We start from the raw sequence: 115,343 nt of genomic DNA on the forward strand, positions 1-115,343 counted from the left end.
GAGCTTCGCTTCGAAGCGGTCGAGCAGCGAAAATGCGTCGGCCGTGCCGCCTGCGAAGCCAACCAGCACCTTGCCGTTATAAATGCGCCGGACCTTCTTCGCGCCGCCCTTCATGACGATGTTGCCGAGCGTCACCTGGCCGTCGCCGCCGAGCGCGACCTTGTCGCCGCGGCGCACGGAGACGATCGTCGTGCCGTGAAATTGCTCCATATGCGTTCCTCTTTGCAAAGCGGGTAGGACGCGGCGGCGCGATGCGCCACCGCATGAATCCTGGAAGCGGACGGCGCGCGAGGCCTGAAGTCCAGGCGGTCGGCGCGCTCGTACAGCGCATGTCCGGTTTATTTTAGGGCTTGCGCTGTCATATCAAGAGCCGGCAAACGGCATAAGACAAAAAACGTGACTTCGCAGGATGACATTCCCGCGTTATGCCCCAGAACCGCGCGCAAAAGTAAAAAGGCGCACGGATCACCGTGCGCCTCTCGACGAAGCAGCGTTTGTTGGCGCGGCGCCGAAGCCGCGCCGCCGGAGTTCAGTCGCCGAACAGCTTCTGGCGCAGTTCGCGGCGCTCCTGCGCCTCGAGCGACAGCGTAGCCGTGGGCCGCGCGAGCAGACGCGGAATGCCGATCGGCTCACCGGTTTCTTCGCACCAGCCGTAGTCGCCAGAGTCGATGCGCGCGATCGACTGCTGCACCTTCTTCAGCAGCTTGCGCTCGCGGTCGCGCGTGCGCAGTTCGAGAGCGTGCTCTTCCTCGATCGTTGCGCGGTCGGCCGGGTCCGGCACGATCACCGTCTCGCGCAAGTTCTCGGTCGTCTGGCCGGCATTGCGGAGAATGTCCGCCTGCAGCTGTTCGAGCTTGTTCTTGAAGAAAGCGAGCTGATCCTCATTCATGTAATCCTTGTCGCTCATCTTCAGGATTTCGGCTTCGGTCAAGAGTCGTTTCGTCGTCATCTGGCTTACTTCTTCAATGTGAGGCAAAACTCTGCATAGTGCCCGCACTTTCGTATTGCCCGCAAGGCGCCTGGGACGCTGAGCGCAGGGCGGACACGGACGATGGGCTGTCGTGACGCCGAAGCGTCTCTCGCCCACCTGGGGCGTCGCAACGCCAATGCGGGGCCGAACTCCTCTGGAAACCGATTCTCAAATGCTCCTGAGGTATTGCTCCCGGGCAGCAGCCTTGTCAGGCTGCGGCGGCGGGCACTGTCGGCGTGTTCCCCGGATTAGGTTTTCCGGCGCCGCTTCAGGCCCGGCGCGCAATACTCACTGACCGCGCACTGACCGGGCAAATCGTTCTCATTCTCCAGTGGGCACGTATTGTAACTGAATCACAATCCGGCACCGCAACTGGTGGAAATCCCTCTGCGGCGCACCGGTATCCCGAAAATATAACGCGCGAACGGTCAAAAAGCGATGGTCGTGCACGCATTAATACAGCAGGGTTTTCACGCGTTTTTCACACGTGTGCGCCAGCGCACATTTCACGACGCCGATTGCGCCGCCGCGCCGTGTTTTTTTCAGCTGACTATTGCTTGGAAGACGCGAACGGCGTTCAGACGAGACAGGCGTCCAGGCCGTCTGTAATCAGGTCCTGCGGCAATTCGATACCGATAAACACCATCTTGTTGGTCTTCTTCTCGACTGGCTGCCATTTCGCCGCGAGATCGCTGCCCATCATCTGATGCACGCCCTGGAAGACGACTTTACGGTCTACGCCCTTCATGTACAGCACGCCCTTATAGCGCAGCAGCCGTTCGCCGTAAATCTGCAGAATGCCGCCGAGAAAATCTTCCAGCTTGTTCGGATCGAACGGACGGTCGTTGCGGTACACGAACGACTTGATTTTGTCGTCGTGATGCGCGTGATGGTGGTGCGCGTGATCATGGCCTTCGTGATCGCAATGGCCATGGTCGTGATCGCAGTTTGCGTGATCGTCATCATGACCGTGCGTGTGGCCGTGCTCGTCGTGCGCATGCGCATGGCTATGCGCGTGTTCGTCTTCAACGAGGAAGTCCGGATCGATCTCGAGCTTCGAATTCAGGTTGAAGCCACGCAGGTCGAAGATTTCCTTGATGTCCGCCTCGCCGAAGTTGACGACTCTGATCGCCGCCCTCGGATTCATATGCAGCAGACGGTGGCGCAGATCGGCCATGTGCTGTTCGTCGACGAGATCGGCCTTCGTGATGAACAGGCGGTCGGCGAAACCGACCTGGCGTTGCACGACTTCATGCTCGTCCAGTTGATGGTTCGCGTGCTTGGCGTCGACCAGCGTGATGATCGCGTCGAGCAGGAATTCGCTGGCGATCTGATCGTCCATGAAGAAGGTCTGCGCGACGGGACCCGGATTCGCGAGCCCTGTCGTTTCGATAACCACACGGTCGAAATCGAGCTGGCCCGACTGCTTCTGCGCGGCCAGGTCGCTGAGCACGCGCGACAGGTCGCCGCGGATCGTGCAGCAGATGCAGCCGTTGCTCATCTGGATGATCTGCTCGCTCGTGTCCTGCACGAGAATTTCGTTGTCGATGTTTTCTTCGCCGAACTCGTTCTCGATCACGGCGATCTTCATGCCGTGCTTTTCATTCAGGATGCGCTTGAGCAGGGTGGTTTTGCCGCTGCCGAGAAAGCCGGTCAGGATAGTGACTGGGATCATGTTGTTCGCCTATATGTCGTGAAACGATTCGTAATCGAATGGCTGATCGCATGCATGAGCGTATGCATAAGCGGGCGCGGCAGCCTTACGGCGCGCGGCCCGTCTAGCCGGTTATTGAAACATATCTGTCAAGCCGGCGCTGGCAGGCGGTATTCGGAAGCCGTCGCCGTATATGCCTCAGCGCGAAATAACCTTGAATCTATAGGCGATCAGGCGATTTGCAACAGCAGGCCTTTCAGGTATTCACCTTCCGGGAATGCTGTGAGCAACGGATGATCCACCCCGGCGCCCAGGCGCTTGAGGATGCGCGCGTCGACGCGTGCATCGGCGGCGGCGCTCGCCACGATTTTCTGGAACAACTCGGAATCGATCGCGCCGGAGCATGAATAGGTGAACAGCAGGCCGCCCGGGCGCAGCAGTTTGAGGCCGGTCAGGTTGATGTCCTTGTATGCGCGCGATGCGCGGTCCACATGTTCACGCGAAGGCGCAAATTTCGGCGGATCGAGCACGATCAGGTCGAAGCGCTCGCCTTCGTCGTAGAGGCGGCGCAGCGTTTTGAACGCGTCGGCGTCGAGCCAGGTCGCGCGCTCGGCGTCGAAGCCGTTCGCCGCCACGTTCTGCTGCGCGAGCGCCAACGCTTCGCCGGACGAATCGATCGAAACCACGCGCTTCGCGCCGCCTTTTAGCGCCGCCAGCGAAAAACCGCCGGTGTAGCAGAAGCAGTTCAACACGTCCCGATCCTGCGCGAGCTGCTGCACGAGCAGGCGATTGTCGCGCTGATCGACGTAAAAACCGGTTTTGTGGCCGTTGCGCACATCGACGTGATAACGCACGCCGTTCTCGCTCGCAATCAGCGCCTCCGAAGGCGGCTCGCCCGCCAGCACGCCGGTGGTCTGTTCGAGCCCTTCCTTCTGACGAATCGACACGTCCGAACGCTCGTAGACATTCGGGCAGCCGGTCGCATCGGCCAGCGCCGCAACGATCGCTTCCTTCCATGCCTCCACGCCGGCCGCCATGAACTGGCACACGAGCTGGCTGCGCTGGCCTTCGTCTTCGGCGACGTAGTGATCGACGATCAGCCCGGGCAGGCCGTCCGCTTCGCCGAAAATGAGCCGCACTGCGCCGGTGTCGTGAACCATGGTTCGACGATGCGCGAGCGCGCGCTGCACGCGGCGCTTGAAGAATGCATGATCGATCGGCTCGGTTTCGTCGAAGCTCCACACGCGGGCTCGGATCTGCGAATGCGGGCTGTACGCGGCGCGCGCGAGGAACCGGCCGTCGTGCGTGCGCACCAGCACGGTCGCGCCGGGCGCGGGATTGCCGTCGATCCGGTCGATCGCGTTCGCATAGACCCACGGATGGCGACGCAGCAGCGATTTCTCTTTGGACGGTTTGAGCGTAACGGTATTCATCAGGATGTCAGCGAGAGCAAAGGGCCGCGCGGCTTGCTGCGCACGCGCGGCGTATGAAGCGAAGGCGGAGACCGAAAAGCCGCAAAAGCGGCGTCAGTCGCGTTTTTTGGCGCGCGGATGCGCCTGATCGTAGACGTGCGCGAGATGCTGGAAATCGAGCCCGGTGTAGACCTGGGTCGCGGTGATGCTCGCGTGTCCGAGCAATTCCTGCACGGCGCGCAAGTCGCCGCTCGACTGCAGCACGTGCGTGGCAAACGAATGCCGCAGCACGTGCGGATGCACATTGGCGGGAATGCCGGCCACGAGCGCCGCGCGCTTCACGCGCTCGCGCACCACATTCGGCGACAGCCGGTTGCCGCGCGCCGACAGAAAAAGCGGATGCGGGTCGTGTTTCACCATCTGGTCGCGCACTGGCAGCCACGCGTTCAATGCGTCGAGCGCCTTGCTGCCGACCGGCACGATGCGGCGCCGGTTGCCCTTGCCGAGCACTTCGACTTCGGCGGAATCCAGCTTGAGCCAGCCTGCCGAGCGATAACCGCCGGCGTCGGCGAAACGGGCGTCCAGACCGACGAGTTCTGCGAGACGCAGCCCCGACGAGTAGAACAGCTCGAGCATGGCATGATCGCGCAAACCTTCTGCCGATGCGGCGGGCGGGCTTTCCATCAGGCGATTGGCGTCGTCGACGGACAGCGCCTTGGGCAGCGTCTTGGCCTGCTTCGGCGCGCGCACGGTGGCGACCGGATTGGCAGGCAGATCGACGCGGCCGGCGAGCCAGCGGTAAAACGCGCGCCATGCCGACAGGCGGTGACTGATCGAGCGCGCCGTCAGTCCACCCCCATGCGCGCGCGAAACGGCGCCGCGAATGTCGACGGCGGTAAGGCTTTCGAGCGGCCGGCCCTTGGCCAGCAGACGGAGTTCTTCGAGTTCGTGCGTGTAACCGCGCAAGGTATGCGCCGACAGCCGCCGCTCATGTTCGAGATTCGACAGATAGGCGGCGATGGGATCGGCTTCGGTCACGGTTGGCTTTTTAACCGGCGGTTGACGCGTGGCGCTCGCTGAATCAGCGCGGCAGCAGACGGCTGAGCGCCGCGCTCGCGAGCCCGCCGATCTGCGTGAGGAAGTCGGTCGCCATGCCTTCGTGGAAGCGCCGCGCATCCGCCGAGCCCATCACCAGCAGGCCGAAAGCCGACGCTTCTTCCTTGCCCTCCGGATCGCGCAGCGCGAGCAGCGCGATGGACTCGGTCGCATGCGCCGACTCGGGCGCGGCGCCCCCCGACGTGTTTTCGTCGGTTGTGCCGGTTGCAGGCACCAGCCATTGCGCTGCCTCGAAACCCGTGTTCGCGCCGCAGTAGGGCGCGGTCAGGCTGTTCGCAAAAATGCGTACTTCCTCGCCGACGTGGCGCGCGAAGTCCGCTTGAGCGTACGGCTCGGCGACGTCCCAAACGCGCAGCGCGGCCTGAGGCACGTCGAAAATGTCGCGCAAGCCATTGGCGATCGTGCGCGGCAGTGCGTACGAATCGCGCTCGGACATTACGCGGATCGTCCAGCGGTTGAAGCGGGAGGCGATGCTGTCATTTTCATGGCCGTAGCGCAGCAGTTCGGCAAGCCGGCGCTCGAGATGCTTGTTCTTGTCGCGCAGCATTTCCATCTGCCGCTCCTGCAGCGACACCGCGGCTTTGCCGTGCGGATTCGCGAGGCGGATGGTCGCGAGGATTTCCGCGTGTTCGGCGAAGAATTCGGGGTTGGCGAGCAGGTATTCGGCGACTTCGCGATCGTTCATGGTTTCGGCTGTAGGACTACGGGACGACGCCTTCGTGCGACGCGTCGGTCAATGAGTTAGTGGATCAGTCATGCGCGATTGAACCGGACGCGTTCAGTCGGCCAGTTCGATCTCGCCCTGAAAAACGGTTGTCGCGGGGCCTGCCATCAGCAGAGGCTCGTTTGGATGCTTGCTGTCCCATGTGATGGTGAGCTTGCCGCCATGCGTATGGACGAGCACCGGCGCGTCGAGCAGTCCGCGGCGAATGCCCGCTGCGACCGCCGCGCACGCGCCCGTGCCGCATGCCAGCGTTTCACCGGCACCGCGCTCATACACGCGCAGTTTGATTTCGCTGCGACCGACGATCTGCATGAAGCCCGCGTTCACTCGCTGCGGGAAACGTGCGTGCCGCTCGATCACCGGACCTTCGACGAGCACGGGAAACTCCTCCACGTCGTCGACGACTTGCACTGCGTGCGGATTGCCCATCGACACGACCGAAATCCAGCGCGTGGTGCCGTTGACGTCGAGCGGCCACAGCGTGTCCGCGCCTTCGCGGCGCCCTTCGAGACCTTTGGTAGCGAAAGGTACGCGTTCCGCGTCGAACACCGGCGCGCCCATATCGACCAGCACTTCGCCGTTTTCCTGCATGGTCAGCGTGATCGTGCCGTTCTGGACCTGCACGCGCACGCTGCGCTGATCGGTGAGGCCGCTGTCGCGGACGAACTTCACGAAGCAGCGTGCGCCGTTGCCGCAATGTTCGACTTCGCCGCCGTCGCAATTGAAGATGCGATATCTGAAATCGACGCCTTCTACCGTCGGCTTCTCGACCAGCAGAAGCTGGTCGGCGCCCACGCCAAAATGCCGGTCCGCGAGCGCGCGCACCTGCGCCGGCGTCAGGTTGACCGGTTGGGTGTGGCCGTCGAGCACGACGAAGTCGTTGCCCGCGCCGTGCATTTTGGTGAATTTCAGTTTCATCACGCTATTGTAAGTGACGCGCCCAGAAGTGGAGCCAAGTCGGTGAGCCGAACGGCGCGTTAATTCCGCGCTCGCCCGGTAGGCCCATGGTAGGCGGCCGGACGGGCGCCAGTCGGCCAGCCGGCGTCAATACACGCTCGGCACGCCGGGCGGCCGCGTCTTGAAACGCTTGTGGACCCAGTAGTACTGCTCGGGCATCAACGGAATCTGTTCTTCGAGGAAAGCGTTCATGCGTCGCGCATCCGCGTAGTCGTCGCCGGTCGGATAGTTCTCCCACGGCTTGAACACCTTCAGGCGATAACCCTTGTAGTTAGGCAGCACTTCGCCGATGAACGGCACTACCTGCGCATGACCGACTTTCGAAAGACGCCCGACGGCGGTGAGCGTGCAGGTCTGCACACCAAAAAACGGCACGAAGGTTGAATTGCGCGCGCCGTAGTCCATGTCGGCGCCGAGCATGACCGGCTTGCGTTCGCGTAACCAGCGCAGCACGATGCGTGCGCTGTCGGCGCGGCTTGCCATGTCCGCGCCGAAACGCGCGCGCGCCGCCTTGGCGACTTCTTCCAGCTCCGGGTTCGACATCGGCTGATAAAGCGAGCCGCAACGGCGCTTGAGCGAGTAATTGAGAAAGATCGAGCCCGCCTCGATGCCGACGAAGTGAAAGCCCAGAAAAAGCGTAGGCGGCAGATCCGGGTCGGTCAGGTCGATCGCGCTGTCGAGCTGGATCAGCTTTTCGAGTTTCTTTGCGGAGCCGAACCACTGCACGCTGCGTTCGAGGTAGCTACGGATCGCGTGGCGGAAATGCTTCTGTGCGACGTCTTCACGCCGCTCGTCGCTCCATTGGGGGAAGCACAGCTTCAGGTTGATATGGACGATGCGCTTGCGCCGGCTGGGAATCTGATACAGCAGCCAGCCGAGTCCGTCGCCGAGACGGGCGATGAAACCATACGGCAGCAGCGCGAAAAGTTTGAGAAGGCCGATCGCGAGCCGGGCGCCATAGCGGCTCAGCATGTAGCCTCCGCGGAGGCGCTTTGCGGGACGGGGTTCAGGAAAGCGGAGAGGTGGACGTAATACCGCACTCGTGGGCACTCTGTGACAATCAATGGAAGTCGCTATAATAAGGGCTTCGCCGAGTTAATAGACAACTTGCGGGGCGAAGCCGGGCGGTGCGATCCACGTGATATGCGCCTGCCGGTAAGGTAATCCGCTAAAGCGTCGCCGCTTCAGACTCCCGAAGCTGGCTACGTGAAACTCAACCGTAACCACAAAACAGGAGTCTGCAACGTGGCAAACGACTATTTCTTCACCTCCGAATCCGTTTCCGAAGGCCATCCCGACAAAGTCGCGGATCAGATTTCCGACGCGATTCTCGACGCCATCCTGACGCAGGACAAATACTCGCGCGTTGCCGCGGAAACGCTGTGCAACACGGGTCTCGTGGTGCTCGCGGGCGAAATCACCACCACCGCCAACGTCGACTACATCCAGATCGCGCGCAACACGATCAAGCGCATCGGCTACGACAACACCGACTACGGTATCGACTACCGCGGTTGCGCGGTGCTCGTCGCATATGACAAGCAGTCGCCGGACATCGCTCAGGGCGTGGACCGTGCGCACGACAACAACCTCGATCAGGGCGCGGGCGACCAGGGCCTGATGTTCGGTTACGCGTGCGAAGAAACGCCTGAATTGATGCCATTGCCGATCCACCTGTCGCATCGTCTGGTCGAGCGTCAGGCCAATCTGCGCCGTGACGGCCGTTTGCCCTGGCTGCGTCCGGACGCGAAGTCGCAAGTCACGGTCCGCTATGTCGACGGCAAGCCGCACTCCATCGACACCGTGGTGCTGTCCACGCAGCATTCGCCGGACATCGATCTGGGCACGCTGCGCGAAGCCGTGATCGAAGAAGTCATCAAGCCGACGCTGCCGGCTGAGCTCATCAAGGGCGACATCAAATTCCTCGTGAACCCGACCGGCCGCTTCGTCATTGGCGGTCCGCAGGGCGACTGCGGTTTGACGGGGCGCAAGATCATCGTCGACACGTACGGCGGCGCGGCGCCCCACGGCGGCGGCGCGTTCTCGGGCAAGGATCCGTCGAAGGTCGACCGTTCGGCTGCTTATGCGGGCCGTTATGTCGCGAAGAACATCGTAGCCGCCGGCCTTGCATCGCGCTGCCTGATTCAGGTGTCGTACGCAATTGGCGTCGCGCAGCCGACTTCGGTCATGGTCAACACGTTCGGCACCGGCCGCGTTTCTGATGCAACGATCACGCGCCTCGTGCACGAGCATTTCGATCTGCGTCCGAAGGGCATCATTCAGATGCTCGACCTGCTGCGCCCGGTCTACGAGAAGAGCGCGGCTTACGGTCACTTTGGCCGCGAAGAGCCGGAATTCACGTGGGAAGCCACCGACAAGGCTCTGGCGCTCGCGGAAGCTGCTGGTACAGAACCGGTCGCTGCGCTGGCGGACTAACGCTAGCCGTACGCATCTTCAGCTTCAGTGTGAAAAAACCCCGCCGGCTTGCGCCGCGCGGGGTTTTTTATCGGCCGTCGATTGTTCGGCGCGGACATCGAGCGATGCGTCGGCGTCGCGCGTGGCTTGAGCGCTCGCGCTTAGATCGTCCGAAGCCGCCGGATCATTGCGATTAGCGACGCTTGCTGTTTAGCGGCTCGCGAACGCGAACGCAAACCAGCCCGTGCTGCCGTTCGTCGACATTCGGCGGGGACGGCGGCTCGCGCTTTGGGCCGGCACGGCGACCGGCGCCCGCTGAATAGCGCTCAGACGCAGCGGTGTCGGTTTGCGCAGGAGAGTGCGTAGTGAGAAGCGGCGCGAACCGCCGCGTGTGCGCAGCGCCGAGAAGAAAGTATTGAACCAGGTGCGAATGCCGTCGACCGCTTTGGCGTCGCGCCATTGTTCGCCTAAAGCGCGCGTGCGCGTGGCGTGGTGACGCAGAGCGCGCACCACGTGGCGGCGCGCGGGACGGGCGGCTTTGAGTGCGGCTCGGGTGAAACGGGTGCTCAGAAGAGTATGCATGGCTTCACAGGTAGGCAGCGTGTCGCGCGGTCAAATGTGCGCCAATAGCAGCACCAAGCATGCCAATGGCGGCATCGCGATCGACTGCGCGGGAGCCCGGGATTCGATGGAAAACTGCGCGGCGGACAGCCGGGCGGGCCTTGATGGCCGGTGCAGCGCGCAAACAGGCGGGAATAACGATCAACATGCGTGCAGGCTACACGTGATTCGTGACGTCTGAAAGTCGGTTTTTACCCTGCGGGTACGGGTTTTCACGAGGTGCGCGAAGACGTTGAACCGTACAGCGCTCGCTCCCTTTGCGTACGATTCGTGTGCGCGGTTGCCCGAAAAACGTGCGGCGCCGTCGCGAGCCGCATGCAAACAGTGCGCAACTGCAGACTTGCATCAAGTTCATCGCAACGCGCGAACGTCAAACAGCAGGCGGTATGATCGCGCCCGTTTTACAATCGAACATCGGTTTGTCGACGGTCACGGAACACCATGTCATTTCATTCGAAGAAAGAGCAGATTCAGACATTGCGGGAGCAGGGCTTCGTCGTCGTGCCTGGCCTTGTGCCGGCCGAGCGTTGCGAGGAAATGAAACAGGTCGCGCAACGTCAGTTGCAGGAAGCCGCGGCGCCCATCGAGTTCGAAGCGGATCTGCAATACCCAGGAGCGCCGTCTTCCAGGCATGCGCCTGGCGGCCAGACCGTGCGCCGATTGCTCGATGCGTATGCCCGCGACCGCAGTTTCTCCCAATGGGCGACTGCCCCGGAAATTCGCGGCTGGATGGAACTGTATTTCGGTGAGGAGCCACGCCTGTCGCGCGCCCATCACAATTGCATGATGACGAAGCATCCGGCGTACGGCAGCCTGACCGGCTGGCATCGCGATGTGCGCTACTGGTCGTTCGAGCGCGACGACCTGGTTTCGGTATGGCTCGCGCTAGGCAGCGAAACCGTCGACAACGGCGCGCTATGGTTCGTGCCTGGATCGCACACCGCTGTATTCACGGGTGAACGCTTCGACGACGCGAAGTTCTTCCGCTCAGATCTCGAGGAAAACCAGGCGTGGATCCGCGCCGCCGTATCGCCCGAACTGAAAGCCGGGGACGTGGTGTTCTTTCATTGCAATACGCTGCATTCGGCGGGCAAGAACATCAGCGATCAGGTGAAGTTCTCGCTCGTGTACACGTATCACGGCGCGAGCAATGTGCCGTTGCCGGGCACCCGCTCAGCGGCGAAGCCTGAAATCGCCTTCTGATTTTTCGGCGCTTTCTGCCGCCGTCGAGGCCTGCGCCGCTTCGCGCCTAGCGCTTGCGGCCAGACAGGGCGATGCCCGTTATTCCCGCGAGCGTCGCCACCACGCCGCCTACGATCAGCATGATTGCCTTGTTCGACGGCGAACCTGTGAAGACGCGGGACACGTCGCTGCTGACCGAATTGAACGCCTGCCCGCCGAAATACAGCAACACGATGCCACCCACAATCAGCGCGATTGAAATCGCCTTCGTCATTTAACGCTCCATAAGCTTGATCGGCGAAAGTGTAGGGGACCTGCAAGCAGTCGTCCATCCTGCATAGAGGCGTCTGCACGCATCCCGTCGATTGGCTACCATAGCGGTCTGGCCGCACATAAAATAAACCCACAGCAGCACGCCTCCCGCAGCATGCGATTGCCCATGCCCGTAAATTCCCGGGCGACATCACCATCAAGGACACCAGCAATGGCTTACGAAGCAGCTTCAGAACGCTATTCGGACATGCAATACCGCGTGTGCGGCAAGTCAGGTCTCAAACTTCCCGCACTGTCGCTCGGCTTGTGGCACAACTTCGGCGATACGACGCCGCTCTCCACTCAACGCGAAATTCTGCGTGCCGCGTTCGACCTCGGCATCACGCACTTCGATCTCGCGAACAACTACGGGCCGCCGTATGGCAGCGCCGAAACGAACTTCGGTCGCCACTTCAAGGACGACTTCAAACCGTATCGCGACGAGCTGCTGATTTCGTCGAAGGCCGGCTGGGACATGTGGCCCGGTCCGTATGGACAAGGCGGCGGTTCGCGCAAATATGTGCTCGCGAGTCTCGATCAAAGTCTGAAGCGTATGGGCCTCGACTACGTCGACATTTTCTATTCACATCGCTTCGACGCGAACACGCCGCTTGAGGAAACCGCCGGGGCACTGGCGAGCGCTGTGCAGCAGGGCAAGGCGCTTTACATCGGCATTTCGTCATACTCGGCGAGCAAGACGCTCGAAATGGCGAAGCTGCTCGCCGGATACAAGGTGCCGTTGCTGATTCATCAGCCCGCGTACAACATGCTCAATCGCTGGATCGAACACGATCTGCTCGACACGCTCGAACAGGTCGGCGCGGGCGCGATTGCCTTCACGCCGCTCGCGCAGGGCCTGCTCACCGGCAAGTATCTGAATGGCGTGCCGCAAGACGCGCGCGTCAACAAGCCGGGCGGCGGTTCGCTGAAGGAGGAGCATTTGAGCGCGCAGAACATCGAGCATGTACGCAAGCTGAACGATATCGCTCAGCGTCGCGGACAAAGCCTTGCGCAAATGGCGCTTGCTTGGGCGTTGCGCGATCCGCGCGTGACATCGGTGCTGATCGGCGCGAGCCGCGCGGACCAGGTGCGTGAGAATGTCGGCGCGCTGAAGAATCTCGCGTTCTCGAAAGAGGAACTCGCGGAGATCGACCGCTACGCGACCGAGGGCGGCGTCAACTTGTGGGAAAAGCCGTCGACGGATCAGGCGATCTGATTCCGGCGGCCCTGCCGCCACGCAAATGAAAAACGAAAGCCGCCGGTGAGGCGGCTTTTTTCGCTATACGAGTGCGGGCAAGCCTTCGACCAGCACGACTGCGAACATTACGCCGAGCAGCGCGCCCAGCACGCGCAGCGCGTTGTGCCGCAATTCCGTCTTGCAAGGAAGCGCGCCTACGAACAATGCCCCGGCGAGCGCCATCGGAATGACCAGAATGAAATCGCCGATCGTGAAATAGGTCGTCATACCCGTCTCCTTTTGTATTCGCGGCGCAATGAGCGGCTCTCATTCAGAGTCGCGCGCTGCAACGCTCGATTTGAGTATAGGTGACGGCTGAGCCGGCGGAGGCGCGTCCGTTAGATCTGAGACGTTTATTCGCAATCCGTAGAAGCCAACTGCCGCAAACCTTCGCGCGGTTGCCGCGACGCAGCAAACGCAGCCAAAAGTGTGAAGCGTTTGCTTACGCGCCCCTTACTTTTTGGCATCTTTCGATGCAGCGTGAATCACCGGCAAACTGTGCGATGGAGACAGCCGCGGATTGGCCGGCGGCGTTCAAGCCTGATCGAGCCGGCGCAACCTGAGCGTCGCCAGCACGCCGATCGCGAGCAGTGCGCAGACCAATCCCGCAACGCCGTTCCAACCGTAACCGGCCCACATGTGGCCGCCGTACGAGCCGACCAGGCTCGAGCCAATGTAGTACGCAAGCAGATATAGCGCGGCCGCCTGGCCTTTGGCCTCTTTGGCGAGACGCCCGACCCAGCCGCTTGCGACGGCGTGCCCCGCGAAGAAGCCGAACGTCACGCATGCGATGCCGCCGACAATCGCCGAAATTGGACTCAACATGGTGAGCGCGAGGCCCAAGGCCATCAACAGCAAGCTCGCCGTCAGCACCCGAGCGCGGCCGAATGTGTCGGCCATGCGCCCCGACCACGGCGACGCGATGACACCTGTCAGATAGACCACGAAGATCGCGCCGATCTCCGTTTGACTCAACCGGTACGGCGGCGCGAGCAGCCGGTAGCCGATGTAGTTGTACAGCGTGACGAAGCTGCCCATCAGCACGAAGCCGAGCAGAAACAGCAGGGGCAGGCCCGGCCGCCTGAATTGCCTGACGAGCGCGCTGCGATGATGCGTGAAGCCGAGCCCGCGCCGCGGCACGAAATGACGCGACGGCGGTAGCAGCGCGCGAAACGCGAGCATCGACAGAATGCCGAGCACGCCGATCGTGCCGATTGCGACGCGCCACGAAAACAGATCGGCGACGATGCCCGTAATCACGCGCCCCGCCATCCCGCCGATTGCCGTGCCGCCGACATAGAGGCCCATTGCGAGCCCCAGGCCGTCGGGATGCACTTCTTCCGCGAGATAAGCCATTGCGACGGCCGGCACACCGCCGAGCGCGAGACCTTCGAGCGCGCGCAGCACGAGCAACTGGTGCCATTGCGGCGCAATCGATACGCCGATGGTGAGGAGCGCGGAGACGGTGAGCGACATCGTCATCAGCTTGTGACGGCTCCAGCCTTCGGAGACGAAGCCGGCCATAAAGATGGCGACTGCCAGCGCGGCCGTAGTCAACGAGACAGTGAGACTGCTTTGCGCAGGCGTCACGTTGAATGCCGACGAAAACGACGGCAGCAGCGGCTGTACGCAATACAGCAGCGAAAACGTGGCGTAGCCCGCGAACAGCAATGCGATGCTGGCGCGCCAATAAGCACGGGTGCCGCGTTCGAGATAGGGCGTGTCGGAGGTGTTGGGCACGGCAGAGAGCAAAAGAGCAGGAGGCGAAACGAAGCAGATGGTGAACCGGCAGCGATGTATCCGGCGCGGCGCGATGGTGGTCGACACGCGCGCGACGACGCTCGTGCAAAGCAGTTAAGGATACGCTGAAAATGGCGCCTGCGTGCGCCGCAAACGCGCGAGTCGCGCCGACGCCGCACGTTTTTGATATCTCTGCCCACGAGGGTTTATGATGGTCTCGTCGCGATGCCGCGCGTCTCGACGAATAAAGCGAAACGGCGGGTGAAGCGCCCTCAGTTCCCGCTTTCCAAGGCCCCGCAAAACGGGAACAATGACTCGAAGCTCTCACGTGTATTCACGCGCAGCTGTTTGGGTGCGTACGCAACGTTACCGGCGAAGCGGCGCTTTTATCATCACCTTGACCGGCACGAACTTATAAAGCCGGCTATGGGAGAACGGGGAAACATCATGCAAATCGGTTCCATTGTCCGATCAGTGCATATCGCCGTGCCGCAAGGCGCGCGCGGAATCGTCATGCGCATTCTCGGCGACATGGCCATGGTGGCGTGGTATGCCGGCGAGCCCGGCGCTTCGCCGCAGCTGAACACTGAACCCTTTTTCCTCGAAGACCTTATCGACACCGGCGAACTCGTGCGTCTGTCAAGCGCGCAGATGCATTAAAGCGTTTATGTTTCGGCGCGTCTGTCGCCTGGCGGCAGACGCGAGCCGCAGGTTGACCCGCACTCGTCTTTGATGGCGGCGCGGCGCACAATGCGGGCATGAACGACATTCTCGATCCACAGGACGGCGCAGACCGCGCCGTGCCTTTCGCCCGGCTCCAGCCGGAAATCGTGCTCGACGCTCTCGACAGCGTGCTCGCCACAGTCGGCGTGCGCACCGACGGGCGTATGTTGCCGCTCAACAGCTACGAGAACCGCGTGTACCAGGTGGGCGTCGAAGACGGCCCGCCCGTCGTCGCGAAGTTCTATCGCCCTGAGCGCTGGAGCGACGCCGCCATTCTCGAAGAACACGCGTTCGTTGCCGAACTGGCCGCGCGGGAGATTCCCGCTGTGCCGGCGCGTGCCTACGAAGGCCGCACGCTGCATACCTTCGACGGTTTCCGTTTCTCGATCTTCGAGCGTCGCGGCGGACGTGCGCCCGATCTCGACCGGCGCGATACGCTCGAATGGCTCGGGCGTTTCATCGGCCGCATTCACGCGGTTGGGCAGACGCAGGACTACACGGAGCGTCCCACGCTCGACATTCAAACGTTCGGCTTTGAACCGCGCGACTTTCTGCTCGCCCACCGCTTCATACCCGACGACGTGCGCGCCGCTTGGGAAACAGTCGTCAATCTGGCGCTGGAAGGCGTGGAACGCGCGTTCGAGCGGGCCGGCGAGATCCGCAATCTCCGCATGCACGGCGACTGTCATCCGAGCAACGTGTTGTGGACCGACGCGGGCCCGCATTTCGTCGACTTCGACGATAGCCGCATGGGTCCGGCCGTGCAGGATTTGTGGCTGCTGCTGCCGGGCGAGCGCGCTGAGGCATCGCGCGCGCTGGCGGATCTGCTCGCCGGTTACGAAGACTTCTGCGACTTCGAGCCGCGTGAACTGCATCTGGTCGAAGCGTTGCGCACGCTGCGGCTGATTCATTACCAGGCGTGGCTCGCGCGCCGCTGGGACGATCCGGCGTTTCCGGCCGCGTTTCCGTGGTTCAACACGCAACGTTATTGGGAAGACCGCATCCTCGAAATGCGCGAGCAACTCGGTGCGATGCAGGAAGGGCCGTTGTGGCCGGTGTGAGCGTTTGCCGCGATTGAGCAAATGCGCCAATTGTGTAATGATAGCCATTCTCAATTGAAGGGCATCGCCAGCTTCCTGTCACATTTCTTCTCCTCTGTGACTGCCAGCCAGCCTCTGAACAGGACGGCTCTGGACCGCAAGCCGGAGTTGTCCGCTCTCTCCTTCAGAATTCCGTCGTCGCCCGTCCCTGAGCGCGCTCCCTAACTGCGCGCGGGCGGCGGCTTAACCTGCTGTGCCTGGAGCATGATGTGAACGCGCCTGATTCGATCGATATGAAACCTGCTGCCAATGGCGCCTCGCGATATGTCGCCCACGAAAAGCCGCCCGGCCATCATCTGATGGACGGCGCCGAGCAGGCAGCGCGGCGTCAGCGTTCGCGGCCCGCGAACTTCATCAAGTGGCTGCGGAAAGTGCATGGCTGGGTTGGCTTGTGGGGCGCGGTGCTCGGACTCATGTTCGGCGCAACCGGCTTCCTGCTGAACCATCGCGCGGGGCCGATGAAGGTGTCGACCGGACAACCGCAGGTCGAGGAGTTGCAAATGGCCGTGCCGGAAAAGCCGTTTCATTCGCCGATGGACATGGCGAAGTGGCTCAAGGGCGAACTGAAAATCGACGGCAAACCCGGCAGGATGAAGCGCGAGCCGGCGCATCCGGTGGCTTGGGGTGATCGCAGCACGATTCAGCCCGAGTTCTGGCAGATTGCATTCGCCGCGCCCACGCAGAACGTGCAAGCCGAGTACTGGGTGGGCAACGGCTTCGTCGCGGTCAAACGCACGCAAAATTCCTTCCTCGCGACGATGACCAATCTGCACAAGGGCGTAGGCCTGAGCATCGGATGGATGCTGCTGGTCGATACGATCGCCGGCTCGCTCATCCTGCTTTCGCTGACTGGCGTTCTGTTGTGGACCGAACTGAACAAACGCCGCGTGGTAGGCGTCGTGCTGATCGGCGGATCGGTGATCGCAGCCGTGGTTTGCGGGCTGATGTAAGCCGCCGGGCGTCAAGCCAGCCAAGTGTCTGAACGCCCGCGCGTCGAGACGACTACGCGCTACAGGCTTCCCCGCCGGAAGCCGCAATTTCCCGCGCTGCCTTCGCGCCTTCGACCTTAAGCAGCGTCGGCAACGAAACGCCGTTTTTCGCCGCCGTCACTTCAGCGAGAATCGACACGGCGATTTCAGGCGGCGTGCGGCTGCCGATATAAATGCCGACCGGCCCATGCAAACGGGCCAGTTCCGTATCGCTCAGGTCGAACTCTTTGAGCCGCTCGCGACGCGCCTGATTATTACGTCTCGAACCCAGTGCGCCGACGTAGAACGCCGGCGTCTTGAGCGCTTCCATCAGTGCGAGATCGTCGAGTTTCGGGTCGTGTGTGAGCGCAATGACCGCGCAGCGCTCGTCGAGCTTCATGTCGAGCACGGTGTCGTCGGGCATGGTCCGCACGATCTTCGTGCCGGGGATGTTCCACTCCTCTGTGTACTCCTCGCGCGGGTCGCAGACCGTCACCTGATAGTCGAGACCCACGGCGATATTGCACAGATAGCGCGACAACTGTCCCGCGCCGATCACGAGCATGCGGTAACGCGGACCGTGAATCGTCAATAGACGCTCGCCGTCGAAATGCACGCCGTCTGTTGCGAGCGCTTTGCCGAGCCGCGCTTCACCCGAGTTCATGTTCAGTTCGCGCGCCACCAGCCGGCCTTCTTCCACGGCATTGCAGAGTTCGGCGATACCGCTTCGCGGCGTCAACGGTTCCAGCACCAGTTGGATCGTGCCGCCACAAGGCAGTCCGAAGCGATGCGCCTCTTCTGCCGAGATGCCGTATTTCACGGCCTCGGGATGCGCCTGCTCGATGCCGCGTTGCCGCACGCGATCAATCAGGTCGTCTTCGATGCAGCCGCCCGACACCGAGCCGACTACAAGTCCGTCGTCGCGTACCGCGAGCATGGCGCCCTCGGGGCGCGGCGACGAGCCCCACGTTTTCACCACCGTCACCAGTAGCGCGCGATGTCCCTCTTCCAGCCAACGTGCGCTGGTCTTCAGGACTTCGAGATCCACGCTGTCCATGATGTCTTCCTCTTCGTTGCATCGCCGCCGGACTCGCCGTCCGCGGCCTCGGTCGATGCCGTATTGTGCCCCGCCGCGTCGGTGGCTGCAGCGCCACCGTCATCTTCAGTGTTTTCATCGTCGACGGCACCGGCGCCTTCGCCCTCGAATCGTGCCCCGAAGCGCTTGAAAAACTCGCCGGCGATCTTGCGCGCCGCGCCGTCGACGAGCCGCGAGCCGATCTGCACGAGCTTCCCACCGACCTGCGCGTTCGCGGTGTAGCTGAGCTTTGTTGCAGCTTCGCCGTCGGCTTCGAGCGTGACTCGCGCGTTGCCCTTTGCAAAGCCAGCCGCGCCGCCTTGGCCTTCGAACACGATGCTGTACGCGTTGGGCGCGTCGATATCGGTCAGTTGCATACGTCCTTTGAAGCGCGCCTTGACCGGGCCGACCGCGGCGTTCAACGCCACCAGGTACGCATTCTCGCCGTCCGGATCGATGCTTTCGCAGCCTGGAATGCAGGCGCGCAAAACCTCGGTGTCGTTCAGCGCATCCCACGTACGCTGTTGCGAAACCGGCAGCGTATGAGTTTCGGTCAGTTCCATGGACTTGCTCCCGCGGTTGACATGGCAACCACGTCCCGACGCGGCGCGCGCGTAAGCTGCGCGAGGTCGCGGCCGAACGCGGCCAGGCTGTCTAGATTATGAACCGGACGATGCGCGTCGACGTAGGGCAGGATTGCCTGCACGCCGCGCGCCTTCGGAGAAAAGCCGCTGAAACGCAGCAGCGGATTAAGCCATACGATACGGTGCGCGAAGCGGCGCAGGCGGGCCATTTCTACCTCGAGGACGTCGATCGCTTCGTGATCGAGGCCGTCGGTCACGAGCAGCACCGTTGCGCGACCGGTCAGCACGCGCCGCGCCCAGCGCCGGTTGAATTCGGCGAGCGCCGCGCCGATTCTCGTACCGCCTGACCAGTCGACAACCTGTTCGGTGAGCGCAGCAATCGCCACATCCGGATCTCGCTCACGCAATGCGCGGGTCGCGTTGGTGAGGCGCGTGCCGAACAGGAAAACCTGCAAGCGTTCGCGCGACTGCACGAGCGCGTGGCAAAAATATAGCACTGCGCGCGAATAACTGCTCATCGAGCCGGAGATATCGAGCATCAGGACGAGCGGCGGCTTGCGCTCGACCACCGCGCGATATTTCCACACGGTCCAGTCGCCGCCCGCGCGCACCGCTTGCCGCGCACTCGCGCGCAGGTCCGCGTGCGTGCCATGCGACGCGGCCTTCAGGCGCCGCGTCGGCTCCTTCGCAAGCGGCAGACGCTGAGCGCGAATCAGATGACGCAGCGTGCGCCATTCATCGGCGGAAAGGGTGTCGAAATCACGATGACGCAGCCGCTCTTCCGCGCTAAAGGTGACGTGCGCGCGCAATTCCTGCTGCTCGGTTTCCTGCGGGCCGGGCGTATGCGGCGAGGGCGGCGCGCGGACTGCGAGCGCGTCGGCGAGACGGTTGTTGCGTCTGGGCGGCGGAAGGCCGTCGCGGACCTTCGGCAGAAGCAGCGCACGCAGCTTGCCTTCCCAATCCGGATCGCGCCAGAAAAGCTCGAACGCGGCGTTGAAAAGCTCGCGCTCGTCAGGCGCGGAGACGAGCGATGCGGCTAGCGCTGCACGCACGTCGTCGCGGCGGCGCAAGTCGATCCAGTGCAGGGCGGCGAGCGCATCGACGGCGTGTGCGGGCGACATCGGCAGGCCCGCGCCGCGCAGCACGCGCACGAAATGCACGACGTTGCGGGCGAGCGTTGGCGTGTCGGCAGGAAGTGGCGCGGCGGGATCGACAGCGGCGGCTGTCACGCGCTGAGCGCGCGGCGCGTCGTCGGCGCCTCTGCCTGTGCCTGTGCCTGTGTCGTCCACGGAGGGTGGCGTCGTCATGCTCGCTATCCCGGCGCGGCGAGACACTGGGCGATCTGATCCGCGTCGACACGCGCCAGATCGTCCTGATACTTGAGCAGGACCCCTAGCGTGTTCTGCACCGATTGCGGGTCGAGTTCCGTGACCGAAAGTGCTTCGAGCGCGCGGCACCAGTCGATCGTTTCGGCGATGCCAGGCGCCTTGAACAGATCCATGCCGCGCAGCCGGTGCACGAAGTCGACCGCGCGCCGCTGCAACTCCGCCGATGTTTGCGGCGCACGCGCCGCGACGATCTCAAGCTCGCGATCGCGCTCCGGATAGCCGATCCACTGATAGAGACAACGGCGCTTCAACGCGTCGTGCACTTCGCGCGTGCGGTTCGACGTCATTACGACGAGCGGCGGCTGCGCCGCGCGCACGGTGCCGTACTCCGGAATCGACACCTGGAAGTCGGAGAGCAGTTCAAGCAGGAACGCTTCGAACGGCTCGTCTGCGCGGTCGATTTCGTCGATCAGCAGCACGCGCCGCGCGCCCGGATGATTTTCGTCGGGCATCAGCGCTTGCAACAACGGACGCTTGAGCAAGAATTCACCGCGATACAGCGTGTCGTTATCGGGCCGTTCGCCGGCGGCTTCGGCAAGACGCAACGCCATGATCTGCCGCGGATAGTCCCATTCGTACAGCGCGCTCGCCGTGTCGAGCCCTTCATAGCATTGCAGCCGCAGCATCGAGGTATCGAGCATGCCGGCTGCGGCCTTGGCAAGTTCCGTCTTGCCGACGCCCGGCTCGCCTTCGACGAACAACGGCCGGTCCATGCGCAGCGCGAGATACAGCGCCGTCGCAAGCTCGCGGCTCGCGAAATACCGTTGAGCGGCGAGTTGCGCGAGGGTGTCGTCGATTGAAACAGGGTGCATGGCGTTCCTGAATCTGCGCGCTGCTGTCTGCTCGTGAAGTGCGGCGTGAATGAAACGTGAAGCGCGTTCGTTGCGCGATACAGCATGCCTTGGCGAATGCGAGCGACTGACGTGCGCGAGCTAAAGGCTCGACACGTCAGCAGCCAATAGCAAGCAAGACTAACCGTTCGCCTTCGCCACCGCTCGCGCCGCCAGAACGGGGATCAGATGCGCGCGATATTCGGCGCTCGCGTGCATGTCGTCGTTCAGATTCGCCGACGGCACGCTGACCGCTCGCGCCGACTCCGGCGTGAAGTTCGCCGACAACGCGCTTTCCAGCTCGGGCACACGAAAGACAGACGCCGCCGCGCCCGTCACCGCAACGCGCACACCGCTTGCGAACTTCGCGACGAACACGCCGACGAGCGCGAAATGCGACGCGGGATTGCGGAATTTCTCGTAGGCCGCGCGCTCTGGCACCGGAAACTCGACGGAGACGATCAACTCGTCCGGTTCCAGCGCCGTCTCGTACATGCCGACAAAGAAATCGCTCGATGCAATGCGCCGGCGCTGCGTGACGATGGTTGCGTCCAATCCCATCGCGGCAGCCGGATAGCAGGCGGCGGGATCGTTGTTGGCAAGCGAGCCGCCCAGCGTGCCGAGCGCGCGCACCTGGCGGTCGCCGATATGCGCGGCGAGATCGGCGAGCGCGGGCGACACGCGCCGCAACTCGGCGTGATCGGCGACGTCCGCATGACAGACGGCCGCGCCGATCGTGACTATATTTGCGTCGACGGCGATGGACTTCAGCGCGGGAATGCGCGTCACGTCGATCAGTTGCGATGGCTGCGCGAGACGCAGCCGCATGGTGGGCAACAGGCTTTGACCGCCGGCGAGAAACTTGGCATCGCTGTCTGCAGCAATGGCTGCGGCGGCCGCTTGCGGATCTGTCGCGCGTTGATACTCGAATGAATACATGTCGAATGCTCCGCTCAGGGTCTCAATGGGCTGTCTGCTTGGCGGCGTGAATCGCCGACCATACGCGATGCGGCGTTGCCGGCATTTGCAGATCGGTCACGCCCAAGGGCGCGAGCGCGTCGATGATCGCGTTGATCACCGCCGGCGGCGAACCGATCGCGCCTGCTTCGCCACAGCCTTTGACGCCGAGCGGGTTGTGTGTGCACGGCGTGCCCTTCGCGGTTTCCACGGTGAAGTCCGGCAGGTCCGACGCATGCGGCATCGCGTAGTCCATATACGAGCCCGACAGCAGTTGGCCGCTTTCGTTGTCGTAGACGCAGCGTTCGAGCATGGCTTGCCCGATGCCTTGCCCGAGTCCCCCATGAACCTGGCCTTCGACGATCATCGGATTGATCACGTTGCCGAAGTCGTCCACAGCGGTGAACTGCTGGATCTGGCACACGCCGGTGTCCGGATCGACTTCGACTTCGCAGATGTACGCGCCCGATGGATACGTGAAATTGCTCGGATCGTAGAACGCGCTTTCTTCGAGCCCGGGTTCAAGCACGTCGAGCGGATAGTTGTGCGGCACGTAAGCCGCGAGCGAAATCTCGGCGAACGCCTTGGTGCGATCCGTGCCCGCGACACGGAACACGCCGTCTTTGAACTCGATGTCTTCCGCCGCGGCTTCGAGCAGATGCGCGGCGATTTTCTTCGCCTTGGTTTCGATCTTGTCGAGCGCCTTCATGATCGCCGAGCCGCCCACCGCAATCGAGCGTGAGCCATACGTGCCCATGCCGAACGGAATGCGGCCGGTGTCGCCGTGCACGATCTCCACGCTTTCGAGCGGAAGGCCGAGCCGGTCCGCGACCACTTGCGCGAAGGTCGTTTCGTGACCCTGGCCGTGACTATGCGAGCCGGTAAACACGGTGACCGAACCGGTCGGGTGCACGCGAATCTGCCCGACTTCGAAGAGACCCGCGCGAGCGCCCAACGCGCCGGCAATATTCGACGGCGCGAGTCCGCACGCTTCGATGTAGCACGAGTAACCGAGGCCGCGCCGCTTGCCGTTCCTTTCGGATTCCTGCCTGCGCGCTTCGAAGCCCTTGACATCGGCGAGTTCGAGCGAGCGCGCGAGGATCGTCTCGTAGTCGCCGGTGTCGTAAGTGAGGCCGACCGGCGTCGCATAAGGAAATTCGCGGATGAAATTGCGGCGGCGAATCTCCGCTGGATCGAGCTTCATCTCGCGCGCGGCCGTCTCAACGAGACGCTCTACCACGTAGGTCGCTTCGGGGCGTCCCGCGCCGCGATACGCATCGACGGGAACGGTGTTGGTGAAAACGGCTTTCACTTCCGCGTAGATCGCGGGCGTGGCGTACTGGCCTGCGAGCAGCGTCGCGTACAGGATAGTCGGCACGCTGGAGGCGAACGTGGACAGATAGGCGCCCATGTTCGCAATGGTGTGAATGCGCATGGCGAGGAACTTGCCGTCGGCATCCATTGCCAACTCGGCTTTCGTCACGTGGTCGCGACCATGCGCGTCCGACAGGAAAGCTTCGGAGCGCTCGGCGGTCCATTTCACGGGGCGGCGAATTTTCTTCGACGCCCACGTCAGCGCGACGTCTTCCGCATAGAGGAAAATTTTCGAACCGAAGCCGCCGCCGACGTCCGGTGCAATCACGCGCAATTTCGACTCAGGCAATGACAACACGAAAGCGGCCATTAGCAGACGCTCGACGTGCGGATTCTGATTTGCGACATAGAGCGCGTAGCTGTCGTCCTGCGACGAATAGCTCGCATTGACGGCGCGCGGCTCGATCGCGTTCGGCACGAGCCGGTTGTTGACGATGTCGAGCGTCGTGACGTGCGCGGCTTTGGCGAAGGCGGCGTCGGTAGCGGCTTTGTCGCCGTGGCCCCAGTTGTAGCAGACGTTGTCCGGCACTTCATCGTGAACGGCCGGTTGGCCTGCGTCGGCTGCATGCGCGGTATCGACCACAGCGGGCAGCACGTCGTAGTCGACTTCGATCAGTTCGGCGGCATCTTTCGCGGCCTTGATCGAATCGGCGATCACGAGTGCGACCTGATCGCCGACGTGGCGCACTTTGGTATGCGCGATGATCGGATGCGGCGGCTCGTTCATCGGCTTGCCGTCGGTGCTGTGAATCAGCCAGCCACACGGCAGGCCGCCGACGTTTTCCGCGGCCATGTCCGCGCCGGTGAAGATCGCGACCACACCGGGCGACTGTTTCGCCGCGGTCGTGTCGATGCTGTTGATCTTCGCGTGCGCGTGCGGCGAGCGCAGAAACACCGCGTAGGTTTGCTGCGGTAGCAGGATGTCGTCGGTGTACTGACCATTGCCGGTCAGGAATCGGTAGTCTTCCTTACGTTCGACGGAAGCGCCGATCAGGCTGTGAGTTTCAGGTGCGTTCATCGTCGGCTCCTCAGGCGGTGGCCGCTGCGTTGGCGTTTGCCGATGCATTCGCATCGGCATCTGCGGTGGCGTTGGCTGTGCCAGAGGACTTCATGCCTTCGGCGCCTTCGAGCACTGCCTTGACGATGTTGTGGTAGCCAGTGCAGCGGCAGAGGTTGCCGTCGAGTTGCGCGCGGACGTCCTCGCCGGTGAGATCTGGCTGACGCTGCACGAGCGAGATCGCGCTCATCACCATGCCGGGTGTACAGAAGCCGCACTGCAGGCCGTGACAGTGTTTGAAAGCGGCTTGCATTGGATGCAGCGCGCCGTCTTTGGCGAGGCCTTCAATGGTGGTGATCTGCGCGCCGTCCGCTTGCGCCGCGAGGATGTTGCATGATTTGATTGCGCGGCCGTCGAGGTGGACGGTGCATGCGCCGCATTGGGCCGTATCGCAGCCGACGTGAGTGCCGGTGAGCCGGAGTTGATCGCGAAGGAACTGGACAAGCAGGGTGCCGGGCTCGACTGAAGCGCTGATGGGCGCGCCGTTCACCGTCAGACTGATGCTGATCGCCATGAAGTTCGTCTCCTTATGGGGTGAAACCGGACCGTTTTGTTTTTGCCTTCAGCCTGCCTTCGTGGGCCCGATTAGGGTGCTGCGGTTTTTATGAGTCTGCCGAAAAGTAAAGCACAAATCGGGCGGGCGCGCTATGAGGGGTTTTTTGCCCGCCCTCGGTAACGAACCGCTACCTGGCCAAATGCGACCGCCGACGCGAGTACCCGAAATAAATCACCATCCCAATCAGAAGCCACACTACAAAAGCCACCCACGTCACCGCTTGCAGATTCGCCATCAAAAACACACACGACGCGACTGCGAGTACCGGCACCACCGGCACACCCGGGCACCGGAACGCCCGCGGCAATTCAGGATGCGTCTTGCGCAAGACGAGAACCGCAATCGACACCATCGAGAACGCTGCCAGCGTGCCGATGTTGATCAGTTCAGCCAGCACGTTCAGCGGCACCAACGCCCCAATCAGCCCGAAGAAGATGCCGACGAGCCATGTGGTGAAGAACGGCGTCGCAAAGCGCGGATGCACGCGCGAAAGCCGCGCCGGCAGCAAGCCGTCGCGTGACATCGCGAAGATCACCCGGGTCTCACCGTAAGCCATCACGAGAATCACGGTGAGCATGCCCAGCACCGCGCCAAGGTCGATGAAGCCCGCCACCCACTTCTGACCCGCCACCTGCAACGCGTACGACACCGGATGTGAAATGTTCGCGAACTGCGCCGACGGCACGATACCGGTCACGACCGCCGCGACCGCCACGTACAACACCGCGCACACGCCGAGCGACGCAATGATGCCGATGGGCAGGTCGCGCTTCGGGTTTTTCACCTCTTCGGCGGCGGACGACACCGAGTCGAAGCCGATGAACGCAAAGAACATCACCGCGGCCGCGCCGAACACGCCGTTCCAGCCGTTCGGCATGAACGGATGCCAGTTGGCCGGCGTCACGTGAAACACGCCCACGGCGATCACCAGCAGCACCACGACCACCTTGATCGCGACCATGATGTTGTTGATCCGCGCGGATTCGCGCACGCCCACCGACAACAGCGCGGTGATCGCCATCATCACGAGGAACGCGGGCAGATTGAAGAGGGTTTCGTGGCCAGGCAGCGCGCCCGGCGCCGCCGTGAGCGCGACCGGCAGCGAAACGCCAAAGCCGGATAGCAGCGATTGCAGATACCCCGACCAGCCGACGGACACGGCTGAGGTCGCGAGCCCATATTCGAGCATCAAGTCCCAGCCGATGATCCACGCGGCCAGTTCGCCGAGCGTCGCGTACGAATAGGTGTAGATGGAGCCCGCGACCGGAATCGTCGACGCGAACTCGGCATAGGCCAGCGCGGCAAAGCCGCAGGCGACTGCGGCGATCAGAAACGAGACCATCAGCGCAGGGCCGGCCTGCACCGCGCCCGTGCCCGTGAGCACAAAAATGCCGGTGCCGATGATGGCGCCGACGCCGAGAAACGTCAGGTCGAGCGCGCCGAGCGCTTTTTTCAGGCCGGCATTCTGAGCGCTCGTCGCGATCATGTGCTCGACGCTCTTTTTGCGAAAGAGGGACATTGGCGGGGGTCTCCAGTAGTGCACGCGTGTCGCGCGCCGAATGTCGGGGAAACCCGCAATTTTAGCGGATGCGCGCCGCATGCACCTTTTTGGGACGCGCTGTTGAACTGGCCTTGCCGGTGTTCAATTGCTTAACGTCGCGCGGTGGCGACGAAGCGATAACGAAGCGGAAAAAGCGATGACAGGCCGGAGTTCAGCCCGCCATCGCCGGATTCAGATCGATGAGGCGGTTGCTCATCACGTAGAAAGTGAGTTCCGCGTTGTTGCGCAGCTTCATTTTCTCGAGCAGACGGGTGCGGTACACGCTCACCGTTTTCACCGACAGCGACAGTGCTTCGGCGATGTCGGTCAGCCGTTTGCCCGAAGCGAGCATGCACAGCGTCTGGTATTCACGGTCGGAGAGCTTTTCGTGCGGCAGCTGTTCGCCGTCGAAAGAGACGTAATCGGCTAGCGCCTCCGCCATCGCCGGGCTCACGTACTTGCGGCCCGCGGCGACCTGCTGGATCGCGCCGATCATCTGCGCGGCGTCGACGGTCTTCGACAGATAGCCCGCCGCGCCGGCCTTCAGCGCCCGCACCGCGTACTGGTCCTCGCGGTACATCGAGAACATCAGCACCGCCACGCGCGGCGCCTTGCGCTTCAGGCGCTTGAGTACTTCCACGCCGTTCATGTCCGGCAGCGAAATGTCGAGCAACACGACGTCGTAGCTCTGGCTGGCGACGGCGTCGAGCGCTTCCGCGCCGGTTTGCGCCTCGGTGACCTCGCGCGCCACGCCGCGGTCGAGCAGCAATTGACGCACGCCCTGGCGAACCACGGCGTGATCGTCGGCGAGCAGGATTCGCAGGCTCATGACGGCTCGCTCACGATTGCACCGCGCGCAGTCCGGCGTGCGCATCGGCGAGCATCGCGTCCCACGCGAAGCGGGCACGCACGCGCGAGCCGCGCGAGCCTTCGCCGCTGTCACCGCGCGGGCTGTCGTTCTGGCCGCGCCGTGCAGTCACGCGCAGCGTGCCGTCGAAGGCGGCGCAGCGCGCCTTCATTCCGCTCAATCCGAAATGGCCATTGCTCCGCTGGGCGTTGCGCGAAACGCCGATACCGTCGTCGCAGACGATCAGAGTGAGATGGCGGCGGCTTGTCTCGATGCGTACGTCGGCGGATTGCGCGCGTGCATGTTTGGCGATGTTGTTTAGCGCCTCCTGCGCGACGCGGAACACGGCCAGCGCCGCGTCGGCGGGTAGCCGCGTGAGGCGTACGTCGGCCGCGCAGACGAAACTCGTGCGCAACTGCGTGCGGGCGGCGAAGTCGCCGGTCCATTGCGCGAGCGCGCCGACGATGCCCGCTTCGAGCGCCGGCGCGTGCAGCTCCGCCACGGCTTGACGCGTCGCGGTGCAGACGGCGTCGAGCGAGCGGTTCGCGACGGCGAGCGCGGCCGAGCATTGTGCGGGAGCGTCGGCGGGTAACCACGTTTCAACGCCGACGAGTGCAAAGCGCGTTGCGGTCAACTCGGCGCCCACGCCGTCGTGCAGCTCGCGAGCAACGTGGCGGCAAGCCGCTTCCTGGGCCCTGAGGAGTTCGGCGGAAAGTTCGCGCACTCGCGCGCGCAACCGCGCCAGTTCGCGCTCAGCCGACGCAGCGGTCAGACCGCTCGCGCCGAAACCGTCGCGCAGCGACGGGGTTGACGAATGGGCGGTTAATCGGACGACAGTCGGCGTATCCATGACTTTCTCTCAGGAAGCGGCGCGGACAACGAAAGAGTGGCGCATCGACGCCGCAAAAACGAAAGAACGCATAAGGTCTCAGGCCATCGCTGACGGGCCATATCAGAGAAGCCGGACAGGCAAATTCACTACCGGAAACGTAACGAAATTTACATTCAGTAACAAGTAGGACGTACCATGAGCCACAACAAAATCAACCGACAGTGCGCCGCGATCATATCTCAAAAATAGGAAAAATACAGGCCCACCAAGGGTTGGCGCGAATATCAGCGCAGTGGTCGACGTCTTTCATGCGCGTTTTTGTAGGAAGAAATCCGACACATAACGTCAAATCTGTGACGCCGAATTGTAACGGCGAAAAAAAAAGGAGCCAGAAGGCTCCTTTCCTTGATTTGCGGCATGGGCCGCGAAAAATCCGCTTAACCGACGAACGCTTTTTCGACCACGTAATGGCCCGGCGCATTGTTGCTGCCTTCCTGGAAGCCCAGGTCGTCGAGCAGTTTGCGCGTGTCGCGCAGCATGTGCGGGCTGCCGCAGAGCATCACACGGTCGTCTTCGAGCGAGAAGCCCGGCACGCCGAGGTCGGCGAACAGCTTTTCGGTTTCGATCAGTTCGGTGATGCGGCCGCGGTTCTGGAACGGCTCACGCGTGACGGTGGGGTAATACAGCAGCTTTTCCTGCACCAGTTCGCCGAGGTGCTCGTGCGCCGGCAGGTGGTCGGTGATGTATTCCTTGTACGCCAGTTCGTCGACGAAACGGCACGTGTGCGTGAGGACCACGCGCTCGTAACGGTCGTAAATGTCCGGATCTTTGATGATCGACATGAACGGCGCGAGGCCCGTGCCCGTGGACAACAGCCACAGCGTCTTGCCCGGCAGCAGGTTGTCGGCCATCAGCGTGCCGACCGGCTTCTTGCCGATCAGCACCTGGTCGCCCACCTTCAGGTGCTGCAAACGCGACGTGAGCGGGCCGTCCTGCACCTTGATGCTCAGGAATTCGAGATGTTCTTCGTAGTTCGCACTTGCGAGGCTGTAAGCGCGGATCAGCGGCTTGCCGTCGACTTCGAGGCCCACCATCGTGAACTGGCCGTTTTCGAAACGGAACGACGGATCGCGCGTGCAGGTGAAGCTGAAAAGCGTATCGGTCCAGTGATGGACGCTCAGGACGGTTTGTGAATTGAGGTTGCTCATGGCTTCTTGGATAGTGCGAAAACAAAGGCGGCCAGTCGTTCAAGCCGGCCGGCACGGCAAGGGCGATGCTGCGCTCACCCGCGAACGGGAAGTGCGCGCAATCCATTATTTTACCGCGCCCGCAGCCGGTGGGCCGTGGCGCGGCGATCGGGCGCGACAAATACGGGGACAAGCGCCGCCAGAAGCCCGGCCAAAACCATTGCGGCGAGCGCCGATACAGCGGTGCGAGCGACGGTTATCAGCCCACGGTCGTCAAGCGGATTACTGGTTTAGAAGCGCCCGCGCCGGGTCTGAATGCGATCGGCGGCGGGAAAAACCTGGCGTGATTGCAGCCGCGCTTCACCACGGGTACGGCGATGGGCGAAAGCCGCGCAGGGCGGTCGCCATTGGCTGTCGGCTTGCGCCGGGTAGGTGCGCCGCGCGGCCAACATTTTCGGGATGATACCGAAACCTGCCGTGCGGCGCAGCATAGACCCTGCCGATAAAGCAGGCAAACGCGCCAGAAAAAAGCCGCGCAAAGCAGCCTGGCGACGCACGATGACGGCGGCTCGCCAGCTCGCCGGCTCGTCGGCCCAGACCACCGCCGCTCCCTATCCAGTCGCCGCCGCCTAACTCTGCACCTGCGCCACCATCCGCTTGTTACCCCTTTGCTTCAGCACTCTGGCTTGCAAAACGATCACGAGCAGCAGAAACACGCCCCGAATCACCGATTGCCAGTACGCCGACAGGCTGATGAACCCGAGGCCGTTCTCGAAGTTCAGCAGGTTGAACACGAGGCCGAGCAGCAACACGCCGGCAATCGTCATCGCAATCGAGCCTTCGCCGCCCGTGAGCAGTGTGCCGCCGAGCACCACTGCGGAGATCGCGAACAACTCCCAGCCGACACCTTCGTTCGGCTGCCCCGCGCCGAACTGCGCGGCCAGGATCACGCCCGCCATGCCGGCGAGCAGGCCGCTGACCGCATAGGCCATCACGAGTGTGCGGTCCACGTTCAGACCCATTAGGCGCGCCGCTTCCTCGCTTCCGCCGATGGCGAGCGAATGCCGCCCAAAGCGCGTGCTGCGCAGCGCAAGCCAGCCGGCCACGGCGACCAACACGGCGACCATCCCAGGAATCGGCAAGCCGAACAGATCGCCTTGGCCGAAGTTGGCGAAATTCGAATCCGAGGCGATCGACACTGCATCGTTCTTGCCGAGCAGCAACGCGACGCCGTGCGCGCCGAGGCTCGTCGCGAGCGTCACGATGAAGGGCAGAATTTTCAGCCGCGTGATGATGACTCCATTCAGCACGCCGGCGGCGAGCCCGGCCGCGCAACCCGCGGCCACGGCGACCCAGCCGCCGTGCGCGCTCGCCATTGCCGCCACGACGCTCGACATGGCCGCGACCGTGCCCACCGACAGGTCGATGCCGCCCGTGATGATCACGAACGCCATGCCGACCGAGATCAGCGCGAACATCGAGTTGTAGCGCCAGAAGGAAGTGATGTTGTACGCCGACGCGAAATGCTCGTAGCGCACGAGGCCGAGCACGACGAGCGCAACCAGCGCGAGCAGGATAGGCAGATTCTTTTTCATCGCGATAAAGTCCCTGGCGTTAGCGCGAGCGCCGCTGCACGTACACGGCGGCGACGATAATGCCGGCCTTCACCACCAGCGCGGCCGCATCGGGAATGCCGTGCGCGAGCAACGTGTAGCGCAGCAACTGGATGATCAGCGCGCCGATCAGCGTGCCGCCGATAAACGCCTTGCCGCCCGTCAGCGCCGTGCCGCCCACCGCGACCGCTGCGATTGCATCGAGCTCGATGCCGAGCCCGACCACGTTCGCATCCGAAGAAGAATTGACGGAGATCGAAATCAGCCCGGCCAGTCCCGCCAGCGCCGCACACAACGTGTAGGCGATCAGCTTGACGCTCGCCGTCGGCACGCCCGACAGATAAGCCGCCTTCTCGTTGCCGCCGGTGATCAGCAAATACTGGCCGAACAGTGTCTTACGCACGACCCACGCGAATGCAACCACCAGCGCGAGCATGAGGAGCACCTGGAACGGCACTCCCGCAACCTTGCCGAGCGCGATCCACTGGAAGGCCGGCGTATTGAAAGCCTGCAGGCTGCCGTCGGTGACGACTTGCGCAATGCCGCGTCCGGCAATGAAAAGCACGAGCGTCGCAACAATTGGTTGAACGGCGAGCCTCGTTACCAGCAGTCCGTTGAAGACACCGCACAACGCCGCGGCCAGCACCGGCAGTACAAACGCCAGCGCGATGCCGCCAGGTCCAGGTATGTTGAGGAACAGCATCGGCGCGAGCGCGCCCGAGATGGCCATCGACGCGCCGACCGACAGATCGATGCCGCCTGTCGCGACCACGAGCGTCATGCCGATGCCGACGATCACGATCGTCACCACCTGCGTGAGATTCACGTTGAACGTTTGCAGCGACCAGAAATGCGGCGTGAAGATCAGGTTGAACAGCACCATCGCCACCAGCACGATCACTTCTCGTTGCATCGCGAGGCGCCGCCAGTTGCGCACGGTGGTGGCATGGGAAGCGCGCGGCGCATCTGCCGGCGAGCTTGCCTGCTGAGGCGCGGCTTCGCTGCCGGGTTGCGGCCCGGCTTGCTGGCCCGCCTGCGGCTCGCTTTGCAAAGACTCCGGGTCCAGCTTAAACACCATGACGGTCGCCCTCCAGCGCGTCTTCGATATGTGCGGCATTCGCTGTCTGTGCCGCTTCGGCCAGCTGCGAACTGCTGTCGCCGCCGTAGGCGATCGCGTCCATGATCGCGCTCTCGCTCATCTCGGCGCCGTTCAGTTCCGCGACGGTCCGGCCGTCGCGGATCACGACCGCACGGTCGGCCACCGCCGTCAGCTCTTCCAGCTCCGAAGCGGACATGAGCACGGCGAGTCCCGCGTCGCGCAATTCGCGCACGATCTTCGCGACGTCCGCCTTCGCACCCACGTCGATGCCGCGCGTCGGTTCGTCGAGCAGCAGGAGCGACGGCTCGGCGGCGAGCCAACGCGCAAGCAGCACCTTCTGTTGATTGCCGCCCGAGAGTTCGCGGATCGGTTGATCGGCGGAGCGCAGCTTGATGCCGAGCGACGCAATGAAGCGGTCGACAATCGCCTGCTGCTTCTTCACATCGACGATGCCGTTTCTCGTCAGCGTGCGCAGACAGACGAGCGTGAGGTTGTCGCGCACCGATAGTTCCGAAACGATGCCTTCGGCCTTGCGGTCTTCGGTTAGATAAGCGAGACCGCGCGCGATCGCGTCTTGCGGCGATTTCAGCGTCACCGTTGCACCGTCGATCGAGACCGACCCGCGTTCCAGCGGATCCGCGCCGAACATCAGTCGCATGGTTTCGGTACGCCCTGAACCGAGCAGGCCCGCCAGACCCACGGCTTCGCCCGCATGGACTTCGAGCGAGACGTCGCTCACTTTCGGACGCGCGCCCAGATCGCGCGCGGCGATGGCCTGCTTGCCGCGTCGCGCGAGATTCGCTTCGCGTGCCGCGGGATCGTCGTGGACGACGGCAGCGAGCGTACGGCCGAGCATCGTTGTCACGAGTTGCAGCTTGTCCATCTCAGCCATCGTGCTTTGCGCGACCGTCTGGCCGTCGCGCATCACAGTGACGCGGTCGCATAGCGCATACAGTTCGTCCAGCCGATGCGACACGAAGATCACCGCACGCCCGTCGTCGCGCAGCTTGCGCACCACGGTGAACAGCAACTCCACTTCGCGTTCGTCGAGCGACGAAGTGGATTCGTCCATGATGACCATCTTCGCGTCGGAGGAAACGGCGCGCGCGAGCGCCACCATCTGCTGGATCGCGGTCGAATAGCGGCCCACCGGTTTCTTCACATCGATATGCAAGCCAAACGAGTCGAGCAGTGCGGCGGCGCGATGCTGCACCGTGCGCCAATCGATCAGACCGAAGCGGCGGGGCTCGCGGCCAAGAAAAATGTTCTCGGCCACCGAGCGGAACGGTACCAGGTTGATCTCCTGATAGATCGTGCTGATGCCGGCTTCGCGCGCCTGCTTCGGTGTGCGGAAATCGACTTCGCGACCCTCGAAGCGCACGCTGCCCGAGCCGCGCCGATAGGCGCCGGTCAGGATCTTGATCATGGTTGATTTGCCTGCGCCGTTCTGGCCGATCAGCGCATGCACTTCGCCCGCCGCGACGCTGAGATTCGCGCCGCGCAACGCGGGCACGCCACCGAAGCTGATGCCGATGTCCCGCATCTCGAGTAATAGCGGACGCGTAGCTGGAGATTGCGAAGGCTGCGGGGAGTGTGGCGTGTGCGTGCCGGATTGCGTCACAGGTGTCCTCCTGATGCGCGTACAGCGGTCGACGCTTTGCGCCTGCCCATCTTACGCTGCATAAAAGCGAAGCGACGGTCCGTGGTTCACGGGCGCGTCGCTTCGAACCCTTCCGTCATCCGCTTGCAGAGGAGACTGTTTCAAGGCGGAGACTTCTTGCTGCCTGGTTGGCGAGCTTCGCCAGCAATACCGTCAATAACCGTATTGCATGCTCTGCTGCACGTTGCTCTTGTCGTAGAAACGGTCCGACACCTTGACCCAGGTCGGGATCTTTTCACCCTTCGCGTAACGCTGCGCGACGTCGCAGGCGAGCGGCCCGAAGAACGGGCTCGACTGGACGCTCGCGCCCAGTTCGCCGGCGGCAATTGCATCGAGTCCACCCTTGGTGCCGTCGATGGTGACGATCTGGATGTCTTTGCCTGGCTGCTTGCCCGCCGCCTTGATTGCGGCGATCGCGCCGAGCGCCATTTCGTCGTTATGCGCGTAGACGGCGGTGACGTCCGGATGGGCCTGTAGCAACGTTTCCATTACTTGACGGCCCTTGTCGCGCGCGAAGTCGCCGCTTTGCGACGCGATGATCGTCATGCCCGGATTCTTCGCGATGATTTCGTCGAAGCCCTTCTTGCGATCGTTCGCTGCGGACGCGCCGGTAGTGCCTTCGAGCTCGATGATCTTCGCCTTGCCGCCCGTTGCCTTGATGAGCCAGTCTGCGGCGCGATGACCCTGATCGATGAAATCGGAGCCGATAAACGTGATGTAGTCGCGGCCTGCAACCGCCACCGACTGATCGACGTTACGGTCGACCAGAATCACCGGAATGCCGGCCTTCTTCGCCTGCAGCACGACGGGTGCAAGCGGCTTTTCTTCACGCGGCGGGAACACCAGCAGATCGACGTGCTGCGCGATCATGCTCTGGATGTCGGACACCTGCTTGGAGTTGGAGCCGTTCGCGTCGGTCATCACGAGCTGCCAGCCGCATTTCGCGGCCACTTCCTTGAAGCTGCGTGTTTCCGCGAGGCGCCACGGGTTATTGCTTTCGGTCTGCGCGAAGCCGACCTTGAGTGGAGTCTTGCCGGGCAGTTTCGGCAGCGCGTCGTCCGCGTGCGCCGCGATCGCACCAAGACCCGCGGCGAGACCGACTGCCAGAGCCAGCAGCGAACCCGCCAGCGGACGAATCTTCTGCGTGCGCGCATTCCTGCGCGCCTCTTTGTTTAGCAACGCCATGTCTTCCTCCAGTACCTGGTGAGGTGTGTTTTGCTTTTTGATTTTCCTGCCGCCCGACAGCTTCGCCACGACCGGACGCGTCGATTATTTCACCGTGAATTATTATCGGTCAATCACTAATAATATTAGTCATGGGCTTTTTCGCCTCGGTAATTACCCGCACTGACGCACGTTCGACCAACGGTCCGTCGAGCTTTACCACACGATGCCGCACCGGCGCGCCGGCCGCCCGGTTGTGTTCTTCCTGAAGCAGGGTTTCGACAGCCCAACGTCCGAGTTCGTAGTTCGGCAGCACCACCGTGGACAGCGGCGGATGCGTGTGGCGCGCGATCTCCTGGTCGTCGTAACCGAGCACTGAGACGTCTTCTGGAACGCGTAGGCCGAGCTGCTTCAGCGCTTCGATTGCGCCGATCGCGGTCAGGTCGTTCGCGCAGAAAATCGCTGATGGCGGATTAGGCTCGCGCATCAGCGAAAGCGTCAGTTCGAAGCCGAGTCCGGAGCTCCAGTCTCCGTCGCGCACGAGTTCGGGCGCATACGGCAGATCGGCCGTTGCCAGCGCGGTGCGATAACCCTTGAGCCGGTCTTTCGACGCATCCTGCCACGGCTCGCCGTTGATATAGCCGATCCGCCGATGTCCGGCTTGCAGCAGGTACTCGGTGGCGAGATGACCGCCCGCGACTTCGGCCGGCACCACCGACGAAAAGCCGCTGTCGCCCGTGTAGCAGTTGAGCAGCACGGTCGGCACGCGGGAGAGCGCGGCTGGCGGCGTCACCTTGCGCGTATAGACGGTCGCGTAAATCACGCCGAGCACATGCGGGTTCGACAACGTCGTGTCGAGTACCTGCTTTTCGATGTCGGCGTTGCCGTGCGTCGAATAGACCGCCAGCATCTTGCCGCTCGCGTAGGCCGCGTCGCGGGCGCCGTCTACATTGACGACCGGATGGGGGCTCGTCGAGATTTCGTCGGCGAGATAGACGATCAGATTGCGTTCGTCGCTCGATGCCGCGACCGGCGCGCGCGGCGAAAGTCGGTAGCCGAGGTCGTGCGCGGCCTTGAGAATCTTCTTGCGGGTGTTCTCGGAAAACTTCGCGCCGGTCGCGTTGTTGAGCACCAGGGAGACAGTCGATTGCGACACGCCGGTGAATTTGGCGATGTCGGTCATGGTGGGACGGCGTTGAGTCGATTTTTTCATTGTGCGGGCCGCGCTGCAGCGGCGCTAAAGCGAAGACATGCTGAACATTCTGTGCTGACGGTACCACTAATAATATGCACGCGGCAACGCGCGCTAACCCGTCACATGAGGCGCAGGCGGCAGGACGTTGTGCAGCCACGGAGGCCTGGATTATTACTAATAATATTGACCGGGGCGTCGTGGCGTGCGATTCTGCGACGCGCGGACCCTACGATCCGCACGGACCGCGCAGAGTGCGGTACATCGACGCCAACAGCGTCCGCGTTGTCGCCGTCTTCGCGCGATGCCATGTTTTCGCTCTCACCATGCCCGACGTTTCCACCAATCCCAAGCAGCCCGCTGCAACCGATCTTGCCTGGCTCGACGAGCCTTCCATCGCGCCGCAGCTTGTCACGCTGACGGCCGGCACGCTACGGCTCGTAATCGCGCCTGCCATTGGCGGCGCGCTGGCTGCTTTCTACGAGAGCACGCCGAACGGTCCTATGCACTGGCTGCGGCCCGCTTCGCATGCCGCATTCACTGAGCACGACCCGTTGCGCATGGCGAGCTTTCCGCTCTTTCCATATTGCAACCGGATTCGCGATGCGCGCTTCGGATTCGATGGCGCTACAGTCGATCTCAGCGGTAACGACCCGCGCTTTGCGCACGCGCTGCATGGCAATGCATGGCGACGTCCGTGGCAAGTAGCCGCGCTGACGCAAAACTCGGTGGACCTGCATTTCGAGCACGAACCCGGCTCGCGCATTGCCGGCGATTGGCCGTTCCGCTATCGCGCGCGGCAGCGTATCGAACTCACCAATCAGGCGTTGCGCATCACGCTGTCCGCGCAAAACCTGGCCGGGCGGGCGATGCCATTCGGCATGGGACATCATCCGTACTATCCGCGCACGCGGCAAACGCGGATCTACGCCGATGTACAGGCGATGTGGCACGCCGACGCTCACGTGCTGCCGACGCATCTCGGCGCGCATCCGGCTGTCGATGCGTTGCGCGGCGACGGTCTCTCTCCGGATGCTTTCGATCTGGACAACAACTTCGCAAACTGGGCGCGCGAAGCGACGATTGCATGGCCCGACGAACGCCGTCAATTGACGATGACCGCCGAGGCGCCGTTCGACCATATGGTGATTTTCGCGCCCGCCAACGACCCGCAGCTATGCGTGGAGCCGGTGACGAACACGACGGATTGCTTCAACGCGTCGGGCCCGCGTGAGCATGTGGGCGGCTGCGTGCTGCAACCGGGCGAAGAGCTCGCGGCCACGGTGACGTGGACGCCCAAGCGAATCTAGCCGCTTGGGCGTGGAGTCTGCCGGAGCGTTTTACGCGCTACCGCGCTATAAAAAGGAGCGGCCGCACCGCCCCCGCAACGTCGATACACACGCCGTCATTCGACGCGCAACCGCGCCATGTAGGGCAGATGATCCGAGAGCCACGCGGTCTCCTGCGTCGGCTGGATCCACTCGATCGGCTTCATGCCGCGGATAAACATCTTGTCCAGCGCGAGGGCCGGCGAGAAGGCCGGGAAGGTGCGGCCGGATTCGCCAAGCAGCGTGGCGACTTCGTGCAGGCCGTGTTCGCCGAAAAGCGGCACCGAGTCGTTGCGCCAGTCATTGAAGTCGCCGGCCAACACGAGCGGGCCGTCCGGCGCTTCCTTCGCGATCCAGTGAGCGATCCAGTTCATCTGACGCAAGCGCGCCGAGCGCGTGAGGGCAAGGTGCGCGCACAACAACGTGACAGAATGTCCGCCGAACGTTGCGCGCGCGACAAGCAAGCCGCGCTTTTCGAAGCGATGCGCGGAGATGTCCCAGCGTCCGCCGAGATCGAGCGGATGCGGCGACAGGATCGCATTGCCGTGCCGCCAGGACGGCTTGAACACGTTGGGTCCGAGCGCGATTTCCAACTGGAGCGCCCGCGCGATTTCGGTCGCCTGGCAATGCCACACATCGCTTAGCGGATCGGCAACCGGTGCGCCGAAACTGCTCCCCAGCACCGGCGACGGCATGCGCCGCGCCATTGCTTCCTGGAGGAAATAGGCGTCGGCCTGGGTCGACTGAACCCAGCGCTGCATGGCCTGCCAGGCTTGAAAGCCGAGCGGTGTTCGCCCTTTGTGAAGGTTCCAGCTCACCGCCACAAAATCTTTGGGTGCTGTGCTTTCGCGGATCAATTCTTCGGGGTTTCGCATGCCGCGTTATCCACGTGTTCTGTTTTCGGGGCTTTGATTATTCGTGCGTTGTTCGCGCTACGGTCAGGTTGGCTCTTCAGCGTCGCTTTTCAACCCTTCGCTTTTCAACGCTTCACTTGGCGCTCAGTTCGTGGCGTTCGCGCCACTTGCGGCACTCGTGCCTCCCGCTCCAGTCGCCCCGTTAGTCAGGCTCGCGCGGACGCGATAGACCAGCGTCGGATCTTTGGCGACGATCGTCCAGCTTGCCGATTGACCCGCTGCCACTTTCAGACCCGGGTGGCTCGCGTTCACCTGGCGCGGCTGCGGCGGCAGTTTGCAGCCGGTGTCGGTTTGCCGCGCGGCGGGGTCCTCGAAAGTTTCCTGCGCCTCGATGGACAGCGTGACCTCGTTACTGTCCGCCTGCAGCGGCGACACCGTTAGCGTCCGCGCGAGGTCGATGCTGCCGGCCGGCTGGTCCTTGCAGCCGACGTTATGCTGAACCACCTTGTGATGCGTATCCGTGCGCGCCTGGCCGACCGTGGTGGTGCCCTCGAACGCGTCGATCTGCTGACCGTCGCGTAGTACTTGCAGCTCCCACTGCACGACCGGCTGCGGCGGCCGTTGTTGCGCCTGTGCGAGCAACGAAGTGCCAAGCAGCACGGCCACGATACTGGTTTTCCACATAAAGCAAATCTCCGGTGACTGCGTCCGGCAGCGTAGTCAGATGGCCATCTTACGCCTGATGAGCGGAACGCTTTTCTGACAGGTTAAACGGGGCCGGGTTCGGCAACAATGCATTTCCTGTTGCGCCGATAATCCCGACGGCGCTTCCCGCGCGCGTCTCAAACAACCGGCCGTTAGCAGCAGAGCCGCACGACTGCTGGCTTGCGTGCCGATCTGTCCTCGTTAAACTGAACCTGAAACGGCGCCCGCCTTGGGTGCCGCCGAGCAGGGCCAGCCAGAACGGGGTGAGCAATGACAACAGCAATGGTCAAACAGGAAATCGCCGTGGCATCGTTCAGTCAGGTGTACGACCTCGATCGGGTCGAGACCGCGCTGAACGATCTCGGCGAAGGTGCCAACGAAGCGCTGCGCACAACCTACGAAAAGATGCTGAAAACCGGCAATTTGCGCTTCTGCGTCAAGCCGAACCGCATGCCGTCGATCGACGATCTGATCGACGCACTGCCGAACTTCGCCGACCCGCTCGACGACATTCGCAAGCAGGTCGCCCTCTGTCTCGAGACGGAAGACCGGCTCGAACTGATGCCGATTCTGCTGCTCGGCGACCCCGGCATCGGCAAGACGCATTTCGCGAAGCAGTTAGCGCGCCTGCTCGGCACGGCTTACCATTACGTCGCCATGAGTTCGTTGACGGCTGGGTGGATTCTTTCCGGTGCGTCGTCGCAATGGAAAAATGCGAAACCGGGCAAGGTGTTCGACGCGCTCGTGAACGGCAGCTATGCAAACCCTGTCATCACGGTCGACGAAATCGACAAGGCCACCGGCGACTCGCAATACGATCCGCTCGGCGCGCTGTACGCGTTGCTGGAGCATGACACGGCGCAGACTTTCATCGATGAATTCGCCGAAATTCCCATCAACGCCGGCCATGTGATCTGGATCGCCACAGCCAACGACGAGCGCTCGATTCCAGAGCCGATCATGAACCGGATGAACGTGTATGAGATTCCGCCGCCGGACCGCGACGGCGCGCGCCGCATCGCGCAATCCATTTACGCGGAAATTCGCGGCGCACACAACTGGGGTCTGCGTTTTCCGGAACAACTCGGAGATGGCGCCTTGGAGGCGCTGAAGAATGCGTCGCCTCGCGAAATGCGTCGCGCGATTCTGAACGGCTTCGGCGCCGCGCGGATCGACGGGCGCGACGAGATCGGCGGCGGCGACATCCGGCTCGACTACGGCAACCGTCGCAGACCCATCGGTTTCTGAGGGCTCATGTTCGCTCCTTGCGCGCAAGTCAGAGCGCCGATGCCCGCGATCCCGCCGCCCGGAAACGGCGGAGGGCATCGAGCTCTGTGCGGCGTCGTACAATTCCACGCAGCAGGTTGCGAAACGGCAGTGCGTTCGCCAGCGAGCGGTGTAAGACGTTCGATGGCTGCATGCTGGCGTCATCTATATTGGTGAATGAGGCGGCGCGCGGCGAAGTCGGCTGCGTCGAGGGACATGGACCAAATCGAATGTGTCGTGATCGGCGCGGGCGTGGTCGGGCTCGCGGTGGCGCGCGCCCTGGCGGCGCGCGGGCGAGAAGTGATCGTGCTGGAAGCGGCCGAGGCCATCGGCGTAGGTACGAGTTCGCGCAACAGCGAAGTGATTCACGCGGGCATCTACTATCCGCGCGGCTCGCTCAAGGCAACGCTGTGCGTGCGGGGGCGCGAGATGCTCTACGACTACTGTGTCGAGCATAACGTGCCGCATTCGCGCTGCGGCAAGCTACTTGTAGCGACGTCGCATAATCAGATCCCGCAACTGGAAAGCATCATGAACAAGGGCCGGGAGAACGGCGTGCTCGACCTGATGCGTATTACCGGCGACCAGGCACAGGCGCTAGAACCTGCGCTCGAATGTGTCGCGGCGGTGTTCTCGCCGCAGACGGGCATTGTCGACAGTCATCAGCTGATGCTCGCGTTGCAAGGCGACGCTGAACGCGATGGCGCGGTGTTCGCGTTTCACTCGCCTGTGGAGGCGATCGAAGCGAGTAATGGCCGCTTCATCATCAAAGTGGGCGGCGACGCGCCCACCACCATCAGTTCGGCTTGCGTGATCAACAGCGCCGGCCTGCACGCGAACGCGCTGGCCCGCAAGATCCGCGGACTCGACGCGCGCCACGTGCCGCCGCTTTATCTCGCGCGCGGCAACTATTTCGGTATCTCGGGGCGCGCGCCGTTCAGCCGGCTGATTTATCCGATGCCCAACGAAGCGGGACTCGGCGTGCATCTGACGATCGACCTGGGCGGCCAGGCGCGTTTTGGTCCCGACGTCGAATGGGTCGATGCAATCAACTACGACGTCGATCCGCGACGCGCCGAATCTTTCTACGCGGCGATCCGCGCCTACTGGCCCGCGCTTCCCGACAATGCGTTGCAGCCCGCCTATGCAGGCATCCGTCCAAAGCTGTCGGGTCCGGGCGAACCTGCTGCCGACTTCGTGATTCAGGGGCCTGCCGCGCATGGCGTGCGCGGACTCGTCAATCTGTTCGGCATCGAATCGCCGGGACTGACTGCTTCGCTCGCGATCGCGCAACGGGTCTGCGAGTTGAGCGGGCGCGCGTGAGCAGGGCCGCTACGTCTTCACGCCACGCTGCGCCAATTCGTACCGATTCGCTTATCTCTATCATTTGAGCCGTCACGCACGGCGGCTTCATTGCTATGCTTGGGGACCGCTGTCGATAGAACGGCGATCAGTTCAATATAAACGGAGTGAGTCCCCATGAAAGCTTCCCGTCGTACGTTTTTGATCACCAGTATCGGTGTTGCCTCGTCGCTCGCGCTGTCCCGCCAGGCGTTCGCCGACGCGCCGAAGGTCGCCGAAAGCGATCCGACCGCGCAAGCGCTCGGCTACAAGGAAGACGCCAGCAAGGTCGACAAGGCGAAGTTCGCCAAATACGCGCCGGGCCAGGACTGCGGCAATTGCAGCTTCTATCAGGGCAAGGCGACAGACCCATATGCGCCGTGCCCGATGTTCGCCGGCAAGCAGGTCGCATCCAAGGGTTGGTGCAGTGCATATAACAAGAAGGCGTGAACGCGCAGCCGACACGCCGCGCTCACTTGTAGCGTGAAAAGCGCTGCAACATTGCGGCGCGCATGCAATGAGCCATCACCCGGGCGTCTGCCGCCAAGCGCGGCAGACGCCCTTTTTGTGGCTTGATACGGCGGACGTGCCCTTTACACTCCAATGCGATTTGCCGCGACTCGGGCGCGATTCATCGCGCGAATGCCCATTGACGCTGACACAGAACATCACGGGACGCTTTTCGGAGGCTCGAGATTCGCATGGCACCAGCGTCGAGAAGCCTGAATACCCGCGCGGTCGCGGCGAAACGCGTCGCCTAGCTGCGCGCTTTGATAAGCGGCGGCCGTTTGTCAAACCAGGGGCGCGCCGCTTCCAGTTGGGCGGCGAGGCGCAACAGCGTCGCTTCTCCACCGTCGCGCGCGGCGAACTGCACACCGACCGGAAGTCCGCGTGCATTCCAGTAAAGCGGTATCGACATGGCCGGCTGGCCGCTCAAATTGAACAACTCCGTGCAGCCTGCCCACGCAAACGCTTTATTCGACGCTTCGGCGAGTAGTTTCTTTAGCAGCGGTTCGAGAGGCATCGCGCTGACCGCGCGCATTTGCATGCGTTCCGCCGAAGTAGGCTGCATCTCGCCGATCTTGATTGGCGCGCTCGCAAGCGTCGCACACAAGATCACGTCGTAACGCTGCAGCAGACCCGTCAAACGTTCGGTGATGCGGCGCTGTTCTTCGAGCGCAGCGGGCAGGCCGCGTTCACCGAGCTTGCGGCCCACGTGCGCCATCGCCCACGTCGAGATTTCGAACTCTTCGCGCAGCGGTTTGCGCCCGGTGATGCGTTCGGCGTTCAACACGAGGTCTTCCGCGGTGACCGACCAGAGCGTGAGAAATGCGTGTCTGACGGCCGCGAAATCGATGCCGAGCGAAATCGGCTCGATGTTATGGCCAAGCGAACTCGCGAGTTGCGCGGCGTCCTCCAGTGCGGCGCGCGCATCGGCGGAGAGGGACGGCGCGAGCATCGGCTCGGTTACGTAAGCGATGTTCAGCCGTTTGCACGGCTCGCGGCTCGCGCCGAGAAACGTACCGGGCGCGGCGAGCGGACGGTCGGCATTGCCAGCAAGAAGGTCGAGCAGCAACGCGCTGTCGCGCACGCTGCGCGATACGCCGTGATCGATGCCGAGTTCGCCCGCCGTGACCGCGGCGGGCATGCGCGGCACGCGTCCGCGCGACGGCTTCAGTCCGAAGAGGCCGCAGCACGATGCAGGAATGCGAATCGAGCCGCCGCCGTCCGACGCATGCGCAAGCGGCACGATGCCGGCCGCAACTGCCGCCGCCGCGCCGCCGCTGGAGCCGCCCGGCGTATGGTCGAGGTTCCACGGATTGCGGCATGCGCCAAACAGTTCGGGCTCCGTATAAGGCATCTGGCCAAGCTCAGAAGTGCTGGTCTTGCCGAAGATGTTCAACCCTGCCGCCTTGGCAAGCGCGACCACTGGCGCGTCGTCGCCGGGAATGAAGTGACGGTAGTGGCGGCTGCCCATTGTCATGCGCAATCCTGCAACCGGAGCGCCGAGATCCTTGATCAGATACGGCACGCCGGCGAGCGCGGTCTGCGCGGTCGGCGTCGTTCCTGGGTTGCCGGCGTCTGCGGGATTCGCTCCGTTCGTCATGCTTGCGTCGTAACGCGACGCGCGTTCGCGGGCCGCGTCATAGTCCTTCAGCACGATCGCGTTGATCGCGGGATTGACCGCATCGGTGCGCGAGATCGCTGTGTCCACCAACTCGCGCGCGCTCGCTTCTCGAGTGCGCACGAGTTCGGCCAGGCCGATGGCGTCATGGGCAAGATAGTCTGATAGCACGACGGGGAGTCCTCGCTGCCGAATGTTGAATGGCGGATGTTCATGCGCGCCAGCGGCTGGGGCAAACAGGACGCCGCGATCTTCCAGCCGCTCATGGGCGCGCATAAAAGAAGACGGCGCGCCGAGGACGCGCCGTTTCTGACAGGGTAACCGACTTACGCGCAGGCGTGAGGCGCCGCGCGCATCGTGCCGACTATCGGCTCGACTTAAGCACGCTCGCCGAGGAACGTCAGCGTGCGACCATGCGCGAGCGCCGAAGCGCGCTGGTTATACGACGCACGGTCCCAGCAGTTGAAGCCGTGATCGGCATTCGGATAAATGTGGAACTCGGTATCCGTGCGGCCCGCAAAGCGCTCCTGAATCTGACCGACGGCCGACAGCGGAATGTGCTCGTCGAGTTCGCCGTAGTGAAACTGCATCGGCACCTTGACCTTCGCGGCTTCGTCGAGCTGGTTCTGGATGCCGCCGCCGTAATAGGCGACTGCGGCGTCGACGCTGCCTCGTGCGGCCGCCATATATGCAAGGCGTCCGCCGAAGCAAAAGCCGATGGCGGCGATCTTGCCTGTGACTTCGGGCATTGCGCGCAGTGCCGCCGCAGCGGCGCCGATGTCGTCGGCGGCCTCGTTCGCGTCGAGCTTCTGCATTAGTTCGATGCCCTTTGCGCGGTCGGCGCCTTCATACGTCAACTCGACGCGCGGCTGCACCCGCCAGAACACGTCCGGGGCGAGCGCGATATATCCGTCTTGCGCGTATTGATCCGCGACCGAGCGGATATGGCTGTTCACGCCGAAAATTTCCTGAATGATGATGACGGCCGGCCCCTTGCCGCTTTTGGGCAACGCCAGATAGCCGCCGAACGTGTCGTTGCCGGCAGGGATGTCGATCCATCGGGAAGTCGTGCTCATGATGTTCTCCGTAGTCGCGCGTTGCTGCGCGAGTTCAGTCTGCGAATTGAGTTCAGGTCAACGCAAGAGGCTGAATGCCTGAAGCGGGCGGTCAGTTTGCCACCAAAAGAAAGCGGCTGCAGGCAGGGTCCTCGAAGCCTTGCGCGCAGGCTTAGGAAGCCCGCATGACGGGCCTTTTGGAGGCAATCTCGTAAGGCGATTGAAACGTTCTCTATAATTCATTTTTCCGTTGCGCGCGGTGCCGGTAGAGTCCACGGTAGTGGTCCGCCGCTACGAGGAGCGGGTCGCGCGAAGGAGAATCGATCATGAGTGAAGTCAATTTTGTGACGCCGTTTGCCGAGCATTTTGCCTTGCGAGTGCCGGTCGTCCAGGCGCCGATGGCGGGCGCTACCACGCCGGAGTTGGTCGCCGCAGTGTCGAATAGCGGCGGCTTGGGTACGCTGGCGGGCGCGGCGCTGTCGCCGGAGAAGATTGCAACCGATGTCGCGGCGATTCGCGCGCTCACGGATCGTCCGTTCGGCATCAATCTGTTTGTACTGGAGCCGGCCTCGCCGGACGACTCCACAGTGCGCCGCGCGCTCGAAGCAATCGACCCGGTGCGCGCGGACCTCGGCTTGCCACCGGGCCGGCCGCTCGAACGCTATGCACCCGATTTTCGCGCGCAACTCGAGGCGCTCATCGAGTCGCGCGTGCCGGTGGTGAGCTTCACATTTGGGGTGCTGTCGAGCGAAGATGTCGCGCGACTTCATGCCAACGGTCAATATGTAATCGGCACCGCGACGCATGTCGCCGAAGGTGTCGCATGGCGCGATGCCGGCGCCGATGCAATTGCCGCGCAAGGAGCGGAGGCGGGCGCGCATCGCGGCACGTTCATCGGCTCATTTGAAGAGGCGCTGGTCGGCACAATGGCGCTCGTTCCGCAACTCGTCGATGCAACCGGGCTGCCGGTGCTGGCCGCGGGCGGCATCATGGACGGACGCGGGATCGTCGCCGCGCTTGCGCTCGGCGCACAAGCCGCGGTGATGGGCACCGCGTTTCTGACGAGCCGCGAGAGCGCGATACCGCAGGCATGGAAAGAGCGGCTGCGTTCGATCACGGACACATCGACTTCGGTGACGCGCGCCATCACAGGCCGTCATGCCCGCGGCATACGCAATCCGCTCATGCAGCGTTTGAGCGACGTGCCGCAGAACATCGCGCCGTATCCCGTGCAGAACGCATTGACACAAGAGTTGCGTCAAACAGCGGCCCGCGCGCAGAACGGCGACTATCTCTCGCTGTGGGCGGGGCAGGGCGCACCGTTGGGCCGTGCGCGACGCGAAGACTTCGGCGCCGCCGAGTTGATGGAGCAACTCGAGCAGGAATGGCATGCGGCAAGCGCACGTATTGCGGCATTCAGGCGCTGATCGGCATGAGTCAGGCGCGCATCGCCCCCGCTTGCTGTGCGCGTCGTTTTCACAATCAAAAGCCGCTCGAAGCTTATTCGAACCATTAACGGTTTAACCCGCTAAAAGCCTGAGGCCTGGTTCCCGAGTGAACGCTTTACATAGCGGAAACCCGCATGGGCTGGTGTTCTCCGGGGCGTCATGCAGGCCGGAAACGGTCGCTTGTGGATAAACGCTATTAGTGTTCATCCCACTTCCTCAAAAAAGTCCCACAAATTAATTTGATAGCCTACACTTGCGCGCAAGTACGGGTCGCCGCCTGCCACAAACAGTCCGGCGGACGTACTGGCCAAGTGCATGAACGATGCAACCGGCGTGGTCGTCCACGGGACTGAGCGACACGTGTAGGGGAAGCGGGGGCACAGGGCGATTACGTTGTTTTTGGGACCGAAACTGGAGACTTACATGAACATCAAGATTCAAAAGCTGTTGCCGATCAGCGCTGCGGCGATGCTGTTCGCGACGTTGGCAACATCGGCTGCGGCTGACACGGTCGTCAAGATCGGTCACGTTGCACCGTTGACTGGCGGTATCGCTCACCTGGGGAAAGACAACGAAAACGGCGCTCGCCTCGCGGTTGAAGAAATCAACGCGAAGGGCCTGACAATTGGCGGCCAGAAAGTCACGCTGCAACTCGACGCGCAAGACGACGCAGCCGACCCGCGTACCGCTACGCAGGTCGCGCAGAAGCTGGTCGACGATAAAGTCGTCGCAGTGGTCGGCCACCTGAACTCGGGCACGTCGATTCCGGCTTCGAAGATCTATAGCGATGCAGGCATCGTGCAGATCTCGCCGTCGGCAACGAACCCGGCCTACACGCAACAAGGTTTCAAGACGACGTACCGCGTCGTCGCGACCGATGCGCAACAAGGTCCGGCACTGGCGAACTACGCAGCGAAGGGTCTGAAAGTGAAGAGCGTCGCGATCGTCGACGACTCGACCGCTTATGGCCAGGGTCTCGCGAACGAATTCGAAAAGACGGCAAAGTCGCTGGGCCTGAACGTAATGTCGCATGACGCGACGAACGACAAGGCTGTCGACTTCCGCGCGATTCTGACGAAGATCAAGGGTGAAAATCCGGACGCCATCATGTACGGCGGCATGGACGCAACCGGCGGCCCGTTCGCAAAGCAAGCCAAGCAGCTCGGCCTGCGTGCGAAGGTGCTGGCAGGCGACGGCGTGTGTACCGACAAGCTGTCCGATCTGGCCGGCGACGCAACCGACAACATCGTCTGCTCGGAAGCCGGTATGGCGCTCGAGAAGATGGAAGGCGGCCCGGCGTTCCAGGCAAAGTATCAGAAGCGTTTCGGCCAGCCGATCCAGATTTACGCTCCGTTCACGTATGACGCGGTGTACATCATCGTCGACGCAATGAAGCGCGCTGGCTCGACCGATCCGTCGAAGATCCTGGCTGCAATGCCGAACACCGACTACAAGGGTGTGATCGGCCAGACGACCTTCGATTCGAAGGGCGATCTGAAGCACGGCGTGATCTCGCTGTACAACTACAAGTCGGGCAAGAAGACACTGCTCGACGTCGTGAAGATGTAAGAGCGCATGTGCGCGGGCAGCTTGCGCTGTCCGTGAACACATGATTAAAAAAGGCACGCGTACCGTCAGGTCGCGTGCCTTTTCTTTTGGGTGCTGCGCGTTGTTGCTACGTTGTTGCTAGATTTTCAGGCGTCGCAGTACTTTCGGGCCCGCGAACGCAATCAACGCACAACACACGGCGACCACGGAAAGCCCAATCGACAGATTGGTCACTTGCGCGACTGCACCGATCACCACTGGCCCGAACAGCAGCCCGAAATACGCGAGTCCCGCGACGTGCGCGAGGCCTTCGGCCGCGTGAATGCCCTTCACGCTCGCCGCAGCCGCGAACAGCACCGGCATCATGTTGGCCAGGCCGAGGCCCATCAAAGTGAAACCGACTAACGCGGCGACCGGAGTCGGCAGCAAGAGCGCGCCGATCATTCCTGCGAGCGCAAGCGTTGCGCTGCCCATCACGAGTTGCGGAGCGCCGAAGCGGGCGCGCACGGCGTCGCCGGCAAAACGGGCCGCTGCCATGCCGCCGGAAAACGCCGCGTAGGCGGCGCTAGCAAGAGCCGGCGTGGCGAGGACGACGTCGCGCATATACACAGTTGCCCAGTCGTACATCGCGCCTTCCGCGATCAGCGCGACGAGCGCCATGATGCCGAGCGCCCACAACGCCGGCGAGCGCCAGCGATTGGCGCGCGGCGTCGCGGAATCCGGATGTTCGTCGTGCGGTACGTGCGGCAACACTGCCGGACACGCGGCGATCAGCACCAGCGCGCTGACGGTGGCCGCCAATGCCAGATGCACGGCCGGCGCCATGCCATGCGCGAGCAGCGCGCCGCCCGCCGCCGCGCCGAACATCCCGCCGACGCTGAACATGCCGTGCAACGACGACATGATCGGCTTGCCCAGCGCCTTTTCGACAGCGCTGGCTTCTGCGTTCATCGCGACGTCGAGCGTGGCCATGCCCGCGCCGAACGTTGCCAGCACGATCAGCAAAAGCCAGTAAAACGGCACCACCAGGATCAATGCGGCGCAGACCGCCATCACGAGGCCGCCGGTCAGGCACGCGCGGCGTGTGCCGACGCGCGCGATCCACGAAGCATTGGCTGCCATCGCGCCGATCGAGCCGCCAGCGACGGCGAGAAGCGCCAGCGACAGCAATGCTGGACTAAGCTGGAAACGATCGCGCACGGTTGGCACGTGCACGCCCCACGACCCGTACACCATCCCGGCGATGAAAAACACTGCCATGGTTGCAATGCGGGCTCGCTGACGAACTGTATAGGACAGGTCGCGGTGAGCGGCGGGGATGGCGGCGAAGTCGGGAGATCGATCGGACACGGAAGTCTCGTGAAGAAAGGTGCGGGAGAAGCGCACTGAAAGCGAATTTCCGATTCTAACCAGGCGCGCTGTCTTATGCTTGAAGCGCTTGAAGCCATGAAAGTGCGCGTCGGAGGCGATTCGCGCCGACTGCAAGCGCTAGCGCGGGACGCGGTCGCCAGCTCACGCGTCCCCTCATGTAACTGGCATTTGCGGTCTCCGGCGAGCAGAGCTCATTCATCAAGGAAGGCAATTGAACATTCCCGCACAAGCTCCATTGCACCTGCTGCATACCTCCGCCGTCGGCACGCTTGCGACGCACGCTCGCCAGCCAGAAGGTTTCCCTTATCCGTCCGTGCTGCCATTCGCGCCGGACGGGCGCCACCGGCCTACGATTCTGGTGAGCCGGCTCGCCGAGCATACGCACAATCTGCACGCAGATCCGCGAGCCGGCTTTCTCGTCGTCGACGCGCCCGACGGCGACGTACTCAATGGTCAGCGCGTCACGTTGCTGGGCACGTTTGAACCGGTCGATCCGGCGCCGGAACTCGTCGCGCGTTATCTGCGCTATCACCCTGACGCGGAGCGCTATCTCGTTCTCGGCGACTTTACGTTCTGGACCATGACGCTCGACCGCCTGCGCTATATCGGCGGGTTCGGCGCAATGGGGTGGCTTGGCGGCGACGAACTGGACCCGCTGCCTGCGCTGGAAGCCGATCAGGAAGAAGCGCTCATAGGAGAATTCGCCGATGCGTTTTCAAACCGATCTGGTTATCAGCTTATTGGCGTGGACCGGTATGGCGCCGATTTAAGACGAGATGGGCTGCGCAAACGTTTCGCCTTCGACAGCGGTAAGCCGGATCGGGAAACCTTGCACGCGGCGCTAGAAGATTGCATGCGGCGGCAAACCAATTAGGCATTTATTGCCGATTCGGGAAAACCTTATCGCAGAAAAACGGCGGGAAAGCGCCGTTGCAATATTTACGTCGTCTCATATCGAAGCTTTCATGAAATGAGATGTTTGCGCGGTGAAACGTATCTTAATTTTCATCTGCTGACAATTAATTACCGACGCAAGAGAGTCTTGCGTTGCAATATGCGGACGTGGCGAAATTGAAAGGGAACGCGCGCACAAGGGGCTGCAACGAAAGTTTTTGAAACGAAGAAGTATTAGTTTTACGCCGATGCATTTGTAGTCTTTCTATTTTGTGTTAATCTCGCGTGCAAATTCCGAGGCATGAACACCTGCAAAGGGCAAGCTGGCTTAAGACTGGCAGTTGTTAATTCAAACCATAAGGGAACCCTATGTCTTCCTACAAGGAACTACTCGCGCAGCGAGAGAAGCTTGAAAAGCAGATCGAAGAGGCTAAGTCGCGCGAATACGCGGAAGTGCTCAACGAAATCAAACAGAAAATGGCCGACTACGGCATCTCCCTTAGCGAGCTGGGCGGCGGCCGCGCACCTAAAGGCGCCAAAGCTGCTCGTCCGCGCGCCGGCGTCGCACCAAAATACCGTGACCCGGAAAGCGGCAGCACGTGGTCCGGGCGCGGCAAACCGCCGCGGTGGATTGCCGGTTTGGATCGCGAGAAGTTTTTGATTCAAAAGTAATCCCTTAGGGAATTACTCAGCTGTAAATGGCTGCCCCGTTAAATGTAATACGAATACGAGTCGGTTGCGCGAGCGCTTCAGCCTCGCCAAGAAAGGTCGCGTGCTGTTCTGAACGCGGCCTTTTTATTGTCGTGCCGAACGCGCCGCAAGTTGCCGTGCGCCGCAACTTCGCGTAACTGGAATGCGAATGCTTTTCGTTTTCATAAGCGGCTGATTTTTATAGATGTTTTTGCAGTCAGCGCGGTTTATGAAGGCCCGGCGGGTAGAATGTAGGCATTGAACTCCTGCTTCCTTCAAGATGCCTTCCGCCGCCGTTGAGTCCGCCGAGAAACACCGCGTCGCGCGCAAAAGTACGTTTGTGAGTATTGCGCTGAATGCGGTATTGATGGCGCTGCAAATCGCCATCGGCGTGTTCGCGCACTCGCAGGCACTCGTGGCCGACGGCATCCATTCTCTTGCTGATCTGATTTCGGATTTTGTCGTGCTGTTCGCCAATCGGCACAGCGGCGCAAAGCCGGACGCGGATCACAATTACGGGCATAGCCGTTACGAAACGGTCGCTTCGTTATTTCTCGGCGCGCTGCTGATCGCTGTCGGCGTCGGCATGTTGTGGCGTGCCGGCACTCGCCTCGCCGATCTGGACAGCATTCCGGCCGTTCATCTGAGCGCTCTGTTCGTGGCAGTGCTGGTGCTCTTCTCCAAAGAAGGGCTGTTCCGCTACATGCTGCGGGAAGCGCAGCGCGTGCGCTCAGCCATGCTCATTGCGAACGCGTGGCACGCGCGCTCGGACGCGGCATCGTCGCTGGTGGTCGCGCTGGGTATTCTCGGCAGTCTCGCCGGCGTGCGGCTGCTCGATCCGATCGCCGCCGCGATCGTCGGTTTCATGGTGGCGCGCATGGGCTGGATGTTCGGGTGGGACGCGCTGCAGGATCTGTCCGACCGCGCGCTAGACGAAGCCGCCACTGCCGACATGCGCGCGCTGCTACTGTCGACGCCCGGCGTTCGCGATGTCCACGAATTGCGCACGCGAAAAATGGGCGATTTCGCGCTAGTCGACGCACATATCCTGGTTGATCCGCTGATCTCGGTTTCCGAGGGGCATTACATCGCTGAGAGCGCACGCCTGCGTGTGTTGACCGACAACCGTGTGCTCGACGCGCTGATCCATGTCGATCCCGAGAACGATGCCGTCGCGCATCCGCCGGTGGGTTTGCCGTCACGCGAGCGGATCGTTGCCGATGTCAACGTCGCATTGGCGGCGGGCGGCCTCAAGGCCGCGGCGGTGAACATTCATTATCTGAGCACCGGGCTCGACGTCGAAGTCGTGCTGCCCGTGCAGCCATTGCACGACAACGACATCGACAGCGAGAGCGCGGGAGCGCTGGAGCGTGTCGACCTCGCCGCGCTAAAGCGCCGCCTCGGCGCGCGCAAGCTCGATGTATTGCGCGAACTCAACACCCCGTCGACGCAAAGCGGTTCGCCGACGCAACTCGGCGCGGGCGCGCATCGTCACAAGAGGACGGCCCCGCATGGCACCAGCTAAGCCGTGCAAGAACGCAAGCCGACACAAGGCGGTCGTGCCGCGCGCAACTGCGAGCCGCGCTCAATGAGTCGCCGCGCGCAGCTGCACCGGCCCGAGCTTAATCTGCACGGCCGACGGCTATATCTAGCAGCGCGGATCACAGCGGCAATTGCGTATCGAATTTGATTTCGCGCAGCACGACGCTCGTGCGTACCTGAGCAACCGCGGGAATCTTGAAGATGCGTTCGTGCAGAAACGTGTCGTACGCCTTGATGTCCGGCGCGACGATCTTGAGGATGTAATCGGACTCGCCGGTCGTGCTGTAGCACTCGGTCACTTCCGGGCAAGTGGCGATTTCCCGCTCGAACTGTTCGACGCCGCCCTCGGTATGACGCGTGAGGTGAATGTGCGCGAGCGCGCACACGTGCAGCCCCAGTTTTTCGCGATCCAGCAGCGCCGTGTAGCGCTGGATCACGCCCGATTGCTCCATGTCCTTGATGCGCCGCCAGCAAGGCGTGCTCGACAGACCGACCTGGTCGGATATTTCTTGCACCGAGCGGCGTGCATCTAGCTGCAAAAGGCGCAGGATTTTCTGAGAGAACGTATCGAGTGTCAACTGCGCCTCCGTTGGCGTCGCCGTATCACCGCATGGTAGAGGGCGCGAAAACGAAACGCAATGCAAAACGGCCTGAGCGAGGGAGATTACCTAATTTGCCGGTTCCTCAGCGGGATTTTGTCCTGAGGCGTCCCCTTCTACACTGGCAGCTAGGCCCGCGGCCTGCATTGCGCGCAGATCCTTCAGCATGTTGCAGAAAAGCGCGCCCTGCTCGATCGCGTCGTCGAGCGCCACATGCGTATGCGGATGCTCGTCGAACCAGTGTTTGGGAAAGCGCGGTTTGATGTTTTTGCGATACGGCAAACCGGTCATTGCGAAGGCGAGCGTCTTGATGTCGAGCGCCGACCACGAGAACGGGCAACGGCCGACAAAGCGCATCATGTACCAGAACATGTACGTGAAGTCGAAGCCGGCCGGCATGGCGACGAACACGGGCTTGCCGGGCAGCGCCTCGACCCAGTCGACATACGCCGCGAGCGCCGCCTCCGGACGCTGCAAGTCCGTGCGGCAGGCCGCCCAGGCTTCCGGCTGTGTCTTCCACCACGCTTCTTGCACGGGATGCGGCGCGGCGCCCTCGAGCAATTCCAGATTCGCGGAGAAAGTGGCGATGAGTTGCTTGTCTTCCGTATAGGCGGCCGATGCGAAGCTCAGCATCGAATGCGGACCGGGGATGGGGCCGTCCGCTTCGACGTCGGTACTGACATAAATTTCGCTGCTCATGCGACAACTCCGTCGGCAACATAGGGATTGCTACGCCGCTCCGCGCCGAATGTCGACGTAGGACCGTGGCCAGGGACAAAGGTGACGTCGTCGCCGAGCGGCCAGAGCTTTTCGCGAATCGAGCGCACCAGATCCGTGTGATTGCCGCGTGGGAAATCCGTGCGGCCGATCGAGCCTGCGAACAGCACGTCGCCGACTAGCGCTAGCCGGTGCGCGCGGCTAAAGAACACTACGTGGCCGGGCGTATGCCCCGGACAGTGATAGACCTCGAGCGTCTCGTCGCCGAACTGCACCGTGTCGCCGTTGTCGAGCCACTGGTCAGGCTCGAACGCTTCGGCTGCGGGAAAGCCGAACCGGGTGCTTTGATCGGGCAGTTTGTCGAGCCAGAAGCGTTCGTCGGGATGCGGGCCTTCGATCGGCACTCCGTAATGCGTGGCGAGCGTCTTTGCACCGGCGCAGTGGTCGATATGACCGTGCGTCAGGAAGACTTTCTCGACGCTCACGTTCTGGCGCGCGATCTCAGCCTGAATGACGTCGAGGTCGCCGCCCGGATCGACGACAGCCGCGCGCCCAGTCGCCTCACAAACGAGCAACGAGCTGTTTTGCTGGAACGGCGTAACGGGGATCAAGGTGACTTTCATGAATGACGGCGCCGCGGGAAAAACGTTGATTGTACCGGCGTCTCAACGCGCTGCGCCGACGTTGGCGGGCGCCCGCGAGTGCTTGCACCGAAGTGTTTTGTCTGCTGATTTTTGCAGCAATGGTGAAGATTCATCAAGGTTTTCAGTCGCTTAGCAACACAGCATTCTGTTTTGGGTATAATGGACCCATGCACGAGGAATCGTGCTGCCACAAGGCGATGCGTCCCCATCAAAAATGGGAGCGCGGATCGCCACTCAAGTATGGGCTGTCGCGGTTATGGACGGCCATCAGGTATCGAGCTTTCGATGCACACGTCTTGCCCAGCCAGGCGCCACGCGCCTGCTACGACTCTTACGGTCGTGACGCTGGGTGGGGCCTACGCCGCCGTTCCTGCGCGCTGAGTCTCGCGCGCAAGAACGTGTTTGCCACGTTCGATGGCGGCATGTGGGGTCTGGTCAGGCTGCCGGGGACAGGTTGCGCCAGACGTGAAAATTAACCGTGCGGTAGCGGCTGAATGAGCCGCATCCGGGCTTTGACGTTCTGCGCTCGTCTGCGCGGCGCGTTATCGTCCTTTGCCGCCGGAGTCGCAGGCAACACGCTCAACTACGCGTGATGCGGCTCGACAATTTGATTGCACGTCTTATGAAAACTCGGTTATCCCGTAGTCTGGGGACTCTTTTTGCCTTTTTTGTGCTGGCCGGTTGCGCCACGCCGCCGGGCGCCGACAACAGCGTCGCAAGCGCTGTGCCGCTGCGCACGAAGAACACGCAAGCAGCGTCTTTCGGACCGCAAGCCTACGGCAGCGCGCCGGCCTCCGCCGATGCTGCCGCGCAAGGGCCGTCGCTGGCCGATGCGAAGCCGCTTTCGGATGACAGTACCGGTGTCTCGGACTTTCATCAGACCGGCCGCGCCTCGTGGTACGGCCGCGGCTTCCATGGCCGCCGCACCGCCAATGGCGAGCGTTACGACATGCACGCGCTGACTGCAGCGCATCGCACGTTGCCGCTCGGTTCGTATGTGCGAGTGACGAATCCCGCCACTTCGCGCTCCGTCGTCGTGCGAATCAACGACCGCGGCCCGTACGCGCGCGGCCGTGTGATCGACCTGTCGATGGCGGCAGCGAATGTGCTCGATATGCGCCATGCGGGCACCGCGCGCGTGAACATCGAACGTTTGACGCAGGACGAAGCGCGCCAGGCGCGTGACGAAACGCTGGCCTCCGACTCGGGCTCCATCGCGCAGAAGTAATACGCGCACGGCGCTATTTGCGTCGGTTGGCATGGCAAACGACGCCTGCCTGTAGAAAAAAGAAGGGCCGCTCATGCGCATGGGCGGCCCTTTTTTCGATTCTTGCAGCTGCGCGTAAGGCGTTGCCGCTTCCCTCAATCGTCCTCTTTCTTCAGCGCCAGTGCGCGCGTGTACAGCGCGTTGCGCGACGCGCCGGTGACCGACGCCGCGATCCTGGCCGCGCTGCTCACCGTCAACTCTTCCAGCAACATCTCCAGCAACGCATCGTGATCATGTTCGCCGGCCATTGCCTGCTGCGCGCCTTCGACCACCAGTACGAACTCACCGCGTTGGCGGTTTGGATCGGCGGCGAGCCACGTTGGCGCTTCGGCCAGGGTGCCGCAATGCAAGGCTTCGTGTAACTTCGTCAGTTCTCGCGCGATGAGGAGCTTGCGCTCGCCGCCCCACGCGTCGGCTAACGCCTGCACTGTTTCGACAATGCGGTGCGGCGCTTCGTAAAAAACCATCGCGTGGGGATGCTGAGCGAGCGTTTGCAGCGCGGCGGCGCGGGCTTTAGGTTTCGGCGGAAGGAAGCCGAGGAACGAGAACGTCGCGACCCAATCCCCCGCCGCGCTCAGCGCGGTGACAAGTGCGCTGGCGCCGGGCAGCGGAATCACTGCAAAGCCCGCTTCGCGCGCTGCATCGACGAGTTTTGCGCCCGGATCGGAAATGCCGGGTGTGCCCGCGTCGGACACATAGGCCACGCGCTCGCCCGCTTGCAAATGCTCGACGATGCGTTGCGCGGCGGCTCGCTCGTTGTGCTGATGAACCGCGATGAGCGGCTTCGAGATGCCATAGCGCGCGAGCAACTGACCCGTGTTGCGAGTGTCTTCCGCGGCGATGCGATCCACGAGTCCGAGCACATGCAGCGCGCGCAGCGTGATGTCGGCGACGTTGCCGATCGGCGTGGCCACCACATACAGCGCGGCGGCAGGGTACTGCTGTCCTTGCGCGAGTTCGGAGAGAGGAGTCATGAGGCAGAAAACGCAAACGGACGGAATGAGGCCGTCATTGTGCCACGCAGCGCCGCGCGTTCCGGCTGGCGCGCGGAATGTCGACGCGGCGCGAAAGAAGCCGAGCGCGAGCGCCGCCATATCGAACAACTTTTCCGGGCAGGCAGGGTCCAAACTCGTCGGCGCGGCGTTCGAGGCGCGTGCGCAGGAGTTTTTGCAGCGTCAGCGTTTGCGGTTCGTGGCGCGCAATGTGTCGTGCCGCGGCGGGGAAATAGATCTCGTGATGCGTGAGCGCGACGGCGCGCTGGTATTCGTCGAAGTTCGTGCGCGCGCGCAACGCAACTATGGCGGCGCGGCTGCAAGCATTGGTTGGCAGAAGCGGCAACGGATCGTACGCGCCGCGCATCACTATCTTGCGAGCCAGCGTTCGCATTCGCGCGAACAGCCCGCTTGCCGCTTCGACGTGATTGCGTTCGAAGCGGGGCGCCTCGTCTGGTTACGCGATGCTTTCCGTGCCGACGAAGTGTGACGCAATGCGCGGAGAACGTGTCTTAGTGCGATAAACTTGCGCTCGCGTGCGAGCTACGGGGCGAAATGGCGAGACTTCAGCGTGCTGCACAGCGCATTTTGCGAGGTGTTGAAGCGCACACGGTTCGTTGCGCTCAAGGTTCGGTGGAGCGCTATTGCTCGCAGCAAGACTTCATTTATACGACTTCACAATACGGCCGCACGTTGCGGCCCACTCGCGGCAGAAGATAGAGACTCGATGTCAGTCGAACGCATTCAACAACACTTCCGCGATAGCGCGGCAGTCAAACTCGAAGCTTTGGAAACCTTGTCGATGCCGATTGCTGCAGCAATCGACACGATATTTACCGCGCTTGCCAACGGCAACCGTATTCTTGCGTGCGGCAATGGCGGTTCCGCGGCGGACGCGCAGCATTTTGCCGCCGAACTGATCGGCCGCTTCGAACGCGAGCGGCCCGGCTTGCCGGCCGTCGCACTCAGTACCGATACGTCGGTGCTCACCGCCATCGCCAACGACTATTCGTTCGAGCAGATTTACTCGAAGCAGGTGTGGGCATTGGGTCAGCCGGGCGATGTCCTGCTCGCGATCAGCACGTCGGGCAATTCCGCCAATGTGATTGCTGCAATCGAAGCCGCGCACGAGCGCGAAATCATCGTCGTCGCGTTGAGTGGAAAGGGCGGGGGGCGCATGCAGGAAGTATTGAGCGATACCGACATCCACGTTTGCGTGCCGTCAGATCGCACCGCGCGCATCCAGGAAGTGCATTTGCTGACCATCCATTGTCTATGCGACGGCATCGATGCCATGTTGCTGGGCGAAGACTGAGATTGATCCGAAGGAGAGCTAGTTGATGAGCGTATTCCGCGTCAAAAAGACACTGGTGAGAACCGTGCTGGTAGTTGGGTTTGCGGCGGGGTTGTCCGCGACGTTGCAGGGTTGTTTTCTCGCCGTTGCGGGCGCGGCGGGTGGCGGCGCGTTGATGGCGACCGACCGGCGCACAATCGGCGCGCAGACCGAGGACCGCGAGATCCAGGTGAAGGCGCTTTCGCAGATCAGCCAGAACCTGCCGGATTCGGCGCACGTCAACGTGACGGTGTTCAACCGCCGCGTGCTGCTGACCGGCGAAGTGGCAGGGGATGCGTCCAAGCAGCGCGCGGAGAGTATCGCGCGCGGCCTGAACAACGTGAATACGATAGTTAATGAACTCGCGATCATGCCGGCGAGTTCATTCTCCTCGCGCACGAACGACACGTATCTCGAGACGCGCGTGAAAACCGCGCTGATCGCCGAGAAGGATATCTCGGCGAACGATTTCAAGGTCGTCGCCGAGCGCGGTTCCGTGTATCTGATGGGCCTCGTCACGATGGACGAAGGCAATCGCGGCGCGGACGTCGCTAGCCGGGTGCCGGGGGTCACGCAGGTCGTGAAGGTGTTCCAGTACATCCAGCCGCAAGAAGCCGCGGCGGCGAATGCCGCTGCGGCGACGGCGCCCGTTGCCGCGTCGCAGCCGGATGCCAGCGCGGCGACGGTGGGGACGATCCCGGATTCATCGGTCAGCGCGCGGCCGCTCGAGCAGCAGTCGCCGGCGCCGGTCACGAATTCGAACGCGGTTCACCCTGGCAATCCGAAGGCGCCGCAATGAAGCTTGGGGTTGTTGGTGTTGTTATCGCTTCTTCGATGTTCGGGGCGGCGGGCTTGGTTGTATCGACGGCAAATGCGGCCGATGTACCCAGCGGTCAGAGGGTGGCCGGCGCGAATGCTTGCATGGGATGCCATGCGGTGGATCGCAAACTGGTCGGTCCGTCGTTTCAGCAGATCGCCGCCAGATACAAGGGCGACGCCCAGGCGCCCGTGAAGTTGGCGCGCAAGGTGAAGGACGGCGGCTTCGGTGTGTGGGGCATGATTCCGATGCCCGCGCATCAGTCGATGAGCGATGCGGATATTCACGCAGTGGTCGATTGGGTGCTTGCTGGGGCGCCTTCGAAGTGAGTTTTTGCTGGGGCTGGCGCCTTGGCAAAACGGAAAATGCTTGTGCTAGAATTATTTGCACGTTGGGGGGGTAGCTCAGCTGGGAGAGCGTCGCGTTCGCAATGCGAAGGTCGAGGGTTCGATCCCCTTCCTCTCCACCAATAAAATCAAAGGGTTACAGGCGTTTTGCCTGTAACCCTTTCTGTTTCTGCGGTCCGTGTAACCGCCATGTAACCGGATTTGGTACACGCCAATCTATATGGATCCCTCCGCCGAGCAAGATGTGGCACCACTCACGTTTATAAGTCGAGAGGCGACCTGACAGTCACAGTCACATCTGGTCGCGAGCGGCCCTTTTCAAGGCAAACCGCGGCAATCGACCACCCGTTGCTGTCGCTCGAGCAGGCGCCGATCCAAAGGCAGGAATCAGAGCGGAAACGGTCGCGCGATCGCGATCACTCGAACGCCCCCTAGCGCCTTGAGACTGAACCTCACTTCTACAAGGCGAAAACCATTTTCGGCTTCAACATTCTGTGCCCGACCCGGTAGATCGGGACATCAGCCGTGGGCGGACTTCGCGTACCGGTCGGCCCGCGGGCCGCGACTGGGGCTCAACAGACAGACGACATCGCGGAGGCAACTTTAGATTCCTCAGCTGACGGCGGTCGGTTGGATGAGGTGCCAGTCACCTCAGGATATGAATATGCCGGGCTGGAGGTTGCATCCATTGCACAATGACCTAGAAGGCCGCCTTTCGGTATGGGTCAGTGGCAATTGGCGAGTTACCTTCACTTTCGAAGGAACTGACGCGATCCTGATCGACTACCAGTGATTGCACAATGTCGCGACCGGCGGACTTGATCAAGACTCAGGTGAACTGACACTGTACGCGCGTAGGGCGGACTGGTCGCCGGCGTGAGCCGACGTTTCATGATCCGAACGGTTGGTCATCCCCGGCGCGCGCTATATGTTGGCGCAGTCCTTGTTGGCGTAGCCTGTTGGGAGCGCGTCGCTTCGAATCGCCGAATGTAATCGTCGATCGACGGGTGAAAGAGCCAGCGCTTTGCCGCAAACTCGTTGAACACAAGACGTCCTAAAAGCAATTCATCCAGCGCGTCCGGGTCGAGTCGCCCAAGCTCCATGGCGAGAGTCGGTTGGCCCCGCTCCCGGATGCGGACCGTGTCGGGCTCCGAAAACCCCTTGATCGAGAGTTCGACAAAGAGCGTTTCAGCCGGCCAGTCCGGCGCGGCGATTGTCTTGATCCGCAAGGCCGGTACAGAGTCCCTTGTCGAGCCCACGGTGATCTCGCGTATCTTCAGCGCACGCGCTGCCCGGATTACCTGCGGATACGGCGATGACATTCCGGTTGCTGAACTGAGTCGTACCGTAAGATCGGGAACCATGATAAACGGCTGGTTAGCCAACCGCCCGTCGGAAACCCTTTGCAGCGCCCGCATAACCGACTGAGGCGCGGCGCGAGGAACACGCGCCGCCCCAGATCCGGTCGCGACCTGCGGTTCCGGGGAAGCACCGCCCGGCCCAAAGAAGCCTTCGCGCTGAGATTTCCCGATCCCGGCGCCGCGTTGACTCGACAGGGCATCGGATGTCCACGCTACCTTCTGCGGCTCGTCCTGAGTGAACACATGGTTTTTCTCAGCCTCGGCTAACGCCGGGTGGTGAATCCAGCGTTTCCCTTCCAACTCGCTCACCACTAGGTCACGAAACTCGTTCAGGGTCACTCGACCGGCGAGCATGGACAGGTTGATCTCCAGCGAAGGAAGGTTGCGCTTCTTTATTCTGGCTTCCCGTTCGCTGGTGATCCGATTGCTCACCGTCACCTCGATCAGCAGATCGTCTGCAGGCCAATGTGGATGTGAAGCGGTGCGAGCCTTAACATCTGGCCGGATTTCGCCGAGCGGATGTTCGAGTGAAACGTCCTCAAGTTCCAACGAAGCGGCGGGACGGATCTGGTTTGCTTCCGAAACCTGTAATGCGGGGACAAGGATGCGGCACTCACGCTCTAGAATTTTCTTGGCTGCTTCGTGAAGGGCGGACTCCCGGTTCGGGCTGCCATAGTCGATTGAATCCGCCGCGAGATCGCCTGCGGCTTTCGCAGCTTCGGCCTCAAGCTGCAGATCCTTCCAGTGCGAACACCAATTGCCCGCGCTCACATCGAGGCGCATCCGGTTGCGCAGATCCTCTGGTGAGAGCGCTGCGAGCGCCGGATCATCTACGACTATTTCCACTGTCGGCACGTCAACTGTCATACTGCTTCGACTGCCCACCAGCAGAACCCGGAATTCCCGGCCGTCCTCCAGGCGCACGATGGCCGAGGCCTCGTCGACGATTGCCGTCGACACGACCTTCACGGCCTCGGGTGGCACTTCGACCCAAGCTTCATACACGTGGCCGCTTAACCCTGTTATACGCGCATCGCGCCGGTGCCCAGGTAAGGTGAGGTATCCAACGTCAGCGAGCGACGCGAGAAGTCCCGCCCGCGCGGCGGCGATCAGACATGTTCGACGCTCGCCACCGGCTTCGTGACGGAAATGCGGCCGACGTCGATAAATGGTCTTTCCGGCATTGACCGCGATGAGCGTCATGCCGCAATCGGCGCACTGGCAATTGCACGCCGCGCCGCCTTCAGCTTCGCTCAGATCTAGGATGTATCGGGGTTGTCCCGTGCCTTTGTCCGTTCCCCACGCCATCAGGAGTTCGGGCGCCCCATTCGCGCGCGTCGCCGTGCGCGTGCGAACCTGCCAAGTTGTGCGTTTTTGTTCGTCCATGTCGCTTGCCAGTTTTTGCCTTGCCCACCTGCGGAGCGGCGCGCAAGAGAATTCGCACCGCATGTTTCGGGACTTTACTGGTAAGCACGGCGATCGTCTCGCGTTTGCGCTCACGCGAGCGAGAAGTCGGTCGCTATCGATGGGCGAATAACCACTCTTCTTAGATCACTGGTTTTGGTGCAATTTGAAAAAAATAATGCAAACTGGTGCACTAGGGACCTTGGAAAACTCGGAAGGCTGCGAGGCGCAACGGTTGGGATGGAATTCTTGCCGAGTGGAAAGCACGACGTTCCGTTCTACAGCATTTCCATCGGCGCTGACAATTCGATAAAGCCGCCCGGCGCGGAGTATGAGCTTGTTACGATGAATTAGCCAAGACACTTGATCGCCTTCTGGGAGATGGCTCCGCGCAAGGGTTTAACGACTGAGAGAGAAGAAAGTAATGTCCGAAGAGATGAAAACAATCAAGGCCGGCCCGTTCACCCTGGTTGCCCGTTTCATTGACAACGCTTACCGAGGTGTCATGTGGGCGGATGGGGAAATGGTCGTCGATATTCGCAGAGCGACTCTGGACGAAGTATGGCGCGCACTCTGCGATGCCTTATACGAACAACAGATCTCGCTAGCTGCTGCGCGGCTTGATGAGCCTACGGCAGCGGAGATTGCGAAGGTCTTCGTGCGGATTGCTCACCAGCTTACTGCGGGTCACAAAGCCATGCTGAGAGCGCACCTGAATGCTTCCGACCAAAGAATTACGGCTACCCAGCTTGCAAAAGCCGCTGACTATGCAACCTATTCCGCAGCGAATCTCCAGTACGGAATACTTGGTGCGATGCTCTTCGCAGAGCTGCCTATAGACCTGCCGATGCGTAAGGATGGCTCACGAGTGATGACATGCACGATCGCTTGGGGCGATAACGCCCGAAACCCCGACGAAGAACATTGGGTGTGGAGAATGCGACCCTACGTAGCTGAGGGGTTGGCTGCCTCCGGCATTCTTTGACGGTCACAGAACTCGGGCCGTGCACCGAGGTCCGGATCAATGGGAGCCAGCCCCTCCACCAGCGTCGGCATTTCACGTCCGGTAACGGCGAGCCGCTCCCATTGTGCACACGGCAGGTTCCGAGGTTGAACCGGCCGTCGGAATGACGCCTTTGTGCATTGGCGAATGGCAACTATTGGGCCGGTTCCGGCTATACATTCGTCGACGATGACGGTGGCCCTGACGTACCGTTCGTCGCTGCTTCGGCTGCAGAGCCGAAAGATGCTGCCTCCTCACCTAGGTGCATGTCAGGAGACGCCGTTTGCGATAAATGCGCCTGCACCGCGCGTCGATTGCGACGACGTCAACCTACCTTCATGGGTAAGACAGCAAACGGGCTCGCCAGGTCAGCACCGCGTTCAGGCGACCGCCACCGCTAGGCCTAGCGCGGCGAATCCCCACCGGGACGCGCCCGGTATCGGAGCCATCCCGACGAACTCGGACGTGACTTCGCGAACAGGCGTCACCAATCTCGCCACTGCGCGAGTGCTTGCGAACGAACGCCTCTGCTCAGGCCTACGGAGCAAGTGCCCGTGCGCCTACGAAAACAGGTCGAGCTGAAATGGATCGACGTCTGCTTTCATGCTCTCCTTCGGAGAGTCCAAGTCCGACTCAATTCGAAAGGAGCCGGGATCAACACCTACATTTGTACGCGCTTGCAATCAGCCAGGTTCGGCCCCTTGCACATTCCATTCATTTCCGCGTGCATCGCGATATAACGGACGGTGATCAAGCTCCTGCTATATCACGTGAAATGCGCAAATCGGCCGAATTCGTGCCGCCTAATGTCTGGACGTCTCCGAGCACCCTTGGAAAATAACAGCGCGCTACGCCTTGACTTCGGTCCGCGTAAAGAATGATTTGACCGTCTCATCCCCCACGACATGTAGGAGATGCTTGGCGCGGGACAGACCGACGTAAAGCGTTTCCCGACTCTCCTCAGTCAGATTCTCGCTACCAATCCACAGAATGACAATTGGGGCTTCCAATCCCTTGAAACGGCTAACAGTATCCACAAGAATCGCATTGCGCGCGCGGTTTTCGAGCGACCAACCAACACCGCCGGGCAGAGTCGTCCGGCTGAGGCGATCGAACAAGGCCTGCTTCGGTGTTTTCGCAAGCAGGACAGCAATGTCAGAGGGTGCAACTTTTTCACCCTGCAATAGCTGCTTGCAACGGGTGACAATCAACGCCGCCTGCTCATCCACTGACGCAGCCGTTTCGAAAACCACATCCGGTCCATGCAACTCTGGCAAATCAACCGGCTCCCCCTTGTAGAAGGCGTAGGCTTTCTCATGAACAGGCGCGGTGTTGCGACAGTTCACGGTGAGGTAGAAAGGATCCTCTTTAACGGGGAGCTGAGCATGGCGCTTGTAAAGCGCCTGATTGGGGTCGCTGAAAAGAAAGAGCGTTCCATTGTCCTTATCTTTCAGCAGATCCTCGATCGAAAACCAGTATTCGTCACTGAAGTCCTGTGCTTCATCAACGACGACCGAGTCGTAGAGATCGTCCGTCAGCACCTCGCTCGAAAGCGCAAGAGCAAACGGCATCTGAACTTCAAATCGGGTTTTCGCATCGTTACCCGGGTACGCCTCTTTCGCCTCTTCGTACAAGTCCCGCTTTGTGCGCTCGAGTACGAGCGAGCGTCTGCGGTCACAAAGCTGATGAAACCCCATGACCTCGATTTTCGGAACGCCTGCCAACGATTGAGCCAGAAGGTCAGCAAGCGGACGGTTGTAGCAAAGCAGCAAGATGCGCTCGTTATCAGCCGCAAGCTGCCGTGCCTTCTCGACCGCAATCAAGGTTTTTCCGGTGCCCGCACGGCCAGCGATCACCGCCCTCTTGCGACCACCAATCGTTCGCAGAATCTTCGCTTGAGCGTCGGTCAGTCTGATGCGTTCCTGCTCAGCCTCATCAAGTACAGAGCGTAAAAGCGGTCGAACGCTTACGGATGCACAAAGAATGTCCTCAACCAGCTTGACGCCGTCCTCGCCGAGCGGCTGCGTCCCAGCAGCGGCCCAGAAAGCGTTCACTCCCGCGAGCCACGCCGCGACGTTGCCCATTTCAGATCGACCGCCGATGATTTCTATAGGACGACCAGACGCCGCCAGGGACTTCGCGTTATCCACATCCGGGAGCATCACACACTCTCCGATGACCATACGGGTGCCCTTCCACGCGCGCCACTTCCGGTGCCCTTTAAGCTGATCGAGAAGCGCGAACTTCTCGTTCTTTGCTTGCTTGAACGGATCCTTGATTTCGTTGCGATCACCAGCCCGGTCAATCGAAAACCATTCGCCGGACGTCCCGTCAAACGATACCCCACCACCTTTGACCTCGATAGCGAGAATTCCGGCAGAAGGAAACGCAATCGTAAAATCCGCTTCGCCTTCCCGTAGCAAGCCCCCGCGATCCCTGTATGTCCACGAAGCCGAATGGATAACTAGAACATCATCGGGTAGCTGGTCGCGACATGCCCGGTAGAATTTCGCTTCCGCGCGAGACGAGAGTTCCTGAAGACGCTCCTCGGTGAGTTCTGGACGCATCGTTGCCATACTAGCTTGCCTTTGATAGACGCATTTTGGCCGGATTGAAAATCCGGATTATTTCGGTTCCGTCATCGAGACGAACCTGCACACGTGTGAAGCGGCCGCCGATTTTGGGCACCGCGATTATTGTCCCGCTACCTTCCCCTTCAATCTCAATGCGCAGACCTTCAACCGGCACCAAGGCCGAACTCTTTTCAGAGATCGCGATATCCTTCCATCCTGAATCGTAGCGAAACTGGCCGGCGTTCCCGAACGGATTCTTGACTATGTACAACCGTCGCCGATTTTCATCCAATGCGTGTTCAACAACGCATAGCCAGTAGAGATCCCTATGCTCTGCGGCACACAGCACTTCCGATGGGGTCATCGCGATCCCAGAAGCTGTCCACGCGCCGCTCTGCCCCTTGACTTCGATGTAGTACTGTTGGCCATCCAAAGAGATCCCGCGAATGTCAAATCCCTTGTTGAAGGGAGGCATTTCCTCGAGGGATTTCCAGTTCGCAGCCTGACTGTCCAAGACGAACTTGACAGCAGCCTGCTCCACTTCGGTTCGCGCATCCTCTCGCTCCGAGTCGGAGTCGTCAGGCTGGCGCGATGGATCATGGGGTTCGACATAACTGAGAAGACGCTGTCCGCTTTCCTCTATCAGGCGTCGCTTGCTTCCAGCGCCAGGCGCGCGGAGCCTCGGAGGCAAAGGTATGCCCGACGCGATAGGCGAGAAACGCATCGACGAGCCATTGTTTGATCGAGGCTCGCCGCTGGTTGCACCGGAAGCACGGGTCGTTCCGGTTCCCTGCGAGCTGTTCGACGACGGTCGCGGAGGTTCTGCTGTCCCTGCACCTGCACCTGCACCTGCACCTGCACCCGTCCCGGTCCCCCTGCCCGTACTCTTGCTCGCGCCTGTACCCTCACTCGCGCTCGAGCCAGTACCCGCGCTGGAGCCCGTGGCTCCGGTCACGCCATGGCCGCTTCCTGACTTGCCCGAATCGGCAGCAGTGTCTCCGCCGCTCACGGGTGCTGACGGACGTGTCGTTCCCGCCCCAGCTGGCGGTTCGCTCGAATTCGGCTCGGTCGCCTCGGTCTCAGATGCGAACTCCTCGCTCTCGCCGTCATCTTGAGTGTCTGCGTCCCCTTCCGGCTGGTCTCGCTCCTCATCGGGGGGCGGCCGATGATCGGAGAACAATCCTTCGGCCTCCTCCGTCGGCAACTCGGTGACGCCCTTCACTTCGAGGAACTCCGCTGCACCCTCGAATTCCGGTTCTGAGAGTATCCGGCTGATGGCATCCGCAAGTATCGGCGACACCGAGAGAAGTGTGCAGATTTCTGCCGCCAGTCGATCGACCACGCCTTTGACACCGGTTCGCACATACGCGGTCGAGCCGTCGATCAGCACGTGACCGGTTGTGGTAGCGACCTCACCGAGAAGCTCCGCGTGCAAATTGAGATTACCCACCTCCGACACAACAAGCTTCGAGAGGACCTTCCATTTGCCATTCTCGACCGCACGAGTGAAAGCCGCGTGCGAATTCGCGTAAACCACTCGCGCAATCAGAACGCAACGTTCCGCAACTCGGCTGGTCAGCGACTCGATGACCACTCCGGGGCCCGGATCGACGAGACGCAAGGAGACCTTCGACGAAAGCGTTGGCACGCGAGCGGCATCAAGCAGAGCCCTGATCTGCGGAAGACGTGTAACCGGGACGTCAACAAAGTGAATCCCCTCTCGACCGTAAAACAACGCTGCGATATTTGGGTCATCGTTGATGAGAAGCTCTCCGTCATTGACTACCATTTCACCGCTGGTGGAGAGGAATGAATTTCCGTCTGCGAATTCGTCAAGCCACGCCGGCACCGATTCATCGCCGTTGGGCGATACGATCTCGCGATTTGCGCGGGTGTAAATCCGCATTGCCTCGCCCGCCCGGCTTTCCGGTGATATCGGCGACGTATCCAGCGAAGGCAAAGCACGAATCAACGCGATAGTCGGAAGATCCGCTGAAACACCAAGTTTGCGCACGAAGAAAGACTGGAACTCCGCGTAGGCCCCCTGAAGGGATGGGTAGAGTGCGCTGAGAAACTCTCCTTGCTGCAACCAGACAACCTGGCTCAGGTTTTTCCAGGACGGTGATGCTCCTCGCACCAGAAAAAGCGCGTGCGATCTGAACGCCTGCCTGACTGTATCCGGGTTGCGTTCATACAGTCGCTCGAGAAAGCGATAAATTGGCCTCACCGACGTCATTGAGACGTTCGGCGCCTTCTGCAACTGAAGCAGTCGTGCGACGCAGGTCTGAACATCAGGTCGGTGAAGAATCCCGCACGCGTCGAGGAACGCCTCGTTCGACAGTTGAGCATCAACGTAATGCGGAGAATCACCGAATGCTTCGCGCAACTCCTTGGAATCGCGGAACGCTTGCTCAAGCGTTACTTCTACACGTTTTCTTGACGGTGCGACGGTGACCCGTAGCTTGTGAACAAAACCGTAAATCTGCGCAGCGGACGACGGTTTGCCTTTGGGGACGAAGCGCGGACTAGACGGATATCTGGACCAATTCCTGTCCAGGCATTCCAGGGTCACGCGGCGCGTTGCAGATGCCGGGGCCTCAAGCAGTCGTTGAAGCTCCGCGCTACATTGCACATCGCCCGATGTCATCTGGTCAACGCGCGGAGACGGATTTACGCCAAGCGCGATGAGAAAAGTCCTCCAGCCAGCGATCTCCTCAGCGTCCACTCTCTCCGACTTTCCCGTGCTTTTGAGATACAAGGGCGAGACAAGTCGTGATTTTTCAACTCCGTCGCCAAGGAGACTTTCGATGTCGAACTCTGGCTGGTACTCCGACGAAAGGTACATCTGACTTGCTTGCCAGAACGTCCTGTTTTTAGTTCCGACCCATAGTTCGGTTTTCAGTTTCTCCCAAGCCGCCTCCGCGCTAGTTCCGTGGGATTTAGCGCCCGCAAGATATTCGTTCTGCTTTTCCTTGATGTAGCGGAGGTGGCCGACGAGAGACTCGTTACCTGACTGCTTCCAGTCATCCTTTTCATGCAAGGGCAGAATGTGCTCGGTGATCAGCTGATATGGGTCAGCGGACTTCACCCCAACGGCATCGAAGAGGCCTTGTAGACTTTTGTCGCCGTCGGACGTTGCTCGTGCGATCGCCTCGTGGCAAAGCGTCAACTCATGTTCGAATCCGAATCTCTTCCCCGGTGCCAGTGGATAGAAGACGCGGGTGGAGTTCGCGGACCGGAACGCGCCCTTGGCATCGAGAACTACCGGGGCTTTCGCGAAACCGGCAGACAGCAGATCTTCGCGCCTCAATCCGGCGATAAACCTATAGAAGTCCAGCATCCATTCGATTTTGCGCTGCTGTAGCCACGCCGTATGATCTTTGAATATATTGACCAGATCGTCGTACGTCAGCGCCTTGCAGCCGAGCCTGCCAAGGGTCTCATTGTCGACCGTGAGCGAAGCAGCGGGATAATCCTTTCCAAATAACGCCAAGGCTTCTTTCGCCGAAACAAGCTCAGCAAATCCGGGCGGTGGAAGCATGACCTCGGACGGTTTGCGCCACACGCCCGTTGCGCAGGGAATGCATTCCGTTTCGCTGAGCGCTGCAAAAAGTTGGTCGACAACAGGAACGAAGAAAGCGGCCGTTACCTCTTTGGGTTTCGGCAAGTAATTCAAATACCCGTTCGCAGTAGAAGGCGCTTTCCGGAACTGCTCGATCGCGCGTACAAACGCCGGCGCAATAGAGTCACGTAGTTTCTGGTTCCACGGCCGCTCGCCATGAATGTCCTCGCGACTCGAACTTAGCAGGAAATCGCCTTGGATATAGAAGCGAAAGCCGAAGGCGCGTATAGGCAGGAAGGCAAAAACCTCTTTTCCTGGCTCGGCGAGCGCGTTGCCTTCAGCATCGAGTGGAAACGCCAGAACAAGGTCACTCTCAATTGCGTCCGGACGCTTTTCATCCGTAGCCTGAGCCATCGACACCCGATGAACAAAGCGCATGTACCGCTCTGTCGATTTCTCGACGGGGGACCCGGCTTGATCGCACTGTTCCGTGATGATCGATATCACGTTCCCGGAGTCTCGCCGCTCAAACACGACGCGACCTGTCTCGTGCGCGAGATCAAGGTGGCGAAGTCTCCGCAGGAACAACATCAGCTTCGGATGCAGTTCCTTCAGGATGCTATCGGAAAACGTTCGGCCCGCTTTCGCAGGCAACACGACCGTTGTTCCGGTCTCGCTAGTGTCGACGTCCGGGGGCGTCCAATTGGGCACGACGTACCCCAGAAGCTCGTCGGGGCGAGACATGTCAAAAGAAAAATGAAACCCGTTCGAATGAATTTCGGGCTTGTTCGAAACCTGAAAAACAGACTTGAAACCGATCCCCTTTTCGCCGATAAATCCGCTCTTCTTGTCAGCAGCTTTCGTGCTCCGACCTACTCCGCAAAGCGCCCGTACGTTCTTCTCAGCGAAGCCGACCTCGTTGTTGAAAAACGTGAGTCGCTGTTGCGACAGCTTGATCTGAACTGACGGAACAACGTCCGGCGCATAACTGTTGTCGTCAGCGTTCTGCAATAGCTCCAGGAGAAAGTGCGTGTCGCTTGCATACAGGTCTTCCGACAGCAAACGCAGCGCGTTGTTGAGTTGTCCGCGCAGGCTGTTCGCGGCCCCTTCAACCTCCTGCGGCATATCCAGCCCGATCATGTAATCGTTGCGGCGGATATCCTCGATTAACGCCTGCCCCGATAATGCCAGCTCATTGGTCCCCATAGCGGCCCTCAATCTTTTCTAACTCGTTCTAATATCACATCACGTACACAGGGAAGATATCAGGATTTTGAATCCAAGGTCAGACGTTCCCTTGGGTTTACGGCCGAAAATCGGCCTGATTGAGTTCCGAAAACGTTTGGGAGGAGATTTCAGATTCGGACGGCCACACGGCCAGTAGATGTTCAATGGGGCCGCCTCTGCATTGAACGCCATCCGAAACTCGCGTGAGGATGGAGAACGAAGGCAACAACTGGCTAATGTCTTCGGGACAGGAAATTGAGCATGGGAGACATTCGCTCGTGTCGAACAACTTGCAAACTTGCGACCTATCCGCCACCGACGTCGTGCATTGCCCGTCCGTACCAGAGTGAACCGGTCATTCCGTACCGTTACTCGAGGACAAGTCATACCAGAAGTTCGACGTGAGTGAAATCGACCCGTTGCTGCCAGTCACAGCCTCGCAGTTCGAGCGCCGCGTTTTGGAGCGCAGCAGTCATTCACGCGATGCAACGGAAGCTCAATCGCCGAAGCTTGCTCCCAATGAATTCGCCAAGGCTACTGCCTTAAAAACCACCCATGTACTTCGTCAATCGATGTTAGCGGAAACGCGACAACTTCGCCGTTTCCGTCAACGGCTCGCCCGTACAAGTCCAGTCGGATAATCGGTGTGCCGGTAACCACGTTGTGAAGCCAATTGATGTATCGCTTGAAATCTTCCTTTGATAAACATTTCGTCGGTGGGTGGCCAAGGAATCCGTCAGCAAAGGAATTCAATGAAACAGTCGATCCGAGATCGGGCACATTCTGGGTCAACCCGCAGCTTGAGCCGAGCACCTCTTTATTGCAAATACGATCTCTATACGCGCTGGCGCGGACATGTTTTGTTTTGTCCATCCACGCAATAAAGTGACACTGATCGTGCAGCGCCCGCATCTCAGGTTCTCGTTCGAGCGCACGGCACAACGCTTCTACGCGCCGTCTTTTCTTGGCCTCAGATTGCAGCTGAGCTTCACCAAACTTCATTTCAATCAAGCAAAAATGATCAACTCGTCCCAAAAGGGAGTCAGACAAGAAATGTCGATCCTGACCTCCAAGCGGAAATGGCGAAAAACGGACACTATCCCGATGGGCCCGAGTGCGCAGATAGTCGTGAATGAGCTCTGCGATGCTTGCTTCGTTTTGTGCCATCTATCTTCTTCCAATTGAGCAGCACAAGTATCGAATGCAGTCCGGGAAAAAATCTCCCAAACCGTCGACCGGGACAGGGAGTTACGCGACCGAAAACCTCGTAGTCCAGCACAAGGAAAAGATCTCGACGGACGACATGGTTAGATTGGAATCCGACCTAGCCATTGCTCCGCAGTGGTCGGCGTCTTAAGTTGCGACAGAGCCTCGCTGAAGTGCTTCAGACCACCCCCAGAGAGAGGCATCCCCGATGATGAAAATGCGATGCTGTGCGCGCGTCACTGCCCCGTTGAGCAGATTCGGCTTCGATGCAGCCCAGTTCGCCGATCCTTCAGCGTGGTGGTCCGCACCGAGCACGAAGATCACAACACTCTCTTCCCTCGCCTGAAACGTGTGCACGGTACCTATCCGTTCACGACACCACTTGCCCCATGCTTTCTTCGGAGGTACGTCCTCAGTGACGGCGCGCCAGTCGATGCGCTTAAGGCGGCTCACAGTGGCGCCCTTGATCGCCTTGAATGGGGAATGCGGCGGTTAGCGGCTATCATGCGTGGCAGAATCTCTTCGCCAAAGCCCTTTGGAAACTACTCATCCCACGATGCATCTTCTCGATCACATTGGACGTTCAGCCGCAATCATCGCATTGGCCTCAGCTGTTGGGATAGCGTTCGCAGCCGCTACCCCCGATATTCGATGGGAGCGCGCTCATCCTCGAGACGCACAAGTCGACGCGTTGAAACGTCAAGAAGCGAATACTCGTGCATTGCTCAACGCACAAGCAGAGACAGTTCGGGCGGTGTCAGCCCAGCAAGCCACGTTGACTGCGCAATTGAAACACGCGCAAGAGTTGGCGCAAGCACAGCAACTACGAATCGATAAGATGGAGGCCGATAACCGCTCGGCGGCCTACCAAAACACAGTTGCTACCGTGCTCAACATCTTGGGGATGGTGTTCGGCATTATAGGCGGTACGTTGCTGGCGGGGGCACAGCTGACCTCTCGGCAGGAGAGAATCTCGACGCTTCGGCAATTGCCCCCAATCGTGGACATGGCGACTCGCAATACGCAATACGAGCCGGTTCTCAACTTCTTTGCGATTTTGGGGAGTATTACGCTCTCAGTCGGGTTCGTCTTGCAACTCGTCGGGACGCTAATCGCCTCGCCGTTACCGATCGCGGCAATGGTCGCCATCGGCTCGATAGCGATCGCGATCTCAACGTGGATTCTATGGTTCTTCTTGGGGCAAACGCACGGCCAGACGCGAAGTGAAAAGCTGTCTACGATGCGACAGAACATCAGGAAGAACATTCTCCAGCCTATCACCCAGCAATTCGTCGGGCGAGGATCTGCCACTTGTGAAGTGTGCTGCCGAAAACTGTCCGCCAGCGATGCAGAGGTGTGGTGGATAGCCGAGACGAACTCGCCCGAACACCCATACCTTCATGCGCCGTACGCCCTTCATTACGGTCATAGTACTTGCCTGCCTGAATGCGAAGACTATGCCTTGTACTACGCGCAGCCACACCGCTACACGAACCACACGTTCCATCGGGAGAGCGCCGAGACGTTTATCCGGAATGTAGCGCCCGAGCTGCGGATTTGGTACAAGGCGCATCGAGAGTACTGGGCCGGGAAGTCTAACGTTAGTGATTTTGACACCCCATACGACGCGCATCTTGCTCGTGTAGAGCGCGCATTTCGTTGACTGTTTCTGGGGCGAGATTCGGTGCTCTAGCCGTAGCAAAGTGACTGACGTTGGACTGGGCGCGTTCACAACCCCGAGGCCAGATACTTAGTCAGCGTAATGCTGCATCATCTCTCATCTCTGCTTTAAGTAAGACATTGATGCAGGCGTTCAACGCCCGCAATCATTGACGCGACTCGTGCCGGCGAAAAAATGGACAACAATCGACAAGAAAAACGCTAACGACATGCGGACTATCCGCATGCGCGACCGTTAAATCCTCCGGGAGGAGCTCGATTCTCGCCCTTGTTTTTTTTGGGATCTTTGCCGTGCCGCGTGGAGGCAACGATCTCAAACCGAATCGGACATTCAAGATTCCTGATTTCGGTCGTCCGAACCGACTGTCATCTAAGTCCACTTTCATTAGGCGGCGATGGCGTGATCATCCTCGAAGCTAAATGCGCGTGGTGTCGCGACCGTCTCACCGTCGAAGTTGCGAGCGATCTCGACTGTGATCAGGCTGTCGCCCGGAAACGCGGGGCTAAGCTCCAGAGTCAGATAGTCGAAGAGTGCGCGCTCATGAACCGCGATCACCACCTGGCGATCCATGCCTTTGGACAGCGAGCGGAGCAGCGCGGCGAACTGTGCGATATGGAGATCGTCCATCGACTGAACCGGATCATCAAGTATCAACCAAGGCATACGAACCGGAACGGAGAGATGAAGCGCGAGGAAAAGTGTCAGCGCAGCGGTGTTGAGATTGCCTTGGCTCAGCATCGCTCCAGGCGAACCGGACGCCTTGCCGGAGCGATGCAAAGTTTCGAGCACGGCCTCGACGTTGCCACCGCTACCGACGGGAAGCCGAAATGCAGGTACGAATTGCTCCGATGGAGCCAGCCTTACAAACAAATCGCGCCAAACCTTGTTGAGCGATGTGCTGAACACCTTCTTGACGATATCGGAGCGCACTTTGTCGGCAGCTTCGGAGACCTTTTTGGCGTGTCCGCGGGTAGTATCGATTTCCTTGAATGCGATGTCGAGGGTATTGAGGCGGGCGAGCGTTTGATCGCGTTCCGACCGCAGGATGGCAATCTGGGCGAGGTCGCGAATGCGGATGTCGAGCTCCGAACTGGCCTTGACTCTGACGGCGGCGACGCGCTCCGCCTCCGTGACGCGCTCCTCTACGATCCGGTGCACCTCGGCAAGCGCGAGATCGATGCTCTCAAAGCTGCTGGAGGACCGCTGCAGCAAGGCTTGCACCATGGTCTCGATTTCGGGGAGCAGCGAGACTGACTGTTCGTCCCTCCGGCGGCCTGTCACCACCGCCTGTCGGGCCATTGCCGCGTTGGCTGTCAACCTGGTTCCTTCTGCAGCGGTTTCCTTCAGGTCGGATAGACGTTGCGCCAGATCGACCATTTGAGCATGGCGCACGGTGAGCGCGGCGAGGTCGTCCGCAGAAAGCTGTCCGTTGGCGGCGCTTAGCAGGTCTCGCTGGGCAGCGGCCAGACGCGAACTCTCTTCAGCTCGCGCCGTCGCCAGCGACTGGAGGCGCCCGGCCTCGCTGGTGAGCGATGCGATTTTGGCGGCGACATGGGCTGAAAGCGACCCGGCGTCTATTTCGGCGTAGTTGCGGCTGCAGACCGGACATGTCTCGCCTTCGATATGGGGAACGACGCCGGCAAGCGCGTTCGCGAGCGTCTTCGCGTCTTCGGCCGCGCCGGAAAGGTCCCGATTGAGCTCGTCGATTCGCGTGGACGCGCGTTGCACGGTCGCATTCAAGGTCGCGACCTGTGCGCTCGCCGTGGTGTGGGCCGCCAGTAGCCGTCCGCAGCGGTCGGCTTCGGCTTGGGCACGACGCTGCGCCTCCGATCTGCCTTGTTCGAGGCCATCCTCGAACGAAGTCACGTCGGAAAAGTGGGCGCGGACCGCGTTGATTGCGTCCTCGAGGACATTGCCCCGGGTCGACCGCCAGGTGGCGAGCGCCTCGCCCGCCGCCAGATCAGCCCTTTCCCTGTCGGCCTGGTCGCGGCTCGACTGCTGCGATGGCAGCGATCTCCATCGTTCTTGCAGCCCTCGCAATTCCGAACGCGTCCGTGTGAGGTCTGTGAGCTGACGATCGCCGTCTCGGTCGGCTTCCAGCTTGGCCTTGAACTGGCTGAGATCTGTGACTTCGGAGACCGTCGGCCCAGCGCCGTCGCCGACGATCGTAGAAAGAGTCTCATTAAGGCGAGTGAGCCGTTCTCCGGCGGCTTTCGTTGCTTCATCGATCGCCCGATCCTTACGGCTGCGCTCTTCTTCCAGCGAAGCTTTGAGCGCCTCCAGGCGACGAAAGTCCGGCACAAGCTTGCGCACACGCGTGACATTGAATGCGTGATCGAGGCCGTCGACCAACGCGTCGAGCGGATCGAGGCCGAGTAGTTCTTTGACGAATAAGGTTAGCGGCGATGTCGTTTCCGTTTTTTGGTCGTCATAGATTTCGAGCAAGCGCCCGAGCGTCGCCTGCGGCAGATAGCATCGCTCTGCGAAGAAGCGGGCGTCGTCGGTGTCGAGCAGCGGCTTGGGGAGAAAAGTGTCATCGGAAAAGGCGAGCGCACCAGCGATGGCTGCTCCTTCGGCGAGAGGAGCGGTGGTGGTCAGCGAGATCGAGCCTCCGCCGGAGTCGAGTGTGGTGAGATACGACTGGTATCTCGGACCCTCAGCCGCAAGATGCGCAATCTTGCCTGTGAGTCCCAGCTCGAGAGCTGATAGCACGCTTGTCTTGCCCATGCCGTTTGTGCCGTGGATCAGCACAACCTGGGCGTCTAGTGGGATGACCACTTTACCGCGAAGGCTGCGAAAGTTCTGGACAACGAGGTTTTTAAGCCGAATGCTATTCATTCCTCGTCTCCTTCATCGACGATTGCGGCGTCGGCAGATCTCATGATCGCGTCGGCCAGGACGGTTTCAACAGCATCCTTGCCGTGCGGCGCGGCGCCGATGAGGGCGTCCATGAATTCGCCCTTGGCGGACGCCGCCGTAGCGACGTGTAGATCGGCTTCCCAGTCCAGGAGTGTTTCGACAGCAGGTTGCTGGATCAGCGGTAACAGGACTGAAAGCCAGTCGCGCACCGCGCTGATCGCGTCAGGTCCAGTTGGCGCGCCGACCTGCAGAACGCGGCAGACCTTGCTGATCGACTGGACGGTTTCGGAGCGCGGCTGCCCTAAGGTGAGAACTGCGGTCACTGGCCGTTTTGACCGCATCACGTCGAGAGCGCGGGTAAGCGCCATGACCTTTCGGATGATCCCGTCATCGACGGTATCGCCCTTGAGCTCGATGACGATGACGAGGTCGTTAGCCCGTTCGCTGGCGACGAGCGCATGCGTGAAGTCGAAGGAGATCGAGCCCACCTTGAACGGCCTAGGAAGCTGGCGATAGCCCCCTTCCTGAACGAGAATATCGAGGACGCGGTCGGTCGTGCTCATAGCCCTACCTCGCTGCGAAAGCGGTCGCGCAGGTCGTTCAGATCGGCGGCGTCCCCGAGCATCGGCCCGAATGCGACATAACGCGGCCCTATGGCACCACTGCGCATGGAGGCGCTCGGACTGCGCTGCTGCCGCTCCGAGACACGCCCGGAGCAGACTACCACGGCGTCGTTATCGGTTTCATCGAAGGCGCCCGCTTCAAGCAGACTGGTGACGGTGTCGTCATTGGCTGCAAAAAAGAGGCGCGTGCTGGCGTTCGGCGATGTGAGCCGCAAGGCGCCGGCTCGAGGATCGGCAGGATCGTCGATCGAACTGACCCAGTTCGCTGCCTGTTCCTCCAATCCGATCAGGCCCAAGGCGACGGCGGCCTCTCGCTGGCCGGAACTCTTCAGCGCCAGCTTGTTTTTCATGCGGTGCACAGGTTCGCCATCTAGTGGGAAATAGGCTTGCACACCCGCTGCGCTGACACCGTTTTGCAGTTGGTGGCGCGCGCGTGCGAGCCCCGCTGCAATGGCGCGCGCGAGTGCGGGCCGGTCGGCGTCGCCAGCATCGGCCACGCGGTCGCGGAGCACTCTGATCCCTTGGGCGATCGCATCCCGGGCCGGTTGGTCGAGATTGGCAGCCTTTGCGTCGCCAGCAAGGACCTCAAGCTTGGCGGTGAGAACGTGGAGAAGCAGCCCGAGTAGCAACGGCTTGGCGTAGGCCTGAAGTCGCGCCGCTTCGCAGATGTCGTTTCTGTGCGCCTCGTAATCGGCTTCACCATAGGTTCCAATGAGGACGTTCTTCTGATCGTCGCCAAGTTCCTGCGCGGAAAACACGATAGCGGGGGGCTGGTCAGTCCATTTCCAGCCTTTCTGGGCGTTCATCGAGGTGAACAGATGCTTGATGTTTTCATCTTGCGCGGACATGCCGATCATGAGCGTTCGGCTGCGCTGAACGAGAGCGCCAAGCTGATCGCGCACGATCTTGAAGGTCTCGTTGCTTTTCCAGCCGGTGATCTGCGCGGTGCGCGCAACGAGCAGCGGGCGATACCCGGCCTCGTCGGCGATCGCGCGTAGGGCGCAGCCGTGAAACTTGTAGAGGATGGCAGCTGCGGCCGGGTTGCGGAGGTCTTCGCCGGTCACGGTGATCCGATAGAAGGTCTCGTCATAGCCGAGTTCCTGCATCGCCGCTTCGAGCAAGCCATCCCAGTTGGCAGTGGCCAGTTCGGTCAAGACTCCTTCGAGGGCAAGCATACCGATTGCCAGATGCTCGGCGTCGGGGAGCTGTGCGCCAAAGGTGTGCGGAAAGTCGAGGCCGACCCATAGCAGATAGTCGAGTTTCTCGCCCGGTATTTCAACCGACAGCACGGCCGAGTACTGATTCCACAGGCGTTTTAGGATGTCTTTGAGGCTTGCCCAGGTCGACGACGGCTGCGAAAGGTCTATCGCCGCTCGTTCGTCTGCGGAAGGAGCCGCCATGTCGATGATCTTGTCCAGGGCCAGGCGGTATCCGCAATTCGCCATTGCGGTGGCGCGGACGCGCAGGAATTCGATGAGCTTGGCGAGGACGCCGTCGAGTCCGACGACTCGATCGCGTGATATGCCCGAACCCAGCCAGAACGCATATTCCCCTTGCGCCACGCCTTTGCTCAGTCCCGCAAACTTGCCATCGAAGAGCGCCAAGGTCTCCTTGACTGAGATGGATGCAGCCGTTGCCAATTGAATTCCCCCTGTCGTCTGTTCCTGCTACGTATTGTGTTCACTCGTTCTTGTGCCGACTCAATTTCGCATTAGGCTATGTACTTGGCTGCCACCAGAGCCATGCATGACACCGTCCTAATGCGAAAGGCCTACATATATCTGCCTGCGCAAACAACACCGTCGCGTAGGTTCCGGTCTCACAAATATTGGGAATGGCGTCCAGTTGCATCGAAAGAGAGTCTTAGAGGGACTTACCCGTGTCTCGGGGATCGTATCGAAATTAGACGGAGCAGACAGCTATAGACTTGAAGCCACGCGGCGAGTCATGAGAATGGCCCGTCGATAGGTACCCGAGACGGGCCGGCAACTGTATTATGCACGCGGCTCATATAGACCGTGAGCGTCCCGTTACAGAGGACACCCCCATCTCGCCAACTTCCCCTTGCTGCGGGCTATCATGGCGGCTTCGACATCGAAGCTCGGTCCGTCGGGACCCCAACCACGCGATAAGAACATGAGCCGCATCATCCCGGACAAGCCCAAGAGCCATCTCACGTACGAGGCTGCCGAAAAGTTTAAGCAAATCGCACTTATCGGTGAGAGATCGCTCTTTCTGCCAGATAAGCGCCTCTGGATCCCCGAACACTTTGAGCCGCTGGTTACGCACTACGTCGACAATCCGATCGTCGGCAGCGACGACGAACGCGGGTCCAAGTTTTGGGAGAAACTTCCGCATCAGGTAGGGCGTTGCCCGCCGGAGAGCGTTGCGCTCTGCGCGGAAATCTATTGGTCGCTCGTTTTTGTGTCCAGCTTCCTAAAAGGGTCGAAGATCAAGCGGCTCAAGGAGCTGTGGGGGATGGCTAAGGAGCCGCTGCCCGAACTGGACGTTGCCTCGCCGTTCCTCGACAAAGACACGATGCTTGGCGTAGGTAGCACCGGAACCGCATACAACGTACTGCTCTGGATGGAGCTTTCGTATGCAATCCGCCTCTTCAAGTCAGTCGCCGAAATGACGGTCCCCGAGCGCGAGACGCTGCTGGCGGATCCGTGGGCGTTTGCGAAGTGGATGGACAAGCTCGATGAGACCGGAGGGCGGCAGTTTTATCACATCCTCTGCCACGCGCTCTTTCCTGATAGCTTCGAGCGTATCTTTTCCGAGGGTGGCAAGGAGACACTCGCGCGCAACCCGACATTCGGCGTCCCTAAGTCGGCCCGTGCGAGTCGGCCCGCGCGCGACGAGGCCCTGCTCGAAGTCCGCCAGCGTCTGGAAGCCGAGCATGCTCCGCGGCAAATAGACTACTACGTATTCCCGCCCCTGCTTGCCCCGGACGAGAGCAAGAAGAAGCGCAGCCGACCGCCCAAGGGCGCGCACTCCCAAGGGACGCCGGTCGCCCCAATTGAGGAGTTTGAGGCAGAGGATGAGCTAGATGCCGAGGCCGCGGTCCTTACGGGCGCCATCAAGCCTTGGCGCCCACGCAACCGAATCTTCTTCGGCCCACCTGGTTCTGGCAAGACATGGGTGATGGAGAATATCCGCGCGCAGCGCTACCGGAATGGCGAGCGGGTGGTCTTTGTCTCATTTCACCCGTCCTACTCATACGAAGACTTCGTCGAGGGATATCGACCGGCACCCGGACAGGGCGGCCGCTTGGGGGAGACGCCTGAGCCAGGGCCTTTTCGCGAGATTTGCGAGAGCGCGCATAGGCACCCAGACGTACGTCACACGCTCTTCATCGATGAGATCAATCGCGCCAATGTTGCCAAAGTATTCGGTGAGCTCATCACTTTGCTCGAGCCGAGTAAGCGCTGCTCGCCTACGCCCAACCTCGACTTCTCTGAGGCGCGCTCGGCCGCTCGGCTTCAATACAGCGGCGAGATATTGGCAGTACCAGCCAACCTCGACATTGTCGCAAGCATGAACACGGCCGACCGTTCGGTGCAGTCAATCGACCGGGCGCTCCGTCGACGCTTCGAGTTTATAGAGACTCCCGCGGATCCTCGTGCACTACCAAAGGAAAAAGTCGTCGGGGTAGATCTGAGAGCCTTACTCTCGGCGATCAACGATCGGATCGAGTTCCTGCTCGACCGCGAGCACGCGATTGGCCACGCGCTGCTCATAGGCGTTCGCAACCTCTGGGACCTCCGGCGCGCGTTCTCCAGAAGAGTCATCCCGCTGCTGCAGGAGTACTTTTTCGATGACCCGGCCAAGGCGAAGCTTGCTCTCACGGGATCGAACAAGCCGTCGGTCTTCTACGTCGAGCGTGAGCTTGACGCTGCCGCGCTTTTCGACTCATCCGCCGACATCGACGGTCAAGAGGCGCGTGTCTCGATTCGCCCCAGCGCCGACCTAGCTGAGTGGAAGGCAGCCGATTTCATCGGCCTCTACCTGCGAGGTGAGTTGCTCGCTGCCGCTATCGCCGACTTGCCAGTTCCTGTCTCTCCTGATGAGGAGGAAGGAGGCGAGGAGGAGTTCGAAGACCTCGAAGAGCTCGAGAGAATTGAAGACGAAAGGGCGGAAGAGCTCGGTTTCGCCGTGGCTGACGCAAATCCAGCGGACGCGGACGCCTCTGCCCCTACAGCTTGACCGAAAGCACGATGTCGAGATTTTCGCTGGCCGTATTTGAACGCGAGTGCCTGCGCGTCGCCACCGATGAACAGGTCGCACGCCAGCGTCAGCTCGCACGCGAGTTCTCGCGTGACGACAACGAGGCTTTGCTGGTGACCGAGGCAGAAGCATCGACCCTCGTGAAACTCAACAGCGTACAACGGGGTTTCTGCGTACGCGAGGGCGAACGCATCGCGCTCTCTATGCACTGCGGCTTGGTGCGCCTGCCTAGCGGCCGGTTGGGGGGCGGTGCGAGCCCGAAGTCGGGGGTCGAGGTCACCACGCTTGAGATCCTTCCCAAGGTCTGGGGGGGAATGGGTGAGACACGCGCCAACGCTGCTAGCCTCGCAGGCACTGGGTCGCGACCAGAGCGCCTAGCGCGTGCGCGTCGTGCCTTGTTACGTCTTCTCCAGTGCGGTGAGAACCTGCCCATTTCTCCGATTGACGTCGCGCCACAGGCCCCGGACCGGGCGCCGCTGCTGGACCTCTTTATCCGCAGCTTCCTTCGGGAAGCTCTGCGCGTGGCCAAGGGCGGACTACTCACACGCTACGTTGAGACGGTGGACGACCAGTCGGTGCTGCGCGGTCGATTGCTGCTTGTCGAGTCTGAGCGTCTGGCGGCGTCGCGCCCTGGACTCTGGCGTTGCTTGCGAGACGACCTCTCGCTCGATAACCCCTACAATCAAGCGCTCCTCGCGGCCATTGAGCGGTGCCGTCCGCACCTGCGCAAACGCTCCACAGAACGCCTGTGGCTTGAAGCGCGTGCCTTCTTCAGCGACGTCTCCTTGGTCCGGATCGACGCCGAGAGCGTGGCCAAGCTCAAACGCGCCCGTGAGACCACTCGCTACAACGAAGCCCTCCGCTGGGCGCAACTTCTACTTGACCTACTTTCGCCATCACTTGCGGCCGGCTCGTCACCAGCCCCGGCACTCCTTTTCAACATGGAGACCCTCTTCGAGCACTGGGTCGCCCGACACGAACGGGCCAACGCACCAGAGGGTATCGCTGTGCAGCTTAAAGGCGCGGTGCGGTGCCTAGCGACAATCGGCCCTACCATCGATGCGCCCAGCGGATCAGGCAGAGCCATACAAGCGTTTCGCTTGATGCCCGATGTCCAGCTTTGGTCCGAGAAGACCGACCGGCGCGCCGGATCGCCGCAGGCCATCGTCGACGCCAAGTGGAAGGAGTTGCGGCCTGCGCGTCCGGATTGGGGAGTGGACGAGTCGGATGTTCGTCAGGTGCTTGCCTACATGATCCGCTTCGGCTGCCGGCAGGCCAGATTGGCCTACCCGATCCTCTCGGGGGCAGAGCTACCGCCTGAAGGCCCGCCAACCTTTTGGATCAGTCTCAATTGCGGCGAAACAGCCTCCGTCGAAGTCACCTTGGTGCCAATAGACGCATGAGCGAATATTTCGGTAGTCCAGCGAGAGGTCGCAATTAGTCACGGGCGAATAGTCCGGCAGTGCGCGGACGCAGGGATGCCCTGTCAAAATGCTGATGTCATGCAGCGCCGTTTCTATACACAACAAATTCGTTGTGTAAACTCCCGCGATCGGATCTCCGCGTCGATCACTTGGGGACAGAACGCCGGAATCCGTGGCAGTCAGTTCTCGGACATAAAGCTTTGCGCAGGCTCCTGCCGACGACTGCAATCAGATCCCCATGCAAATGGCGTCGATAATGGTGGCATGGTCTATAGCCGGCTTACCGGGCGCTGGTATGTTGGTTAGCGGCGGTCGGCTACTATTAACAGGGCCCAAGCACAGTTTCCCCTAAGCCAGTATCGCCCCACTACGTGAGTTGGCATAATGCCTCCCCAACGAATACAAGACCCTGCCGATGACCACGATCGATAGCATCCTCGAAGAATTCCGAAAAGCGGCGTCCGACATGCGAGACCTCGGCGACCGTTTCGAACGGCTGATCGCTAGTTACCTTCTAACGGACCCGCAGTACGCTGACCGCTTGAGCGACGTGTGGTTGTGGAGCGAGTGGCCGAACCGGGGCAACCGTACGGATGTAGGGATCGATCTCGTAGCGCGCGAGCGGGGGACCGGTGACTTTTGGGCCATCCAATGCAAGTTTTTCGACCCTGCGCGCCAGCTCGAAAAAAACCACATCGATTCTTTCTTTACTGCGTCGGGGCAGAAATACGCCGGGCTGGACGGGGAAATCAGCTTTAAGCAGCGGTTGATTTTCTCAACCACTGACAAATGGAGCAAGCACGCCGAGGACGCTCTGGAAGACCAGACGATTCCGACGTTTCGGATTGGTGTGCAGAATTTGGCCGATAGTCCGGTTGACTGGTCGCAATTCAGCCTTGCCAACGTTCGCGATATTCGGCTGCGCAAGAAAAAGGATTTGCGCGAGCATCAGCTCGAAGCGCTGGATGCAGTCCGCAACGGACTCGCTGCGTGGGACCGAGGCAAGTTGATAATGGCCTGCGGAACGGGTAAGACGCTTACTGCCCTGAAGATCGCCGAAAGCGAAACGCCCAAAAATGGTCGCATCCTGTTTCTGGCCCCTTCGATCTCGTTGGTTTCACAGACCCTACGGGAATGGACAGCAGAGGCGTCCGCAGAAATTCACGCTTTTGTTGTCTGCTCGGACAGCAAGGTCGGTAAAGAAAGCGAGGACATCCGAGCGCATGACCTGGCGTATCCTGCGACCACCGATGCACGAAGGCTTTCGGCTGCCGTAGCTGCCGTAGCGTCGGACCGGCGTACCGTCGTCTTCTCCACTTACCAGTCCATCCAGGTGGTGTCAGATGCGCAACGTCTTGGTCTGGATGACTTCGACCTGATCATTTGTGACGAGGCCCACCGCACCACGGGTATTACGCTGAACGACGACGAAGACGAATCGGCTTTCGTCAAGGTGCATGACCAGGGCGTCGTTCGAGGCAAGAAGCGGTTGTACATGACCGCGACGCCGCGCATTTTTGCCGACGCGTCGAAAACGCGAGCCGCGGAGAGCAGCGCAACGCTTTACTCCATGGACGATGAGAGTGTCTTTGGTCCAGAGTTTTATCGGCTAGGCTTTGGCAAGGCAGTCGACAAGGGCTTGCTCACTGAGTACAAGGTGCTGATCGTCGCGGTCGAGGAAGACCGCATGGCGAGCCTCGCGAATCAGTACAACGCCTTCAAGATCGACACAAAGAAGGCGATCGATACTCGGTTCGCGACCAAGATCGTTGGAAGCTGGAAGGGTCTTTCCAAGCAGGGGCTCGTGCTCGTTGGTGAGGACGGCGAGCAGGAGCTGGTTACAGATGATACGGGACCCATGCGGCGCGCTGTCGCCTTTTCGCGATCGATTAAGGATTCGAAAGCTACGACAGAGGTGTTCAGGGACCTGGTGGAACTGTATGCCCAGGCTCATGATGGCGAGCAAAACGCGGCAATGGTACGGTGTAATCTCGATCATGTAGACGGCGGGATGAACGCGCTGAAGCGACTAACGGCGCTCAACTGGTTAAAGGCACGGTCCGCGGATAACGAATGCCGCGTGCTTTCAAATGCCCGCTGCCTGTCGGAAGGCATCGACGTGCCGGCGCTCGACGCTGTGATTTTTTTTGATACACGAGAGTCGATCGTTGATATCGTGCAGTCTGTCGGCCGTGTGATGCGGAAGGCGGATGGCAAGCAGTACGGTTATATCGTCCTGCCGGTCGGAATCCCATCGTCGAAGGTCAAGGACTACAACAGCTACATCGATGGCGATCCGCAGTTTAAGGGTATCTGGAAGGTTATCAAGGCACTGCGGGCACACGACGAATCGCTTGTCGATGAGGCTGAGTTTCGGCGCAAGATCCGGGTCGTTGATGGTGGAGAGCGAGAGGAGCGCGGTGATGGTAATGATCGCGGCGAGGGGGGCACGCTTCCGCTGGATTTCCCTGCTCTTCCGATTGATGCCATCTCCGATGCTGTATACGCGGCCATTCCGAAGAAGCTGGGCGACAGAGAGTATTGGAGTGAATGGGCCAAGGGTGTTGCGCAGATCGCGGAACGCCTCATCACCCGTATCCGGGACCTTCTGTCGCGCACTGAAGCCAGAGCGGCATTTGACTGCTTTCTGACGGGATTGCGAGACAACCTGAACCCGTCGGTAGACGAAGCTGAAGCCGTGGAAATGCTTGCACAGCACATCCTTACCCGGCCGGTATTCGAAGCGCTGTTCGAGGGCTATTCCTTTACCAACCAGAACGTCGTATCTAAGGCGATGCAGGCGGTGGTCGACGTCTTGGACGACCACAATGTCACCAGCGAAGCCGAGCAGCTCGAGAAATTCTACGCGAGCGTACGGGACCGAGTCTCTCTTGCGAAAAGTGATAAATCGCGACAAGACATCATCCGGAATCTGTACGACACGTTTTTCTACAACGCATTCCGTCCGATGGCGGAACGCCTCGGGATCGTGTATACGCCGGTCGAGGTGGTGGACTTCATCCTGAGCAGCGTGGATGTGGCGTTGCGCAAGCATTTCGATACCTGCGTTTCTGACAAGGGCGTCCATATCTTGGACCCATTTACCGGAACCGGTACGTTCATGGTTCGACTGCTTCAGTCAGGCCTAATCAGACCGGATGACTTACTGCACAAATACCGGAATGAGCTTCACGCCAACGAGATTGTTCTGTTGGCCTACTACATCGCGGCGATCAACATAGAGAGCGCGCAGCACGCATTGACGGACAAGTATTACCCATTCGATGGGATCGTACTTACCGACACGTTCCAGATGACGGAAACGCGCGATCTGGTTGACACAGTCGTGCTTCCTGAAAACAGCAGTCGAGCTAACCGGCAAAAGCAGCAGGACATCCAGGTTATCGTTGGCAATCCGCCCTACTCGGCACAGCAGGAAAGCGAGAATGACAACAACAAGAATTTGCGCTACGAAGGGCTCGATGAGTCTATCCGCTATACGTATGCAGCTCGATCCAGCGGTAAGCTCGCGAAGAACCTGTACGACTCGTACATTCGAGCGATACGGTGGGCATCGAACCGCATTCGCGATAAGGGCATCATCGCCTTCGTGACCAATGGCTCGTTCCTCGATGCGAACAATATGGATGGCCTGCGTAAATGCTTGACGGATGAGTTTAGTCATCTTTACTTATTCAACCTACGTGGGGACGCCCGTAAGCAGGGGGAAGATCGCAAGAAGGAAGCAGGGGGCATATTCGCTGAAGGGTCGCGTACACCAGTGGCAATAACGATCATGGTGAAGGACCCCTCCCACCTTGGAGATTGCGAGTTGTTCTACCGTGACATCGGGGATTACCTGAGCCGGGAGGAAAAGCTAGCTCTCATAGTGCAGGCGGGAAATATCGGCGAACTCCATTGGGAACAGCTCACACCGAACAAAGAAGGCGACTGGATCAATCAACGTGATCCGGCGTTTGACCGCTTCGTTCCTCTTGGAAACAAGGATGGGACAACTGATGAGGCGCTCTTCGCGTTCTACTCGCTAGGCGTGGTAACGAATCGCGATCCATGGACCTACGGCTTTAGCAAAGGCGCAGTTGCGTCCAATATGACGCGATTAATTGATGTTTATAACGACAATGTGGCGCAGTACGTCCGAGCGTGCCGGGGCAAATTGAAGGATCAGTGGCCCGACATTGAGAGCGTGATCGAAACTGATCCAAAGCGGATCAGTTGGACGCGCTCGTTGAAGGCGGATGCCAAACGGGGCAAGCCGATGAAGTTTGCCTCTGAGGCCATGGTGCAGGGTAGCTATCGACCGTTCACGAAACAATGGATGTACTTCGATCGAAGCTTCAATGAGATGGTCTACCAGATTCCAAAGCTGTTTCCCACGCCGAATCACGAAAACTTTGTGATTTCAAGCACGGGCGTAGCGGACAGGAAAGGCTATTCCGCGCTCATCACGGATCACGTGCCCAATATGCATCTGACGGACACTGGGCAATGTTTCCCGCTGTACTGGTATGAGAAGGTTGAACCAACCGAGGACGCGACTTCTCTTGGTCTGTTTGATGCTCCTGACGTCCAGCCGGATGTTGACGGCTACGTCCGTCACGACGCGATCAGCGATTGGGCACATATGCAATTCCAGCAGCACTACGGTGACACCGCGATCACTAAGAGGGACATTTTCCTGTACGTCTACGGAGTACTGCATTCGCCAGAATACAAGCGGCGGTTTGCAGCGGACCTGAAGAAGATGCTGCCTCGCATCCCCTTTGCCAAGGACTTTTACGCGTTCCGTGAAGCCGGTGAAAAACTTGCGCATTGGCATCTTAACTATGAGACGGTCGAGCCTTTTCCTCTTACTGAAGAGTCGAAGCGGCTAGTAATGGAGCCGGCGGATTATCGCGTAGAGAAGATGACGTTTGGAAAGAAGGGGGGGAAGCCGGATAAGAGCGTGATCATCTACAACGTAAACCTTACTTTACGTGATATCCCGTTAGAGGCTTACGAATATGTTGTTAATGCCAAGTCTGCCATTGAATGGATTATGGAGCGCTATGCTGTATTGAAGGACAGAGCTAGCAGCATCGAGAGCGATCCGAATGATTGGTCAGAAGACGTCCGGTATATCGTCGATTTACTAAAGAGGGTTGTGCGCGTGAGTCTGGAAACCGTACGAATTGTGAAGGGACTGCCTTCGTTAGAGGAGCACGTTGTGGTCGCACAAGGCGAGCAATCGGATGTATGTGGGACAGCGGCTTAGCCGGCTCGGTTGCCTGTGCCGCAGGCCTGAGAGGCCTGCGGCATGTCTGTTTCCTGATGAGGGGTTCACGACCCCAAAGTCGATTTAAGACCCGAGACAGTCCTTTGTTACAAGGGCGGCAGCATTTGGATATCCAGCAGGAATTCCTGGTGCCGTTACAGGGTGTCCTAGGTTGATTTGGTCCGCAATGTCTCCATTAAGTTCTAGTAGTTGTTGAAGAATATCCCTCTTCGGAGAAAAACCAAACGCGCACAGCACGGCTGCGTCCAAGTTTGCCTGTGCGTCCCTGAGCGGGTTCTTGCCCGGTAGTTCCATCGTTCGATATAGCGCACGTAGGCCGCCTTTCATATTCTTCAGTGCTACCTCACGTACCGCTCTCAATTGCCGGGCAGCTTCCGCTACGGCCTTGACATCTCCGGAGGCTGGAGATTGTGGCCATGGAAACGTATCGAACACGGACTCAGCGCTATAGCGGAATCGTTCGGTAAGCTTTCCGCATTTCGTGATAAACCATAGCCAATGTATGTTTGATTGCAGAACGCCGAAACTGTAATCGTCGTCGAATCCGAAAACCTGAATGAGATTACTGGGCCGCACGCCGGACGAGACGAACATGAAGATGGGGCGCTTGGTGACATAAGCGCAGGCGAGATACCGCGGCAACGGCTTGACCACGGAGAGCATCTCAGGCCTGCCAAATGAAAGTTGCCACCACTTGGCTAGAAATGCCTTGTGATGCGGTCGCAGGTTCCCGTCCTTGTCCTTGCCTTTTTGCGCTTTCTTCATGCGATCCGGCAGCACGTGCGTCTTAACCCAATTAAAGGCTCCTTGATACGTTGCTGCTTGGAGTTGGTCCATCGATTCGAAGTCCAAGACGTACCGATTGAGTACAGTGTTGGTTAGGGCACTGACGCCGTTCAAGTACGGGTGAATGATCTTCGAGGACCTTTTATCTTTGCTAACGATAGCGGACCTTTGGGATTCACTGAGTAGGAAGGCTTTATGTCCCAACATTTGCCCGTTAAAACATCGCTGCGGCATCGTGTTGCATTCCAGCGGCAGGGCCGCACTTACGTCGGTTTTGTCGGAGAGCGCCGAATTGATGTATGGCACCTCGCGCATGTCGAGTTCGTATTGCTTTGCGGCAGCGCCAGTTCCGCGCGGCCGCTTCTTTGCGCCCGGCGCGGGGTCGACCTTGAACCAGAGGCGGCAATAGTCGGGGACTAGCTTTTTATCTTTCGATTTGACCCAGTTGGCGATCGAAACATGCACGTTTGCTTCACCGGACCATGGCTGATTATCCACAGCATCAACGATGGTGCCTGTCGCAACGATGTGATCCATTCCTCCAATGCGGGAGGCATTGTTGCGAATATTCTGGGTGCCAACAAGACCGGCTCTGCCCGCTAGTGGATCGATCGGTGTGCACGGCTTGAGCTCGTCATGGGCGCGTCGAAACCAGTAAACACAAAAATCTGCCATGCCAGGTACTTCAGGGTACGCGCGGCGTAACAGCTTCACATAGTCAGCACCGTGCTTCGGTTTTAGCAATTTTGAACCGAGAAATGGTGGATTGCCGATGATGACATCGGCTTTGAACCACGCAGCGCGCGATCCGTCAGCATTGATCAATGCATCAGACGCACGAAAGTTTGTATCCAGATTATCAAGCGGCAGAGCTAGCTCATTAATATGCAGCTCGTCAATGCTTAGCTTGTGAGCAAGCATCATTGTTACCTTCGCAATTTCGACGGCAAAAGGGTTGATATCCATGCCGAAAAAATTTCGGGCTGATACAAAACCGAACGGTCGTTGCCGAGGATCTACACTCTTGTATTCCATGGCCATGCGTTCGTAAATTCGAGCCTCTAAGCGTTTAAGCTCCCGGTAAGCGAGATACAGGAAGTTGCCGCTACCGCATGCGGGATCAAGGACGGTGAAGCTTTCAATCCGCGCTAACAGCCGCTTGAGCTCGCCTAACGTCTTGGCTGACTCGATGAGTGCCGACCATGGAGCCACAATCGTCGGTCCGATGACCTTCATGATATCCACGGCATTCGTGAAGTGAGCGCCGGTCGCGTGGCGTTCTTCTTTACCCAAGGAGTGCTCAAAGATCGTTCCGAAAATTTCGGGTCTCACCTTTGACCAATTGAACTTCGCCGCCTCCTTCAACAAATTTAGTTCACGAGTGACCAGTTCGATACGCGCGGGTTCAGCAAATAGTCCGCCGTTGAAATATGGCACGCCCTTGAACCGACCACCTCTAACACCATTTCTCGCATTCATGGCCTCGAATAGGCCACCTAGCAGATCGTGCGTGTCTTGCGGTTTTTTGCAATCGTCGAGTATGCTGGTGACTAGGTATTTGTCTAACAGCCCAATGTGCTCAGAGAATAGGGCCATTAACATCTGCAAGACAAAGCGCTGCGCGAGGGGGCGTTCAATTCCACGCTTCGTTAGTGAATTGAAACACGCCGCCAACTTGTCTGCTGCGCCCCGAGTCACGCTTTCTTGGTGGTTGCCAAATATTGGAGCGATGTCCCCAGGGAACATGAAATTCAATGGGCCATACTTGGCGGATAACTCACTAAGCTTGACAGTATCGACTGGAGTATCCAGCTGCGTTTCAAAGTCGTAAACCTGAAATTCATCAAAGTTGCAAAGTATCGCGTAGCGCGGTCGATTCGGTACAAGGCGCATCCAATATCTGAACGCTTGACTATAGTGTTTGCTGAGGCTCGTGCCTCTCTTCTTCATCTCGATAAGGACAACTGGTTTCCACACGAGATCCGCGAAGGAAGTTCCGCCATTGGTATTCTTGACTCGCACCTCACATTTCGCGCCAGCTTCTTTGAGACCTTTCCATCCAAAGGCCTGAAATAGCCTGTCGAGAAAAATTTGGGCCTCGCCTTTCTCATCGCCGGTTATATGTTCGCTAGCCCATTCGGTGAAGGCAGCGAGCCTGACGGATTTTTCGGATGCAGTCGTCATGAGTCTTTTGTGTGGTCGTTTTCGGAAGTCGATCAACCTTCGAGTGCCGGTCTGTCAAGGCGCTTGGCTCAAATCGATGCGTTGGCAAAAGGGCAAGGAAGGCGCATGTCGGATGATGCGCATCGTCGACATTTCGATTGCTCGGCGGGAATTTTGACAGAAAAGCTGTCGTCGGGCGTTTCGCCGGTTGACGGCCCTGCTGGGCGTCTATAGCTGAATGGAGGTGCGAGGGGCGAGTGATCGAGTCGCGCGGACCGTTTGCGATCACCCGGAGAGCTGTCCAACTACAATCATGCCGTGGGATGCATCACGAGGCGGTTGTCCTATGCCGGGAAAGCAAGAGTTTGGCAGTCGATTGCAGTTGGGGGCACTTTGGGGGGCATCTTTTTCTTTGGGGCGCAGTAGATCGTTGGATGTATCGCGGTCTGGAGTTCGATCCCCCACTTGGCCGGACAATCGAACAAACGGGAGCAACTCTTGGTGAGGAGCGCCCCTACCTAGCGTGAATAGGCGACAATGGTTACCGACGACTTCGATCCCAGCCGTCGTCGCGTCAGCATTCTTGCTGACGTGGCCGGCCGCTGGCGAACAGGCGAACGGTCCGCGTGGCTCACTGCCGCGGTTCAAACTTGATCTGAGCCTGCTCGAGCATCCAAGCTTCGATTTTGTCATGCCACATCCGCAGAAGATCGAGGGGGCGCCGTCGATAATGCTTCTCGGCGATCGCCGACGGCTTATGTCCTTGGATTTGAGCGACGACGCCGACGGGAACCTCGACCCACTCTGACAGCGTACCGAATGATCGGCGCAGACCGTGGAGCGAGATATGTGGCAAACCTGTAGGCGCCAATGCGCGGTTATGTGCATGACGCGGTTCCGCAATCTTCCCATCCGACGCGGTCTTACTAGTGAATACCCATTCGGACGGCTCCCATCGGTCTCCTCTTTGCACAAGACGGGCGGCGTGGCGCTTGTTGGGAGGGGTTTCGTTCAGTCGCTGAAGGTTCGACAATAGGCTCGCTAAATACGGAGTCAGCGGAATAGTTCTACCGCCGGTACCTTCCACTTTGTCGTTCATCGTCAGGCTCCGCCACCGGAAGTCGACGTCTTCCCAGCGCAATGCGGCTAGCTCTTCCCGACGGGCTCCGGTGATCAGAAGGCCTTGTAGGTACGCGCTGATGACTGGATTCGCAATGCCACGTACCGCGCTAAACCAAACGGACAACTGTTCGCGCTGAAGACAGTCGTCTTTCGCGACGCTGCGAGGGAGGATGCCCTTGACTTTTGGCGAAGCGTAGGCGTCTTGAGGAATGACGCCCGCGTATGTCTCGTGAGTGTCGCACCACCGAATGAATGCCTTGAAAAGACCGAACGCATGGCCGGCATTCGTTGGCCCTCGAGGTATTTCGTGCTCGAGCCACTCGGACATGGATGTTGCGGTGATCTCGGTCAACCTGCGCGGCATGAGCGGAGCCAATGGTCCACGCACTTTTTCTTTGCCGCCGCGTTTTGCGATACCGCCACCGGGCGACGAGAGGTTGATATGGTCGAGGATGTATCTTTCCGACCGCGGCTTTTTCGTTTTGGGAGAGATCTTTGTTCGCAGATGCTCCAAGTAATGCTCCCACGCTTCGCCGACAGTTACGTCCTGACGGCGCTTCGCCGCCTGCCGGGCTTCGTGTGCGGCCTTCTGCTCTGCCTCTTTTTCGCGCGGATCAACGCCACCGTCAATAAGCGTCTGGAGACTTCGTGCGCGCTCCTGAGCCTTGTCGATCGTCCAGCTCTTCGGATCGCCGATCGTAATCCGCACGGTAGAACCGTGGATTTTCCCTTGGAAAATATAAGCCTTGGCTCCGCCAGTTGTGGCTCGCAAACCGAGTCCGGGAGTCTTGCTGTCCCAGAGAAACGACTGCGACTTACCCTGTTCGCAGCGATGCGCCTCTACCCGAGCTGCAGTGAAGTTTACCTTCGCCACTTAACCTCCTTGTCCGTAAGCCGGCAATCCCATGTAACCGCCATGTAACCAGATTATGGGGCATTGAAGGTATGTAGATCAACATCAACGGAAAGATTGACAAGGAAAAATCATTGAAATACAGTGACTTAAAGAATTCGATCAACTCGAATCCATCTCAAGAAATGTCGACTTGTTCGTATTCGCAATGCGAAGGTCGGGAGTTCGATCCTCCTCCTCCCAAACAAATCCCAAGCAACACCACGAGCTTCAAACCAAAAACCCGGCAGCCCAAACCTGCCAGGTTTTTCATTTTTGCCATCCAACGCTACTTGCTAAACCACCAGATCAAAACTGATCCCACCCGCCATCGGCCCCGACGGTGGGACCGGGCATCGTTTCGACCTTAACCGGCGTTCGCATCGACGCCGGCGCACCCACCCGCGGCGCCGCAACAACAGCCGCAAGCGCCCCAACAGCTGACTTCTCACGACCAACACGATCCACGGCAGCCCCACGAGCCCCAACATCGACAAGCGCACCACCGCCCCCCACCCCCACCCCCTCCGCAACCCGAAAAAACCCCACAACCTCATTCAACCGCTCTCCCTGCTCCTCCATCGACCGCGAAGCCGCCGCCGCCTCTTCCACCAGCGCCGCATTCTGCTGCGTGACGTTGTCCATCTGCGTGATCGCGAGGTTCACCTGCTCGATGCCGCGGCTCTGTTCGCTCGAGGCCGCCGCGATCTCCGACATGATGTCGGTGACGCGCGCCACCGCGTGCGTGACCTCGTTCATCGTCTTGCCCGCTTCGCCGGCGAGCGACGATCCGTCGCGGATCTTGTCCACCGAATTGGCGATCAGATCCTTGATCTCCTTGGCCGCGCTCGATGAGCGCTGAGCCAGGCTTCTCACCTCGCTTGCAACCACCGCGAAACCGCGCCCCTGTTCGCCCGCACGCGCAGCTTCCACGGCCGCGTTCAGCGCAAGAATGTTCGTCTGAAATGCAATTCCTTCGATGATGCCCGTGATATCCGCGATTTTGGTCGAGCTATCGCTGATGTCCTGCATCGAGCTCACCACCTGGCCCACCACCGCGCTGCCTTTTTGCGCAACAGACGACGCGTTGGCGGCCAGCGTGCTGCCTTGCTGCGCGTTATCGGCGTTCTGCTTCACCGTGGACGTGAGTTGCTCCATGCTCGAAGCCGTCTCCTGCAGCGACGCCGCCTGCTGCTCGGTGCGCTGGCTCAGGTCCATATTGCCCGCGGCGATCTCGCGAGCCGCGCCCGCAATGCTGGTGCTGGCATCGCGCACGCGTCCGACGATCGTCGTCAGGCGCTCGTTCATCTCGCGCAATGCGCCGAGCAGCTTGCTGGTTTCATCCTTGCCGTCGACCTTAATGCGCGTGCGCAAATCGCCTTGCGATACGGTCCGCGCGACGTCGATCGCAAGATGCAGCGGACCGCTCACCGCGCGCGTGAGTACCACGCATGCGCCCACCGCGAGCGCGATCGCGAGCAGAGAAATCATAATCAGCAAGTTGCGCTGGTTCTCGTAGTGCGCCGCATAGCCGGCAATCATCTCCTCCTGCCGCGAATGCGCGTAGTCCGCATACGCATCGGTCGCACGGATCAGCGCCGCCAGCAAAGGGCGGCATTGATCGCTCATCCTGGCGATCGCCTCGTCCCGTTTGTTGGCGAGCGCGAGACCGACAATGTCGGTCGCGACCGGTGCGTACGCAGTCTCCACGCGGTTCATCTCAGCCACGAGGCTGCGTGCTTTCTCGCTCGCGTCGGAGGCCTTCACCATCTCGTCCAGCTTCTTCAGGTTCGCCGCTACATCTTCGTGCGCGCTCGCGACCAACGCTTTCTCCATGTCGAGGTCCTCAGGCTTCGCCACGAGCACCAGGTTGCGGGCCGCAATCGCGCGACGGTCGACAGCTGTGCGCACCTGTACGGCCATGTCGGCGCGCGCGTTGATGCCGCGCACGAAGCTGGAGAACCCATCGGTCGAATCGCTCAGCGACTTGAGGGAAAGCCCCGCAACCGCGACGACGATCAGGGACAACGTGCCGAAGCCGGCAATCAGCTTCGCTTTAATACTGAACTGGTTCAAGGCGGCCATATATTTTTGCTTCTCCAAGGACGAAACCTGGACGTTTCGTTATGGACTCTCAGGTCCGGAATGGGAGCGTCTATGTAACCGCCGTACATCCCGACGGTCCCGCGCAGTGTTGCGATTGCGTCCAACCACGAAACCGGCATTCGATTTACTGGTTATCGAGTCGCCGAGCGGACTTGAGGGAGGCGGGTTAATCCATTACGGACTTCGCATGAGATCGCCGCAGAACGTGGGCGTCGCGGCGGCAGCGTCACCCAATCAGCATACGATGAGGCAACCGCCAGTCGTGGCGACACAGGCCGCGAACGCAGTACCGCAACGCGGCGTCGAGCGATGAAAGCCATCACGGAAGCGGTTTAAAAGCCGCGCGCTAGGCACTAAAGACCCGTCTTTTCGATCATTTGCGCAAGATGACCTCTGTTACGCTACGGGTTCGCCATACGCGATCCTCGGTGGACGCGTCTCTTCCTTCTCCTAGCGCGTGAAGACCGCGCATGCCCAAACCGAACCTAATGGTCACGCGTCGTCCGAACATCATCATCGCGATCAGTGGTGTGCTGGCCAGCGCAATCCTGGCGATTGCAGTGTGGGTGCTGGCGCAGATGCACGACGACGCGTTGCGGCGCGCGCAGGATTCTGTGTTCAACGTCTCGCTGCTGGTGGAGCGCGACGTGTCGCGCAATCTGGAAATCTACGACCTGTCGATACGGACGGTGATCGAAGGGCTCAAGCAGCCACGCGTGCTGCAACTCGAACCTTCGCTGCGTCAGATGGTGTTGTTCGACGGTTCGGCATCTGCGAAAGACATGGGCTCGATCCTCGTGATCGACGAAACCGGCTATATCAAGTTCGATTCGCAGTCCGTCACGCCGCGCCATGTCTATCTCGCCGACCGCGACTACTTCAAGGTGCATCGCGATTCGCCCAACGTGGGTTTGTACGTGAGTCGCCCGTTCATGCCGCGCGCGACGGGCACTGATATGAGCATCGGCTTGAGCCGGCGCATTTCGCGGCCGGACGGAAGCTTCGGCGGCGTGGTGGTCGGCACCATGCGGCTGAAATACTTCCGCAGCCTCTTCAACGGGATGAACCTCGGCGCCGGCGGTTCAATGGCGCTCATGCTAAGCGACGGCACGATGCTGATGCGGCGTCCATACGATCCGAAGACAATCGGCATCAACCTCACGGGTACCTCCAACTATTCGCGCTTCGTCGCGCAGCCGAGTGGCGACTTCTTCGGCACGGCGGCGATCGACGGCGTCGAGCGCTGGTACGCGTTTCGCCATATCGACATGTATCCGCTGATCCTGGATGTCGCGCTGTCCACGCGCGATATCTACGTGGGCTGGCGTCGGCGGGCATGGATCATAGGCTCGCTGATCGGCGCGCTCGACCTCACGCTGATCGCGCTGGCCGTGCTGTTCGCGCAGCAGATGCGGCGCCGTCTTCTCGCCGAGGAAGAGTTGCACAGGCTCGCGCGAACGGACGGTCTCACGGGCGTGGACAACCGCCGCACCTTCGAGGAAGCCGCGGAGAAGGAGTGGCGCCGCGCGCAGCGCAACGGCGGACCGCTTGCCATGCTGCTGATCGACGTCGACAGTTTCAAGGGCTTCAACGATCTGTACGGGCACTCGGCCGGCGACGACGCGCTGATCGCGGTGGCTCACTGCATCACGCACAACGTGCGGCGTCCCGGCGACACGGCGGCGCGCTATGGCGGCGAAGAGTTCGCTGTTCTGCTGCCGGACACCGACGAAGCAGGCGCTATCTGCATTGCGGAAAAAATCCGCGCGGCGGTCCAGGCGCTCGCGCTTGGGCATGTGGCGAGCTCGCACCACGTGTTGACGGTCAGCATCGGCGTCGCCACCACGCAAGGCGAGGCCTTCGCGACGAGCCGCGCGCTCGTCAATGCGGCGGACCAGGCTTTGTACGCCGCGAAAGACGCCGGCCGCAACCGCGTCGTGCCATACCGAACAGTGGGAACCGGCGCGTCGGCGACTGGGCGAACTGTCGTGGTGGTGGCTGGCCATTGAGCTCCCACTCATTATTATCCGGGTAATATGTTGCTTCTTAATTTAACCCGGGTATAATTCGGCAACTTCCCGAACTGGAGTCTGTCGTGACCACGCACTGCATCACCTGCACGGCCTTCGAAGGCCATCGTGTCATCGCTTCGGGGCAGTTGCCCGCAGTGGCGCTCGCCATCAAGGAAGTGATCGCGCGAGGTGAGCAAGCGCCCGTTCTAGTTTTCGACGACGCCACGGCCGCCCCGGTCGAATTCGATTTGCGCGGCACTGCCGAGGAGATCGTCGCGCGCCTGGGCCGCGCGTCGTCCGCCGCTCATTCGCACAACGACGCAAACAACGACGCAAGCAACGATGCAGCCGCCGAGCCCGACACACCCCGCGGTCGCGGACGCCCCAAGCTAGGCGTCGTCGCGCGTGAAGTCACCTTGTTGCCGCGTCATTGGGACTGGCTGAACGCGCAGCCGGGCGGCGCGTCGGTCGCGTTGCGCAAGCTCGTGGAGACAGCGCGCGCGAATGGCGAGCAGCGCGAGCGCAAACGCGCGGCGCAAGAAGCGGTGTACCGCTTCATGACCGCGCTGGCCGGCAACCTGCCGGATTACGAGGACGCCACTCGCGCGCTCTATGCAGGCGATCAACCGCGGTTCGAAGAGAAAATCGCCAAATGGCCGGAGGACGTCCGCGCCTATGCATTGCGGCTCGCCGGCAGCGCGTTCGAAGCGCAAGCGTGAATCGCGTTGAACGCGACGCCCAGGCGAAAAAAAACCGCTCACACTCGGTCGAGCGTGAGCGGAAAAGTCGGAGAGTTACAACAACATCGCATGCGCTACATGGGGTCAACGCAGCGGGAGAAGTCTAAGAGGCGAATCAACACACTTCTATCGGACGAATCTCAAACGCATGCATGTGCGTTTGTCACGGCTCCATCTGCCAGGCATTCCTTACATTATCCTGTCCCGCTTATTCCAGGCATTTAGCGCTTCAAGTCAGCACCGTCAGCGCCGTAAAAGAAAGGTGAGCGCCGCTGCGTCTCCACGTCCTGCATGCATGACTCATCGCAAGGAGTCGCGACATGTTTGCCACGATGCAGCGGCGAGCATTCCGTGACTTCCGAAGGATGTTCAAATGATGTGGTTCGACCGCATGACTGTGTTCAGGAAACTGCTGCTGGCGTCTGCCGTTGTGATTGGATTCTGCGTGGTGATCGGCGGCACTTCGCTGAAAACGCTGTCGTCGATGCATGACATCACCGATGCCATCTGCGACAAATACATGGATGGCCTCTACTGGCTGGAAGAGGCGAACCGCCACGAGATCGACGCCGACCTCGCCGCCGCGAATCTCGGCTACGTGACCGACGACGCGGGTCGTCAGAAGCTGAAGGGCAGCATCGTCGGCTCGCTCAAGCTGATGCACGAGGGCTACGAACGGTATCGCGCGACTATCGTCACCGCCAAAGGCCGGCAGATGTTCGACGACGTGCTGGGCAAGTCGGCGGAGTGGGAAGGCATCGTGCATCAGCAGATCGGACTCGCGCCGATTCCGGCCGGCGTCGACAACAACGAACTCGTGCGCCGCGCGATTGCGTCGAGCGAGGCATTGCGCGATCGCATCACGGCGTTGATCGACTATCGCCGTCAACAAGGCAACGACGCGCAGACGGAAGCAGCCAGCGAATATGAGCGCATGCGCGTTGCGATGGTCGCACTGGTGCTGGGCGCGATCGTCGCGGGCGGCCTGCTCGCCACGATGATCGCGCGGCGCCTGTCGCGTCAGTTGGGCGGCGAGCCGGATTACGCAATGCAGCTCCCAACTGTATCGCCGATGGCGATCTCAGCGTGCGCGTGGAGACCCGCGCCGGCGACACGCACAGCATGCTCTACGCGCTGCGCAACATGCGTGAGCGGCTCGCCGCGATCGTGTCGGGCATCAGCGAATCGAGCGAATCCATTCTGACGGCGTCGGGCGAGATTGCACAAGGCAACACTGACCTGTCTCAGCGCACCGAAGAGCAGGCTGCGGCTGCGGCTGCGGCCTCGTCGATGGCGGATCAGGCGAGACAGCTGCAGCAAGCGGTGACTATGTTTTCGCTCGAAGCGACGCGGGCGTGATTGGGTTCACGTCATCGCGCGACGTGCTGTTTCAACGGACTGCACGCCATATTGTTCGCGCTTGCCACCTCCAATGGCACTCCGTACACTCGCGCGTAATTCCCGCACGGCGTTTGTTTTTCGCGCCGTCGTCCACGAAAAACGCCGAATAGAGGAGAACCCGCGCGATGGCCGATTCCTATTTTCCCCGCTGGCGCGCGCAGCCAGACGCCGTCGAGGGGCGCATCGTCGGCACCGACGAGCGCCTCGCGTGGCCGCAGATGTTCGCGATGGGCATTCAGCACGTCGTCGCCATGTTCGGCTCCACGGTGCTCGCGCCGTTGCTGATGGGCTTCGATCCGAACCTCTGCATCTTCATGTCGGGCATCGGCACGCTGTTGTTCTTCGTGCTGGTCGGCGGCCGCGTACCGAGCTATCTGGGCTCGAGCTTCGCGTTCATCGGTCTCGTGATCGCAATCACCGGATACGGCGGCCACGGGCCGAATATGAACATTCCGCTCGCGCTGGGCGGCATTATCGCGTGCGGCGTGGTGTACGCGATCATCGGGCTGATCGTGTCGGCGGTCGGCACGCGTTGGATAGAAACGCTGATGCCGCCGGTCGTGACCGGTGCGATCGTCTGCGTGATCGGTCTGAACCTCGCACCTATTGCGGTGCGCGGCGTGAGCGCCAGCAACTTCGATTCGTGCATGGCGTTGGTCACCGTGCTGTGCGTCGGCGCCGTCGCCGTGTTTGGACGCGGCATGCTGCAACGTCTGCTTATTCTGGTCGGCTTGCTGATGGCGTATGTGATCTACGCAATCGTGACGAACGGCCTCGGCATGGGCAAGCCCATCGACTTTTCGATTGTGGCTAACGCTGCGTGGTTCGGTATGCCGCACTTCACGGCGCCGGTGTTCGACATGCGGGCCATGACGTTGCTCGCGCCGATCGCGGTAATTCTCGTCGCCGAAAACCTTGGGCATATCAAGGCGGTAAGCGCGATGACCGGGCGGAACCTCGACCGCTATATCGGCCGCGCCTTTCTCGGCGACGGACTCGCGACAGTCGTCTCGGGTTTCGCCGGCGGCACGGGCGTGACGACGTACGCTGAAAACATCGGCGTGATGGCCGTGACCAAAATCTATTCGACGCTGGTGTTCGTCATTGCCGCTTTGATTGCGCTGGTGCTGGGCTTTTCGCCGAAGTTCGGCGCGGTCATCCAGACCATTCCGGGTCCGGTGCTCGGAGGCGTTTCGATTGTCGTGTTCGGTCTTATCGCAGTGACGGGCGCGCGCATCTGGGTCGTCAACAAGGTGGACTTCTCGGACAACCGCAATCTGATCGTGGCCGCTGTCACGCTGGTACTCGGCGCAGGCGACTTCTCGCTGAAGCTCGGCGGCTTCGGTCTTGGCGGCATCGGCACCGCGACTTTCGGTGCGATCATTCTTTACGCGCTGCTCAGAAGGAAGCCGGCACAAGGTCCGGTTGCCTGACGGTTCTCGCGGCGGCGCGCGTACCTTCAACCGAGGGCCGCCGCCGTACTTTGAGCAGTAGCTGTTTTACTTCCGGCGCGCGGTCAGCGCCGTCTCCGACAGATCCACTTCGCGCATGAGCTTGTTGAACGTCTCGTCGTTGATGGCCTGACTGCTGCGCAAGCTAAGAAACACCTGACGCTCCGCACGCATCGCCGAGAGCTTCATGCGAAATTCCAATGCATCGGCGCGCCGTGCCATCTCGCGCGGTTCACGGTCCTCACCGAGTGCGGTGAGCCTGCGACGATAAATGTCCATCACGCGCGCGGTCACATCGGCCGCATATGCCGAGGCGGATTCGTCGAGGTTCGCGCATTCCTTGTCATGCACGTTGTCGACAGCGCGAATTGCGGCTTGCGCGGCCATCGTGCGTGCAAGCGCCTCTTCCGCTGCATGCGGGTCTTTGCCGCGGCGCCATCCGCGCAATAGCAGCGGCAACGCGAACACAGCGACGACCAACGACAACAGAATCACGCCGGATGCGATGAATATCGCAAGGTCACGCCCAGGCAACGGTGCGCCGTTCGGCAGCATCTCCGGCAGCGACAACACGCCTGCCAGCGTTACCGCGCCGCGCACGCCCGCGACCGTCGTGACTCCCACGGTGCGCAATCCCGGCACCGCGTTCGCGACGCCGCGCCGGGTCGCGCCGCGGCTCGCGAACCAGCGCAGCAGCCAGACCCACGCGAAGCGCAACGTGTAGAGCGCCGCCGCAACAGCCGCGATATACCCGATCAGCAGTCCGACTTGCACGTCGCTCGTCTGGTGCGCGTCGAGCAGCGCGCGGCCGAGAATGTGCGGGAACTGCAGCCCCAGCAGAATGAACACCATGCCGTTGAAGACGAACTCGATCATGGTCCAGGTGCTGCTCGCGCGCACTCGCGATGCCACCGGCCCGGATGTCGCCAGCGTCGTGTAGTTCATCATCATGCCGGCCGCGACCGCCGCGAGAATTCCCGAGAGTTCGAGGCGTTCGGCGATCAGGTATGCGGCGAACGGAATCAGCAACGTCATCACGACGCCGGGCGCGGGGTCGCCTTCCTCGGCGAGATTCAGAAAGCGCACCGAGATGAAACTGAAGAGCCAGCTCACCGCTGCGCCCGTCGCGAGACCGCCTGCGGCGATGATCACAAAGCTGATCGACGCGTCGCGCAGTGAGAAGACGCCGGTGAGCGCGGCGGCGATCGCGAACTTCAGCGCGACGAGGCCGGAGGCGTCGTTCATCAACGCTTCGCCTTCCAGAATGTGCATCAGTCTGCCCGGAATCTCGCCCTTGCCCGCGATGCCGGAAAGCGCAACCGCATCGGTCGGCGACAACACGGCGGCAAGTGCGAACGCGACGGGCAGCGGCATCGACGGCACCAGCGCATGCACGAAGTAGCCGACGGCGAGCACCGTCATGAAAACGAGGCCGAGCGCGAGCATCAGGATCGAGCGGCGCGCCATGAAAAATTCCCGCTTGGGAATGCGCCATCCGTCTGCGAAAAGCAGCGGCGGAATGAACAGCATCATGAAGATTTCCGGATCGAAGGTGACGTGCAATCCGAGCTTCGGCCAGGCGAGCATCGCGCCGATTGCGATCTGAACCAGCGGCAACGGTAACGGCGCCAAGCGGGTCACGACACCCGACCCGGCCACGGCAAGCAGACGAATCAATACGGTGAAGACGATTTCCATCGGTACGAGACTTGGAAAGATAACGGAGATGCGGACAAAGATTTTGCGCCGGCGCGTCGCACCTCGCAAAGCCGGCACGAAAGCGGCATGTGGCGCGCCGGCGTGCTTGACAGGAATCATTGAGCCGCGCGGCGCAGCGCGAATGCCAAGTGTCGACCGCGAGTTTAGCCTGTGAGTTTGACCCGCGCAGTGTGACCGGGCCGCGCGGCGTACTTCAGCGACTCCGCCGGGGCTGCGCCACGCTACACAAAGGCCGCTTATTCTGGCTGCACGCTAAAGGTGCGCCCGCGCCCTGCTGTGGCGCATGTGCCGTGCCGCCGGTGCAATCTTTCGCGCGAGTTACATGGCTATGTGCGCGAGCGCGCGCATGGAGCTTGCTTAAGCCATATCGATGACGCACATTTTGGAGCAGTGGCGCCGTGGGTTGTTCGCACCCGCGTTCGACCGGCCCGGCTCTCGCGTGAGAGGATTGCATGACGATTGCGCAACAGGAAAGGACGGCTACCGCGCGCCACGGCTTCGACGTCGAAATGACTTCCGGCCTGGAACGCTTCTCGGTGCAGCACGGCGAGCTGACGCTCACGAGCGTGTTTCAACCCATCTTCAGTCTGTCGCATATGCGGGCGGTCGGCTATGAAGGCTTGCTGCGCGCTCACGACATGCTCGACCGGCCGGTCTCGCCGCTCGACGTCTTCGGCGAGGCGGCGCGCGTGGGCGATGTGTTACAGCTGGACCGTCTTGCGCAGACGCTGCATCTGGAAAACTTCAAGGTGCTAGGCGCCGAACGCGAGTGGCTGTTCCTCAACGTGCACCCGGGCGCGCTCACCGATCCGTATCTGTCCGCTGCGTTACTGGCTACGCTCAAGCGCCTCGGCTTGCCGCCGAGGCGCATCGTGCTAGAAGTGCTCGAACAGCGCGCGGAAGATCTGGAACGTCTCGCGGATGCCGTGCGCCAGTTCCGCGAGCGCGGCTTCCTGATCGCACTCGACGATTTCGGCGCGGGACATTCGAACGTCGAGCGCATCTGGCAATTGAATCCGGACATTGTGAAGCTCGACCGCATCATGCTGTCGCACGCCGCGCATCGGGCCGACATGGGAACGATTCTGCCGGGCCTCGTCGCGTTGCTGCACGAAGCGGGTAAGCTCGTGCTTGTCGAAGGCGTGGAAACGGAACACGAGGCGCAAATGGCGCTTGCCTGCAACGCCGACTTCGTTCAAGGGTTTTTCTTCGGACGCCCGAACCCGGGGGCGGCCGACGCAACGCACGCGGCGACTTGCATCAGCGAACTCACCGAGCGTTATCGCGATCAGATGGAAGCACGCGAGCGCCGCAACGCGAGCCGCCTCGCTCCCTATCTGCGCGCGTTCGAACGTGCGGCCGAACGGCTCGCAGCCGGTGAGCCGCTCGAAGAAGTGTGCTGGAATTTTCTCGCGCTCGATCACGCCGCGCGCTGCTTTCTGCTCGACGCGAAAGGGCTGCAGGCGGGGCGCAACGTCGTGCTGCGAGCCGATCGCGCGGCGCATGAAACGCGCTTCTTGCCGCTTGCCGATGCGCAAGGCGCGAACTGGCTGCGTCGTCCGTACTTTCGCGATGCGATCAACTCGCCCGAGCGTGTGCATGTGACGCGTCCGTATCTGTCGATCAATGAAGCGTTGCCGTGCGTGACGTTGTCGGTGGCGACGCGCGTCGGTGCGCAGACCTGCGTGCTGTGCGGCGACATCGACTGGATCGACGAATAGCGCTTCTGCGATGATGTCGTTTTCAACGACACCCGGCTGCGCTCATGTCCGTACTGCTAGAAGTCATTGCCACTACTGTTGCCGACGCGCGGCTCGCCGCGCAAGCGGGCGCCGACCGGCTCGAACTCGTGACCGCGATGGGCGAGGGCGGGCTCACGCCGAGCATCGGCTTGATCGAAGCGGTGGTCAATGCGGTCAGCGTACCCGTCAATGTGATCGTGCGCCCTCACAGCCGTTCTTTCGTCTACGACGCCGACGACTTCGCGGTGATGCTGCGCGACGTGCGGGCCGTCAAGGCGGCGGGCGCGAACGGTGTGGTGATCGGCATGTTGAACGCGCACGGCGAGATCGACCGCGAACAACTTGCGCGTGCAATCGACGCCGCCGACGATCTCGCGATCACTTTCCATCGCGCCTTCGACAAAGCTCGCAATCAGCAAAAAGCGCTAGACGTGCTGCTCCGTTTCGATGCGGTAACGAATGTGCTGACCTCGGGCGGCAAGCCGTCGGTGCTGGATGCCGAAGCGACGATTCGCGAACTGGTGCGCCAGGCGGCGGGGTCGCGCTGCACGGTGCTGGCAGGCGCGGGCCTGACTGTCGATGCCGTTGCGGGCTTCGTGAGCAGGACGGGAGTCGAAGCGGTGCATTTCGGTTCGGGCGTCCGCACGAACGGTAACGGACTCGCTGCGGTCGATAGCGAAAAGGTCGCGCAGGTAAGGGCGTCGCTAAATGCGCAAGCGAAAAGCTAACGCGCGGGCTGAATCGACGGGCAGAAAAAAGCCGCTACATGCGTGCGCACCAGCGGCTTCGTTGTGAGCGTTTCAAAGCCCCGCGGGCCATAGCGCTTACTTCGCGACTACCACTGGAATTCCGCGCAACTGCCCAGCGCCTTTCACTTCCTCCAGCGATTTCTTTACCGACACCCCGGTCGCCGCTTCAATCTGCAAACGCGCGGCGAGATCGCGCTCGCCCCGCTTGACGCCCGCCAGATTCGCGAGCTTCACATGGCCGTAACCGCGCACACGGGCATGCAGATCGGCGAGCTTCCCGACGTCTTCGAGATTGTCGGCGTCGAGCTTGGCGAGCGCTCGCTGCAACGTGGTTTGGTAATCGTCCGCGAGTTCGTGCTCCATTTTGCGCTCGAGCGTGCGGCCAAACGGGTCGAGCATCGTGCCGCGAAGGCCGCGCACCTTTGCGAGTACGCCGAGGACCGGCCACATCCATTGGCCGAAGGTTTTCTTCGTCGGATTCGCGCGGGAATGCGCGCGCGTGAGTGTGGGCGGCGCGAGATTGAACTTGATGCCGAAGTCCTTGCCGGCCACGCCTTCGAATTGCGCCTCGAGTGCTTCGCGGAACGCGGCATCGGCATGCAGGCGCGCGACTTCGTATTCGTCCTTCACCGCCAGCAGACGATAGAACGTCGTAGCCACCGCACGCGTCACGCGTTCGCTGTTTGCGTCGACCGCGCTTTCCGCACGGCGCGCGGCATCGACCAGCGCACGATAGCGCTTCACATAGCCTGCGCCGCCGTAAATTTGCAGACGGCCTTCGCGATGCGCGATCAGTTCGTCGAGCGTATCGACGCGCACCGTCTGCTTCGCGGCATGCCGCGCCTGCCACAGCGATTCGAGCGCGGCCGGATCTTCCGCAGCGAGCCGGCCGATGGAAAACGCCAGTTGATTCATCTGCACGGCCACGTTGTTCAGTTCGATTGCGCGCATCAACGCGCCGAACGACACGGGCACGAGTCCGAGCTGCCACGCATAGCCGAGCATCAGAATGTTAGCGCCGATGGTGTCGCCGAGAAAACGCGTGGCGAGCGCCTGCGCGTCGCAAGTCGACATGCGTTCAGCGCCGGCTGCATGGCGCATCTTGTCGATCAACGCGTCGGCATGCAGCGTGGCGTCCGGGTTCTGCACGAACGTGGCGTTCGGGATGGCATGCGTGTTGACGACGATGCGCGTGCGGCCATGACGCACCGTCTGCAATGCATCGGCGCTCGCGCCGACCACCATGTCGCAGGCGAGCAGCACGTCCGCTTGCTGCGTGTCGATGCGAACCTGGTTGAGCCACTCGTCACGCGCGGCAAAGCGCACGAACGACAACACCGAGCCGCCCTTTTGCGCAAAGCCCATGAAGTCGAGCACCGACGCGCTCTTGCCTTCCAGATGCGCAGCCATGCTGATCAATGCGCCGACCGTCACGACGCCCGTGCCGCCGACGCCCGTCACAAGAATGTCGTACGGTGCGGCGTCGAGCTGCGTCGTGGGCAGCCGCAACGCGTTGACGCGCTCAGCCAATGCTTGCGGATCGAACGCGGCACCCGCGGCTTTCTTCAGCTTGCCGCCTTCGACTGTCACGAAGCTCGGGCAAAAGCCGTTCACGCATGAGTAGTCTTTATTGCACGACGATTGATCGATGCGACGCTTGCGTCCCAATGCTGCTTCGACGGGTTCGACCGACAGGCAATTGGACTGCACGCCGCAATCGCCGCAGCCTTCGCAGACCTCTTCGTTGATGAAGAGGCGCTTGTCCGGATCGGGAAATTCGCCCTTTTTGCGGCGACGCCGTTTTTCGGCGGCGCACGTCTGGTCGTAGATCAGTACGGTCACGCCGTCGGTGTCGCGCAATTCGCGCTGCACGGTGTCCATTTCGCTACGGTGATGGAACGTCGTGCCCTTCGGGAAAAGATCGTGATGGCCGTCGTATTTCTCCGGCTCGTCGCTGACCACGACGAAGCGCGACACGCCTTCGGCTTCCACCTGACGCGCGATCTGCGGCACGGAGATGCTGCCGTCCACGGGTTGGCCGCCCGTCATCGCGACGGCGTCGTTGTAGAGAATCTTGTAGGTGATGGTGGCTTTCGCTGCGACCGCCTGGCGGATTGCGAGAATGCCGGAGTGAAAGTACGTACCGTCGCCGAGATTCTGGAAGACGTGACGCGTTTTCGTGAACATCGAATGCGACGCCCAGTCCACGCCTTCGCCGCCCATCTGAATGAGACCGGTGGTGTCGCGCTCCATCCACGAAGCCATGAAGTGGCAGCCGATGCCTGCTTGCGCAATCGAGCCTTCGGGCACTTTCGTCGACGTGTTGTGCGGACAGCCCGAGCAGAAATACGGCGTGCGCTTCACGCTGTCCGCGGCGTTGGAGAGAATTTGCGGCGCGACCAGATCGACCACGCGTTCGCGGCGATCGAGCGCAGGCTTGTGCTTCGCGAGCCAGTTGGCGAACACCAGCAAGATGCGCGAAGGCCGCAATTCGCCGAGCGACGAGAGCAGCATGCTGCCGTCTTGCGCATGCTTGCCGATCACGGCCGGCCGCGTGCCTTGCGTGCGGTTGTACAGATAGTCCTTGATCTGCTGCTCGATGACCGGGCCTTTCTCCTCGATCACCAGCACTTCGGAAAGACCTGCGACGAACGTGTCGATGCGCGTCATTTCCAGCGGGAACGACAAGCCCACTTTGTAGATACGGACGCCGGCCGCGTCGAGATCGGCGACGGTCAGGTCGAGGCGGCGCAACGTTTCCATCAGATCCAGATGCGCCTTGCCGCATGTGACAATGCCCACGTTCGCATGCGGGCTCGGCGCGATCCATTTGTCGATGCTGTTGGTTTTGGCAAAGTGACGCACGGCGTCGAGCTTCGCGTGCATTCGCGATTCGATGGTGAGGCTCGGCAGATCGGGCCAGCGATTATGCAAACCGCCCGACGGTGCTTCGAAATCCTCCGGCGCGCTCCACTGGGTTCGCAGCGCATCCAGGTCGACCGTCGAGCCGGATTCGACCGTTTCGGAGATCGCCTTGTAGCCGACCCATGCGCCCGAAAAGCGCGACAGCGCCCAGCCGTACAGCCCGAATTCGAGCATGTCCGCAATGTTCGACGGATTTACGACCGGCATGTGCCACGCCATCATCGCAAAGTCGCTTTGATGCGGCATCGACGAAGACACGCAGCCGTGGTCGTCGCCGGCCACGACCAGCACGCCGCCGTGCGGCGACGAGCCGTACGCGTTGCCGTGCTTCAGCGCGTCGCCCGCGCGATCCACGCCGGGGCCCTTGCCGTACCACATGGCGAACACGCCTTCGACGGTGCGCTCCGGGTCCGCTTCCACGCGCTGCGTGCCGAGCACGGCGGTGCCGCCGAGTTCTTCATTGATGGCGGGCAGGAAGCGAATATCGCTCGCGCTGAGCAGTTTCTTCGCTTTCCACAATTGCTGATCGACCATGCCGAGCGGCGAGCCCCGATAGCCGCTGATGAAGCCCGCGGTGTTCATGCCGCGCGCCTGGTCGAGCGAGCGCTGCATGAGCGCGAGGCGCACCAGCGCCTGGGTGCCGGTCAGGAAAATCCGGCCGCGGGTCGCGGTGAGATTGTCGGACAGCTTGTAGTCGGATAGAGCGGGCGTGCCGTCGATGGGCAGACGAGCGGTCATAGGTGAGTCTCCAATCCCATACGTGATGGTTGCTGTTGTACCTTCGGCGCGCGTCCTCGGGACGACGAGGTGCCGCAGCGAAAGAGACTCTATTTTTTAGCGCCAATCAGAGTGGATTTTTTCTACTTTGCTCGTGTGTCAGCGAATGAGCGCGAGGAGCGACCGGTTTTAAGCCGCTTTTGAGATAGATATGCCACGCGAACGGTGGCTGCGGGTATGCCCTGGGGCGATGCAGGCAACGGCCCGGCCGTGGTTTGCCCGATCAAATGCTCGACACGGCGGCTGTCACGGGCGCTTCATCCAGCGGCACGATCTCATGAAAATGGGAATAGTCGATATGACTCACGCCGTCGCGTTCGCTCATGATGTCGACAAAACGGTGCTGCCAGTAGATCTGATCGCACGTCCACATGTGGCGTGCCTGCATGGTCTGCGACGTCGATTCGTCGACGCCTTCCAGCGTGAGCAGCAGCGACGTGTCGCGCGCTTTTAGCGTTTCCGCGTTTTCGCCGAAGAGCGGACTTGTTTCGTCGATCACATGCATGATGCTCCAGCCGAGCTTGAAGACCGGATGCTGGTCGCGCACGAGTGCGAGGTCATAAAGCTTGCGCAGCGTATAACCTTCGGGAGTCGTTTCGCGGCGCAGAATGCGCAGTCGTGCATGCGCTTCGGCGATCACGTTCTGACGCCCGTTGGCCGAGCGGACCATCAAGGTCATGTGACCGTCCAGCGGCCGGACGATCGCGTAGCGGGCGAACATGATCTTAGCGTGCGGACGCGAGAAGCGCGCGAAAATCAGACCCGTCGCCAACGCAATGCTCGACATACCGACGAAGATTTCGAGCGTCGCGATCCAGTGCGCGTACACCGTTTGCGGATGCATGTCGCCGTAGCCGACCGTGGCCAGCGTTTCGACGCTGAAGAAAAACGCACCGCCGAACCCCGGCGGGTACTGATTCGCGATGGCCGCGTTGCCGAGCATATAGAGCGCGGCGAATGTGGTGTTCAGCAACAGGAAGATCACCGCCAGGCTGACGAAAAACATCGGCCAGCGCACCACCAGCGCGCGGTGATAAAGATCCTGCCAGAATCGCGTCGGCATGCCGTGCGCGATCACCACGCGGTCGTCCAGACGCAGTTCGCGGCTACCGCGTGAAGGGCTATTTTCTGCGCTGACTTTCTCCCGTCCGATGCGGGCAAAACGGTCCGACGGTTCAGTAGCCATCGCGTACTCGTGGAGATGAAAACGGCGCAAGCGTAGCACGCGGCCTCGCTCGCGGAGCGCGATGTTCGGCGCGTCGAACAGGGCGAAGGAAGGTGTGCGTTGTCCGTGCCGTGGCGGTGCGGCGGGGGCGCTTCAGTGGCTCTTGAACGCGCTTGAATGCCGCGTTCAAATGCCGTTCACCATGCCTGCTAGCGCTGACACTGACGCAGACGGCCTGTGCTCCGCTTTACGGAAATGCTCGCGGCTTCGGAATGCCTGCGCCGTGCTCGATGTCGTCGACGGCTTGCTGGTGTGCCACAGCGATGGCTTGTGCTTCGTCGGCGTAACCGTTGTCGCCGCCGATGGTCGTCCACGGCTTGACCGCTTTCTCCCGATGCCTGATTTCGTATTCCGCGTCCCAGCGCGCGCCGCTGAGTTCGATTGGGCGGACGTGAATCGAGTACACGCCGTAGAGGAAGAGCTGCTCAACCATGATCGCCTCCGACCATTGCGTTCAGGTGGCGCGCCGCGAGATGCGCCGCGCCGGTCTGCCTAGAGTTCGATTTCCCCGAGTATGCGATGAGCGAGCGCCTTCGCTTCTTCCAGTGCCTCGCCCGGTGTGGACGAGGTAGCTTCTACTTCGTAGACCGTGGTTTCCTGGTCCTGGCTCGCCTCGCCTTCGTCGCGCGCGAGTGTGACCACGCCTTGCCACGTATCCGAGTCGAGCTCTCTTACCGACGCAGTGGCCGTATAGATGCCTTTGGTGTAGGTGATGTCCTCCATGGCGTCGCTCCTTGTTCCAAAGGTTCCGATCTTTTCATCGTAGCACGGCGATGGCGCTTCGGCTGAAGCCCCGCGGCGCGGCGCCTCGCGACGACGCGCGCCTGTCCAGCGGAAAAGATAACGCCCAAGCGTTACAGCAGCGCGACGACTTCGTCGAGCGACGGCGCATGCGCGCCCGCGTGCCGGCAGGCCGCCGCGCCGGCCGCCAGCGCGAACGCCAGATGCTCCGGCCATGCCCGCTGCGAAGCGGTCATCAGACTGAACAGCAAGCCGCCGATGGACGCATCGCCGGCGCCGACCGTATCCACCACCTCGACGCGCGGCGGGCGCGCCTCGAAGGTCGCCGCGCCGTCGATCAGCAGAGCCGTTTCCGGTCCGCGGGTGACGAGCACGGTGGCGGACGGATTCATCGCGCGCAATTGGGCAAGCGCATGCGCTTCGTCGTCGGCCTTGAAGAGCAGGCGCAGGTCTTCGTCCGATACCTTGATGAGGTCCGCGAGCGCGGCCATTTTGCGTAGCGTGGGTTCGTATCCGTGCTCCATCAGATTCCGGTAGTTCGGATCGAAACTGATCTTCACGCCGCGCGAACGCAATTCGGCGGCCAACGCGGCGAGCGTATCGCCGAGCGGCTGCCGCACAAGGCTGATGCAGCCGAAGTGCGCCCACTTCACCTGCTGCATCCAGCCTGCCGGCAGATGCGCGGGATCGAAGGCGAGATCGGCGCCGTTCTCGCCCATGAAAAAGTAAGCAGGCGGATGCGTGCGATGAACGATCGCGAGCAAAGGCGGGCGCTCCACGCGCTGCATGAAGCGCATGTCGAGCCCGGCCGCGACGCTCGCGTCCCACAGTTCGTCGGAGAAATTGTCGACGCCGAGCGAGCCCGCGCATGCGGTCGGCAAGCCGAGCCGCGCGACGCAACGCGCCACGTTCCAGCCCGCGCCGCCGGGACGCGACAGCCATTGCGAGGCGCCCGTGCGCACGAGATCGGTGAGGATATCGCCCGCCGAAACGAAGACGGGCAGTTCGTTGTTCACGTGGCTCATTTTGCGTGCTCCGTGGAGACGGCTGCGGCGGTCGGGCCGTCGGCCAGCGCGTGCGTCAGCACTTCATAGCACGCGCCCATGGTGTGATAGTCGGTCTTGCCGGCCGGGCTCTTTTCGTCGCTGTATTTGCGGTTGTCGCAGGTGAGGATGCGATACCACGCACCGTATTTGTGATCGACGAAGTGCGCCCAGCTATAGCGCCAGATCTCGTCGTACCAGTCCCAGAAGCGTTCGTTGCCGGTGCGCTTGCCGAGCAGCGCGGCGGTCGCGAAGGTCTCCGCCTGCACCCAGAAGTACTTGTCGTGGTCGCACACGGTGCCGTCCGGGCCGAAGCCGTAATACAGGCCGCCGTGGTCTTCGTCCCATGCGTGCGTCATCGCGGCGTCGAACAGTTCGATTGCGCGCGGCAAGAGCCAGGGCAACGGACGGTAGCGCTCGAGAATCAGCAGCAGCTTCGCCCATTCTGTTTGATGCCCAGGCTGGAAACCCCACGGACGGAAAATGTTCGAGCTGTCTTCCTCGTTGTAGTGCCAGTCGACCGACCAGTCTGCATGAAAGTGCTCCCACACGAGCCCTTGCGACAGCTTCGCCTGACGCAGCGTGATGTTCGACGCGACACGCTCGGCGCGGTCAAGATACACGAGGTGGCCGGTCGCTTCGTGAGCGGCGAGCAAGGCCTCGGTGGTGTGCATGTTCGCGTTCTGCCCGCGATATGAACTCACACGCCATTGGGGCGATGCCTCGTCGGCATAGAGACCGGCGGCGGCGTCCCAGAAGCGATGCTCCATCAACTCGAAGGTCGCGCCGATCATCGGCTTCGCCTCCTCGATGCCGGCCATCGCCGCATGCGAGTACGCGAGCAGCACGAACGCGAGGCCGTAGCAGTGGCGCGTGGCGTCGAGCGTGCGCTTTTTGCCGTCGCTCCATTCGATCTCCCAGTCGTAACCTTCGTGCTGCGCGTCCCAATGCGCGTCGCGCAGAAAGCGCACGCCGTGGCGCGCGTATTCCAGATGCTTCGGGTCGCCAAACTGGCGATACGCCATTGCGTAGTTGAAGACGTAGCGGCAGCTGCTCACCAGATGCCGCGTGGTCTTGTCATAGACGGAACCGTCGTCGCGGAAAAAATGGAAGAAGCCGCCGCTCGGATCGAGCGCATTGGACGCGTAAAAGCGCAGCGTGTCCTCGACGTGCGAGAGCAGAAACTCGCGGCTGCGAAAGCTGGCGACGGGCGGCACGGCAGGCGCGCCGTTGGCGGAAGGAGGCGTAGCGGATAGCGTCATGGCGTTCTCACCAAAGTACTGGCACGGGCAATGAGATGAACGGGCAAGCGGACTTCTGTTTCGGGGGGCGCGTCCTCGAGCAGCAACTCGACGCCGCGGCGGCCGAGCGCTTCCTTGTCGACCGCGATGGTGGACAGCGGCGGCGTGGCGTGAGCGGCGGCGGGAATGTCGTCGAAGCCGATGATGGCGATGTCCTCGGGCACGCGCACACCGCGCGCTGAACAGGCGCGCAGCGCCGCGAGCGCGGCGGCGTCGTTGTAGGCGAACACGGCGTCGGGGCGTGGGCCGGGCGCATCGAGCAGTTGCTGCATCGCTCGGGCCGCGCCGCTGTCGGGGTCGAGTCCGGCGTCGATTGTGACTTCGAGCGACGGATCGAACAGGAGTCCCGCTTCGAAAAACGCACGCCGATAACCGAGCGCGCGCTGCGCGATGCTGAAGTGCGCGAGCGACCCGCCGATGAACGCCACCCGCTTGCGCCCCTGTTCGAACAGATGCCGCATCGCAAGCGCGGCGCCGGCAGCGTTGTCGAGATTCACCGAACGCAAACCCGGCGCCCAGAGATCGATCAGCACGAGCGGGCGCTGCATCGCGACGAGCGTGGCAAGCGTCTCCGGTTCGACGAAGCCTGCGATCGCGACGGCGTCGGGCGCATGCAGGCGCATCTGCTGGATTACGTCTTCGGTGGGACCGGCGGTCAGCACCGACGGCACGATCCCGCGCTCGCGGCACGCGTCTTCCACGCCATGCAAAACGTGCGAAAAGAATGGGCTGACGGCGAAGTTGTTGTGCTGGCGGTGCAACAGGAACGTCAGACGGCGGATGCGCGGACGCAATTGCCCGGCGTCATAGCCCAGTTCGCGCGCCGCCTCTACCACGCGCACGCGTGTCGCCTCGGAAAGGCCCGGCTGGTTTTTCAGTGCGCGTGAGACGGTGCCGATCGACACGCTGGCCGCACGCGCGACATCGCGGATAGTTATCGCCATCGAAGCAGGTGGCCGTGACAGAGCGGCCGCACGTGTTTTGGTCCGGGCGATTGTATAGTAAAACAGCCATCAAACGGCTTCAAAGCGTGGTGGCAGGCACCGGTAAATACCCGTATATGCTGGCCTTTTTCACATTTCTTCGTTTAGTAAATTTCTAAACAAATGCGATTTCCGCGCGTTAACACTGTGGCGGCGGGCTTTCCGTGACGGCGGTAGCAAGGCTGGAAACGCAGTCTTTCCAGCACTCGGCGCCGCTTCGTCAGTCGGCGTGCGTCGCCGAGGCTTCTGACTGCCCGCGCAGCAAGTTCACGCTTTCTTCGGCGTCGATCAGCACGAATCCGCTTGGCTCAAGCTTCGCGCGCCGCTTGGCCAGCGCCGCGACCGTGGCGATTTCCTCGCTGTTATAGAGCGACGCGCCGTCGGTCGGTTCCGGCTCCACGCGCACGCAGCCAATTGCCATCGTGACGAAGCCGAAGAAAGTCGGATTGCCGCGCCGGCTTCGCCGTGAATGCCGCCGGCCAGACGGTCGGTCGGCGCGTAGAAGCGTTGCGCGCCCTCGTTGAACACGTGAATCGCGCGCAGCACGCGCTCGCGCCAGTCGTCGCTCTGGAACAGGATGAGGAAGTCGTCGCCGCCCACGTGACCGAGAAAGTCGCGCGTCGGATCGCAGACGTCCGCGAGCACCGCAGCGGCGAACTTCAGTACCTCGTCGCCTTGCCAGTAGCCGTATTGCTCGTTGAAAGGCTTGAAGTGGTTCAGGTCCACATAGCAGGAGTAGAAACCGGCGTGATTGCCGACGAGCCGCGCAATGTGCGAACTGATCGGAATGTTGCCCGGCAGGAACGTTAGCGGGTTAGCGTAGCGCGCCGCTTCGATGCGCACCTCGGTGACCGCGCGCACCAGGTTCTCGCCGGTGCCGAGCCCCGCATACTTGCCGTTTTCGGTGATGACGAAGCCATCGGCGAGATAGCCCTGATCGTCGCTTGCGAGGAGCTTGGCCATCTGCTCGACGGTCATCGATTTCTCTATCACCACGGGCGAGGCGTTCGCGAAAAGCAGGCATGGCCGCTTGCCGAACAGCTCGCGGTGATACGGCAACGCATAGCGGTCCATGAAGCTGCGGCGGTTGATCAGCGCAACCGGTTCGTCGTGCTCGACCACGGCGACCGCATGCAGATCGGGCAGACGGTTGAAGAGTTCGAGCACGTCGTTATTGGTCGCCTGGCGCGGCAGCGCGGGCGCGTGCACGTGCATTTTTTCCGAGGCCATGCCGCCCGATGGCGACGCGCCGCCGAGCGTGCGCGTCGCCTCGGGAAACACGGCGATGTGGCCTGCGCGCAGGGCGTCGCGGGCGTCGTCGGTGACTTTGCGCGCCGGCTGCGCATGCGGACGGCAAAAGAAAAAGCCTTGCCCGCAGCCGATCCCCATGTCGCGCACGACGATCAGATCCGCCTCGTTCTCGATACCTTCGGCCACGAGGCGCGCGCCGCTCGCGCTCGCGAAGTGTTGCATTGCGCGAACGGCCTCGAACTTGAGGGGATCGCAGGCGATGTCGTGAACGAAGAAGCGGTCGATTTTCACGACGTCCGGTTGGAGTCGCACCCACAGATTCATGCTGGCGTTGGCGGTGCCGTAATCGTCGAGTGCGAACTGTGCGCCTGCCGTGCGCAACGAGGCGATCACCGGCAGGAAGCTGCCCACGTCGGCAATCATGCTCTGCTCCGTCAACTCGATCACGATGCGCTGCGGGTCGACGCCGCGATGGCGGAGCAGCGCGAGCGTGTCGTCGGGTGCGTCGGCCAGACGCCGAAGCGCGCCTGCGCTGAAGTTGAGGAACAGCTTGCCGTCGTAGCCGAGCCGTGCGAATGCTTCGATGCAGGCGCGCGCGGCGGCTTGTTCGAGTTCGATCGTGCAGCCTTCCACGAGCGCTTGCGAAAAGGGGGCGAATGGCGCCTCGAGCGATGTGCCGGCCGGCCCGCGAATCAGGCCTTCGTAGCCGAGAATCGTGCCGTCCTCGAAGTCGATGATCGGCTGGAATACGGCGGACAGATCACGCCGGGCAATCAGGTCCTCGATGCGCGGCGCGGCG

General features: G+C 61.3%; 88 protein-coding genes, 1 tRNA gene and 1 pseudogene (2 of these 90 cut by a window edge). 33 read left to right on the top strand and 57 right to left on the bottom strand.

All coding sequences use genetic code 11. The features are described from left to right. The 8 genes from hslV to RW095_RS35615 form a co-directional block, all read right to left on the bottom strand. A protein-coding gene (gene hslV, locus RW095_RS35580; protein ID WP_006050517.1) for an ATP-dependent protease subunit HslV crosses the window boundary here: on the bottom strand, positions 1-210 show its 5' portion. The gene continues 327 nt to the left of window position 1, outside the view; 210 of the gene's 537 nt are visible here — the first part of the coding sequence; its start codon is at positions 208-210; its stop codon lies beyond the left edge, outside the window. Between the two features lie 319 nt (positions 211-529). Beyond that, entirely contained in the window at positions 530-949 is a 420-nt protein-coding gene (gene dksA / locus RW095_RS35585) for an RNA polymerase-binding protein DksA (protein ID WP_012431412.1), read from the bottom strand. A 598-nt stretch (positions 950-1,547) separates the two neighbouring features. Next, positions 1,548-2,645 (bottom strand): CobW family GTP-binding protein, encoded by a 1,098-nt coding sequence (locus RW095_RS35590; RefSeq protein ID WP_317020437.1) that lies wholly within the window; start codon positions 2,643-2,645, stop codon positions 1,548-1,550. A 209-nt stretch (positions 2,646-2,854) separates the two neighbouring features. Next, the gene (locus tag RW095_RS35595; protein WP_317020438.1) at positions 2,855-4,057 is read right to left on the bottom strand and encodes a class I SAM-dependent rRNA methyltransferase; all 1,203 of its coding nucleotides are present in this window, start codon (positions 4,055-4,057) and stop codon (positions 2,855-2,857) included. Between the two features lie 93 nt (positions 4,058-4,150). After that, entirely contained in the window at positions 4,151-5,074 is a 924-nt protein-coding gene (gene xerC / locus RW095_RS35600) for a tyrosine recombinase XerC (RefSeq protein ID WP_317020439.1), read from the bottom strand. 43 nt (positions 5,075-5,117) lie between these two features. Then, positions 5,118-5,837 (bottom strand): DUF484 family protein, encoded by a 720-nt coding sequence (locus RW095_RS35605; RefSeq protein WP_317020440.1) that lies wholly within the window; start codon positions 5,835-5,837, stop codon positions 5,118-5,120. Positions 5,838-5,930: 93 nt separating this feature from the next. Next, positions 5,931-6,794, bottom strand: coding sequence for a diaminopimelate epimerase (dapF, locus tag RW095_RS35610; RefSeq protein WP_317020441.1), 864 nt, complete (start codon positions 6,792-6,794; stop codon positions 5,931-5,933). A 126-nt stretch (positions 6,795-6,920) separates the two neighbouring features. After that, a complete protein-coding gene (locus RW095_RS35615; RefSeq protein WP_317020442.1) occupies positions 6,921-7,805 on the bottom strand; it encodes a lipid A biosynthesis lauroyl acyltransferase in 885 nt (294 codons plus the stop codon). Positions 7,806-8,078: 273 nt separating this feature from the next. On the opposite strand from RW095_RS35615, the gene metK reads away from it, so the two are divergent. Next, on the top strand, positions 8,079-9,269 hold the full coding sequence (metK, locus tag RW095_RS35620; RefSeq protein ID WP_317020443.1) for a methionine adenosyltransferase: 1,191 nt from the start codon (positions 8,079-8,081) through the stop codon (positions 9,267-9,269). 189 nt (positions 9,270-9,458) lie between these two features. On the opposite strand, the gene RW095_RS35625 is transcribed toward metK, so the two are convergent. Beyond that, positions 9,459-9,830: a hypothetical protein gene (locus RW095_RS35625; RefSeq protein ID WP_128584936.1), complete on the bottom strand. Its 372-nt coding sequence runs from the start codon at positions 9,828-9,830 to the stop codon at positions 9,459-9,461. A 480-nt stretch (positions 9,831-10,310) separates the two neighbouring features. On the opposite strand from RW095_RS35625, the gene RW095_RS35630 reads away from it, so the two are divergent. After that, positions 10,311-11,072: a phytanoyl-CoA dioxygenase family protein gene (locus tag RW095_RS35630; protein WP_317020444.1), complete on the top strand. Its 762-nt coding sequence runs from the start codon at positions 10,311-10,313 to the stop codon at positions 11,070-11,072. 46 nt (positions 11,073-11,118) lie between these two features. On the opposite strand, the gene RW095_RS35635 is transcribed toward RW095_RS35630, so the two are convergent. Continuing rightward, positions 11,119-11,325 carry a DUF3185 family protein gene (locus RW095_RS35635; RefSeq protein WP_128584939.1) on the bottom strand — a complete coding sequence of 69 codons (207 nt, stop codon included), beginning with the start codon at positions 11,323-11,325 and terminating at the stop codon, positions 11,119-11,121. Between the two features lie 210 nt (positions 11,326-11,535). Here RW095_RS35635 and mgrA point away from each other — a divergent pair, with 210 nt between their 5' ends. Beyond that, positions 11,536-12,579, top strand: a complete 1,044-nt coding sequence (gene mgrA / locus RW095_RS35640; RefSeq protein ID WP_317020445.1) for an L-glyceraldehyde 3-phosphate reductase — start codon at positions 11,536-11,538, stop codon at positions 12,577-12,579. 63 nt (positions 12,580-12,642) lie between these two features. Here mgrA and RW095_RS35645 read toward each other — a convergent pair whose 3' ends face one another. Next, positions 12,643-12,828 (bottom strand): hypothetical protein, encoded by a 186-nt coding sequence (locus RW095_RS35645; RefSeq protein ID WP_020067230.1) that lies wholly within the window; start codon positions 12,826-12,828, stop codon positions 12,643-12,645. Between the two features lie 306 nt (positions 12,829-13,134). Then, entirely contained in the window at positions 13,135-14,340 is a 1,206-nt protein-coding gene (locus RW095_RS35650) for an MFS transporter (protein WP_317020446.1), read from the bottom strand. A gap of 447 nt (positions 14,341-14,787) precedes the next feature. Between RW095_RS35650 and RW095_RS35655 the strand changes: the two genes are divergently transcribed. From RW095_RS35655 to RW095_RS35665, 3 genes are all read left to right on the top strand, one after another. Continuing rightward, positions 14,788-15,000, top strand: coding sequence for a hypothetical protein (locus RW095_RS35655; RefSeq protein ID WP_317020447.1), 213 nt, complete (start codon positions 14,788-14,790; stop codon positions 14,998-15,000). Positions 15,001-15,098: 98 nt separating this feature from the next. Further along, positions 15,099-16,124, top strand: a complete 1,026-nt coding sequence (locus RW095_RS35660) for a serine/threonine protein kinase (RefSeq protein ID WP_128584942.1) — start codon at positions 15,099-15,101, stop codon at positions 16,122-16,124. Positions 16,125-16,372: 248 nt separating this feature from the next. Further along, positions 16,373-17,113: a PepSY-associated TM helix domain-containing protein gene (locus RW095_RS35665; RefSeq protein ID WP_317020448.1), complete on the top strand. Its 741-nt coding sequence runs from the start codon at positions 16,373-16,375 to the stop codon at positions 17,111-17,113. Positions 17,114-17,165: 52 nt separating this feature from the next. On the opposite strand, the gene RW095_RS35670 is transcribed toward RW095_RS35665, so the two are convergent. The 11 genes from RW095_RS35670 to RW095_RS35720 form a co-directional block, all read right to left on the bottom strand. Beyond that, positions 17,166-18,188 (bottom strand): XdhC family protein, encoded by a 1,023-nt coding sequence (locus RW095_RS35670; RefSeq protein ID WP_317020449.1) that lies wholly within the window; start codon positions 18,186-18,188, stop codon positions 17,166-17,168. After that, positions 18,161-18,769: a CoxG family protein gene (locus RW095_RS35675; protein WP_317020450.1), complete on the bottom strand. Its 609-nt coding sequence runs from the start codon at positions 18,767-18,769 to the stop codon at positions 18,161-18,163. Before RW095_RS35675 ends, RW095_RS35670 begins: the two co-directional genes overlap by 28 nt. Then, a complete protein-coding gene (locus RW095_RS35680) occupies positions 18,760-20,097 on the bottom strand; it encodes a vWA domain-containing protein (RefSeq protein WP_317020451.1) in 1,338 nt (445 codons plus the stop codon). The genes RW095_RS35675 and RW095_RS35680 overlap by 10 nt, the downstream gene beginning before the upstream one ends. Before the next feature lie 5 nt (positions 20,098-20,102). Further along, positions 20,103-20,990 carry an AAA family ATPase gene (locus RW095_RS35685; protein WP_317020452.1) on the bottom strand — a complete coding sequence of 296 codons (888 nt, stop codon included), beginning with the start codon at positions 20,988-20,990 and terminating at the stop codon, positions 20,103-20,105. Positions 20,991-21,149: 159 nt separating this feature from the next. Then, positions 21,150-21,947, bottom strand: coding sequence for an FAD binding domain-containing protein (locus RW095_RS35690; RefSeq protein ID WP_317020453.1), 798 nt, complete (start codon positions 21,945-21,947; stop codon positions 21,150-21,152). Between the two features lie 22 nt (positions 21,948-21,969). Continuing rightward, on the bottom strand, positions 21,970-24,357 hold the full coding sequence (locus tag RW095_RS35695; protein WP_317020454.1) for a xanthine dehydrogenase family protein molybdopterin-binding subunit: 2,388 nt from the start codon (positions 24,355-24,357) through the stop codon (positions 21,970-21,972). A 10-nt stretch (positions 24,358-24,367) separates the two neighbouring features. Further along, positions 24,368-24,910, bottom strand: a complete 543-nt coding sequence (locus RW095_RS35700; protein ID WP_317020455.1) for a (2Fe-2S)-binding protein — start codon at positions 24,908-24,910, stop codon at positions 24,368-24,370. Positions 24,911-25,079: 169 nt separating this feature from the next. Beyond that, the gene (locus tag RW095_RS35705; protein ID WP_317020456.1) at positions 25,080-26,471 is read right to left on the bottom strand and encodes an amino acid permease; all 1,392 of its coding nucleotides are present in this window, start codon (positions 26,469-26,471) and stop codon (positions 25,080-25,082) included. 193 nt (positions 26,472-26,664) lie between these two features. Beyond that, positions 26,665-27,321, bottom strand: a complete 657-nt coding sequence (rqpR, locus tag RW095_RS35710; RefSeq protein WP_317020457.1) for a response regulator transcription factor RqpR — start codon at positions 27,319-27,321, stop codon at positions 26,665-26,667. 10 nt (positions 27,322-27,331) lie between these two features. Then, positions 27,332-28,189 carry a sensor histidine kinase gene (locus tag RW095_RS35715; protein WP_317020458.1) on the bottom strand — a complete coding sequence of 286 codons (858 nt, stop codon included), beginning with the start codon at positions 28,187-28,189 and terminating at the stop codon, positions 27,332-27,334. A 419-nt stretch (positions 28,190-28,608) separates the two neighbouring features. Further along, positions 28,609-29,379: a ferredoxin--NADP reductase gene (locus RW095_RS35720; protein ID WP_020067214.1), complete on the bottom strand. Its 771-nt coding sequence runs from the start codon at positions 29,377-29,379 to the stop codon at positions 28,609-28,611. Between the two features lie 65 nt (positions 29,380-29,444). On the opposite strand from RW095_RS35720, the gene RW095_RS35725 reads away from it, so the two are divergent. Further along, positions 29,445-29,705 carry a hypothetical protein gene (locus RW095_RS35725; protein WP_317020459.1) on the top strand — a complete coding sequence of 87 codons (261 nt, stop codon included), beginning with the start codon at positions 29,445-29,447 and terminating at the stop codon, positions 29,703-29,705. A gap of 282 nt (positions 29,706-29,987) precedes the next feature. Here RW095_RS35725 and RW095_RS35730 read toward each other — a convergent pair whose 3' ends face one another. From RW095_RS35730 to RW095_RS35750, 5 genes are all read right to left on the bottom strand, one after another. Then, positions 29,988-30,953, bottom strand: a complete 966-nt coding sequence (locus RW095_RS35730) for an ABC transporter permease (protein WP_317020460.1) — start codon at positions 30,951-30,953, stop codon at positions 29,988-29,990. Between the two features lie 19 nt (positions 30,954-30,972). Beyond that, the gene (locus RW095_RS35735; RefSeq protein WP_317020461.1) at positions 30,973-32,049 is read right to left on the bottom strand and encodes an ABC transporter permease; all 1,077 of its coding nucleotides are present in this window, start codon (positions 32,047-32,049) and stop codon (positions 30,973-30,975) included. After that, positions 32,039-33,691 (bottom strand): sugar ABC transporter ATP-binding protein, encoded by a 1,653-nt coding sequence (locus RW095_RS35740; protein WP_317020462.1) that lies wholly within the window; start codon positions 33,689-33,691, stop codon positions 32,039-32,041. Before RW095_RS35740 ends, RW095_RS35735 begins: the two co-directional genes overlap by 11 nt. A gap of 192 nt (positions 33,692-33,883) precedes the next feature. Continuing rightward, the gene (locus RW095_RS35745) at positions 33,884-34,915 is read right to left on the bottom strand and encodes an ABC transporter substrate-binding protein (protein ID WP_317020463.1); all 1,032 of its coding nucleotides are present in this window, start codon (positions 34,913-34,915) and stop codon (positions 33,884-33,886) included. A 109-nt stretch (positions 34,916-35,024) separates the two neighbouring features. After that, entirely contained in the window at positions 35,025-36,077 is a 1,053-nt protein-coding gene (locus RW095_RS35750) for a LacI family DNA-binding transcriptional regulator (RefSeq protein ID WP_128586222.1), read from the bottom strand. Positions 36,078-36,412: 335 nt separating this feature from the next. On the opposite strand from RW095_RS35750, the gene RW095_RS35755 reads away from it, so the two are divergent. Then, positions 36,413-37,396, top strand: a complete 984-nt coding sequence (locus RW095_RS35755; RefSeq protein ID WP_317020464.1) for an aldose 1-epimerase — start codon at positions 36,413-36,415, stop codon at positions 37,394-37,396. Positions 37,397-37,491: 95 nt separating this feature from the next. On the opposite strand, the gene RW095_RS35760 is transcribed toward RW095_RS35755, so the two are convergent. Together RW095_RS35760 and RW095_RS35765 are read right to left on the bottom strand one after the other, a co-directional pair. Continuing rightward, complete coding sequence (locus RW095_RS35760; protein WP_317020465.1) at positions 37,492-38,289, bottom strand: endonuclease/exonuclease/phosphatase family protein; 798 nt, start codon at positions 38,287-38,289, stop codon at positions 37,492-37,494. Between the two features lie 123 nt (positions 38,290-38,412). Beyond that, complete coding sequence (locus RW095_RS35765; protein WP_317020466.1) at positions 38,413-38,952, bottom strand: hypothetical protein; 540 nt, start codon at positions 38,950-38,952, stop codon at positions 38,413-38,415. Between the two features lie 291 nt (positions 38,953-39,243). Between RW095_RS35765 and RW095_RS35770 the strand changes: the two genes are divergently transcribed. From RW095_RS35770 to RW095_RS35780, 3 genes are all read left to right on the top strand, one after another. Then, the gene (locus tag RW095_RS35770) at positions 39,244-40,221 is read left to right on the top strand and encodes an AAA family ATPase (protein ID WP_317020467.1); all 978 of its coding nucleotides are present in this window, start codon (positions 39,244-39,246) and stop codon (positions 40,219-40,221) included. 234 nt (positions 40,222-40,455) lie between these two features. Beyond that, positions 40,456-41,562 carry an NAD(P)/FAD-dependent oxidoreductase gene (locus tag RW095_RS35775; RefSeq protein WP_317020468.1) on the top strand — a complete coding sequence of 369 codons (1,107 nt, stop codon included), beginning with the start codon at positions 40,456-40,458 and terminating at the stop codon, positions 41,560-41,562. Between the two features lie 156 nt (positions 41,563-41,718). Continuing rightward, the gene (locus tag RW095_RS35780; RefSeq protein ID WP_128586217.1) at positions 41,719-42,030 is read left to right on the top strand and encodes a high-potential iron-sulfur protein; all 312 of its coding nucleotides are present in this window, start codon (positions 41,719-41,721) and stop codon (positions 42,028-42,030) included. A 307-nt stretch (positions 42,031-42,337) separates the two neighbouring features. On the opposite strand, the gene RW095_RS35785 is transcribed toward RW095_RS35780, so the two are convergent. After that, positions 42,338-43,876, bottom strand: a complete 1,539-nt coding sequence (locus tag RW095_RS35785; RefSeq protein WP_317020469.1) for an amidase — start codon at positions 43,874-43,876, stop codon at positions 42,338-42,340. A 206-nt stretch (positions 43,877-44,082) separates the two neighbouring features. Beyond that, positions 44,083-44,781 carry a dienelactone hydrolase family protein gene (locus tag RW095_RS35790; protein WP_317020470.1) on the bottom strand — a complete coding sequence of 233 codons (699 nt, stop codon included), beginning with the start codon at positions 44,779-44,781 and terminating at the stop codon, positions 44,083-44,085. A 305-nt stretch (positions 44,782-45,086) separates the two neighbouring features. Between RW095_RS35790 and RW095_RS35795 the strand changes: the two genes are divergently transcribed. After that, positions 45,087-46,187 (top strand): NAD(P)H-dependent flavin oxidoreductase, encoded by a 1,101-nt coding sequence (locus RW095_RS35795; protein WP_317020471.1) that lies wholly within the window; start codon positions 45,087-45,089, stop codon positions 46,185-46,187. Positions 46,188-46,631: 444 nt separating this feature from the next. Continuing rightward, a complete protein-coding gene (locus tag RW095_RS35800) occupies positions 46,632-47,777 on the top strand; it encodes a branched-chain amino acid ABC transporter substrate-binding protein (protein WP_317020472.1) in 1,146 nt (381 codons plus the stop codon). Positions 47,778-47,894: 117 nt separating this feature from the next. Here the strand turns inward: RW095_RS35800 and RW095_RS35805 are convergent, their stop codons facing one another. Further along, entirely contained in the window at positions 47,895-49,106 is a 1,212-nt protein-coding gene (locus RW095_RS35805; RefSeq protein WP_317020473.1) for an MFS transporter, read from the bottom strand. A 232-nt stretch (positions 49,107-49,338) separates the two neighbouring features. Here RW095_RS35805 and RW095_RS35810 point away from each other — a divergent pair, with 232 nt between their 5' ends. From RW095_RS35810 to RW095_RS35820, 3 genes are all read left to right on the top strand, one after another. Then, complete coding sequence (locus RW095_RS35810) at positions 49,339-50,001, top strand: HugZ family pyridoxamine 5'-phosphate oxidase (RefSeq protein ID WP_317020474.1); 663 nt, start codon at positions 49,339-49,341, stop codon at positions 49,999-50,001. A 389-nt stretch (positions 50,002-50,390) separates the two neighbouring features. Next, a complete protein-coding gene (locus tag RW095_RS35815) occupies positions 50,391-50,693 on the top strand; it encodes an H-NS histone family protein (RefSeq protein ID WP_020067195.1) in 303 nt (100 codons plus the stop codon). 298 nt (positions 50,694-50,991) lie between these two features. Continuing rightward, entirely contained in the window at positions 50,992-52,236 is a 1,245-nt protein-coding gene (locus tag RW095_RS35820) for a cation diffusion facilitator family transporter (RefSeq protein ID WP_317020475.1), read from the top strand. Between the two features lie 136 nt (positions 52,237-52,372). On the opposite strand, the gene RW095_RS35825 is transcribed toward RW095_RS35820, so the two are convergent. From RW095_RS35825 to RW095_RS35835, 3 genes are all read right to left on the bottom strand, one after another. Further along, positions 52,373-52,831, bottom strand: a complete 459-nt coding sequence (locus tag RW095_RS35825; RefSeq protein WP_006050474.1) for an Lrp/AsnC family transcriptional regulator — start codon at positions 52,829-52,831, stop codon at positions 52,373-52,375. Between the two features lie 90 nt (positions 52,832-52,921). After that, a complete protein-coding gene (locus RW095_RS35830; protein ID WP_128589039.1) occupies positions 52,922-53,551 on the bottom strand; it encodes a 3'-5' exonuclease family protein in 630 nt (209 codons plus the stop codon). Next, a complete protein-coding gene (locus tag RW095_RS35835; RefSeq protein ID WP_317020476.1) occupies positions 53,548-54,192 on the bottom strand; it encodes an MBL fold metallo-hydrolase in 645 nt (214 codons plus the stop codon). Before RW095_RS35835 ends, RW095_RS35830 begins: the two co-directional genes overlap by 4 nt. Before the next feature lie 643 nt (positions 54,193-54,835). Here RW095_RS35835 and RW095_RS35840 point away from each other — a divergent pair. Next, a complete protein-coding gene (locus RW095_RS35840) occupies positions 54,836-55,441 on the top strand; it encodes a septal ring lytic transglycosylase RlpA family protein (RefSeq protein WP_394365168.1) in 606 nt (201 codons plus the stop codon). Between the two features lie 134 nt (positions 55,442-55,575). Here the strand turns inward: RW095_RS35840 and rsmI are convergent, their stop codons facing one another. Next, entirely contained in the window at positions 55,576-56,454 is an 879-nt protein-coding gene (gene rsmI, locus RW095_RS35845) for a 16S rRNA (cytidine(1402)-2'-O)-methyltransferase (RefSeq protein WP_317020478.1), read from the bottom strand. On the opposite strand from rsmI, the gene RW095_RS35850 reads away from it, so the two are divergent. From RW095_RS35850 to RW095_RS35870, 5 genes are all read left to right on the top strand, one after another. Further along, a complete protein-coding gene (locus tag RW095_RS35850; protein WP_317020479.1) occupies positions 56,453-56,962 on the top strand; it encodes a YraN family protein in 510 nt (169 codons plus the stop codon). The two genes, rsmI and RW095_RS35850, sit on opposite strands and share 2 nt — an antisense overlap. 237 nt (positions 56,963-57,199) lie before the next feature. After that, the gene (locus tag RW095_RS35855) at positions 57,200-57,787 is read left to right on the top strand and encodes a phosphoheptose isomerase (protein ID WP_317020480.1); all 588 of its coding nucleotides are present in this window, start codon (positions 57,200-57,202) and stop codon (positions 57,785-57,787) included. A 25-nt stretch (positions 57,788-57,812) separates the two neighbouring features. Continuing rightward, on the top strand, positions 57,813-58,604 hold the full coding sequence (locus RW095_RS35860) for a BON domain-containing protein (RefSeq protein ID WP_317020481.1): 792 nt from the start codon (positions 57,813-57,815) through the stop codon (positions 58,602-58,604). Beyond that, positions 58,601-58,951 (top strand): c-type cytochrome, encoded by a 351-nt coding sequence (locus RW095_RS35865; protein ID WP_317020482.1) that lies wholly within the window; start codon positions 58,601-58,603, stop codon positions 58,949-58,951. Before RW095_RS35860 ends, RW095_RS35865 begins: the two co-directional genes overlap by 4 nt. Before the next feature lie 64 nt (positions 58,952-59,015). After that, positions 59,016-59,091: transfer RNA gene (locus RW095_RS35870), tRNA-Ala, on the top strand. Between the two features lie 786 nt (positions 59,092-59,877). Here the strand turns inward: RW095_RS35870 and RW095_RS35880 are convergent. Further along, on the bottom strand, positions 59,878-61,716 hold the full coding sequence (locus RW095_RS35880) for a hypothetical protein (protein WP_317020484.1): 1,839 nt from the start codon (positions 61,714-61,716) through the stop codon (positions 59,878-59,880). Positions 61,717-62,158: 442 nt separating this feature from the next. Between RW095_RS35880 and RW095_RS35885 the strand changes: the two genes are divergently transcribed. After that, entirely contained in the window at positions 62,159-62,719 is a 561-nt protein-coding gene (locus RW095_RS35885; RefSeq protein ID WP_317020485.1) for a hypothetical protein, read from the top strand. An 866-nt stretch (positions 62,720-63,585) separates the two neighbouring features. Here RW095_RS35885 and RW095_RS35890 read toward each other — a convergent pair. The 4 genes from RW095_RS35890 to RW095_RS41605 form a co-directional block, all read right to left on the bottom strand. Beyond that, a complete protein-coding gene (locus RW095_RS35890; RefSeq protein ID WP_317020486.1) occupies positions 63,586-65,313 on the bottom strand; it encodes a nuclease-related domain-containing DEAD/DEAH box helicase in 1,728 nt (575 codons plus the stop codon). 1 nt (position 65,314) lies between these two features. Continuing rightward, positions 65,315-70,078 carry a sacsin N-terminal ATP-binding-like domain-containing protein gene (locus RW095_RS35895; RefSeq protein WP_317020487.1) on the bottom strand — a complete coding sequence of 1,588 codons (4,764 nt, stop codon included), beginning with the start codon at positions 70,076-70,078 and terminating at the stop codon, positions 65,315-65,317. A gap of 555 nt (positions 70,079-70,633) precedes the next feature. Continuing rightward, positions 70,634-71,266, bottom strand: a complete 633-nt coding sequence (locus RW095_RS35900; protein ID WP_317020488.1) for a hypothetical protein — start codon at positions 71,264-71,266, stop codon at positions 70,634-70,636. Positions 71,267-71,452: 186 nt separating this feature from the next. Beyond that, positions 71,453-71,758 carry an AAA domain-containing protein gene (locus RW095_RS41605; RefSeq protein ID WP_394365169.1) on the bottom strand — a complete coding sequence of 102 codons (306 nt, stop codon included), beginning with the start codon at positions 71,756-71,758 and terminating at the stop codon, positions 71,453-71,455. Positions 71,759-71,861: 103 nt separating this feature from the next. On the opposite strand from RW095_RS41605, the gene RW095_RS35905 reads away from it, so the two are divergent. Beyond that, positions 71,862-72,968 (top strand): hypothetical protein, encoded by a 1,107-nt coding sequence (locus tag RW095_RS35905; protein ID WP_317020489.1) that lies wholly within the window; start codon positions 71,862-71,864, stop codon positions 72,966-72,968. A 402-nt stretch (positions 72,969-73,370) separates the two neighbouring features. On the opposite strand, the gene RW095_RS35910 is transcribed toward RW095_RS35905, so the two are convergent. The 3 genes from RW095_RS35910 to RW095_RS35920 are packed head-to-tail and all read right to left on the bottom strand — an operon-like array spanning position 73,371 to position 78,072. Then, complete coding sequence (locus RW095_RS35910; protein WP_317020490.1) at positions 73,371-75,824, bottom strand: AAA family ATPase; 2,454 nt, start codon at positions 75,822-75,824, stop codon at positions 73,371-73,373. Further along, complete coding sequence (locus tag RW095_RS35915; protein WP_317020491.1) at positions 75,821-76,408, bottom strand: hypothetical protein; 588 nt, start codon at positions 76,406-76,408, stop codon at positions 75,821-75,823. Before RW095_RS35915 ends, RW095_RS35910 begins: the two co-directional genes overlap by 4 nt. Then, positions 76,405-78,072 carry an SIR2 family protein gene (locus RW095_RS35920; RefSeq protein WP_317020492.1) on the bottom strand — a complete coding sequence of 556 codons (1,668 nt, stop codon included), beginning with the start codon at positions 78,070-78,072 and terminating at the stop codon, positions 76,405-76,407. Before RW095_RS35920 ends, RW095_RS35915 begins: the two co-directional genes overlap by 4 nt. A gap of 532 nt (positions 78,073-78,604) precedes the next feature. Between RW095_RS35920 and RW095_RS35925 the strand changes: the two genes are divergently transcribed. From RW095_RS35925 to RW095_RS35935, 3 genes are all read left to right on the top strand, one after another. Then, positions 78,605-80,674, top strand: coding sequence for an McrB family protein (locus tag RW095_RS35925; protein WP_317020493.1), 2,070 nt, complete (start codon positions 78,605-78,607; stop codon positions 80,672-80,674). An 11-nt stretch (positions 80,675-80,685) separates the two neighbouring features. Continuing rightward, positions 80,686-82,098, top strand: a complete 1,413-nt coding sequence (locus RW095_RS35930; RefSeq protein ID WP_317020494.1) for an McrC family protein — start codon at positions 80,686-80,688, stop codon at positions 82,096-82,098. Positions 82,099-82,534: 436 nt separating this feature from the next. Continuing rightward, positions 82,535-87,394 (top strand): DEAD/DEAH box helicase, encoded by a 4,860-nt coding sequence (locus RW095_RS35935; RefSeq protein ID WP_317020495.1) that lies wholly within the window; start codon positions 82,535-82,537, stop codon positions 87,392-87,394. Between the two features lie 84 nt (positions 87,395-87,478). Here the strand turns inward: RW095_RS35935 and RW095_RS35940 are convergent, their stop codons facing one another. From RW095_RS35940 to RW095_RS35950, 3 genes are all read right to left on the bottom strand, one after another. Then, positions 87,479-90,385 (bottom strand): DNA methyltransferase, encoded by a 2,907-nt coding sequence (locus tag RW095_RS35940; RefSeq protein WP_317020496.1) that lies wholly within the window; start codon positions 90,383-90,385, stop codon positions 87,479-87,481. Positions 90,386-90,995: 610 nt separating this feature from the next. Next, a complete protein-coding gene (locus tag RW095_RS35945; protein ID WP_317020497.1) occupies positions 90,996-92,360 on the bottom strand; it encodes a tyrosine-type recombinase/integrase in 1,365 nt (454 codons plus the stop codon). A gap of 327 nt (positions 92,361-92,687) precedes the next feature. Continuing rightward, the gene (locus tag RW095_RS35950; protein WP_317020498.1) at positions 92,688-94,463 is read right to left on the bottom strand and encodes a methyl-accepting chemotaxis protein; all 1,776 of its coding nucleotides are present in this window, start codon (positions 94,461-94,463) and stop codon (positions 92,688-92,690) included. Positions 94,464-94,954: 491 nt separating this feature from the next. Here RW095_RS35950 and RW095_RS35955 point away from each other — a divergent pair, with 491 nt between their 5' ends. The 4 genes from RW095_RS35955 (at position 94,955) to RW095_RS35970 (ending at position 100,070) form a co-directional block, all read left to right on the top strand. Then, a complete protein-coding gene (locus RW095_RS35955) occupies positions 94,955-96,493 on the top strand; it encodes a sensor domain-containing diguanylate cyclase (RefSeq protein ID WP_317020499.1) in 1,539 nt (512 codons plus the stop codon). An 86-nt stretch (positions 96,494-96,579) separates the two neighbouring features. Further along, complete coding sequence (locus tag RW095_RS35960) at positions 96,580-97,215, top strand: DUF2239 family protein (protein WP_317020500.1); 636 nt, start codon at positions 96,580-96,582, stop codon at positions 97,213-97,215. Between the two features lie 394 nt (positions 97,216-97,609). Next, on the top strand, positions 97,610-98,440 hold the full coding sequence (locus tag RW095_RS35965; protein WP_317020501.1) for an MCP four helix bundle domain-containing protein: 831 nt from the start codon (positions 97,610-97,612) through the stop codon (positions 98,438-98,440). Between the two features lie 322 nt (positions 98,441-98,762). After that, the gene (locus tag RW095_RS35970) at positions 98,763-100,070 is read left to right on the top strand and encodes a solute carrier family 23 protein (RefSeq protein ID WP_317020502.1); all 1,308 of its coding nucleotides are present in this window, start codon (positions 98,763-98,765) and stop codon (positions 100,068-100,070) included. Positions 100,071-100,136: 66 nt separating this feature from the next. Here the strand turns inward: RW095_RS35970 and RW095_RS35975 are convergent, their stop codons facing one another. Beyond that, positions 100,137-101,786: a Na+/H+ antiporter gene (locus RW095_RS35975; protein WP_317022790.1), complete on the bottom strand. Its 1,650-nt coding sequence runs from the start codon at positions 101,784-101,786 to the stop codon at positions 100,137-100,139. 473 nt (positions 101,787-102,259) lie between these two features. On the opposite strand from RW095_RS35975, the gene RW095_RS35980 reads away from it, so the two are divergent. Together RW095_RS35980 and RW095_RS35985 are read left to right on the top strand one after the other, a co-directional pair. After that, the gene (locus RW095_RS35980; protein WP_128594133.1) at positions 102,260-103,528 is read left to right on the top strand and encodes a sensor domain-containing phosphodiesterase; all 1,269 of its coding nucleotides are present in this window, start codon (positions 102,260-102,262) and stop codon (positions 103,526-103,528) included. Between the two features lie 44 nt (positions 103,529-103,572). After that, on the top strand, positions 103,573-104,277 hold the full coding sequence (locus RW095_RS35985; protein ID WP_317020503.1) for a copper homeostasis protein CutC: 705 nt from the start codon (positions 103,573-103,575) through the stop codon (positions 104,275-104,277). A 96-nt stretch (positions 104,278-104,373) separates the two neighbouring features. On the opposite strand, the gene RW095_RS35990 is transcribed toward RW095_RS35985, so the two are convergent. From RW095_RS35990 to RW095_RS36025, 8 genes and pseudogenes are all read right to left on the bottom strand, one after another. Further along, complete coding sequence (locus tag RW095_RS35990; RefSeq protein WP_317020504.1) at positions 104,374-107,961, bottom strand: indolepyruvate ferredoxin oxidoreductase family protein; 3,588 nt, start codon at positions 107,959-107,961, stop codon at positions 104,374-104,376. 262 nt (positions 107,962-108,223) lie between these two features. After that, positions 108,224-109,186, bottom strand: a complete 963-nt coding sequence (locus RW095_RS35995; protein WP_317020505.1) for an ion channel — start codon at positions 109,184-109,186, stop codon at positions 108,224-108,226. A 226-nt stretch (positions 109,187-109,412) separates the two neighbouring features. Continuing rightward, positions 109,413-109,658: a hypothetical protein gene (locus tag RW095_RS36000; RefSeq protein WP_128594136.1), complete on the bottom strand. Its 246-nt coding sequence runs from the start codon at positions 109,656-109,658 to the stop codon at positions 109,413-109,415. 59 nt (positions 109,659-109,717) lie between these two features. Continuing rightward, entirely contained in the window at positions 109,718-109,948 is a 231-nt protein-coding gene (locus tag RW095_RS36005; RefSeq protein WP_128589368.1) for a hypothetical protein, read from the bottom strand. Positions 109,949-110,079: 131 nt separating this feature from the next. Beyond that, positions 110,080-110,991, bottom strand: coding sequence for a carbohydrate kinase family protein (locus RW095_RS36010; protein WP_317020506.1), 912 nt, complete (start codon positions 110,989-110,991; stop codon positions 110,080-110,082). Beyond that, on the bottom strand, positions 110,988-112,271 hold the full coding sequence (locus RW095_RS36015; RefSeq protein WP_317020507.1) for an AGE family epimerase/isomerase: 1,284 nt from the start codon (positions 112,269-112,271) through the stop codon (positions 110,988-110,990). Before RW095_RS36015 ends, RW095_RS36010 begins: the two co-directional genes overlap by 4 nt. Then, on the bottom strand, positions 112,268-113,254 hold the full coding sequence (locus RW095_RS36020; protein WP_317020508.1) for a LacI family DNA-binding transcriptional regulator: 987 nt from the start codon (positions 113,252-113,254) through the stop codon (positions 112,268-112,270). The genes RW095_RS36015 and RW095_RS36020 overlap by 4 nt, the downstream gene beginning before the upstream one ends. Positions 113,255-113,513: 259 nt before the next feature. Next, a pseudogene (locus tag RW095_RS36025) lies at positions 113,514-115,343 on the bottom strand (EAL domain-containing protein) (it continues 26 nt past the right edge of the window).

It is taken from the genome of Paraburkholderia kirstenboschensis, assembly GCF_032806925.1.
Lineage (GTDB): Bacteria > Pseudomonadota > Gammaproteobacteria > Burkholderiales > Burkholderiaceae > Paraburkholderia > Paraburkholderia kirstenboschensis.

Bases quoted from the DNA above. Each gene is read 5' to 3' on its own strand.
- dksA (WP_012431412.1), bottom strand. From the start codon at position 949: ATGACGACGAAACGACTCTTGACCGAAGCCGAAATCCTGAAGATGAGC.
- RW095_RS35590 (WP_317020437.1), bottom strand. From the start codon at position 2,645: ATGATCCCAGTCACTATCCTGACCGGCTTTCTCGGCAGCGGCAAAACC.
- RW095_RS35595 (WP_317020438.1), bottom strand. From the start codon at position 4,057: ATGAATACCGTTACGCTCAAACCGTCCAAAGAGAAATCGCTGCTGCGT.
- RW095_RS35605 (WP_317020440.1), bottom strand. From the start codon at position 5,837: ATGAACGATCGCGAAGTCGCCGAATACCTGCTCGCCAACCCCGAATTC.
- dapF (WP_317020441.1), bottom strand. From the start codon at position 6,794: ATGAAACTGAAATTCACCAAAATGCACGGCGCGGGCAACGACTTCGTC.
- RW095_RS35615 (WP_317020442.1), bottom strand. From the start codon at position 7,805: ATGCTGAGCCGCTATGGCGCCCGGCTCGCGATCGGCCTTCTCAAACTT.
- RW095_RS35625 (WP_128584936.1), bottom strand. From the start codon at position 9,830: ATGCATACTCTTCTGAGCACCCGTTTCACCCGAGCCGCACTCAAAGCC.
- RW095_RS35630 (WP_317020444.1), top strand. From the start codon at position 10,311: ATGTCATTTCATTCGAAGAAAGAGCAGATTCAGACATTGCGGGAGCAG.
- RW095_RS35635 (WP_128584939.1), bottom strand. From the start codon at position 11,325: ATGACGAAGGCGATTTCAATCGCGCTGATTGTGGGTGGCATCGTGTTG.
- mgrA (WP_317020445.1), top strand. From the start codon at position 11,536: ATGGCTTACGAAGCAGCTTCAGAACGCTATTCGGACATGCAATACCGC.
- RW095_RS35645 (WP_020067230.1), bottom strand. From the start codon at position 12,828: ATGACGACCTATTTCACGATCGGCGATTTCATTCTGGTCATTCCGATG.
- RW095_RS35655 (WP_317020447.1), top strand. From the start codon at position 14,788: ATGCAAATCGGTTCCATTGTCCGATCAGTGCATATCGCCGTGCCGCAA.
- RW095_RS35660 (WP_128584942.1), top strand. From the start codon at position 15,099: ATGAACGACATTCTCGATCCACAGGACGGCGCAGACCGCGCCGTGCCT.
- RW095_RS35670 (WP_317020449.1), bottom strand. From the start codon at position 18,188: ATGGACAGCGTGGATCTCGAAGTCCTGAAGACCAGCGCACGTTGGCTG.
- RW095_RS35675 (WP_317020450.1), bottom strand. From the start codon at position 18,769: ATGGAACTGACCGAAACTCATACGCTGCCGGTTTCGCAACAGCGTACG.
- RW095_RS35680 (WP_317020451.1), bottom strand. From the start codon at position 20,097: ATGACGACGCCACCCTCCGTGGACGACACAGGCACAGGCACAGGCAGA.
- RW095_RS35685 (WP_317020452.1), bottom strand. From the start codon at position 20,990: ATGCACCCTGTTTCAATCGACGACACCCTCGCGCAACTCGCCGCTCAA.
- RW095_RS35690 (WP_317020453.1), bottom strand. From the start codon at position 21,947: ATGTATTCATTCGAGTATCAACGCGCGACAGATCCGCAAGCGGCCGCC.
- RW095_RS35695 (WP_317020454.1), bottom strand. From the start codon at position 24,357: ATGAACGCACCTGAAACTCACAGCCTGATCGGCGCTTCCGTCGAACGT.
- RW095_RS35700 (WP_317020455.1), bottom strand. From the start codon at position 24,910: ATGGCGATCAGCATCAGTCTGACGGTGAACGGCGCGCCCATCAGCGCT.
- RW095_RS35705 (WP_317020456.1), bottom strand. From the start codon at position 26,471: ATGTCCCTCTTTCGCAAAAAGAGCGTCGAGCACATGATCGCGACGAGC.
- rqpR (WP_317020457.1), bottom strand. From the start codon at position 27,321: ATGAGCCTGCGAATCCTGCTCGCCGACGATCACGCCGTGGTTCGCCAG.
- RW095_RS35715 (WP_317020458.1), bottom strand. From the start codon at position 28,189: ATGGATACGCCGACTGTCGTCCGATTAACCGCCCATTCGTCAACCCCG.
- RW095_RS35720 (WP_020067214.1), bottom strand. From the start codon at position 29,379: ATGAGCAACCTCAATTCACAAACCGTCCTGAGCGTCCATCACTGGACC.
- RW095_RS35725 (WP_317020459.1), top strand. From the start codon at position 29,445: ATGCTGCGCTCACCCGCGAACGGGAAGTGCGCGCAATCCATTATTTTA.
- RW095_RS35730 (WP_317020460.1), bottom strand. From the start codon at position 30,953: ATGAAAAAGAATCTGCCTATCCTGCTCGCGCTGGTTGCGCTCGTCGTG.
- RW095_RS35735 (WP_317020461.1), bottom strand. From the start codon at position 32,049: ATGGTGTTTAAGCTGGACCCGGAGTCTTTGCAAAGCGAGCCGCAGGCG.
- RW095_RS35745 (WP_317020463.1), bottom strand. From the start codon at position 34,915: ATGGCGTTGCTAAACAAAGAGGCGCGCAGGAATGCGCGCACGCAGAAG.
- RW095_RS35750 (WP_128586222.1), bottom strand. From the start codon at position 36,077: ATGACCGACATCGCCAAATTCACCGGCGTGTCGCAATCGACTGTCTCC.
- RW095_RS35755 (WP_317020464.1), top strand. From the start codon at position 36,413: ATGCCCGACGTTTCCACCAATCCCAAGCAGCCCGCTGCAACCGATCTT.
- RW095_RS35760 (WP_317020465.1), bottom strand. From the start codon at position 38,289: ATGCGAAACCCCGAAGAATTGATCCGCGAAAGCACAGCACCCAAAGAT.
- RW095_RS35765 (WP_317020466.1), bottom strand. From the start codon at position 38,952: ATGTGGAAAACCAGTATCGTGGCCGTGCTGCTTGGCACTTCGTTGCTC.
- RW095_RS35770 (WP_317020467.1), top strand. From the start codon at position 39,244: ATGACAACAGCAATGGTCAAACAGGAAATCGCCGTGGCATCGTTCAGT.
- RW095_RS35775 (WP_317020468.1), top strand. From the start codon at position 40,456: ATGGACCAAATCGAATGTGTCGTGATCGGCGCGGGCGTGGTCGGGCTC.
- RW095_RS35780 (WP_128586217.1), top strand. From the start codon at position 41,719: ATGAAAGCTTCCCGTCGTACGTTTTTGATCACCAGTATCGGTGTTGCC.
- RW095_RS35790 (WP_317020470.1), bottom strand. From the start codon at position 44,781: ATGAGCACGACTTCCCGATGGATCGACATCCCTGCCGGCAACGACACG.
- RW095_RS35795 (WP_317020471.1), top strand. From the start codon at position 45,087: ATGAGTGAAGTCAATTTTGTGACGCCGTTTGCCGAGCATTTTGCCTTG.
- RW095_RS35800 (WP_317020472.1), top strand. From the start codon at position 46,632: ATGAACATCAAGATTCAAAAGCTGTTGCCGATCAGCGCTGCGGCGATG.
- RW095_RS35815 (WP_020067195.1), top strand. From the start codon at position 50,391: ATGTCTTCCTACAAGGAACTACTCGCGCAGCGAGAGAAGCTTGAAAAG.
- RW095_RS35820 (WP_317020475.1), top strand. From the start codon at position 50,992: ATGCCTTCCGCCGCCGTTGAGTCCGCCGAGAAACACCGCGTCGCGCGC.
- RW095_RS35830 (WP_128589039.1), bottom strand. From the start codon at position 53,551: ATGAGCAGCGAAATTTATGTCAGTACCGACGTCGAAGCGGACGGCCCC.
- RW095_RS35835 (WP_317020476.1), bottom strand. From the start codon at position 54,192: ATGAAAGTCACCTTGATCCCCGTTACGCCGTTCCAGCAAAACAGCTCG.
- RW095_RS35840 (WP_394365168.1), top strand. From the start codon at position 54,836: ATGAAAACTCGGTTATCCCGTAGTCTGGGGACTCTTTTTGCCTTTTTT.
- RW095_RS35850 (WP_317020479.1), top strand. From the start codon at position 56,453: ATGAGGCAGAAAACGCAAACGGACGGAATGAGGCCGTCATTGTGCCAC.
- rsmI (WP_317020478.1), bottom strand. From the start codon at position 56,454: ATGACTCCTCTCTCCGAACTCGCGCAAGGACAGCAGTACCCTGCCGCC.
- RW095_RS35855 (WP_317020480.1), top strand. From the start codon at position 57,200: ATGTCAGTCGAACGCATTCAACAACACTTCCGCGATAGCGCGGCAGTC.
- RW095_RS35860 (WP_317020481.1), top strand. From the start codon at position 57,813: ATGAGCGTATTCCGCGTCAAAAAGACACTGGTGAGAACCGTGCTGGTA.
- RW095_RS35865 (WP_317020482.1), top strand. From the start codon at position 58,601: ATGAAGCTTGGGGTTGTTGGTGTTGTTATCGCTTCTTCGATGTTCGGG.
- RW095_RS35880 (WP_317020484.1), bottom strand. From the start codon at position 61,716: ATGGACGAACAAAAACGCACAACTTGGCAGGTTCGCACGCGCACGGCG.
- RW095_RS35885 (WP_317020485.1), top strand. From the start codon at position 62,159: ATGTCCGAAGAGATGAAAACAATCAAGGCCGGCCCGTTCACCCTGGTT.
- RW095_RS35890 (WP_317020486.1), bottom strand. From the start codon at position 65,313: ATGGCAACGATGCGTCCAGAACTCACCGAGGAGCGTCTTCAGGAACTC.
- RW095_RS35895 (WP_317020487.1), bottom strand. From the start codon at position 70,078: ATGGGGACCAATGAGCTGGCATTATCGGGGCAGGCGTTAATCGAGGAT.
- RW095_RS35900 (WP_317020488.1), bottom strand. From the start codon at position 71,266: ATGGCACAAAACGAAGCAAGCATCGCAGAGCTCATTCACGACTATCTG.
- RW095_RS35905 (WP_317020489.1), top strand. From the start codon at position 71,862: ATGCATCTTCTCGATCACATTGGACGTTCAGCCGCAATCATCGCATTG.
- RW095_RS35910 (WP_317020490.1), bottom strand. From the start codon at position 75,824: ATGAATAGCATTCGGCTTAAAAACCTCGTTGTCCAGAACTTTCGCAGC.
- RW095_RS35915 (WP_317020491.1), bottom strand. From the start codon at position 76,408: ATGAGCACGACCGACCGCGTCCTCGATATTCTCGTTCAGGAAGGGGGC.
- RW095_RS35925 (WP_317020493.1), top strand. From the start codon at position 78,605: ATGAGCCGCATCATCCCGGACAAGCCCAAGAGCCATCTCACGTACGAG.
- RW095_RS35930 (WP_317020494.1), top strand. From the start codon at position 80,686: ATGTCGAGATTTTCGCTGGCCGTATTTGAACGCGAGTGCCTGCGCGTC.
- RW095_RS35935 (WP_317020495.1), top strand. From the start codon at position 82,535: ATGACCACGATCGATAGCATCCTCGAAGAATTCCGAAAAGCGGCGTCC.
- RW095_RS35940 (WP_317020496.1), bottom strand. From the start codon at position 90,385: ATGACGACTGCATCCGAAAAATCCGTCAGGCTCGCTGCCTTCACCGAA.
- RW095_RS35950 (WP_317020498.1), bottom strand. From the start codon at position 94,463: ATGGCCGCCTTGAACCAGTTCAGTATTAAAGCGAAGCTGATTGCCGGC.
- RW095_RS35955 (WP_317020499.1), top strand. From the start codon at position 94,955: ATGCCCAAACCGAACCTAATGGTCACGCGTCGTCCGAACATCATCATC.
- RW095_RS35965 (WP_317020501.1), top strand. From the start codon at position 97,610: ATGATGTGGTTCGACCGCATGACTGTGTTCAGGAAACTGCTGCTGGCG.
- RW095_RS35970 (WP_317020502.1), top strand. From the start codon at position 98,763: ATGGCCGATTCCTATTTTCCCCGCTGGCGCGCGCAGCCAGACGCCGTC.
- RW095_RS35975 (WP_317022790.1), bottom strand. From the start codon at position 101,786: ATGGAAATCGTCTTCACCGTATTGATTCGTCTGCTTGCCGTGGCCGGG.
- RW095_RS35980 (WP_128594133.1), top strand. From the start codon at position 102,260: ATGACGATTGCGCAACAGGAAAGGACGGCTACCGCGCGCCACGGCTTC.
- RW095_RS35985 (WP_317020503.1), top strand. From the start codon at position 103,573: ATGTCCGTACTGCTAGAAGTCATTGCCACTACTGTTGCCGACGCGCGG.
- RW095_RS35990 (WP_317020504.1), bottom strand. From the start codon at position 107,961: ATGACCGCTCGTCTGCCCATCGACGGCACGCCCGCTCTATCCGACTAC.
- RW095_RS35995 (WP_317020505.1), bottom strand. From the start codon at position 109,186: ATGGCTACTGAACCGTCGGACCGTTTTGCCCGCATCGGACGGGAGAAA.
- RW095_RS36000 (WP_128594136.1), bottom strand. From the start codon at position 109,658: ATGGTTGAGCAGCTCTTCCTCTACGGCGTGTACTCGATTCACGTCCGC.
- RW095_RS36005 (WP_128589368.1), bottom strand. From the start codon at position 109,948: ATGGAGGACATCACCTACACCAAAGGCATCTATACGGCCACTGCGTCG.
- RW095_RS36010 (WP_317020506.1), bottom strand. From the start codon at position 110,991: ATGAGCCACGTGAACAACGAACTGCCCGTCTTCGTTTCGGCGGGCGAT.
- RW095_RS36015 (WP_317020507.1), bottom strand. From the start codon at position 112,271: ATGACGCTATCCGCTACGCCTCCTTCCGCCAACGGCGCGCCTGCCGTG.
- RW095_RS36020 (WP_317020508.1), bottom strand. From the start codon at position 113,254: ATGGCGATAACTATCCGCGATGTCGCGCGTGCGGCCAGCGTGTCGATC.